This window comes from Pseudomonas sp. FJ2-5-13 (assembly GCF_029201605.1).
In the GTDB taxonomy this organism is placed as follows: Bacteria; Pseudomonadota; Gammaproteobacteria; order Pseudomonadales; family Pseudomonadaceae; genus Aquipseudomonas; species Aquipseudomonas lactis.
This window is the reverse complement of the sequence record NZ_CP104045.1, coordinates 2,644,021-2,759,363: the sequence shown is the minus strand read 5'-3', so window position 1 is coordinate 2,759,363 and position 115,343 is coordinate 2,644,021. Positions and strand designations below refer to the sequence as shown.

Below are 115,343 nucleotides of genomic sequence, written 5' to 3'. Positions count from 1 at the left end.
CAACTGCACCCTGGCACCTCTGCCGGCGCGTTGAGCTCCAACAGGTACACCGGCTCGCCATCAAGGTGACCGATACCGTGTTCGGCAAACATCGACAGGTCCTGGCGCTTGAGCCATTCGCGCGGGAACAGCGGACCATTGGTGTCGTGTAAAAAGCCTTCGCGGCTGCGGGCGACGGCCCAGCCGCCAGGGGCGTCGTTGTCGAGCAGCGTTGTAGTAATCCAGCCTGGGGTCATGTCAGTCAATCCACGAATTCGGGTTTCTGCTTACTCATGTGGGCCGCGATGGCCACGCGCAGGTCGTTGGATTGCAACATAGCCGAGTTCCAGGTGGCAACGTATTCCAGGCCATCATTGACTGTGTGGTCACGCATGTAGCTGATCATGGCCTTGGTGCCGGTCACGGCAATCGGCGACTTGGCGGCGATTTGCTGGGCCAGGTCCATGACACCCGCCAGCAGGCTTTGCTGATCAGCAAACACGCGGTTGACCAGGCCGATGCTGCGCGCTTCTTCAGCGCCGAACTGACGGCCGGTGTAGGCCAGTTCACGCAGCATGCCGTCGCCGATAATGCGCGGCAGGCGTTGCAAGGTGCCGACGTCGGCGGCCATGCCGATGTCGATCTCCTTGATTGAGAATTGCGCGTCCTCGGCGGCATAGCGCATGTCGCAGGCACTGATCAGGTCGATGGCGCCGCCGATGCAGTAGCCCTGGATCGCCGCCAGCACGGGCTTGCGGCAAGTGTCCACAGCGTTGAACGAGGCTTGCAGCTCGAGAATCTTGCGGCGTAGCAGACGCGCATTGCGCCCCACGTCCTTGCCAAAATCATTGGCGATCGAGGCCAGCATCATCAGGTCGATGCCCGAGGAAAAGTGCTTGCCCGCCCCGCTGAGCACCACGGCACGCACGGCGTCGGTTTCGTCGATCCATTGGAAGATGTCGATGATTTCGGTCCAGAACGCCGCGTTCATGGCGTTGATCTTTTCCGGGCGATTGATCTGCACATGGGCAACGTTGCCGCTGAGTTCGACAACGAAGGCTTGGTATTCGGACATGGCAGTGATCCCTGACTGGCGATTGAGAAAGGCCAGACTATATCAAGGGTGCGCCACGGCGCATCGGCCAAAAACGGGACTGGCACCGGCGCAGGAAAAGACGCTGGATAAAACCCCGTACACACGCCATCCTTCGCGCTTTAAGCCGCCCCAACCGCGGCGCTCGACGTTTAAAGGACATGCCATGCAACTTCATCCCCTCGCCCCTGCCGATTTCGACGCCATCGAGGCCATCTTGCTGCAATACGGCGACGACCACTCGGTGCTGAACATGGCCGAACTCGACGGTTACTTCACCGCGCTGGTCTCAAGCCCCGCCCAAGTGGACGTGGCCGAGTGGTTCCCGGCTATCTGGGGCGGGCAGAACCCCGAATGGGACAACATGGACGAAGCCCAGGCTTTCCTTGATCTGTGCGTGCGTCATATGAATACCTTGGCCGCGCAGTTGGCCACCGACGCCCAGGCATTCAAGGCCCGTTTCGATGACACCGAGCATCAGGGCCAGGTGGTGACCCTTGCCGAGGAATGGTGCTTTGGCTATGTGCGCGGCGTGGCGATCGCCAACTGGCCGCCATTGCCCGCTGTACAAGCCGGGCAACTGGAGCGGATTTCCTGGTGCGCCGAGCAGGACAATTTCGAGCTGCCGGCAGACCTGGATGTAAACGCCCATCAACAGCGGGTCAGCGAAATCGAACCGGCTGCGCGTGCGCTGCATGACCACTGGCTGAGCCAGCGTTAAGGCAGGCAAACCTTTTTTGTAGGAGCGAGCTTGCTCGCGAAAAACTTCCAGGCGCCGCGTTCATTCAGGAAGCCCGCTTTATCGTTGGCGTTTTTCGCGAGCAAGCTCGCTCCTACAGTTAGGGCAAGTCCCTCACACATTTGGGCACGCAGATCACCCGCTCACTCGACAAGCATGGCGTGTTTGCCTGATGATTCGGGTCCGCACGTCGGCCACTCCACGCCACCTCGCCTTGACCAGGAGCCTTGTACCTTGAGTTCGCAGAAAACCGTGACCGTTACACCGCCCAACTTCCCCCTCACTGGCAAGGTCGCGCCCCCCGGCTCCAAATCCATTACCAACCGCGCGCTGTTGCTGGCGGCACTGGCCAAGGGCACCAGCCGTTTGAGCGGCGCGCTCAAAAGCGATGACACGCGCCACATGTCGGTCGCCCTGCGGCAGATGGGCGTTACCATCGACGAGCCGGACGACACCACCTTTGTCGTCACCAGCCAAGGCTCGCTGCAGTTACCGGCACAACCGTTGTTCCTCGGCAACGCTGGCACCGCCATGCGTTTTCTAACGGCTGCCGTGGCCACCGTGCAAGGCACCGTGGTGCTGGATGGCGACGAGTACATGCAAAAACGCCCGATTGGCCCGCTGCTGGCTACCCTGGGCCAGAACGGCATCCAGGTTGACAGCCCGACCGGTTGCCCACCGGTAACCGTGCACGGCGTGGGCAAAGTCCAGGCCAAGCGTTTCGAGATTGATGGTGGCTTGTCCAGCCAGTACGTATCAGCCCTGCTGATGCTCGCGGCGTGCGGCGAAGCGCCGATTGAAGTGGCGCTGACCGGCAAGGACATCGGCGCCCGTGGTTATGTGGACCTGACCCTCGATTGCATGCGTGCGTTCGGGGCCCAGGTGGACGCCGTGGACGACACCACCTGGCGCGTGGCCCCCACCGGCTATACCGCCCATGATTACCTGATCGAACCCGACGCTTCCGCCGCCACTTATTTGTGGGCCGCAGAAGTACTGACCGGTGGGCGTATCGACATCGGTGTAGCCGCGCAGGACTTCACCCAACCCGACGCCAAGGCCCAGGCCGTGATCGCGCAGTTCCCGAACATGCAGGCCACGGTGGTGGGCTCACAAATGCAGGACGCGATCCCGACCCTCGCGGTGCTCGCCGCGTTCAACAACACGCCCGTGCGTTTCACTGAACTGGCGAACCTGCGCGTCAAGGAATGTGACCGCGTGCAGGCGTTGCACGATGGCCTCAACGAAATTCGCCCGGGCCTGGCGACCATCGAGGGCGATGACCTGCTGGTCGCCAGCGACCCGGCCCTGGCTGGCACCGCCTGCACCGCACTGATCGACACCCACGCCGACCATCGCATCGCCATGTGCTTTGCCTTGGCGGGGCTGAAGGTCTCGGGCATTCGCATTCAAGACCCGGACTGCGTGGCCAAGACCTACCCTAACTACTGGAAAGCCCTGGCCAGCCTGGGCGTTCACCTAAACTACTGACACAGCCACCTGTAGGAGCGAGCTTGCTCGCGAAAAACGCACAGGCTCCGCGTTTCTTCAAGACACACGCGTTATCGTTGACGTTTTTCGCGAGCAAGCTCGCTCCTACAGTTGCAGTGAAACCTTGCCGGGAGCGTCAATGACCCTTCGCCAACCCTGCCCACCCGGCGCCTGTGTCTGCAACCGTGAACAACTGCTGCAAGCGCCCGGCGCTGACCTGCGCATTCTCCAACTGACGCGACAGCAGGAAAAAATCCTGCTGGAGCGCCTGGAAAACCTCAAGAGCCTGCAAGACCTCGAACACCTGCAACAGCGGATGTACGACCAGTTGGGCATCCGCGTACACATCGCGCCAGGGCATACCGAGGTCAAGAGCATGCGCGGGATCCAGATCGTCATCGACGAACTGCCGGGCATGTGTCGCAAGACCCGCCAGTCCATCCCCGCGTCCATTCGCCGAGGCCTGGAGAAAAACCCAGAGATTGCCTACCGCTTGCTGGACGCCCACGACCTGTTTCGCGACGTCTGAATTATCCCGCCACGGCTTCTCGCTCGAACAACTCTTGTCCCACCGCCCGGGCCTTGTGCAAGTGCGCCTGGGCCGTGCCACTTTCCGAGTCCAGCAACAACGCGGAGGTGAGTACCCGCGCCCCGCAATAATCAAAGATGCCGTAGTCGATCTGGGTGTTCATGGCCTTGGCATAACCGTGTCGGTCAAAGGCACTTTCGTCAGCCGCCCCCAGGGCCAGCAGATGCACCTGCAAATGCCGCAGTTTCTTCTGCACCGGTGTATCGGGGCTGTAATCAATCGCCCAGCCATTGACGAATACGCGGTCTACCCAGCCCTTGAGCAATGCAGGCATCGACCACCAGTAGATGGGAAACGCCAGCACCAGCGCATCGGCGCGGTCGATGCGAGCTTGTTCGGCCAGCACGTCGGCTGGCGGCGTGGCGCGGGTACGGTGAACCTGATGATCGGCGGCGGTATAGCGCGGGTCGAAACCTTCGGCGGCAAGGTCGGCCATTTCAAAGGTGTGACCAGAGGCGGTCAAGCCCGCGCCCACCTCGGCGGCCACGCTATGGGTGAGGGATTGTGGGTCGTGATGGGCAACAACGATCAGTGCGTGCATGACTTTGACTCCGTTTCGGCTTAATCTACTTTTAGTAAGTTACGTCGAATAAGTTACTTTTGGTATATAAGCATGTCAAGCAGTGAATCCCCTGCCCCACGTCGCCGTTTATCTCGTGAAGATCGCCTGCGTCAGTTACTCGACGTGGCCTGGCAATTGGTGCGTGACGAAGGCACCGACGCCCTGACCCTGGGCCGCCTGGCCGAGCTGGCGGGCGTTACCAAGCCGGTGGTGTACGACCACTTTGCGACGCGTGCGGGGTTGCTGGCCGCGCTGTATGCAGACTTCGACGCGCGCCAGGACCAGGTATTTGCCAATGCCATCGCCACCAGCAACGCGACCCTTGAGGACCGCGCGTGGGTCATTGCCTCGTCGTATGTCGATTGTGTGCTGTTGCAAGGTCGGGAAATCCCCGGCGTGATTGCCGCCTTGAGCGGTTCGCCGGAGTTGGAAGCGTCCAAGCGTGAATACGAGGCGATCTTCCTCGATAAATGCCGGGACGCGCTGTCGCCCTTCACCGCTGGCGGCAGCATTTCCCAGGCCGGCCTGCGCGCCATGCTCGGCGCGGCGGAAGCGCTGTCCCACGCGGCGGCCAATGGTGAAATCAGCCGCGAGGAAGCTCAGCAAGAGCTGCTGGAGACTATCCTCGGGATGGTCAGGCGCGTCAGGCCGTAGGCAGACGGCTCTGGACGAACAGTTGCGCCTTGCGCGCCAACTGGTCCAGGTGCCGATCGCGCTGTTTCTCTGCGTCGACCATGGCGCGCTTGCCGTGTTTTTGCAGCAGGTAGGTGTGGATCTGCCGCACTTCCAGCGAGCTGTAGATCGAGGCCACATCCAACACGCCCATCAGCCCTTCGCTGCCATAGTTACGGGTGTTCATCACGACCTGGGTACCCCGCGCACCGCGCACCTGGAACCCCATGGCTTCGAACACCGCAACCTTCTCTACCGCACAGGCCAGTTCGGCGTGGGGATAACGCACCAACACCTCGTCCAGCATGCTGCGTGCCACACCCTGGCGACGAAAGCCGGTCTGCACCGCCATAAACGCGATGCCACAGGCGTGCGGATCATCCTTCACCGGCAGATACAGGCAAAAGCCCACCACCGCGTCGTCTTCCATCGCCACGACCAACTCCACCGCAACGCCTTTTTCGCCATTCAGCGCCTCAAGGTACAGGTGCACCTCAAACCCGATGGCGTACTGGTAGATGTTGTACAGCAGGTTGCTCGGTGCCAACGCCACGCTGCTGATGTCGGTGAGGTTGTCTACCACCATCTGCAGGATCTGGCTGTTGATCAGTTCGGGGCACGGTGTGGTGTAGCGGGTAAGGCTGAACATGCAAATTCCTGGGGTTTCGCGTCAAGGCAGCGGCGATTGTACCTGTTGCGGGCCGCTCATGGCCCGCACACCTCGCGCAAACAGGTGCGCAGCCAGCGATGGGCCAGGTCGGCGTCCTGTCGCGGGTGCCACAGCATCGCCACGGTAAACGGCGGCAATGTCACCGGCAGCTCAAAGCAGTGCAAGCCTCGAGGCGGCACGGTGATATAGCGCTCAGGCACGCTGGCGATCAGGTCGGTGCCCCGCGCCAGGGCGATGGCCGTGTTGAAACCGGCGACCACAATGCTGACCTGCCGAACCAGACCTTGCGCCTCAAGGGCATCGTCGATCTGGCCACGGTCCTGCCCGCGCCGCGACACATAAACGTGTTGTCCCTGGGCGAAACGTGCTGCGCTGAGGGCGCCGCGGCTCAGCGGATGGCCCTCGCGCACCACGCCCACCAGGCGGTCACGGAACAGCGCCTGGGTCAGCACCTCCGGGCTGGCGCCCACATCGACCACACCGGTTTCCAGGTCAACGCCACCGTCGCGCAGCAACGCACTGTGCTTGTCGCTCTTGTGCACGAAACGCAAGCGCACCCCTGGGGCGTCCTGGGCGATACGCGCGAGCAATGCAGGGCCGAAGCGTTCGACGAACTCCTCACTGGTGCGCAAGGTGAAGGTGCGTACCACTTCACCCAAATCCAGGGTGTGCGCGGGGCGCAATACGGCGTGGGCGTCCTGCACCAATTGGCTGACCTGCTCGCGCAGTTGCAACGCCCGGGGCGTCGGCACCAGGCCGCGGCCGGCACGCACCAGCAACGGATCGCCCGTGGCCGCACGCAAACGCGCCAAGGCCCGGCTCATGGCCGAAGGGCTCAGGCGCAAGCGCTGGGCGGCGCGAGCGACGCTGCCTTCGGCAAGCAGCACGTCCAGGGTGATGAGTAAATTGAGGTCGGGCATGCGGGCTCCTTATCAGGCGTTCGGTGCAGCTAAAACCTGCAACCCATGCGTCTTCCGCCATGTTAGGCGACGCCGTAGATTTGTGACAGGTGCATTTACTCAAGGAAACGCGCATGCAAACCTCCACACGCGGCAGCCTGGTCGCTTTGTCGTTGTCCATGTTGCTGGCCGCCCTGGGCACCAGCATCGCCAATGTCGGCCTGCCCAGCCTGGCGCACGCCTTCGGGGCCTCGTTTCATGCCGTGCAGTGGGTGGTGCTGGCCTACCTGCTGGCCATCACCGCCGTGATCGTCAGCGCTGGGCGCCTGGGCGACCGTCTGGGGCGCCGGCGCTTGCTGCTCGCCGGCTTGCTGGTGTTTGCCCTGGCCTGCGCCGGCTGTGGCATCGCGCCAACCCTGCCCTGGCTGATCGGCGCACGGGCATTCCAGGGCCTGGGCGCGGCGATCATGATGGCGATGACCCTGGGCATGGTGGGTGACACCGTCACTAAAGAAAATACCGGCCGAGTCATGGGCCTGCTCGGCACCATGTCGGCACTCGGCACGGCCATGGGGCCAAGTGTCGGCGGGGTATTGCTCAGCCTGTGGAGCTGGCGCGCGCTGTTTTTGATCGGCCTGCCCTTGGCGGGCGTGGCTGCCGCCCTCGCCTACCGTTATTTGCCGGTGGATGCTGACCGCCGCGACGCTTGGCCAGGCGATACATTTTGGGCGCCCCTGCGCGATGCGCCGTTGCGCGCCGGCTTGGCCATGAGTGCTCTGGTGTCGGCGGTGATCATGGCCACGTTTGTGGTGGGCCCGTTCTACCTGTCCCGTGGCCTGGGCCTCGATCCCGCCTGGATGGGCTTGGCCATGGCCGTTGGACCTGCGGTCGCGGCGCTTACCGGTGTACCGGCGGGTTACCTGACCGATCGCCTCGGCAGCCAACGCCTGACCCTTGTGGGATTGGGCGTGATGCTCTGCGGGGCCTTATTGCTGTCGCAGGTGTCCGGGCTTGGCGTTTATCTCGCGGCCCTGATCGTGTTGACGGCCGGCTACAGTCTGTTCCAGGCGGCCAACAACACGGCGGTGATGAGCGACATACAGGCGACCCGCCGAGGCACGGTGTCCGGCCTGCTGAATCTGTCGCGCAACCTGGGCCTGATTTTCGGCGCATCGGCCCTCGGCGCGGTGTTCGCCCGCGTCACTCCGGATGTCAGTCACGCCGCGCCACAAGCGGTGGCCGCCGGCCTGCACGCCACCTTCGCCGTGGCAACGGGTTTGCTGCTGGTGGCCGCACTGATCGCCTGGAAACGTGCGCAAAGGCCGAGCAGCGCGAAGCAGACAAATATTGACAAGCTAAAATCGTAACGACTATTGTCTGACAACCTGATCACCAAGGTTTTCCCATGCTTGAGCTCCAGCGCCCCGATTCGCTTGTCGTACGGGTTGTCAGCGCCATTCGCGCAGAAATCGAATCCGGCCAACTGGCCCCGGAGTCGCGCCTGCCGACCGAACAGCAACTGGCCGAACAACTCAACGTCAGCCGTTCCGTGGTGCGTGAAGCCATTGCCCAGCTCAAGGCCGACGGTGTGCTCACCGCCCGCCGTGGCCTGGGCTCGTTTATTTCGCAGACCCCTGCGGGCACGGTGTTTCGGTTTCCGCAACCCAACGGTCGACGACCTGACCTGGCGCAGATGTTCGAAGTGCGCCTGTGGATCGAAACCCAGGCCGCTTCGATTGCCGCCCAGCGCCGCGACAGCGCCGACCTGCAACGCATGAAAAGCGCGTTGCAGGCCATGCAGGACAACCGCGACAACTTTGAAGCCGCAGCCCTGGCCGATGTGGAATTCCACCGCGCCATTGCCGACGCCAGCAAAAACGACTACTTCGTGGCCTTCCATGACTTCCTCAGGAGCCAGTTGGCCAGTTCGCGTAAAACCGCGTGGGAAAACTCGGCCTCGCGCTTTGCCACCGGGTCGGCCGACGCGACCCTGGAACACCAACAGCTCTACCAGGCCATTGCCGATGGCGACGCCCAATGTGCGGCTGCCTGTGCCGAGGCGCACCTGCGTGCCGCGGCGCGGCGCCTGCAACTGGAATTACCGACCACGAATTGATCCGTACTGTTTGCAGCGTGTCCCCGGACACGCCATTTTTTTAACAAAAACATTAGTCTGACAACCTGATAAGCAGACTGAAATGTTCAGCCTTAGGTAATCCTGCAATGATTCATGACTTTTGCATTATCGGCGGCGGCATCGTCGGCCTGGCCACCGCCATGGAGCTGCTCAAGCGCCAACCTGGCGCGTCGCTGGTGATCTTGGAAAAAGAGTCGGTGCTGGCCAAGCACCAGACCGGCCACAACAGCGGCGTGATCCATGCCGGCATCTACTACGCGCCCGGCAGCCTCAAGGCCGATTTGTGCAAGCGCGGCGCCGAAGCCACCAAGCAGTTCTGCCGCGAACACGGGATCAAATTCGAGGTGTGCGGCAAGCTGCTGGTGGCCTCAAGCCCGCTGGAAATGCAACGCATGGAAGCGCTGTACGCCCGTGCCCAGCTCAATGGCATGCAGGTCGAGCGCTTGAATGCCGAACAACTGTGTCAGCGTGAACCGAACATCGTCGGCCTCGGCGGCTTGTTTCTCGATGCCACCGGGATTGTGGATTACCGCCAGGTGTGCGAGACCATGGCCCAGGTGATTCGTCGCAACGGTGGGCAGATCTGCCTGGAACGCACCGTCACTGCCATCCACGAAAACACCGATACGGTCACCGTCAACACCGAGGGCGAGACCTGGCACGCCCGCCACCTGGTGGTGTGCGCCGGCTTACAGTCGGACCGCCTGGCACGCCTGGCCGGCATCCGTATCGACCATCAGATCATCCCGTTTCGTGGCGAATACTTCCGCCTGCCCGCCGCCAAGAACAACATCGTCAACCATCTGATCTACCCGATCCCCGACCCGGAGCTGCCCTTCCTCGGCGTGCACCTGACCCGCATGATCGACGGCAGCGTCACCGTCGGCCCCAATGCCGTGCTGGGCCTTGGCCGCGAGAACTACCGCAAGTTTTCGGTGAACTGGCGCGACGTGGCGCAGTACGCCAGCTTCCCGGGTTTCTGGAAAACCCTCTGGCAAAACCTCGGTTCGGGCACCACCGAGATGAAGAACTCCTTGTTCAAGTCCGGCTACCTGGAGCAGTGCCGCAAGTACTGCCCATCCCTGACCCTCGATGACCTGCTGCCCTACGAGGCCGGTATCCGTGCCCAGGCAGTGATGCGCGACGGCAGCCTGGTGCACGATTTTCTGTTCGCCCAAACCTCACGAATGCTGCATGTGTGCAATGCGCCCTCGCCGGCCGCCACCTCAGCCATGCCCATCGGCGCGATGATCGCCGACCGCCTGTTCCACCCCCAGTAAGACCGCACCGCCCGTTCACCCAACAATAACTACAAAGACCCAGAAGGAAGTCCAGCATGTCGGCATCCGCCTCCATCCCCGGTACCGAAACGCCCGAACAAACCCGCAAGCGCCTGCGTAAAGTCGCCGCGGCCACCATCTTCGGCTCGATGCTGGAGTGGTACGACTTTTACCTGTACGCCACCATGGCGGCGATTGTGTTTTCGAAGATCTTCTTCGATAACAGCGACCCGAAGACTGCCACGCTGATGGCCTTTTCGACCTTTGCCATCGGCTTTATCGCCCGCCCTTTTGGCGGCATCCTGTTTGGCTACCTGGGCGACAAGTTCGGGCGCAAGCAAGTGCTGGTGCTGACCTTCTGCCTGATGGGCGTGTGCACCACCTTGATTGGCTTGATTCCCAGCTACGCCTCCATCGGCATCTGGGCCCCGATCTTGCTGGTGTTTATCCGCATCATCCAGGGCCTGGGTGCCGGTGCCGAGCTGTCGGGCGCGGCAGTCACCTCCTACGAACATGCCTCCCAAGGCAAGCGTGGCAGCCAGGGCGCATGGCCGGCATTGGGCCTGAACCTGGGCCTGTTGCTGTCCTCGCTGACCATTTACCTGCTGACCATCAACGGCAACGAGTTCCTGCTGGCCGGCGGCTGGCGCATTCCGTTTATCTGCAGCATCGTGCTGGTGGGCGTCGGCCTGTGGGTGCGCAACAGCATTCCCGAAACTCCGCAGTTCGAAGCGCTGAGCACGGAAAAAGCCAAGGCCAAGCCATCACCCCTCAAAGCCTTGTTCAAGAACGACCTCAAGGGCCTCGCCGTGGTGTTTTTTGTCGCGATTGGCTACAACGCCTTGAGCTACATCTTCAAGACCTTCTCCCTGGCGTACCTGACACAGTTCAAAGGCGTGGATGTGCATGTCACCTCGCTGTCGGTGACCATCGCCAGCCTAGTGGCCATCGTCGCCGTGCCCTGCTTTGGCTGGCTGTGTGACAAGTGGAGCAGCAAGACCGTACTGATGCTCGGCGGGCTGTGCTCGCTGTTGTTCGCCTACCCGTTCCTGGCCCTGCTCAACAGTGGTGAAAGCCTGATGATCTACCTCGCCATCGGTGTGGGCACCGGTATCCTCGCGCCGATGATGTTTGCGCCCCAGGGCTCGTTCCTGAGCCGGCAGTTCCCGACGCAAACGCGCTCTTCGGGTTTTGGCACCGGGCGGGAAATCGGCACCGCCATTGCTGGTGGCCTGGCACCGCTGGGCGCACTGTCGATGGTAGCGGCCTCGGCCACCCACTCCACCGATGGTGTGGTGGTGATCCTGGCGATTTCTGCCTTGTTGGTGGTGGTGTTTGCCCTCTGCGATCAGGGCGCGAAACACTCGGCATTCAAGAACTGAGCAAAAAAGTTCGGACCAACGGGTGCATGGATGCACCTGGATCGCGCATCATGGGCACTTTCAAGCTCAAGGGTAACGTCCATGCGCGTTCTGTCATTGATGATGGGTCTTACGACGCTGGCCGCCACTACGGTGTTCTGCGCCAGCGCGATGGCGAATGAAGAAAGTCAGTTAGTCCAACAGATCAACCAATACCGCAGCCAGGTACAACGCTGCGGTGACCAGGGTTCCCAGGAGCTGCCACCGCTGGCCAGCGACACACGACTGGTATTGCCGGCCTCCAATGTCGGCGATTTGCAGCAGTCGCTGGCGCGGGCTGCGTACCCGATGGTGAACGTGCAGGCCATCAGCCTGTCCGGGCCCAAGGATGCCGAGGCTGCGATGAAAGCGGTACGCGAAAGCTTCTGCCGCGTAGTGCTCGATCCGCAATTTGTCGACATCGGCGTCAGCAACAGCGGCCAGGACTGGCGCATCGTGCTGGCCCGCCCGCTGCTGACCAGTGGACTGGGCGACTGGCAAACCGAAGGGAGAAAACTGCTCGACCTGATCAACACCGCGCGTGCCGAGCCGCGCCAGTGCGGCACCCGGGCGTTCACCGCGACCACACCGCTGTCGTGGAACGACACGCTGGCCAGCGCGGCCAACAGCCACACGCGCAACATGGCCAACGGCAACTTCTTCGACCACCTGGACCACGACGGTCGTACGCCCGGTGACCGCGCCGAACTGGCCGGGTATATCGCGAAGAACATCGGCGAAACCATCGCCGCCGGCCTCGACACGCCGCGCAAGGTCGTCGACGGTTGGCTCGCCAGCCCCGGCCACTGCGCCACCCTGATGAACCCGCAATTTCGCGACTTGGGCGCCGCCTACGCGATGGACCCCAAGAGTGACGCGGGCATCTATTGGACGGGGTTATTCGGCACGCAATGAAGGTTGGGCGCCGGCCCAACCCGGCCAACAACGACGGTGTGCAAATAGACAATGAAATCAAAGTGCTATCAGGGAGATAATCGCGCTGAACTGAATGCGGTCATTCCGGTCTGTTGCTAGTCGGTCGGGCTCTTCAAAGCTAAACAATACGTGGCAAGCAAGGTGTGAACCCAATGATGAATTGGCTGCAAGGCAGCAGCGAAATGGCAGAGCGGGTTCGTCAGCATGATTGGGCCAGCACGCCCCTGGGGCCGCTTGAACACTGGCCCGACGTGTTGAAGACAACCGTTGCGCTGTCCTTCGCATCGAGTTTCCCCCAGGCCATCGTCTGGGGGCCTCAGTTGATTACCCTCTACAACGATGCGTTCACGCCGATCCTGGGCAGCAAACCCGACGCTTTGGGCCGCCCGTTCAACGAGATCTGGCACGAGGTGTGGGACGATATCAGCCCTATCGCCGACGCTGCGTTCGACGGGCACGCCACTTATATCGAAAACTTCCCGCTGTTGATCCAACGCAACGAAGCGCCGGAACAAGCCTATTTCACCTTTTGCTACAGCCCGATTCGCAACGCCCAGGGCGTGGTGGTCGGTCTGCTCGACACGGTGACCGAAACCACTGCCACGGTGTTCCTGGCCCGTCGTCTTGAAGTGCTGGACGCCATTAGCAACTGCGTGACCAACGCCACCGACGCCGAAACCATCATGACGTCGACCACCCGTTTGTTGGCCCAGCACCTGCAGGTATCCATCTGCGCCTACGCCGACATGGACGAAGATCAAGACGGCTTCTCCATTCGCGGCGACTGGTCGGCGCAAGGCTCGCCGAGCATCATCGGCCATTATAGCCTGGCGGCGTTTGGCGAATGCGCGGTCAACTGCCTGCGTGCCGGCGAGCCACTGGTGATACGCAATAATCTGATCGAGTTGCCGCCCCAGGATGCCGCAAGCTTCCAGGCGCTCGGTGTGACAGCCACTATTTGCATGCCCTTGATCAAAGACGGGCGGCTCACCGCCCTGATGGCCGTACACGACAAAGTGCCGCGTTTTTGGTCGTCCTACGACATCGCGCTGTTGGGCGAAGTCACCGAGCGTTCCTGGGCGCACATCGAGCGCGTGCGCGCCGACGCTGCCGTGCGTAAGGGCCTGGCCGCCTATGCGGAACTCAATGCCAACCTCGAGCAGCGCGTGAATGAGCGTACCCGTGCGCTGGCCGAAGCCGAAGCTGCACTGCGCCAGTCACAAAAACTTGAGGCCATCGGCCAACTGACCGGTGGCGTCGCCCATGACTTCAACAACCTGCTGACCATTATCCGCTCATCCGTGGATTTCCTGCGCCAACCGGGCCTGTCCGAAGAGCGTCGGCAACGTTATATGTGCGCGGTGTCCGACACCGTGGAGCGGGCCAGCAAGCTCACCAGCCAACTGCTCGCCTTTGCCCGTCGCCAACCGTTGAACCCGCAGGTCTTCGATGTCGGCCAGCGCGTGCAGAACATCGGCGAGATGCTCGAAAGCGTCACCGGCGCGCGCATTCATGTGCAGGTGCAATTGCCTGATCAGCCCTGCTATGCGCGCATCGACCCCAGCCAGTTCGAAACCGCGCTGATCAACATCGCCCTCAACGCCCGCGATGCGATGGACGGCCAGGGTACCCTGACCCTGAAGGTTGCCGGGCAGCAAACGCTGCCACGTATCCGCGGGGATGCCGAGTCGTGCATGCCCTACATCGCCATCTCCCTGGCCGACACCGGCCCCGGGATTCCCAGCGATACCTGCGAGCGCATCTTCGAGCCGTTCTTCACCACCAAGGCCGTGGGCAAAGGCACGGGCCTTGGCCTGTCGCAGGTATTCGGCTTTGCCAAGCAGTCAGGCGGCAATATCGATGTGGCCAGCACCCTGGGCCACGGCACGGTGTTTACCTTGTACCTGCCGCAAGTCGAAGGCGAAGCGGCGCCGGAACAAGACTCGCATACAGACTTGCCAGCGCCGCAAGAGGCGGCTCATCAGCACGTGCTGATCGTCGAGGACAACCTTGAGGTAGGACGCTTCGCCAGCCAGATCCTCAAGGACCTGGGTTACCAGACCACGTGGGCGACCAATGCCGAACAGGCGCTGAACCTCGCCGGCAATGACGTTCAGGGGTTCGATGCGATTTTCTCCGACGTGGTGATGCCCGGCATGACCGGCGTGGCCATGGCCAAGCTACTGCGCCAGCGCCGCCCGGACCTGCCCGTGGTACTCGTCTCCGGCTACAGCGAGGAACTGGCGGACAGCGGCTATGAAGGCTTTGAATTCCTCGCCAAGCCCTACTCCGCCGACCAGGTTGCGCGAGTGCTGGCAAAGGCGATGAGCAAGGATCAGTCGACGACCGCCACCTGATTGCGGCCCGATGCCTTGGCCTGGTACAGGGCCTTGTCGGCGCTGTTCATCAAGCCGTTCAAATCCAGATGCTGAGCGTGGGTGGATGCCACGCCCAGGCTGGCGCTCACCCCCTGGACCGGGTCGGCGGGCAGGTCACCAATTTTCTGGATCAACTGCTCGGCAATGCCGCGCGCGGTTTCCAATGAGGTATTGGGCAGCAACACGGCAAACTCCTCGCCTCCCAGGCGACCGTAGATATCGGTCTGGCGAAAGGATGCGCTGATCACCGCGCCAATCTGGCGCAACACCTGGTCACCGGCCTGGTGGCCGTAGGTGTCATTGATGGCTTTGAAGTGGTCCATGTCCATCATCAACGCACACAGCGGTTGCTGCTCGCGCAGGCACTGGGCGTAAAGCAACTGGGCTTGCTCGTAAAACGCCCGACGGTTCATCAGCCCGGTCAGTTCATCGGTCTGGGCGGCGCGGGTGGAAATATGATGAGCGCGCTCCATCTGCCGCGTCAGGCGAAAGGCTTTCTCCAGGGCATCGGAGAGTTTGTGCGTCGCCCCGACCACAAACGAGGCAAACACCAGCACCGCCAGCGCCACGCCGACTTGCATCGGCGACGGCTGGAGCAGCATCCATACCGTACAGGGAAGCAACACCAGCGCCATGGAACCCAGCGTCATGTAGCGATAGGCCGAATAACAGGACACCGCACTGACCGACATGCCCACGGTAAACAGCATCACCAACACCTGGGATAAACGGTCATCCACCGGCATCACCGCCAGCGCCCCGCCGCCCCAAATCCCCGCCGACAGCATCAGCGTGACCCAGTAGCGGCGTTCCCAACGGGCGGGTGTGCGCCCCGCGTCCGGGCAGCGAAACCATTGCACGAACAGGTGCAGGCGCACCAAGGACGAGCCCGCCAGCACCACCAGCCACACCAGGATGACCTGATGATCGAACCGATCCCAGCACAGCCAGCAGAGCATGACGGCGCCCAGGTAGCTGCCGAACACAGCCGAGAATGATTGACGAAACAGCTGGTGCAAACGGTCGGTTCGCACCTGCTCTTCGATTTGCTGACCCTGATCTTGCCCGAGGCTATTCATGGGATTGGCCTGTGTGAACGGCGACGACAAAGGCGCCATTGTGGCACCTTGCCAGCAAGCCGAACAGCAGCATCCGCCGCGCTAGAGCGTTTCATGCTCCTCGGGCCGCAAAATAAGCACACCCAAGGGCGGCAAGTTCAGCGACAGCGACACCGGTTGCCCATGGCGCGGCTCATCCTGGGTAGATACCGCGCCGCCATTGCCGTAATTGGAGCCGGCGTAGGTGTCGGCATCACTGTTGATCACCTCACTCCAACGCCCGCCAAACGGCACACCGACTGCGTAGCCTTCGCGAGGCACCGGGGTGAAGTTGGCAACCACCAACACCGGTTTGCCATCCTTGCTCCAGCGCAGCCAGGCGTAAACGCTGTTGATCGCGTCATCACCGATCAGCCATTGGAAACCCTGGGGCGCATCGTCCTGTTCGTGCAACGCAGGTTCTTCGCGGTACAGGCGGTTCAGGTCGCCCACCAGCTTCTGCACGCCACGGTGCTCGGGGTACTGCAGCAAATACCAATCCAGTTGCTGGTCGTGGTTCCACTCGCGCCATTGGCCAAATTCGCAGCCCATGAACAGCAGCTTCTTGCCGGGGTGCATCCACATGAAACTGAGGTAGGCGCGCAAGTTGGCAAATTTCTGCCAGCGGTCGCCGGGCATCTTGTCGATCAGCGAGTGCTTGCCGTGTACCACCTCATCATGGGAAATCGGCAGGATAAAGCGCTCGGACCAGGCATACACCAACCCGAAACTCAGCTCGTTGTGATGATGGGCGCGGTACACCGGGTCTTGCTGGATGTAATGCAGAGAGTCGTGCATCCAACCCATGTTCCATTTGTAGTTGAAGCCCAGGCCACCCTGTTGGGTCGGCTGGCTGACGCCAGGCCAGGCCGTGGACTCCTCGGCAATCACCAAGGCGCCCGGCGCTTCAAGGGCGACCACGTCGTTCAGGTGCCGCAAGAAGTCGATGGCTTCCAGGTTCTCGCGCCCACCGTGGCGGTTGGGCACCCATTCACCGGCCTTGCGCGAATAATCGCGATACAGCATGGAGGCCACCGCGTCCACGCGCAGGCCGTCCACATGGAAATGCTTGAGCCAGTGCAAGGCCGACGCGAGCATGAAACCGTGGACCTCGGTGCGGCCCAGGTTGTAGATCAGCGTGTCCCAGTCCTGGTGAAAACCTTCCAGGGGGTTGGCGTATTCGTACAGCGCGGTGCCGTCAAATTGCGCCAGCCCGTGGGTATCGGTGGGGAAATGCGCTGGCACCCAGTCGAGGATCACACCGATATCGGCCTGATGGCAGGCATTGACGAACCAGGCAAAGTCTTCCGGCGAGCCAAAGCGTGCGCTGGGGGCAAACTGAGATAACGCCTGATAGCCCCAGGAGCCACCGAAGGGGTGCTCCATGATCGGCATCAGTTCGATATGGGTGAAGCCCAATTGTTGAACGTAAGGAATCAGCCGCTCGGCCAGCTCACGCCAGCCATATTGCCGGGCCACTTCACCGGCCTCGTCCAGCTCGCACTGCCAGGACCCCACATGCAGCTCGTAGATCGACAACGGCGCGGTGGATTTCTGCTTGTCGCCCCGCGATTGCATCCACTCATGGTCCTGCCAATCCACTTGCAAAGGTGCGGCGACCTTGGAAGCGGTGTCCGGCGGCAGTTGGGTGGCCAGCGCCACGGGGTCGGCCTTGAGCGGCAGAATGCCGTGGGCGCCGAGAATTTCATACTTGTAGGCCGCGCCCGGCTGCAGGCGTGGGATGAAGATTTCCCACACGCCCGATGGATGGCGCAGGCGCATCGGGTGGCGGCGCCCGTCCCAGATATTGAAGTCGCCCACCACCGAAACCCGCCGTGCGTTCGGCGCCCAGACGGCAAAGCGCACGCCCTGCACGCCGTCGACGCTGACCACCTGCGCCCCCAGGCAGTTGCCCAGGTCACGGTGATTGCCTTCGGCAAACAGGTACAGGTCCATTTCCCCCAGCAGCAATTGGCTGAAGCTGTAAGGGTCTTCGGTGATCTGCTCACCGCCGGCCCACTGGATTTTCAGCAGGTAGGGCTGGCGAGTGTTGAAGTGCCCGACAAACAGGCCCGGCACCTGGGTGGCGTCGAGGCTGCCAAACGGCTCGCCCGTGTCACGCGCCAGCACCTGAACACTCAGGGCCTCCGGCAGGAACGCACGGATAAACTGGCCGCCCTGCTCGTCATCATGGGGCCCCAGGATCGAAAAGGGATCGGGGTGCTCGGCGCGCACCAGCGCATCGACGTCCTTGGACGCCGGCAATGCAGTCAACTTGGGCTGCAGCGGTTCTCTCTGTGTAAAACTCATGACGTCTCCCCACCGCGTACAGGTTTCGATATAGGTGTCAGCCCGCTCAGCAAGCCGTGCAGCCCTTGCAGGGGCACCGGCAGCCAGGTCGGGCGGTTTTCTGCTTCGTAGGCCACTTCGTACGCGGCCTTTTCCAGGCTGAACAAGGTCAGCGCTGCGTCGTGGCCGTTGGCATCCTGCCAGTCATGCGCCAGTGTAGACGCAGCGGCCTGATAAGCCTGGGTAAATGCTACGCGGGCTTCATTCAGGTAGCGGTCGGTCACGCGTTTGCGCGCTGCGTTCGCTTCTGGCGTGTGATCCACCCCTTGCACATTCAGCGCCATGGCCGCCGCATAATCGAAGGAACGCAGCACACCGCTCACATCCTTATAAGGGCTGTGCTTGCCGCGCCGCTCATGCAGCGGCCGCGCCGGCTCGCCCTCAAAGTCGATCAAGTAGGCATCGCCCTTGACCACCAATACCTGGCCCAGGTGCAAGTCACCGTGGACGCGAATGCGCAACCCGCCCGCCGTGGCTTTGGCCAACGCCTGAACATGCGAGGCGATGGCTTTTTTCTGCGCCAGTAATTCACTGACCAACGCCTGGTCGGCGGGGTTCAACTGGCTTTGATGAAGCTTGAGCAACTGCAGGGCACGGTCGATCTGGGCCCCGACATCCTTGGCCCAGGCTTGGGTGTCCTTGGCCGTGGTGACTTCGGGCTTGAAGGCTTTATCGCTCGTTGGCGCACCCAATACCACGTGCATTTCACCCAGGCGCTGACCGAGCAAACCGGCAAAATCCGCCAACTCGCCGAGGGCGTTGTAGTGCTGTTCCTGTTCAGAGATCGCGTCGGCCAGCTCATCGCGGATCGCCCGCTCCAGGTTGTTCTGGGTCCAGCTCCAGGCATCGCCCTGGTTGCTCAAGTAACCCTGGGCAATCATCAGCAGGTTGTCCTGCCCCTGCCCGTCGCGGCGGCTCATAAAGCCCAGCAGCGGCGAAATGTTCGGGTAGCCGGCGGCGGTCAGGTAGGCGCTCATTTCCAGCTCCGGGTGCACGCCGGCGCTGACTTTACGAATCAGCTTGAGCACCAGGCTGTCACCGACCACCACCGAGCTGTTGGATTGCTCGGCAGACAAATAACGCACCGGCGATTCTCGGGTCAGTTGCAGTGCGGCCAAGTGTTCAGTCGCCTCAAACCGTAGATCGCCGTCAGGGGTACTCAGCACGGTAGCGGCCTGCATGGCCTGGATCACCTCAAGGATAAAATGCTCAAGGCTGAAGGCATCGGTCACCAAACCCACCTGGCGGGTGCGTCGCACCCGGGCCAACGCCAATTGCTGGGGCAAGGCGCTGGTGAACTGGTCTTCGCCAAGGAAGCCCAAGGGCAGTTGGTAGCGGTTAACCTGGCCAGCACTGGTCACTTCGATCTCACTGAGCAACACCGGATGCTGCGGGTCGCCAAAACGCACGCCGTAGGCGATGTGCACCGTGTCGATTGCCGTGTCTTTGCCGGCAAACCAGCGACGCTTGGGCAGCCAGGCTGGCAATGAAGTGTGCTCCAGGCTGGTGCGGCAAGGTTCTTCCAATAACTCTTCCATGCGTTTTTTCAGTACCAAAGTGGTGAAGTCGGGCATGCTTTGCGCCGGTTCCACATGCCAGCTAGGCATCTGGTTTTCCGCGGCCAGCACGAACCAATAGAAACCATAGGGCGCCAGGGTCAGCAGGAAATTCAGCTGGCCGATCGGCGGGAAGGCATTACCGCCGAGCATCTCCACCGGCACCATGCCGGCAAAGGCCGACAGGTCCAGCTCCGCCGCCTGAGCGCTGCGCGACACGTTGGCCACGCACAGGATGATCTCGGTGTGGCCGTCTTCACCGGTGTATTCACGGGTGTAAGCCAGGATGCGCCGGTTAGCCGGTGACAACATTTTCAGGCTGCCACGGCCAAACGCCTTGGACTGTTTGCGCACTGCGAGCATGCGCCGGGTCCAGTTGAGCAATGAGTGCGGGTCCTGGGCCTGGGTCTCGACGTTGACCGACTGGTAGCCGTATTGCGGGTCCATGATCGGCGGCAGCACCAGGCTGGCCGGGTCGGCACGGGAAAAACCGCCATTGCGGTCGATGGACCATTGCATGGGCGTGCGCACGCCGTCACGGTCGCCCAGATAGATGTTGTCGCCCATGCCGATTTCATCGCCGTAGTACAAGGTCGGCGTGCCGGGCATCGACAGCAACAAGCTGTTAAGCAGTTCCACCCGCCGACGATCACGCTCCACCAGCGGCGCCAGGCGCCGTCGAATGCCCAGGTTGATGCGGGCGCGGCGGTCTGCGGCGTAGTAGTTCCACAGGTAGTCACGCTCTTTGTCGGTGACCATTTCCAGGGTCAGCTCATCATGGTTGCGCAGGAAAATTGCCCACTGGCAATTGGCGGGAATCTCCGGGGTCTGGCGCAGAATGTCAGTGATGGGGAAGCGATCTTCCTGGGCCAATGCCATGTACATACGCGGCATCAGTGGGAAGTGGAATGCCATATGGCATTCATCGCCGTCGTCGCCCTTTCTGTCTCCAAAGTACAGCTGCGTGTCTTCGGGCCACTGGTTGGCTTCGGCCAGGAGCATGCGGTCGGGGTAATGGGCGTCGATCTCGGCGCGGATCTGCTTGAGGACCTCGTGGGTTTCCGCCAGGTTCTCGTTGTTGGTGCCGTCCCGTTCGATCAAATAGGGAATGGCGTCCAGGCGCAGGCCATCGATGCCCAGGTCGAGCCAATAGCGCATTACCGACAGCACCGCTTTCATGACCTGCGGGTTATCGAAGTTGAGGTCCGGTTGGTGCGAGTAAAAGCGGTGCCAGAAGTACTGGCCGGCCACCGGGTCCCAGGTCCAGTTGGACTTTTCGGTGTCGAGGAAAATAATGCGCGTGCCGTCGTATTTCTGGTCATCGTCCGACCACACGTAGAAGTCCCGTGCGGCCGAGCCTGGCTTGGCCTTGCGCGCACGCTGGAACCAGGGGTGCTGGTCGGAGGTGTGGTTGATCACCAGTTCAGTGATCACCCGCAGCCCGCGTTGGTGGGCCTGGGCAATAAAGCGCTTGGCGTCGGCCATCGTCCCGTAGTCGCTGTGCACGCCGCGGTATTCGGCAATGTCGTAGCCGTCATCACGGCGCGGCGAGGGGTAGAACGGCAGCAGCCAGATGGTGTTCACGCCCAGGTCAGCGATGTAGTCAAGTTTGGCGATCAGCCCGGCAAAGTCGCCAATGCCGTCGTTGTTGGAGTCGAAATAGGATTTGACGTGAACCTGGTAGATCACCGCGTCTTTGTACCAGAGCGGGTCTTTGATAAAGGTGGCTGCCTTGGGTTTCTTGGCCATTGCAAACTCCTGGAAAACTCAACATTTTGCTAACTGAACTCGGTACATGTGGGAGCGGGCTTGCTCGCGAAAGCGTTGTGTCAGCCAATGAATCTATGCATTGATCCACCGCTTTCGCGAGCAAGCCCGCTCCCACCATTTCGATCCTCATCAGACTCAGGGTGTGCTGATGCGCCAGATGCCGAACGGCATCTGCGGTTCCAGCCGGGTCCATTGGGTCTTGCCGTACCAGGTCCAGCGGTGGCCGTTCATCAAGTCTTCGCCCTGGGTCTGGGCATCGTCGGGCAAGCCCATCTCCCACAGTGGCAATTCGAAGTGGGCTTCCTGGGCGTTGTGCGGATCGAGGTTGACGGCGACCAGAATGAAATTGCTGCCGTCTTCGCTGCGCTTGCCGAAATACAGGATGTTGTCGTTCCAGGCGTTGTAGAGCTTGAGCCCCAGGTGCGTGTGCAACGCCGGGTTCTGGCGGCGGATGCGGTTGAGCTGGGCGATCTCGGCGATGATGTTGCCGGGCGCAGTGAAGTCGCGGGGGCGTATCTCGTACTTCTCCGAGTCCAGGTATTCCTCTTTGCCCGGCACCGGCGCGGCTTCGCACAACTCAAAGCCTGAATACATCCCCCACAGCCCCGAGCCCATGGTGGCCAGCGCAGCGCGGATCAGGAAGCCTGCGCGGCCGGATTCATGCAGGAAACCGGGGTTGATGTCTGGCGTATTGACGAAGAAGTTCGGGCGGTAGCACTCACGCCAGGGCGACTGGTTCAGTTGGGTGAGGTACTCGCTCAGCTCAGCCTTGGTGTTGCGCCAGGTGAAGTAGGTGTAGCTCTGGGAATAGCCGACCTTGCCCAGGCGCGCCATCATCGCGGGGGTGGTGAAGGCTTCGGCGAGGAAGATCACCTCCGGGTACTTGGCGCGCACGTCGCTGATCAGCCATTGCCAGAACGGCAGCGGCTTGGTGTGCGGGTTGTCGACGCGAAAGGTCTTCACGCCCTCTTGCACCCAGCCCACCACGATATCGCGCAGTTCGGTCCACAGGCTCGGGATGGCATCGGCCGCGTAGAAATCGACGTTGACGATGTCCTGGTATTTTTTCGGTGGGTTTTCCGCGTACTTGATCGTGCCGTCCGGGCGCCAGTTGAACCAACCCGGATGCTGCTTGAGCCAGGGGTGATCCTGGGAGCACTGGATCGCGAAATCCAAGGCGATTTCCAGGCCGTGGTCGGCAGCGGCCTGGACCAACCGACGAAAATCATCGCGCGTGCCCAACTGCGGGTGGATCGCCTCGTGACCACCCTCCTCACTCCCGATGGCATAGGGGCTGCCAGGATCATCGGGGCCGGCGGTGAGTGAGTTGTTCTTGCCCTTGCGATGACTGCGGCCGATGGGGTGAATCGGCGGGAAGTACAGCACGTCAAAACCCATGTCATGGATCATCGGCAAGCGCGCGTGCACGTCGTTAAACGTGCCGTGCCGCGCCGGATCGTCGGTGATCGAGCGCGGAAACAGCTCGTACCAGCTGGCAAATTGTGCGGCTTCACGTTCCACGTCAATCGGGTACGCGGGGCTGACGCTCAAATAGGCCCGATGGTCGGCCTGGGTCATCAGGTGTGCACTGTCTTCGTGCAGGAACAACGCCACCTGCTCGGTTTCCAGCAGGCCGGAGAGCTCATGGTGCAACAACATCAAGCGGTCGCGCAGTTCGTTGTCACTGCGTTCGGCGGCCTGCAACACCAGGCTGCGGCCCTCCTGCAACTCCAGGCTGACTGGCACGCCAGCTTCATGCTTCTTGCGCAGTTCGTAACAGAAGCTGGCAAAGGTGTCGATCCAGGCTTCGATGCAGTACTCATGGCGGCCTTGGCGGGCGACGGTAAACGCGCCCTCCCAACCATTGTTGCCGATATCCAGCATGACCACGCTGTGCCAGCTTTCATCTCCCAGGGCGCGCCAGCGGATCAACACCGCCAGTTTATCGTGGCCATCGGCAAACACTTTGCTGGTCACATGGACCCGCTGGCCCACCACCGCCTTGACGGCAAACTCACCGTTGTCGATGACCGGCATGGTGCTTTCGATCGCGATCCTGGGTAACAGCAGCGCCTGGGACAGCGGCAGCACGGAGTCTTCTGGAACCAGTGTTTCAGCAGTCATCGAGCATCTTCCCCTTACGCCCTGTGGACGCTCTTGGCTTGATCCGAATTCAAAGGCGGCGGCGCTCTCCCCGAGCGTGGCCGTTTAAGGTCCGAGCCTGGGCGCGCAGCAAAAGTTCAGGTGGATATCCCGCCACTGGGCAGGGAATCAATTGCCCCAGGCCGCGGTCCACCGCTAGAGCAAAGCACAAAGGAGGCCACACCGATGAATATCCCGATCCCCCCTGAACCTGAAGATCCGAATATCGACAACCCGCCTCTGCCGCCCGGCGAACCGGCGCCCGTTCCGGAGAAAGAACCGCCGGAAAACGACCCACCGCCCGTGGAGGAGCCGCCGACCACTATGCCGCCGGTAATAGGGATCCAAGCCTGGCATTAGCCAAGCATCCAGTGATCCATGATGCGGCATCATTTTTCCAACATTTTGACGATTCTGGGCATGATGCTGAACACCGCCAGGGCCAGCAGGGTACTGAGTACCGCGGTCGATTCACGGCCCATGCCCGCCGCCACGCCAATGGCGGCGGTCATCCACAACCCGGCTGCCGTGGTCAGGCCCTTCACATGCTGGCCCTCCTCGTCTTCCTTGCCCTTGAGGATGGTGCCGGCACCGAGGAAGCCAATGCCCGCAATCACCCCCTGAACCACACGGCTCATGGCATCTGCCTGGTTGCCGGACATTTGCGGCACCAGCACGAACAGCGCGGCGCCCAGTGCCACCAGCATATGGGTGCGCACCCCGGCCGCCTTGCCCTTGTGCTCACGTTCAAACCCCAGGATGCCGCCGAGGATCGCCGCGATCAGCAGGCGCACGGTCACTTGGGTGAGTTGCCGGGCATCGCCGATGTCCGCGAATTCGGATTGCAGGGTTTGCCATACCACATGCCACCAGGCGTCCATGGATACACTCCTTTTTATTATGGGTAGTTAAAGGGTGGACAGCGCAGACCGCCAGTCAGTTGCCTGGAACCTGCCTCCATAGGTGCCGCCTAAGGCTATATAGCCCATAGAAAGGAGATCGCCATGACCCTGCGCATCGACAACCATTTGTGCTACTTCAAGCTCGGCGTGGACGGCCAGGAGCAAAGCCTGCCAGCCACCCGCGTGAAGATCCTTACCGACAATGACAAAGCCATGTCCTATGTGGACCTGGCGGGCGAGCGGATCTATATCACTGAAGCCGAAGCCGACGCGCTGACGGTTGAAGGGGCCACGGATGGTCGTAACCATGTGAAGGCGCAAGAGCCTGGTTCGGTGATTTGATTGATCTGCATCATCGAATCCAATGAATCCCTGCACCCCTCTGCCTTGGGGGTGCAGCACATTGACGCACAAGAACGCACCAGGCCTATCTGATCCGGTTTTTATCACTCCACCTGAGTCTGTTATGTAAACAGCTCGTCGCCCATAGTTCATCGGCCTGATGGAGGCTGATGAGCGAACGACCATGAGCGAACGAATCCCAACCGTGGAAACCTTTGAGCCCATTCACCCAAAGAAGGTGAAGGCCAAATCCAGCGACAACCTGATCCATACCCGCAGTTTTACCGGGCTGTTTCGCACCTTGCGCGTGGGCGGTGCCGGCCTGCTGTTCCTGGCTTTTTTCGGCACCGTGTGGCTGAACTGGGGTGGGCGCCAAGCCGTACTGTGGGACCTGGCCGAGAGCAAATTTCATATCTTTGGTGCGACGTTCTGGCCTCAGGACTTCATCCTGCTCTCGGCGCTGCTGATCATCTGCGCCTTCGGCCTCTTTGCGATCACGGTGTTTGCCGGCCGCGTCTGGTGCGGCTACACCTGCCCGCAAAGCTCGTTCACCTGGCTGTTCATGTGGTGTGAAAAGGTCACCGAGGGTGAACGCAACCAGCGCATCAAACTGCAGGCCGCGCCCTGGAGCCTGAACAAGCTGGCACGCCGCTCGGCCAAACACACGATGTGGCTGGGTATCAGTGTGTTGACCGGGCTGACGTTTGTGGGCTATTTCACCCCCATCCGCCCCTTGGCCGCTGAATTGCTGACGTGGCAGATGGGCGGTGTGAGCCTGTTCTGGGTGTTGTTTTTCACGGGCGCCACCTACCTCAATGCCGGTTGGCTACGCGAAGCGGTGTGCATGCACATGTGCCCCTATGCACGGTTCCAGAGCGTGATGTTTGATAAAGACACCCTGACCATTTCCTACGACGCCGCCCGTGGCGAGCAGCGTGGTCCGCGTAAACGTGACGTGCAGCCAGCCGAAGTTGGCCTGGGCGATTGCATCGACTGCCAACTGTGCGTGCAGGTATGCCCCACCGGCATCGACATCCGCGACGGCCTGCAAATGGAATGCATCGGCTGCGCGGCCTGCATCGACGCCTGTGATTCGATCATGGACAAAATGGGCTATGCCCGTGGTTTGGTCAGTTACACCAGTGAGCATCAATTGCAGGGGGGCAAGACTCACCTGCTGCGGCCACGCCTGATCGGCTACAGTGCCGTGCTGCTGGTGATGATCGCGGCATTGGTGGTGGCCCTGATTGAACGGCCGATGGTGTCGCTGGATGTCACCAAGGACCGCGGTATGTTCCGCGAAAACAGCCAGGGCTTGATCGAGAACATCTACAGCCTCAAGGTGATCAACAAGACCCAGCAGCGCCAGGACTACCGCCTGGAACTGGTGGACGCCGAGGGCTTCCAGTTGCAAGGCAAGACCCAGGTCAGCCTGGCGCCCGGGGAAATTGTCGATGTACCGGTGTCCGTGGCGTTGCTGGCGGACACACCGGCCAGCAGTTCTCAAACTATCCGTTTTAAAGTGACGGATGTGGATGAGCCGTGGATTTATACCGCTGCCGACAGCCGCTTCGTTGCGCCCTTGAATCGCTGATATTTCATCAACAATAACGATCAAATGTGGGAGCTGGCTTGCCTGCGAAAGCGGTAGTGCAGTAACAGATGCAGTGACTGACACACCGCCTTCGCAGGCAAGCCAGCTCCCACAGTTCGCCCTGCGTACACATTCAAAAAGCAAATTAGGCCGCCATGAAACGCTACGAAAAATTCGCCGACGACATCGCAGAACTGATCCGCTCCGGCGTCCTCGGCCCCGGCCAGCGCGTGCCATCGGTGCGCTATGCCAGCCAGGCCTACGGCGTCAGCCCGTCCACCGTGTTCCAGGCCTATTACTTGCTGGAGCGTCGTGGCCTGATTCGCGCACGCCCCCGCTCTGGCTACTTCGTCAACACCCATGCGCCCAGCCCGTTTTCCGAACCGGTGGTGAGTGAGCAGGTGCATGAGTCCACCGATGTGGGCGTGAGCGAGCTGGTGTTCTCGGTACTGGACTCGATCAAAGACCCCAACACCGTACCCTTCGGTTCGGCCTTCCCCAGCCCCATGCTGTTCCCGCTGCCACGCCTGGCCCGCTCACTGGCCAGTGCCAGCCGCGAAATGGACCCACACCTGGTGGTCACCGACATGTCGCCAGGCAACCCGCAACTGCGCCGCCAGATTGCCCTGCGCTATATGGTCGGCGGCCTGATGCTGCCGATGGAGGAGCTGCTGATCACCAACGGCGCCCTCGAAGCGCTCAACCTGTGCCTGCAGGCCGTGACCGAACCGGGCGACCTGGTCGCCATCGAAGCGCCGGCGTTCTACGCCTGCTTGCAAGTGCTTGAACGCTTGAAGCTCAAGGCCGTGGAGATTCCGGTGCATCCGCGTGACGGTATCGACCTGAGCGCCTTGGCCCAAAGCCTTGAGCGCTATCCAATCAAGGCCTGCTGGACCATGACCAGCTTCCAGAACCCCATGGGCGCCACGCTGCCTGAAGAGAAAAAACAGGCGCTGGTGGACCTGCTGCGCAGCCATCAAGTGCCGTTGATCGAAGATGACGTCTACGCCGAGCTGTATTACGGGCAACAAGCGCCGAAACCGGCCAAGGCCTTCGATACCGAAGGGTTGGTAATGCACTGCGGCTCCTTTGCCAAGAGCCTGGCGCCCGGTTACCGGGTGGGCTGGGTCGCCGCCGGGCGCTTCGCACAGAAGGTGGAGCGGCTGAAATTGATGACCTCACTGTGCCCGTCGATGCCGGCCCAGGCGGCGATTGCCGATTACCTGCAACACGGCGGCTATGACCGGCACCTGCGCAAACTGCGCTACGCCCTGGAAGAACAGCAAAGCGCCATGCTGGCGGCCATCGCCCGCTACTTCCCGGCACAGACGCGGGTCAGCCAACCTGCCGGAGGCTATTTTTTGTGGTTGGAATTGCCGGAGCAGACCGACTCGCTGAAATTGTTCCAGATGGCCCTGGCCCAGGGCATCAGCATTGCGCCGGGGCCAATCTTTTCCGCGACCCAGCGCTTCAGAAACTGCATACGCTTGAACTATGGCAGCCCGTGGAACGAAGCCTCGGAGAAGGCCATGGAGACGTTAGGGCGGATTGTGCGCTCGTTCTGAATGGAACCTACCGTCGCGTCTTAACGACTCAGAGGCCTCCACAGACCGAATAACGAGACCTGCGTGATCACCTGGAAAAACTGCCCACTGCCAGCAAGTGCACCCCTTAACCTGAAGCCTTTTCCCGTCCCTCACCACTACATGCGCTGGGCGGAACAACAGCAGATGCGTCAGATGAAAGGTCCGAGCGGGCGCCCTGCCGGTGATCATCGCTCGGCAGAGGCGATCATCGAGCACAGTAGCGTGACGAAAAACTTCCTCAAGGGCTGCGATTTCTATCAGGTCGTCGATGACCTCAAGCGACAGGTCGGCGACTGGACGCAAGCCAATCCAGACCCGCAGGCCAGAGCTGATGCGGCCTACGATCTGGATAAAGTGCTGCGTTTTCTCGATAACGTCGATGATCGAACCCTCAATGGCAGCGATAGCCGCAATGGCCATATCGAGGGTTTTTCCAACTGCGGCTATGGCGTGGTGAAGCACTCCGAAGCCGACCTGCTCCGGCAGTTCTCCTGGTACGGCTACGAGGTGCTGCGCACGCTGCGCACGCTGCGGACCTGATCGGCCAACGCCTTAACGGCCGCCGCCCAGGTCAATGAACGTTCCGGTGGAATACGACGCCTTGTCCGACAGTAACCAGATAATCGCCTCCGCCACTTCATCCGGGCGCCCGCCCCGCGCCATCGGGATTCCGGACTCCAGCTTGCTGACCCGGTCCGGGTCGCCGCTCAGGGCATGGAAGTCGGTAAAGATATAGCCAGGGCGTACCGCGTTGACACGGATACCCTCACCTGCGACCTCTTTCGATAAGCCGATGGTGAAGGTATCCAGCGCGCCCTTGGAGGCGGCGTAGTCGACATACTCGCCCGGCGAGCCCAGCCGCGCCGCCACCGACGACACGTTGACGATACTGCCGCCCTGCCCGCCATGCCGTGGCGACATGCGCAGCACCGCGTGCTTGGCACACAGAATCGGGCCCAACACATTGGTCTTGAGGATTTTGAGGATACGAAACTCGGACATCTCATCAACCCGTGACTTGTGCCCCACGGTGCCAGCGTTGTTGACCAGCGCAGTGACCCGACCCAACTCCGCATCAACACGATTGAACAGGCCGATCACTTCATCCTCGATGCTGACATCGGCCCGCACGGCAATCGCCTGGGCGCCCAACGCACGCACCTGTTCAAGTACACGGTGGGCCGCGTCTTCATCCGCCTGGTAGTTGATGCAGATGCGATAGCCCTGGCGAGCCGCGAGCAATGCTGTCTGGGCGCCAATGCCACGGCTGCCCCCCGTGATGATGACGACTTTGTCCATGGCTGCGGCCTCCTGATTCAACCGGATGTTTAGGGTTGGATCCAAGAATACCTTTCACTTAATGCTTTTGTCAGGCGCTACCGGCTCTTCGGTGCGACGGATATTGGCCATAAAGCTGTCGGCTGGCAACGGGTGCCCCAACAAGAAACCTTGCAAGGCGTCACATCCCAGGCGGGTGAGGAAGTCCTGCTGCATATCGGTCTCCACGCCTTCAGCGACAATTCGCAGGCCCAGGGCCTGGCCCAGGGCCACGATGGCCGAGACGATGGCCGCGTCGTCGCTGTCGTGTTCCAGGTCACGCACAAAACCGCGGTCGATCTTCAACTCGTTGGCCGGCAGGCGCTTGAGGTACATCAGGCTGGAGTAACCGGTGCCGAAGTCATCGATGGACAGGTCCACGCCCATGTCCGAGAGCTGCTGCAACACCGTCATGCTCGCATCGGCATCGCTCATGGCGGTGGTCTCGGTGATTTCCAGCGTGAGGCTGTTGGCCGGCAAGTGGTGACGCTCCAGCGCCGCCGCTACGCTGTTGACCAGCCCGGCATGGCAGAACTGCAGCGCCGACAGGTTGACGGCGATGCGCCAGCTCTCATAGCCCTGGGCGTACCACAGGCGCATCTGGCGGCAGGCTTCATCGAGTACCCACTCACCGATGGGAATGATCAGCCCGGTTTTCTCCGCCAGTGCAATAAACGTAGCGGGCATCAGCAAGCCCTGTTGCGGATGCTCCCAGCGCAACAGCGCCTCGGCCCCCACGGCAACACCGCTGACGGCGTCGAACTTGGGTTGGTAATGCAAACGAAACTGCCCCTGCTCCAGGGCATTGCGCAGGTCTTGCAGCAATTGCAGCTGTTTGCGCGCGTTGGTGTTCATCGACACATCGAAGAAGCTGTAGCCGTTCTTGCCCATGCCCTTGGCGTGATACATCGCCGCGTCGGCGTTCATCAGCAGTTCCTGGGGGTTATTACCGTTGCCCGGGAACATGGCGATACCGATGCTGGCCGAGATTTGCAGCTCATGGTCGGCCACCGTGAACGGGCGGTTGATCAGGCTCACCTGGCGCTCGGCCAAGCCCATGGCATCGTCGGGCTGGGTGAGCTGCACCAGCAACACGAACTCATCACCGCCGATGCGGGCCAGGGTGTCCTGGCTGCGCAAATCCTCGCGCAAGCGCAAGCCGACGTCGCGCAACAACTGGTCGCCCAGGTGATGACCAAAGGCATCGTTGACTGGCTTGAAACCATCCAGGTCGATAAACATCAAGGCAAAGCAACCGCCCCGCTCGTTTACCGCCTGGATGCCTTGTTGAATGCGATCAGCCAGCAACGTGCGGTTAGGCAGGCCGGTGAGCATGTCATGCAGGGCCAGGTGGGTGAGTTCCTGGTTGGCCAGGGTCAGGGAATCGGTGAGCACGGCGGTGCGCGCTTCCAGGCGCGCATCCAGCACCGAGGTCAACAGCGCAATGACCAGCACCGCCAGCGAAGTGACCAAGACCAGGTTATCCAGGCCCTTGCCGCTCAGGCCGGTCAATGCGGCGCCGCAGAAGCTGCCATCGGCAAAGCGTGCCGCAGCCATCCCGGTGTAGTGCATCCCCACGATAGCCACGCCCATCACCACGGCGGCGCCACCCCGTGCCAGCCGTACATAAGGTGTGTTGCGCCGCAGGTTGAAGGCAATCCACAGCGCGGCGCCGGAAGCCACCACCGCGATCATCAACGAAGCGCCGAACAAGGTCGGGTCGTAATCAATGCCCGGCGTCATACGCATCGCGGCCATGCCGGTGTAATGCATGCTGGCGATACCGGCCCCCATCACCAGCGCGCCCAATGCCAGTTGCCAGGCTGGTAAGCGTGGCTGGCTGACCAGCCATAACGCAAACCCGCTGGATAGCACGGCGATCAACAGCGAGAACAGGGTAATGCCTACGTCAAAGCCCAGGCCAAACGGCAGGCGCAGGGCCAACATCCCGATAAAGTGCATGGACCAGATGCCGACCCCCATCGCCACTGCGCCACCCGTGATCCACAGGTAAACAGCCCGCCCCTTGGCCGTCGCGATACGCCCGGCCAGGTCCAACGCGGTGTAGGACGCCAGGATGGCCACGCACAGGGAAATCACGACAAGGGAGGTTGAATAGCTACCGATCAGCATGGCACGTCTCGCGGGCGACCGGCGCAAAAGTCCGTGCCGGGTGGCAAATCGGGCGATTGTAGCGAGTATGAATCTCGGGTAGGTGATTAATTAACCCGTTGGCCATGACGCCGTTTCTGGCGTCAATCGCCTGGCTTCATCAGGGTGTTTTCAACATCAAAATGCAGAGCTTGCGCAAGTCCCCTGTGGGAGCGGGCTTGCCCGCGAAGGCGGTGTGTCAGTCACCCCATCTGCTACTGCACTAACGCTTTCGCAGGCAAGCCAGCTCCCACAGGGAACGGTGCTTAACTGGCTGACATTGGGGCAAGCCCACACGTTGGGTCTTGCGCCCACAGGATGCGCGGCGCACCGGTCACTCCTTTTCAGCCAGGGACGTCTGGCCGTCCCAGCCTCCGCCCAACGCGGCGATCAACTGCACACTGGCCACCAGGCGCGATTGCAGCAAGGTCAACACCGTACGCTCGTTACTCAGGGCCGTTGCCTGCACCGTGACCACGTCCAGGTAGGCAATCAACCCGGCCTTGTACTGGTTTTCGGTCAAGCGCAACGATTCACGCGCGGCTTCCAGCGCTTCATTGCTGACCACCGCCTCGTCGGCGAGCACCTTGAGCTGCACCATGTAGTTTTCCACCTCACGGAAACCGTCCAGCACGGTCTGGCGGTACTTGGCCACGGTCTCGTCGTAGCTGGCCACGCTGCGGTCGACTTCCGCCGAACGCTGGCCGCCATCGAACAAGGTCATCGCCAGTTTCGGCCCCACTGACCAGAAACGGTTCGGCAGGCTGATCCAGTCCTCGTACGTACTGCTGGAATAGCCGCCCTGCAGGCTCAGGCTGAGGTCCGGATAATAAGCCGCCTTGGCCACGCCGATATTGGCGTTGGCGGCGATGACCGAGCGCTCGGCCGAGGCGATATCGGGGCGGCGCTCCAGCAATTGGGACGGCAGGCTCACCGGTATCTGCGGCAGGGCCGGGATGTCGTTGCTCACAGCCAGATTGAAGTTAGCCGGCGCCTCGCCGATCAACACCGCAATGGCGTTTTCCAGCTGGGCGCGCTGCCAGATCAGGTCAATCAGGCTGGCCTGGGTGGTCTTGAGCTGGGTTTGCGCCTGGGCGATGGCGTCCTTGCCGGCCACACCGGCACGGTACTGGTTTTCGGTCATTTTCAACGAACGCTGGTAGGTGTCCAACGTGGCTTGCAGCAGGCGCGTCTGCTCGTCCATGACCCGCAGTTGCAGGTAGCTTTGCACCAACTCCGACTGTTGGCTCAGGCGCATTGCGGCCAGGTCGGCCGAGCTTGCCTCGGCGCTGGCTTCGTTGGCCTCCAGGCCACGGCGTAACTTGCCCCAGATATCCGCCTCCCAGCTCACACCCAACTGGGCATTGAGGGTGTCGCGAATCCCGCTGCTGGAACTGCTAAGGCTGGCACTGCTGCTGCCGGTGCCCTGGCTGGCGCGGGTCTTGCCAACGCTCAGGTCAACGCTGGGGTAAAACGCCCCGCGTGAGCTGCGCACCAACGCCTTTGCCTGACGAAAACGCGCTTCGGCCTGGGCGACGGTCTGGTTGGACGCATTGAGGCGCACCACTAGGTCGTTGAGTTGACGGTCACCGTACAGCTCCCACCAGGCGCCGCGGGCCAGGGAGTCGCTCGGGTTGGCCTGGCGCCAGCCCTGGGCCTCCTTGAACTGCACCGGCTCGATGACCTCCGGGCGCTTGTAGTCGGGGCCGATGGCGCAGGCGCTGAGCAACATAGCCAGGCCCACTGTAGGAGCGAGCTTGCTCGCGAAAGCCGTCAACGAGAACGCGTTCATTCTGGATGAGCGCGGCGCATCGGCGTTCTTCGCGAGCAAGCTCGCTCCTACAGGGGTTGCAGGGGCGTTGGTTGGGTTCATAGCGCAGTGTCCAGGGCAGCATCGGTACGCACGCCGCGCCAGGCGTTGAAGCGGTGGCGCGCGCGGTCGAGGTAAAGGTAAACCACCGGGGTGGTGTAGAGGGTCAGGATCTGGCTGAAGACCAGGCCACCGATGATGGTCAGGCCCAACGGATGGCGCATTTCCGCGCCGTCGCCGCTGCCGAGCAGCAACGGCAAGGCACCGAGGATCGCGGCCAGGGTCGTCATCAGGATCGGCCGCAGCCGCAAGAGGCAGGCGCTGCGGATCGACTCCAGCGGGCTCATGCCGTCGTTGCGCTCCAACTGCAGCGCGAGGTCGATCATCAGGATCGCGTTTTTCTTCACCACGCCGATCAACAGGAACAAACCCAGCAAGGAAATCAGGCTGAACTCGCCGCCTAGCAGGTAGATCGCCAACAACGCACCGACACCGGCCGACGGCAGCGTAGACAGGATGGTCAGCGGGTGAATGTAGCTTTCATACAAGATACCCAGCACCAGGTACACCGCCACCAGCGCGCCGAGAATCATGAACGGCTGGCCTTTCTGAGTCGCGGCGAACGCATCGGCGGTGCCGGCCATCTTGGCGATCACATCTTCGGGCAGCCCGACCTTGGCAATCGCACGCTCGATGGCCGCCGTGCCCTGCTCCACCGTGACGCCGGGCGCCATGTCGAAGGCAATATTCTCCGAAGCAAACTGGCCTTCATGGCTGACACGGTCGTCGGCCAGGCTGTTTTCATAATGGGCAATGGTCGACAACGGTACCCGCGCGCCGTCGGCCGTGATCACCTGCATCTGGTTGAGGGTGATCGGGTCCTGGGCGTATTTGGGGTTGACCTCCATCACCACCTGGTACTGGTTGAGGCTGTCGTAGATGGTGGAAATCTGCCGCTGACTGTAGGCGTTGTTGAGCACCGCCGTGACCATGTCCATGTCGATGCCCAGGCGCTTGGCCTGGTCGCGGTCGACAATCAACGTCACCTGGGCCGCGCCGCGGCCTTCGCGGGCGTCGATGGCAGTCAGCTCCGGCAACTCACGCATCGCCGCCACCACTTTCGGGTACCACAGGCGCAACGCGGCCAGGTCGCCGCTTTGCAGGATGTAGGAATATTGCGCGCTGGTCTGGTCGCGGCCGCCCCCGAACTGCAGGTCCTGGTCGGCCATGAGGAACAAGCGCCCGCCCGGCACCAGCGGCACCTCCTTGCGTAGGCGCTCGATCACTGCCTGGGCGGAGATGTTGCGTTCGCCAAGCGGCTTGAGGCGCACCAGCATCACTGCGTTGTTAGTGCCTTGGTTGCCACCGATAAAGCCGGCCACACTGAGCACCGCCGGGTCCTTGAGCACCGCCTGGCGAAAGATCTCCATCTTCGGCTGCATCACGCTGAACGACAGGCCATCGTCGCCGCGCACAAAACCGATCAACTGGCCGGTGTCCTGCTGGGGCATGAAGGTTTTGGGCACCACCACGTACAGCGCGATATTCACGCCCACGGTGACCAACAGGCTGAGCAAGGTCAGGCGCCGATGGTGCAGCACCCAATCCAGGCTGGTGGCGTAGCCGGCGACCATGCGGTCGTTGACCTTCTGGCTCCAGCGCTGCAAACCGGTCTGCCGCTCCTTCACATGTGGCTTCAACCAACGGGCACAGAGCATGGGCGTCAGGGTCAGCGAGACAATCAGTGAGACGATGATCGCCGCCGACAAGGTGATGGAAAACTCACGGAACAGGTTGGTGACGATCCCGCCCATAAACAGAATGGACAGGAACACCGCCACCAACGACACGTTCATCGACAGCAAGGTAAAGCCGACTTCCTGAGCGCCCAGGTAGGCGGCTTTCATCGGTGGCACGCCCTCGTCGATGTGCCGGGAAATGTTCTCCAGCACCACGATGGCATCGTCCACCACCAGCCCGGTGGCGAGGATCAGCGCCATCAGCGAGAAATTGTTCAACGAAAAGCCGTACAGGTACATCACCGCAAAGGTGCCCACCAGCGACACCGGCACCGCCAGGGTCGGGATCAGCGAAGCACGGAAGTTACCCAGGAACAGGTACACCACCAGGATCACCAGCCCCACGGCAATCAGCAGGGTCATTTCCGCCTCATGCAGGGTGGCGGTGATCACGGGTGAACGGTCCATGGCCAGGCTGAGCTTGACGCTGGACGGCAACACCGCCTGCAACGCCGGCAACTGCGCCTTGATCTGCCGCACGGTTTCGATGATGTTGGCGCCGGACTGGCGGTTGATCACCAGCAACACCGCCGAATCATTGTTGAAGAAGCCGCTGTTGTAGCGGTCTTCCACGCCATCAGTGATCTTCGCCACGTCTTTGAGGCGCAGGGCGGCGCCGTCCTGGTAGCGAATCAGCAGGGGCTCATAGTCCTTGGCTTTTTCCAACTGGTCGTTGGCCTGGATCTGCCAATTGCGCTCGCTGTCTTCCAGCGAGCCTTTGGGCCGGCGCTGGTTGGCGTTGGCGATGGTGTTGCGCACATCGTCCAGGGCGACGCCGTACTGATCGAGGGCCTTGGGTTCCAGCTCGATGCGCACCGCCGGTAGCGAACTGCCGCCGATCTGCACTTCGCCCACGCCCGGCACCTGGGACAGGCTCTGGGACAGGATGGTCGAGGCCAGGTCGTACAACTGGCCCTTCTGCAACACGTCGGAGGTCAGCGACAGCACCATGATCGGCGCCTGGGACGGGTTGATCTTCTTGTAGGTGGGCATGCTGCGCATGCCGCTGGGCAGCAGGTTGCGCGACGCGTTGATGGCCGCCTGCACTTCCCGCGCCGCGCCGTTGATGTCGCGGTCGGAGTCGAACGCCAGAATCACCCGGGTAGAGCCCTGGCTGGAGGAACTGCTCATGGTGGTGATACCGGCAATCGCGCCGAATGAGCGCTCCAGCGGCGTGGCCACCGTAGACGCCATCACCTCGGGGCTGGCACCGGGCAAGCTGGCCGACACCACGATCACCGGGAAGTCGATCTGCGGCAATGGCGACACCGGCAGCAAGTTGAAGCTCACGCCACCAAGCAACATGATCGCCAGGCTCAGCAGCATGGTGGCTACCGGCCGGCGGATGAAAGGTCCGGACAGGTTCATGGCTCAACCGGCTCCAGGCGTTGCGGCTCTTTGCGCCAGCGCCGGCCAAGACGATCGAAGTACAGGTAGATCACCGGCGTGGTGAACAGCGTCAACACCTGGCTCACCAGCAAGCCACCGACCATCACCAGGCCCAGGGGCTGGCGCAGTTCGGCGCCGGAGCCGCTCGCTAGCATCAACGGCACGGCACCGAACAAGGCGGCCAGGGTGGTCATCAGGATCGGCCGGAAGCGCAACAGCGCCGCCTGGTAGATCGCCGTCTGCGGGGCCAGGCCCTGGTTGCGTTCGGCGTCGAGGGCGAAGTCGATCATCATGATCGCGTTCTTTTTCACGATACCGATCAGCAGGATGATGCCGATGATCGCAATCATGCCCAGGTCATTGCCGCTGAGCAGCAACGCCAGCAAGGCCCCCACTGCCGCCGATGGCAAGGTCGAGAGGATGGTGATCGGGTGGATATAGCTCTCATAGAGCACACCGAGCACGATGTACATGGTGACCACCGCCGCCAGGATCAACAGCAAAGTGCTCGACAACGAGGCTTCAAACGCCTGGGCCGCGCCCTGGAACTGGGTTTGCACGCCCACCGGCATGCCGATGTCCTTCTGGGTCTGGTTGATCAGCTCCACGCCTTTGCCCAGCGCCACGCCGGGCGCCAGGTTGAACGACATCATCACCGCCGGGAACTGGCCGATATGGGCAATTGCCAACTGTGCCTGGCGCTGTTCCACATGGGCCAGGCTCGACAGGCGTACCTGGCCACCGTCGGTGGTCTTCACATGGATCTGGTTGAGGGCCGCCGGGCCGAGGGTTTCGCCGGACTGGGCCTGCAACACCACCCGGTACTGGCTGGCCTGGGTATAGATGGTGGAGATCTGGCGCTGGCCGAAGGCGTCATACAGCGCATCGGTGATGGTCGAGACGCTCACGCCCAGGCGCGAGGCCGCATCGCGATCAATCACCAGGTACACCTGCAAGCCTTTGTCCTGCAGGTCACTGGCCACGTCGGTGAGTTCCGGCAACTGGCTGAGGGCATGTACCAGCTTGCCGCTCCACAACGCCAGCAGTTCGGCGTCCGGCGAGGACATGCTGAACTGATACTGGGTACGGCTGACCCGGTCCTCGATAGTGAGGTCCTGCACCGGTTGCATGAACAGGCGGATACCCACCAGCTTGTCGATCTGCGGTTGCAGGCGGGTGATGACCTCGGCTGCGCTCAAGTCGCGCTGGCCATGAGCCTTGAGGTTGATCAGCAAGCGGCCGCTGTTGAGGGTGGCGTTATCGCCATCCACACCAATGTAGGACGACAGGCTCTCGACCGCAGGGTCGGCGAGGATGATCTTCGCCAGTTCCTGTTGGCGCTGGCTCATGGCCGCAAAGGAAATCGACTGCGGCGCCTCGGAAATGCCCTGGATCACCCCGGTGTCCTGCACCGGGAAAAAGCCCTTGGGCACCACCAGGTACAGCACCACCGTGAGCCCCAGGGTGGCGATCGCCACCAGCAATGTCAGCGGCTGGTGCTTGAGCACCCATTGCAGCTTGCGGCCGTAGGCTTCGATCAGCCAATCAATCCAGGCGCCGCTGGCTTTGTAGAAGCGGCCCTGCTCTTCTTCCTTGGGTTCGCGCTTGAGCAGACGCGCGCACATCATCGGCGTGAGGGTCAGGGACACCACCAGGGAAATCAGGATCGCCACGGCCAGGGTGATAGCAAATTCACGGAACAGCCGCCCGACCACATCAGCCATGAACAGCAGCGGGATCAACACCGCAATCAGCGACAAGGTCAGGGATATCAGGGTGAAACCAATCTGCTTGGCGCCCTTGAGCGCGGCCGCCATCGGCGTCTCGCCTTCCTCGATATAGCGCGAGATGTTCTCCAGCATCACGATGGCGTCGTCCACCACAAACCCGGTGGCGATGGTCAGGGCCATCAGTGTCAGGTTATTGATGGAGAAGCCGGCCAGGTACATCACGCCAAAGGTGCCCACCAGGGACAGCGGCACGGCGATGGACGGAATGACCGTGGCGCTGACCCGGCGCAGGAACAGGAACGTCACCATTACCACCAGGGCAATGGCGATCAGCAGCTCATGTTGTACGTCTTTGACCGAGGCGCGGATGGTCTGGGTGCGGTCGGTAAGCACCGTCACGTCCAGGCCGGCCGGTAGGTTGTCGGTGATGCTCGGCAGCAGGGCCTTGATGCGGTCCACCACCTCGATCACGTTGGCACCCGGCTGGCGCTGGATATTGAGCAGCACGGCCTGGTTCTCGTTGGCCCAGGCGGCGAGGCGTTCGTTTTCAGCGCCGTCGACGATCTGCGCCACATCCTTGAGCCGCAGCGGTGCGCCATTGTTGTAGGCCAGGATCAGTTCGGCATATTGCTCAGGCGAAACCAACTGGTCGTTGGCGTCGAGCATCGACACGCGGGTGGGGCCGTCAAAGTTACCCTTGGGCTGGTTGACGTTGGAGGCGGCGATCAGGGCGCGCACGTCCGAGAGGTTCAAGCCATTGGCCGCCAGGGCCTCGGGGTTGACCTTGATGCGCACGGCCTGGCGCTGGCCACCGGCGATGCTGACCATGCCGACGCCGCTGATCTGCGCGATTTTCTGCGCCATGCGCGTATCGACCAAATCATTGAGTTTGGGCAGCAACATGGTCTTGGAGGTGATTGCCAGGGTCAGCACCGGGGTATCTGCCGGGTTGACCTTGTTGTACACCGGCGGCGCCGGCAAATCCTTGGGCAGCAGGTTGGTGGCGGCGTTGATCGCGGCCTGCACCTGTTGCTCGGCGACATCCATATTGATGTCGAGGTTGAAACGCAGGGTCAGCACCGAGGCACCGCCGGAGCTGGTGGACGCCATCTGCGTCAGCCCGGGCATTTGCCCGAACTGGCGCTCCAGCGGTGCGGTGACCGCGCTGGTCATCACATCGGGGCTGGCGCCGGGGTACAGGGTCATCACCCGGATGGTCGGGTAATCCACCTGTGGCAACGCCGACACCGGCAGCAGGCGGTACGCGATGATGCCGGCTAGGACAATGGCCAGCATGCTCAGCGTGGTGGCGACCGGGCGAAGGATGAACAGGCGCGACAGGTTCATGAACCGACCTTTTGCGCCTTGCCGGCGTCAGCACCGGTCTCCCCTTTTGCTGCGGGCTTGCCTTGCAGGTGTTCGGTCGGGGTGGTCGGCACCTCGCTGCTGGCGTTGACCACTTCGATCTCGCTGCCGTCCTTGAGGCGGTCAGTACCTTCCAGCACCACGCGGTCGCCAGCGGCCAGGCCTTCCTTGATCACAGTGTTTTCGCCATCGGTGTCGCCCACCACCAGCGGCTGGACCTTGACCTTCTTGTCACCGTCGAGCTTGTAGACAAAGGTGCCATTGTTGCCGAACTGGATCGCCGCGGAGGGTGCCAGCACCACGTTCTTCAAGGTGTCGGCCAGCAGGTGCACATTGACGAACTGGTTGGGGAACAGCGCCTGGTCCTTGTTATCGAAACGCGCCTTGAATTTCAGCGTGCCGGTAGTCACATCAATCTGGTTGTCCAGGCTTTGCAGTACGCCGACCGCCTGTTTTTTCACGTCGCTACGGTCCCAGGCTTCCACGGGCAATTTGTTGCCGGCGTGGTAACGGGCCAACACGGTTTCCAGGGTATTTTCCGGCAGGGTGAAGGCCACGCTGATCGGCTGGGTCTGGGTGATCACCGCCAGGGCGGTGGTGTCGTTGGCGGCGACGAGGTTGCCGACGTCAAGCTGGCGCAAACCGACGCGGCCACTGATGGGCGCGCGGATCTTGGTGAATTCCAGGTTGAGCTTGGCGTCGTCCACCGCGCCCTGGTTGGTCTTGACCGTGCCCTGGTATTGCAAAACCAGCGCTTCGGCGGTGTCCAGGGTTTGCTTGGCGATACTGTCCTGGGCGTACAGATCGCGATAACGCTGTACATCAACCTGGGCGTTCTTCAACTGGGCCTGGTTCTGCAGCAAGGTGCCCTGGGCCTGGAGCAAAGCGTTCTGGTAGCTGCGTGGGTCGATTTCTGCCAGCAGGTCGCCGGCCTTGACCATCTGCCCTTCCTCGAAGGCGATCTTGACCAGCTCACCGCCCACCCGGCTGCGCACATTAATGGTGTTCAGCGCAGTGACCGTCCCCAGGGCCTTGTAGTACACCGGGAACTCCCCCAGCACCGCCGGTGCCACACGCACCGGTACCGGCCCGGTGGAACCACCGAACCCCGGCCGCGCCATGCCGGTCTTGCCCGTGTGCCCCGCCGGAGCATCTTTATGGGCCGCGCCACTGGGCCAGAATTTCCAGCACAGGCCGGCGATAACCAGCAGCACGAGCAGGCCAAACAGCCAGCGGCGGGAGTTGCGGGAGGAGGATTGCATGGAGTGATCAACCATTGGGGGTGAGAGCTTCTTCTTCGGGAGGCTGAAAGATAAGCACTGGGGTGCGTTTAGAAAAGCACCTTTACCGGCTATTTACCTTAGGCTTACAACGTTTAACTTTTGATCTTAGTCCACCGGCTATTTCGCTAAGCCGCTGACGCTCAAATAAAAACGGCCTGGACTAGGCCAGGCCGCAATCATGCATCATACGTGTTACTGCCAAACGACAGTCATACGTAGAAACAGTTACTTCAACACAGCCAGGGCGGCGTCGTAGTTTGGCTCTTCAGCGATTTCCTTGACCAACTCGCTGTGCAGCACGTTGTCGTTTTCGTCCAGTACCACGACAGCGCGAGCGGTCAGGCCTTTGAGCGGGCCGTCGGCAATGGCCACACCGTAATCAACAGCGAAGTCCGAATCACGGAAGTCCGACAGGTTCTTCACGTTTTCCAGGCCTTCGGAGCCGCAGAAACGTGCCTGGGCGAATGGCAGGTCGGTGGAGATGCACAGCACCACGGTGTTGGCCACGTCGTTGGCCTGGGCGTTGAACTTGCGCACCGAAGTGGCACAGGTTGGGGTGTCAACGCTTGGGAAGATGTTCAGCACTTTGCGCTTGCCGGCAAAGGTAGCCAAGGTGGCGTTGGACAGATCGCCGGCGGTCAGGGTGAAGTCTGCGGCTTTTGCGCCGACTTTCGGCAAATCGCCTTCAACCTGGACCGGGTTGCCTTTAAGAGTGACTTGAGCCATGAACAGAATCCTTATGCTGGGTTTGGTTAAACGAATTCGAGAGGCGGAAGTTAACCACAAAGTGCCGAAGCTACCTACCGCCAGACACAAATTGTCATGTCCCCACGCATGATCAATACCGACACCGCCTGGAATCGGGCGCGAACACGTGCTTACCCGCCGAAATTGCGCTGATATAGATTCAGTTCGATAGATAGGAAATGCCGGGCACCGGAGGTGCCCGGCAAGACGTTGGCGCTCGCGAGCTAGATGCTTACGGCATGCGTCGCTATTGCCCGATCATCGGGTCCGGACATATCAAAGATAAACTCTGCCCTGAACGTTATCGTCTGAGTCCCGCTCGGAATCGCTACTGACTTGTAGTTTGACCAAGTATGCCACTGCCCATCCTGCATACGGTCATCGGGCGAGTCCAGGTCCCATACAGTGTTGTTGCCGACCTTGACATCGTAATTAATATTGGCTTTGTTACGTGAACTATCGCCCTTGATCATGTAGTCCTCGGTTGTCAACGTCAGCGTGTTACCTGAGCGCTGAAACCTGATACGCAAATTGCCGCTATAGCCGGTAACACCCCTTGTCAATGTGACGTTATGCCAGTCAGCTTCAACCGCGTTCCCCTTGTTGGTTTGTTCATGGTCATCCATGGTAGGCACCTCCTGAAAACGATTTGATGAGTTTCCGACCGCCCTACATCCGGAAAGCTGTAGCGAACCTAACACCCTGCACAAGCCGCGATAACTGTGAACGTTGACAGGCCACAAGCTCATTTCGCAATTAAAATCCACGCATTAATCAGCATTTCCTCGCAAGGCTTGTTGCGCCGCAAAAGTGTGATTTAATCAGCCGCTTTTTTAGGCCCGCCCCGACGGCACGAAGGACTCATTTCATGCATCAACCCGCCACCAAAGTCCTGGTCATTGGCTACGTCTGGCCCGAACCCCGTTCTTCTGCAGCGGGCGGGCATATGATGCAAATCCTTGAGAGTTTTCTTACGCAAGGTTGGGACATTACCTTCAGCAGCCCCGCCACCATTGGCGAGCACAAGGCCGACCTGCCCGCACTCGGGATCGCCGAACGCGCTATCGAACTGAATAACAGCAGTTTCGATGATTTTGTCCGCGAATTGGCCCCGGACATTGTGCTGTTCGACCGTTTCATGATGGAGGAGCAATTCGGCTGGCGCGTGGAACAATGCTGCCCCGACGCGCTGCGGGTGCTGGAGACCTCCGACCTGCAGAGCCTGCGCGACGCCCGTCACCAGCGTTTCAAAGAACAAGTAAAAGCCAACCCAGACAGCGACGACTTCAGCGCCCTGTTCGCCCCGGCATTGGAGGACGAGTTCCAGCGCATGGCCGATACCGACCTGGCCAAACGCGAAATCGCCGCCATCTACCGCTGTGACATCAGCCTGATGATCTCTGACGTGGAAATCCGCCTGCTCACCGAACAGTTCAAGGTGCCGGCCGCCCTGCTCCACTGGTGCCCGTTGATGCTGCATCCGCCCAGCGCTGCATTTGCGCCCTTTGAAGACCGTGCGCATTTCCTCAGCATCGGCAACTTCCGCCACGCGCCCAACTGGGATGCGGTGCTGTGGATGAAGCACAGCCTGTGGCCGCTGATTCGCCAACAACTGCCGGGCGCGCAGTTGCATATCTACGGCGCCTACACCCCGCCCAAAGCCACCGCCCTGCACAACCCGGCGCAGGGTTTTCATGTGATGAACTGGGCCGAAGATGCGCTGCAAGTCATGAACGCCGCGCGTATCTGCCTGGCACCGCTGCGCTTTGGCGCCGGCATCAAGGGCAAGTTGGTGGACGCCATGCTGTGTGGCACGCCGAATGTCACCACCCCCATCGGCGCCGAGGCCATGGGCGATGACCAACCCTGGCCCGGCGTGATCGCAGAGGACGCCCCGGCCCTGGCCGCCGCTGCCGTGGCCCTTTACCAAAACCGCGAGCGCTGGACTCAAGCCCAGGAACAAGGGCGCCAACTCCTGGCCCGGCGCTATGACCAGGACGTGCACGGGCCCGCCTTGGTGGAATGCCTGGAACGTTGCCGCAGCAACCTTGCCGTCCATCGCCGGGACAACTTCATTGGCAGCATGCTGCGCCACCACGCGCATAAAAGTACCCAGTACATGTCCCAGTGGATCGAGGCCAAAAACCGCACCCTATAAACACTGGCGCTGGCGAGGTCGCGCGGGACGGGGCATTATCCTACGCAGCAACCACAATAAAGCGACGGCAGCATGACCCGAGCAACGCGCATCACCGACCCTTCCTACGAGTTGATGGACGACCACAACGGTCTGTCCATCATCTATCGCCAGCACGGCTTCCCCTGCCCCCTGGTGCGCTGGCATTTCCACAAGGAATACGAGCTGCACCTGATCGTCGCCAGCTCCGGCAAGGTGTTTATCGGCGACTACATCGGCAACTTCTACCCCGAAAGCCTGTTCCTCACCGGCCCCAACCTGCCCCATAACTGGATCAGCCAGGTGGAAGAAGACGAAGTCGTGCCCAAGCGCGACATGCTGGTGAACTTCACCGATGAATTGTTCGAACACGGCAGCCACATCTTCACCGAACTCAAAAGCCTGGCGCCGCTGCTTGAACGTGCGCAATACGGCATCGAGTTTCGCTGCAAAAAAACCATCGCCCACGCCATGACCCTGATGCAACGCATCGAAGACGCCCGGGGCATGGCACGCCTGGGGCACTTCTTTATCTTGCTGGAAGTGTTGAGCGCCTGTGAGGACTACCAGTTACTGTCCGGCGTGACCACGCCACAGCAAGCCGACGAACACAGCATCGACCGCACCAACCGCGCGGTGGACTACATCTTTGCCCACTACGCCCGAGAGTTGCCGCTGGAAGAAGTGGCGGAGTACCTGGGGATGAAGCCAACGTATTTTTCCAGGGTATTCAAACAGGCGACCGGGCGGACTTTTATTGAATTCGTCAATCGGCTGCGCATCAGCAAGTCCTGTGAATTGCTGGCCGATGGGGACAAGGCCGTGACGGATGTGTGCTTTGAGTCGGGGTTCAATAACATTTCCAACTTCAATCGGCGTTTTCAGCAGCTTAAGGGGATGACGCCGTCTCACTATCGGCGGTTGGCGGTGCAGCGGTTGACGGAGCAGAATTTGGCTTGAGGTTGATCGTTCGTCTAGGTAGTGGGAAACAGAAACGTCTTACAAGGCTTTAAGGTTGCCCCTAGGACACTCGATCTCTAGTCTCCTTACACCGCTGCAAACGCAGCGGTCGGGCGTCGCGGCCCGTATTTCTTCAGACGCAAAAGCGTCGTGTGTCCTTTCAGTTGGCGCTTTTTTATCGTCTACTGTGCGGCGCTATGGCGGCTGTGCGCGGGATACCTTCGGGTATGCCGATGTTCTGGAGAGTCGGTCCGCGAACCCGCGTACAGCTGCCACCCCCATCGCGTCGCGGCGATCAATGGCAGCTCCTTAATATCTCCGGAGTTTCACCATGATCAAACCCACACCAAATCCCCCTGCCAGCGTGCTATTCACCGTTAAAGACGGCATCTCCACCCAAGACCTACTCGTCAACCTCAGCGAATCCCTCGCCTCTGCCCACGCCCTCACCTGCGATTTCGCCTTTGAACTCGACGGCTCGCGACGAGAAGGTGCGCTGGGTATTGCACAGTTGATTGAGGTATCCAGGTTGTTGGCTGAACGCGTATTGGCTGATATCGAGCGCTAAATCCTGCATCGATCGCCCTCAAGCTTCGTTTGAGGGCGATCACCGAGTGCAAAAAAGTATCAGTGAGCGTGCTCCCAAGGATTTGTCACCGCCGCTTTTGAAGGCTGTAATCAACGCACACTCTTCCTGACTCCTGGTAGGAAGACACAACAACAATAACCGTCCTTCTGTAGCCCCCTGGGCGCGGAAATGGAGTGCGCGATGAAGTTCACAGCAAAAGCAATGCTTGCCTGTTCCTGCATGACTGCATGCATGACCCTCAGCGCCGTCAGCCTTGGCGCGCAAACCCTGACCATTGCCACCGTCAATAACAGCGACATGATCCGCATGCAGAAGCTCTCGAAAACCTTCGAGGCCGAGCATCCGGAGATCAAGTTGAACTGGGTGGTGCTCGAAGAAAACGTACTGCGCCAACGCCTCACCACCGACATCGCCACCCAGGGCGGGCAGTTCGATGTGTTGACCATCGGCATGTACGAAGCCGCACTCTGGGGCGCCAAGGGGTGGCTGGAGCCGATGAAGGATTTGCCGGCGTCCTACGACCTTGATGACGTGTTCCCTTCAGTGCGCGACGGTTTGTCGGTCAAGGGCTCGTTGTACGCCCTGCCGTTCTACGCCGAAAGCTCAATCACCTATTACCGCACCGACCTGTTCAAGGACGCCGGGCTGAGCATGCCTGAGCACCCGACCTGGAGCCAGATCGGCGAATTCGCCGCCAAGCTCACCGACAAGTCCAAAGAGCAATACGGCCTGTGCCTGCGCGGCAAAGCCGGTTGGGGTGAGAACATGGCGCTGATCACCACCCTGGCCAACGGCTTCGGCGCGCGCTGGTTCGATGAGAAGTGGCAGCCAGAATTCAACGGCCCCGAGTGGAAGAACGCGCTGAACTTCTACGTCGACAACATGAAAAAATCCGGCCCGCCGGGTGCTTCCAGCAATGGCTTCAATGAAAACCTGGCGCTGTTCAACAGCGGCAAGTGCGCGATCTGGGTGGATGCCAGCGTGGCCGGCTCGTTTGTGACCGACAAGAGCCAGAGTAAGGTCGCAGACCATGTCGGCTTTACCTTCGCGCCCCATGAGAAAACCGACAAGGGCACGTCGTGGCTGTACTCCTGGAGCCTGGCGATCCCCACCAGTTCCAAGGCCAAGGACGCCGCCAAGGTGTTCACCAGTTGGGCCACCTCCAAGGAATACGGCCAGCTCGTGGCCAAGACCGATGGCATCGCCAACGTGCCACCAGGTACCCGCCAATCCACCTACAGCGACGAGTACATGAAGGCCGCGCCGTTCGCCAAGGTGACGCTGGAATCGCTGAAAGTGGCAGACCCGACCAAGCCGACCGAGAAACCGGTGCCGTATATCGGTATCCAGTTGGTGACCATTCCTGAATTCCAGGCGATTGGTACCCAGGTGGGCAAGTTCTTCTCGGGGGCGCTGACCGGCCAGCAGACCGTCGATGCTGCATTGACCGCCGCGCAGAACACCACCGAGCGGGAAATGAAGCGGGCTGGTTATCCTAAATAGTACGGAACCCCGTAATTAATGTGGGAGCGGGCTTGCTCGCGAATGCGTTCTTCCAGTTGATGCATCCGTGACTGACACACCGCCTTCGCGAGCAAGCCCGCTCCCACAGTTCTGTATACATCTGACTGGTTCTGATCACCATGAATACACCCACCAAAAACCGTCTGGCCAACCCCGGCTGGTTTCTCGTCAGCCCCTCGGTGGCCTTGCTGCTGCTGTGGATGATCGTGCCGCTGGGCATGACCCTGTACTTTTCGCTGATCCGCTACAACCTGCTCTACCCCGGCGAAAACCAATTCGTGGGGCTGGAAAACTTCAGCTACTTCATCACCGATTCGGGCTTCCTGCCTGGCGCCACCAATACCCTGTTGCTGGTGGGCAGCGTGTTGCTGATCAGCGTGGTGTTCGGCGTGTTGATCAGTGCGCTGCTGGAGGCCAGTGAATTTCTGGGGCGCGGCATCGTGCGGGTGATGCTGATCTCGCCGTTCTTCATCATGCCCACCGTCGGCGCGCTGATCTGGAAGAACCTGATTTTTCACCCGGTGTCGGGGATTCTCGCTGCCGTGTGGAAGTTCTTCGGCGCCGAGCCAGTGGACTGGCTGGCGCATTACCCGCTGCTGTCGATCATCATCATTGTGTCGTGGCAATGGCTGCCCTTCGCGATCCTGCTGCTGATGACCGCCATGCAGTCCCTGGACCAGGAGCAAAAGGAAGCCGCACGCCTGGACGGTGCCGGCGCCATTGCGATCTTCTGGCACCTGACCTTGCCCCACCTGGCCCGCCCGATTGCCGTGGTGGTGATGATCGAAACGATCTTTTTGCTCTCGGTGTTCGCCGAAATCTTCACCACCACCAACGGTGGCCCCGGCTACGCCTCCACCAACCTCGCCTACCTGATCTACAACCAGGCGCTGGTGCAGTTCGACGTGGGCATGGCCTCGGCCGGCGGCTTGATTGCCGTGGTCATCGCCAATATCGCGGCGATCATCCTGGTGCGGATGATCGGCAAAAACCTGACTGACAAGCCTTGAGGGCCGCGCCATGACGCTTCAACAATCCCGCCGCCTGCAAAGCCTGTTGCTCGGCACGTTGGCCTGGGCCATCGCGATCCTGATTTTCTTCCCGATCTTCTGGATGGTGCTGACCAGCTTCAAAACTGAAATCGACGCGTTCGCCACCCCGCCGCAGTTCATCTTCACGCCGACGCTGGAGAACTACCTGCACATCAACGAGCGCAGCAACTACTTCGCCTACGCCTGGAACTCGGTGGTGATTTCGTTCAGCGCCACCGCCCTGTGCCTGCTGATCTCGGTGCCGGCCGCCTACTCCATGGCGTTCTACGAAACCCAGCGCACCAAGGGCACGCTGCTGTGGATGCTGTCCACCAAGATGCTGCCGCCGGTGGGCGTGCTGATGCCGATCTACCTGCTGGCCAAGAGCTTCGGCCTGCTGGATACGCGTATTGCGCTGATCATCATCTACACCCTGATCAACCTGCCGATCGTGGTATGGATGGTGTACACCTACTTCAAAGACATCCCCAAGGACATCCTCGAAGCCGCACGCCTGGACGGCGCGACCCTGTGGCAGGAAATGGTCCGCGTGCTGCTGCCGATCGCCAAGGGCGGCCTGGCCTCAACGGTGTTGCTGTCGCTGATCCTGTGCTGGAACGAGGCGTTCTGGTCGCTGAACCTGACCTCCTCCAGCGCCGCGCCGTTGACCGCCTTGATCGCCTCTTATTCCAGCCCCGAAGGCTTGTTCTGGGCCAAGTTATCCGCCGTCTCGACCCTGGCCTGCGCGCCGATCCTGATCTTTGGCTGGATCAGCCAGAAGCAGTTGGTACGCGGTTTGTCCTTTGGCGCCGTCAAATAATAATTCGAAAAGGAGGCCCATCATGGCCAACCTGAAAATCAAGAATCTGCAAAAAGGCTTCGAAGGTTTTTCCATCATCAAGGGCATCGACCTGGAAGTGAACGACAAGGAATTCGTGGTATTTGTCGGCCCGTCGGGTTGTGGCAAGTCCACGCTGCTGCGCCTGATCGCCGGCCTGGAAGAGGTCAGCGACGGCACCATCGAACTCGATGGCCGCGACATCACCGAAGTGACCCCGGCCAAGCGCGACCTGGCCATGGTGTTCCAGACCTACGCGCTGTACCCGCATATGAGCGTGCGCAAGAACATGTCGTTTGCCCTGGACCTGGCCGGCGTCGACAAGAAGCTGGTCGAGAGCAAAGTCAGCGAAGCGGCGCGCATCCTTGAGCTGGGGCCTTTGCTGGAGCGCAAGCCCAAGCAACTCTCGGGTGGCCAGCGCCAGCGCGTGGCGATTGGCCGGGCGATTGTGCGCAACCCGAAGATCTTTCTGTTCGATGAACCGCTGTCCAACCTCGACGCGGCCCTGCGCGTGCAAATGCGCCTGGAGCTGGCGCGCCTGCATAAAGAACTGCAAGCGACCATGATCTACGTGACCCACGACCAGGTCGAAGCCATGACCCTGGCCGACAAGGTGGTGGTGCTCAACAGCGGGCGCATTGAGCAGGTCGGCTCGCCCCTGGATCTGTACCACCAACCGGCCAATCTGTTTGTCGCGGGTTTTCTCGGCACGCCGAAGATGGGCTTCCTCAAGGGCCAGGTCACCCGCGTCGACAGCCAAGGCTGCGAGGTGCAACTGGACGCCGGCACCCTGATCAGCTTGCCGTTGAGCGGCGCCACCCTGAGCGTGGGCAGCGCGGTGACCCTGGGCATTCGCCCGGAGCATCTGGAAATCGCCACGCCGGGGCAAACCGCCCTGACCGTCACCGCCGACGTCGGCGAGCGCCTGGGCAGCGACACCTTCTGCCACGTCATCACCCGCAGCGGCGAGCCGCTGACCATGCGGATCCGTGGCGACATGGCTAGCCAATACGGCGAGACGCTGCAGTTGCACCTGGACCCGGCGCACTGCCATCTGTTCGACACCGATGGCGTCGCCGTGGCCCGCCCACTGCGCGCTGCCGCCTGATTTCGTGAGTATTTCCCGATGAAATTGAATAAAGCCAACCTCACCCGACTGGCGCCCGAAGTGCAGGTGCCGACCTACGCGCTTGCCGATACCCGCCAGGGCATCGCGCACATTGGCGTCGGCGGTTTCCACCGTGCGCACCAGGCGTTTTACACCGATGCCCTGATGAACACCGGCGAGGGCCTGGACTGGGGCATCTGCGGCGTCGGCCTGCGCAGTGAAGACCGCAAGGCCCGCGACGACCTGGCCGGCCAGGATTACCTGTTCACCCTGTATGAGCTGGGCGACACCGACGACACGCAAGTGCGTGTGATCGGCTCGATCAGCGACATGCTGCTGGCCGAAGACGGCGCCCAGGCGCTGATCGATAAGCTCGCCAGCCCACAGATCCACATCGTCTCGCTGACCATCACCGAAGGCGGCTACTGCATCGACGACAGCAACGGCGAGTTCATGGCCCACCTGCCGCAGATCCAGCATGACCTGGCGCACCCGAGAGCGCCGAACACCGTGTTCGGTTTTATCTGCGCCGCACTGACCCTACGGCGCGCCGCCGGCACGCCGGCCTTTACGGTGATGTCCTGCGATAACCTGCCCCACAACGGCGCCGTCACCCGCAAGGCCCTGCTGGCCTTCGCCGCCCTGCACGACGCCGGGCTGCATGATTGGATTGAGGCCAACGTGAGCTTCCCGAATGCCATGGTCGACCGCATCACGCCAATGACCAGCACCGCCCACCGCCTGCAACTGCACGACCAGCACGGCATTGACGACGCCTGGCCGGTGGTGTGCGAGCCGTTTGTGCAATGGGTGTTGGAAGACAAATTCGTCAACGGTCGCCCGGCCTGGGAAAAGGTCGGCGTGCAGTTCACCGATGACGTCACGCCTTACGAAGAAATGAAAATCGGCCTGCTCAACGGCAGCCACCTGGCCCTCACGTACCTGGGGTTCCTCAAGGGCTACCGGTTCGTTCACGAGACCATGAACGACCCCGTGTTCGTGGCGTATATGCGCGCTTACATGGACCTGGACGTCACGCCGAACCTGGCACCGGTGCCCGGTATCGACCTGACCGAATACAAGCAGATCCTGGTGGAGCGCTTTTCCAACCAGGCGATTGCCGACCAATTGGAGCGCGTGTGCTCCGACGGTTCATCGAAGTTTCCCAAGTTCACCGTGCCGACCATCAACCGCCTGATTGCCGACGGCCGCGAGACTGAACGCGCGGCCCTGGTGGTGGCGGCCTGGGCGTTGTACTTGAAAGGCGTGGATGAAAACGGCGTGCGCTACAGCATCCCGGACCCACGGGCAGCGTTCTGCCAGGAGCTGGTGAGCGATGACGCGCTGATCAGCCAGCGGTTGCTGGGGGTGGAAGAGATTTTTGGCACGGCTATTCCCAAGTCGGCGGCGTTTGTGGCAGCGTTCGAGCGTTGCTATGCAAGCCTGCGTGACAAAGGCGTCACAGCCACGCTGCAAAACCTCCTGAACAAAGCGGATTAAACATGTGGGAGCTGGCTTGCCTGCGATAGCGGTCCGGCAGTCACTGCAGGGTTGACTGGACCACCGCTATCGCAGGCAAGCCAGCTCCCACATCGACCGTATTTCCAACCCAATAATAATGCTGAGCACCCACCTCATGACCCAGCAAAACCTCTACCTCGGCATCGATTGCGGCACCCAGGGCACCAAAGCCATCGTCCTCGATGCGTCCAGCGGCAAGGTGCTGGGCCTGGGCGCCGCCGCGCACAGCTTGATCAGCGGCGCCAATGGCCGTCGTGAACAACACACCCAGGAGTGGCTGGACGCCTTCACCGCCGCCACCCACCGCGCCTTGCAACAGGCCGGCGTGGACGGCCAGGACATCCTCGGCATCGGCGTATCCGGCCAGCAACACGGCCTGGTGCTACTGGACGAACAAGGTGAAGTGTTGCGCCCGGCCAAGCTGTGGTGCGACACCGAAACCACGCCGGAGAACGACCGGCTGCTGCAGCATCTGGGGGGCGAACGTGGGTCCCTGGAGCGCCTGGGTGTGGCCATCGCACCGGGCTACACCGTGTCCAAGCTGCTCTGGACCCTTGAACAGCACCCGGACGTCTTCGCGCGCATTGCCCATATCCTGCTGCCCCACGATTACCTCAACTACTGGCTCACCGGCCGCGCCTGCGCCGAGTATGGCGATGCGTCGGGCACCGGTTACTTCAACGTGCGCCGCCGCGAATGGGATGTGGCATTGCTCCAGCACATCGACCCCAGCGGCCGCCTGCAAGCCGCGTTGCCGACACTGATCGAAGCCGACCAAGCGGTGGGCACGATCCTGCCGGCCATCGCCGAGCGCCTGGGCATCAACCCTGACGCGGTGGTGTCCAGTGGCGGCGGCGACAATATGATGGGCGCCATTGGCACCGGCAATATCGCCCCCGGGGTGATCACCATGAGCCTGGGTTCATCGGGCACCGTGTATGCCTTTGCCGACCAGCCGAACGTTAGCCCCCAAGCCTCGGTGGCGACCTTCTGCTCCTCCAGCGGCGGTTGGCTGCCGCTGATTTGCACCATGAACCTGACCAACGCCACCGGCGTGATCCGCGAGCTGTTCGAACTGGACCTCGACGCCTTCAACGCCTTGGTCGAACAGGCGCCCATCGGCGCCGATGGGGTGAGCATGCTGCCGTTTCTCAACGGCGAACGCGTGCCCGCCCTGCCCCACGCCACTGGCAGCCTGCAGGGCCTGACCATGACCAACCTGACCCGCGCCAACCTGTGCCGCGCGGTGGTCGAAGGCACCACCTTCGGCCTGCGTTATGGCCTCGACCTGCTGCGCCAGACCGGCCTGCAAAGCCAGAGCATCCGCCTGATCGGTGGCGGCTCGAAAAGCCCGCTGTGGCGGCAGATGGTCGCCGATATCATGCACACCGAAGTGGTGTGTACCGAACAGAGCGAGGCCGCCGCCCTGGGCGCGGCGATCCAGGCGGCGTGGTGCCAGAGCGGTGAACCGCTGGCCAGCCTGTGCGACAAATGCGTGAGCGTTGACCCTGCCAGCCGTACCTTACCCGTGGCGGCCAATGTCAGCGCTTATCAACAGGCGTATGAGCGTTATCAACAGCACGTGGCAACCCTTTAAGAGCGAGCAACTATGTATCTGGTGTGTGGTGAAGCGCTGTTTGATTTTTTCAGCGAGGAGGATGCCAGCGGGCAGGCCGCCAAGCTCCATTACAAGGCGATTGCCGGTGGCTCGCCGTTCAACGTGGCGGTGGGTTTGCGGCGCCTGGGGATCGAGTCGGCGTTCTTTGCCGGCTTGTCCACCGATTACCTCGGACGGCGCTTGCAGCAGGTACTGAAAGACGAAGGCATCAGCGAAGGCTTTCTGGTGGCGTTCGACGCGCCGACCACCTTGGCGATGGTCGCCGTGGGTGCCAACGGCTCGCCGCAGTACAGCTTTCGCGGCGAAGGCTGCGCCGATCGGCAATTGCAACTGACGCACCTGCCGCCCCTGGGCGATGAGATTCGCGGGCTGCATGTGGGCTCGTTTTCACTGGTGGTACAGCCCATTGGTGACACGCTGCTGAGCCTGGTCAAGCGTGAAAGCGGCAAGCGCCTGATCAGCCTCGACCCCAACGTGCGCCTTAACCCGCAGCCCGATATTCAGCTGTGGCGCGCGCGCGTCGCAGAGCTGGTGCAACACGCCGACCTGATCAAGGTCAGCGACGAAGACCTGCACCTGCTCTACCCCGACCAGGCACCGGAAAGCGTGCTGCAAGGCTGGCTGCAACACCGTTGCCAATTGGTGTTCCTCACCCGTGGCGGCGACGGCGCGTCGGTATTCAGCCGTCAGCATGGCACCTGGTCGCAACCTGCGGTCAAGGTGGTGATGGCCGATACAGTGGGCGCTGGTGATACCTTCCAGGCGGCGCTGATTGCGTGGCTGACGGAACAGCAGCTGGATTCAGTTGACGGGCTGCAAAACCTGAGCCGCGAGCAGATCGACGCCATGCTGGGTTTCGCGATTCGGGCTGCCGCCCTGACCTGCGGCAAGACCGGCCCAGACCTGCCCTATCGTCACCAACTGGGTTGAGCTGAGCGGGCAAAAACCCAAAGTGCCATCACGCAGGCCACGTATTCCGTGGCCTGCGCGTCATGTACCAAAAAATTGCACTACTGAAAAACTGTGCTAAACCCAAAAACAGGAGCAGTTAATACAACAAACCTAGGACACACCCATGCAAAAGCCCAGTGGTTTCTCGACCCGGGCCGTTTTAGCTGTCGGCCTCATCTCATTGCAATACATGATCCCTCAACCCTCCCACGCCGCCTGCGTTCTCACCCCGGGAACCGGTAACGATACCTATACGTGTAACAACGGCAGTAGTGCCGGCCTGACCGATCTTTCCGGGGATAACAGCCTGACGCTCTCCAAGGGCGGCATCATTGATGGCAACGTTACCCTTGGTGCTGGAATGGATAGGGTGGAAGTCAACGATGACGCCGTGGTCAACGGCGTGGTGCAGCAAGGTCCCGGTATCGATGATTTCCTGATGAAAGGCGGACAGATCCAGGCTTTGTTCCAAGGCGATGGCCTCGACACCTTCGAAATGAGCGGCGGCACCATCGTCGACGCGTTTGAAGACGGCGATGTGGCCTACCAGAGCGGTGGCAGCATTGGCCGCGTCAATATGAAACTGGACAAGAATTTCTATGAAATGACCGGGGGGAAAATCCTGGGCAACCTGGTCACAGGCTTTGATATCGACACGATCCGCATGTTCGACGGTTTCATCGGTGGCAATATCAGCACCAGCGGCGGTGATGACAGCATCACCGTCAGGGGCGGCGTGATCAATGGCGAGATTCGCGCCAGCGTCGGCAACGATACGTTCCAATGGCTGGGTGGCGGCCAGATCAGCTCAGCGGTATTGATGGGTGATGGCGACGACACCGCCCTGCTGCAAGGCTTGAGTGAAAGCACACTGACCCACACACCCTCTATCGATGGTGGCCTGGGCAACGATCAACTGACCTTCGATACTACGACGTCCAGCACCGCCAGCCGCTACCTTGGCTGGGAGACCGTCAACCTCACCAACAAATCGCGCCTGGGCCTGGTCGGGGACTTTTTCTTCGGTGACAGTGACAGCAAAACCGGCATATTCAACATCGACGGCAGCAGTACCCTGGCCGTGACCCAAGGCAGCATCCGCCCCTACACCGCCGGGCAACGGGTGACGTTCAATAACGCCGGTACGATCGACATGACCGCTGACAACAGCGCGACCAGCGTCTTGACGGTGCATGGCAACTACGTGGGCAACAACGGCCAGTTGCATCTGCAAACCGTACTCGGCGATGAAAACTCTGCCACCGACAAACTGGTGGTGACCGACGGCAGCATCAGCGGCCACACGCAATTGGCCGTCAGCAACCTCGGCGGTGTCGGTGGGCTTACCCGCAATGACGGAATCGAGGTGGTCCAGGCGCTTAACGGTGCGGTCAGCAGCAACGATGCGTTCGCTTTGAATGGCCCGGTATCCGCTGGGGCCTATCAGTATTTCCTATTCCATGGCGGCACCATCGCGGGCAAGGAAAACAACTGGTACCTGCGCTCCTCGGTGGTCGCGGTGCAACCGCCAGCCGTTGTGACGCCGACGCCGCCCGTGGTGCCCGCTGCGCCCGTAGCGCCCATTCCGGCAAATCCGCCAGCCGTCGACCCGGACGAGCCGCCTGTCGAACCCCCGACCGCGCAACCGGTAGCACCGGTCGAGCCCCCTGCGCCAGCACCCAACCAGGTTGCGGCGGCCCACTCACCGCAGTCCGCGGCGAGCAACCCGCCATTGCCGACCGCTATCCCCGGTGCCAAGCCGATTCCGTTGTATCGCCCGGAAGTGCCGATCTATTCAGTGGACATCCCGGCGGCGCAGGTCATGACGCTGCAAGCCCTCGGCACCTTTCATGAACGCCAGGGCGAGCAAAGCCTGCTGACCGAGACCGGTGCAGTGCCGGCAGGTTGGGGCCGTGCCTACGGCAGTGACTTCAACAAGAGCTGGTCGGGCATGGTGGCGCCCAGTTTCGACGGCACGTCCAGAGGCTTCCAGGTGGGTCATGATCTCTACGCCGCCCAAACCAGTGGCGGGCAGACGCAACGCTTTGGCCTGTTTATCGGCCAGAGTCGCCTGCGCGGCGACGTCAAAGGGTTTGCGCTGGGCTGGCAAAACCATCGTTCCGGGCGAGTCAAACTCGACGGCGACAATGTCGGCGCCTACTGGACCCTCACTGATCCCACCGGCTGGTACGTCGACCTGGTTGCCATGGGCACGCGCCTGGACGGCGACAACAAGTCCGACCGAGGCGTGAAGATGGACACCAAGGGCCACGCCCTGGCGTTATCCGCCGAGGCCGGCTACCCGATCACGCTGTCCGAGCATTGGGTCGTGGAGCCACAGGCGCAGGTGATCGGCCAGAAGATCGACCTGGATAGCCAGCACGATGGTATTTCCAAGGTCTCGTTTGACTCTCAGGAGTACTGGACCGGCCGCCTCGGCGCGCGCCTCAAGGGCCGCTATCTGGTCAGCAACACACCGGTGGAGCCGTACCTGCGGGCCAATGTCTGGCACACCTTCGGCGGGAGCGACACGGTGACGTACGACGAGGTCGACCGGATCAAAAGCGATCACAAGTCATCCACGGCTGATATTGGCGTCGGTGCTGTGGCCCAATTGTCATCCGCGGTCAGCGCCTATGTGGAGGGCAAATATGGAACCGGGCTGGACGACAATAACTTTGAGGGCCCCAGCGGTAGTATCGGCGTGAGAGTGAGCTGGTAAAGCTGAAGTCTTGTCAGCGTTGGGCCTGGCACATACCAGGCCCACGGTCTCAATTGCCCCTCAAGCGATCAACTAGTGATAACCGCGCCCGCCTGCTCGTTGCAGGACCGGTGCGTGGTGGTGCCTGAGGTCCTCACGCAACCCGGTGATCAGGTTGCAAATGGCTCGACTGCTGTCGAGTTTGTCAGCGTTTATACCTTTGACTTCCAAATCCACCCGGTCACGGTCGCGCTCGTCGTAGACCCTGATCGTCAACGACGCATCCTCGGCTTTGGTGCACTCGCACCGTTTAGGCAGGAAACTTCCTTCAATAATGCTGCGAAGCTCTAGTTCTGAAAGCATGGCTAACCTCTCCTTTTTTGAGACTGCCAACCTGTATATCTAACCGACAGGCACTTGCCTGCCACGTCTTGCCAACCTTGGAAGACGCTTTCAATCAGTAAGCCTACTCGGCAAAAACCGCTGTGGTTGTAACCTTTCCTCATAAGCAAGCCGCTTGCTCATATTAAACAAAACGCTCTTTTTGGCATCATCGTCGAACTACATCGATTAAACGTTTAACCCGCAGCGTGGGGGACAGGCGTTTATGTGGAAATCCGTTTTTCGGCAACATATCGCAACCAATCAGCCCACCACCGTTAAGCCGACGGCGGTTTGCGATAACCATACGAAACATATACGATTCGTATATCAATTAAACACAGTGAACCTCATGGGCATCGTCAAGATTACCGATCAACTGCACGAACAACTGCGCCTGGCCAGCGCCGCCATGGACCGCTCCATCAACGCCCAGGCCGAGTTCTGGATCAAGATCGGCCTGCTCGCCGAACTCAACCCGCACCTGCCCTACAACGAGCTGATCAACAAGCTGCTGCTGGACAAACCCGACCTGATCCGGGGGCGTAGCTGATGATCAAGACCCCCGCACAGTTGGCCGTGATGCGTGAAGCCGGGCGCCTGTTGGCACAGGTCTTCGACATGCTCGATGGCTTCGTCGCCGCCGGCCGCTCTACCCTGGAACTGGACAGCGCCGTCGAAGCCTTCATCCGCAATGACCTCAAGGCCCGCCCTGCCAGCCTGGGGCAATACGACTACCCCTTTTGCATCAACACCTCGATCAACGAGGTGGTGTGCCACGGCATGCCCAGCGCCAAGCAGTTTCTCAAGGACGGCGACATCATCAACATCGACATCACCCTGGAAAAAGGCGGCTTCATTGCCGATTCCAGCAAGATGTACATGATCGGCAACGTAACACCCAAGGCCAGGCGCCTGGTGGACATGACGTTCGAGGCGATGTGGGCCGGTATCCGCCAGGTCAAGCCCGGCGCGCGCCTGGGCGATATCGGCCATGCGATCCAGAGCCACGCGCAAGCCAACGGCTACAGCGTGGTGCGCGAATACTGCGGCCACGGCATCGGCCGGCAAATGCATGAAGAACCGCAAATCCTGCACTTCGGCCGACCTGGCACCGGCCTGGAACTGCGCCAAGGCATGGTGTTTACCATCGAACCGATGCTTAACCAAGGCAGCGCCAAAACTCGCAGCCTGAAAGACGGCTGGACGGTGGTCACCAAGGACAACAGCCTCTCGGCGCAATGGGAACATACCGTGGCGGTGACGGCGGATGGATTTGAAGTGCTGACCTTGCAAACCCCTCAAAACCTTCACACCCTGTAGGAGCGAGCTTGCTCGCGAAGTCCTCAAGGACTGCGCGTTAAACCAGGCTACCCACTTCTTCGTTGACGTTTTTCGCGAGCGAGCTCGCGCCTACAGTGGCCTTGGCTTCAAGCTCGCGCACCAGAGGCAATACACGTTTGCCGAAATACTCCACTTCTTCCTGGAAGTGCAGAAAGCCTGCAAGCACCAAGTCCACCCCCACGGCCTTGAGTGCGACGATGCGCTCGGCGATCTGCTGCGGTGTGCCGATCAGGTTGGTCTTGAAGCCATCGTTGTATTGCACCAGGTCCTCAAAGCTGGACTTGGCCCAGTTGCCCTCGCCCTCCGGCGACGCCTTGCCTGCTTGCCTGGCCGCGTCACCAAAGGCATTGACCGCCTCCGGGTCGGCTTGGTCGATGATCTGCGCCAGCACCGCCCGCGCCTCCTCCTCCGTGTCGCGGGCGATCACAAAGGCGTTCACCCCCACCTTCACCGAATGGTGGTTGGCAGCGGCCTTGGCGCGGATATCATCGACTTGGGCCTTGACGCCTTCGGGCGTGTTGCCGTTGGTGAAATACCAATCGGACACCCGCGCTGCCATGTCCCGCGCCGCCCGCGAACTGCCGCCCTGGAAAATCTCCGGCTGGCCCAGGGGCTTGGGCTTGAGGGTGTACTGGTTGAAGCGATAGAAATCGCCCTTGAAGGTGAAATCGTCCTGGGTCCAGATGCCTTTGAGGGCACGAATAAACTCTTCGGAACGCCGATAGCGCTCATCATGCTCCAGCCAATGCTCGCCAATGGCCTGGAACTCGCCCTTGAACCAGCCACTGACGATATTCACCGCAATACGGCCATTGGTGAGTTGGTCGATGGTCGCCAATTGCTTGGCCGCCAACGCCGGTTGCCACGGCCCGGGCAGAATCGCCGCGATGACCTTGAGGGTGGTGGTTGCCGCGAGCAACGCATGGCTGAACGCCACGGACTCATGCTGGTTCTCGGCGCCATAACCTGCGGTGAAGCGAATCTGCGTCAAGCCATACTCAAAGCCCGCCGCCTCCGCCAGCTGCGCCAGCTTGCGGTTGTACTCGATGCCCCAGTGGGTGCGCTGTTCAATCTTACTGACGACCAACCCACCGCTGACGTTGGGTACCCAATAGGCAAATTTCACGGCTTGCTGACTCATCGGACGGTACCTCGCACAAGGGATGTACAAGGGCTTACGCAGCAAGCGTGCCAGGGGCAGGCAAATGCCCGTAGCGTGGAGGTTACGAGGCAAAAAGGATGATTGAAGCGCTGGCTTGCCAGTGTCTGGTATCGCAGTGATTTGTGGATCTGCTGTTGCTGGAGCAACAGTGGCGACCGGCGCCGCCAAACGTACCCACGATGCGAAGCGAGCCGCTCTTGATCTGCTCTTGATCTGCTCTTGATCTTAGGCGCCCCGTTAAACCACGCTGGCCGGAATTCGACAGGGATTTGGGGGGTAAACCGGCAGGGATGCCGGTTTAGCCGCCCCGCGCCATGGATGGCGCGTGGCGGCGCCCCCCCAAATCACTGGCGGATTACGGGCACACCGAGCCTAGGCGAGGTGCCGAGTGGTGGGGCAAGAGCCCTTTGGTTACTTTGGGCTGGGCCGGCATTCCGGCTTTTCCAAAGTGACCCGCCGTCAGGGCGGAACCCTAAGCGGCCGTTACCGCAGAAATGGATACACACACAACCCAATTGTGTCGCCTGTCAGGCCGCCTTCGCGAGCAAGCCCGCTCCCACAGTTGGATTGTGGGGTGTCAGGGAGATAGGCGTCGACTGGCAGGACGTCATCGCAGGCAAGCCCACAGTTGGATCGGGGCGTGTCAAGCAGAACACTCAGAACGCCAACTTGTACCCCACCGCCATCAACATCACCGCCAGGCACGGCCGCAATACCCCATCGGGAATCTTACCCGTCATATGGCTACCCACGTAGATCCCCGGCAACGACCCCATCAGCAAAAACCCCAGCAAATGCCAGTCCATATTCCCCATGCTGGCATGGCCCAGGCCCGCCACCAAGGTCAGAGGCACCGCATGGGCGATCTCGGTGCCAACCAGGCGCCGCGTGGCCAGGAACGGGTACAGAATAAACAACGCCACCGTGCCCAGAGCGCCAGCGCCGATCGAGGTCAGCGCCACCATGGTGCCGAGGATCGCACCTGTCACGACAGTGAGCACATTCAGATTGCGCGGGCGCAGATGGTAGGAATCGCCAGCATGACGTTGGGCAAAAGCCAACAAGCTTTTCTTGAACAGGATCGCCAGGGCCGTCAGCAGCAATACCACGCCAAGGGCCTGCTTGATCACCGCGTTCATCGCGCTGGGGTCGGTGTGCAGGCTGGCCAGGAACCATAACGTCAGCAACACCGCCGGCACGCTGCCCAGGGTGAGCCAGCCAGTGATGGTCCAGTCGATATTCTTGTTCTTGCTGTGCACCAGCACACCACCGGACTTGGTGATCGCGGCGTACAGCAGGTCAGTGCCCACCGCAGTGGCTGGGTTGATGCCAAACCACAGCAGGATCGGGGTCATCAGCGAACCGCCGCCCACCCCCGTCATGCCTACGATGAAACCCACGATCAGGCCGGCAACCACGAAACCAATATTACCTACATCCATTCCAGCTACCCGCGGCCTTATAAATTTCTGGCCGCAGGATAGCGATTTTTCTTATAACCACTTATACCGATGCGATCTGAGTTTATGCTTTTTTGGAAATCTTCACTTTTTTTTCAAAGCACTGCATCCAATGGGCGGGCCTGGGCCGTAGTCATCAGCGTAACCCTGCTGTTCTACCCAATGGAGAAACACCATGAACGCTAAAACACTGCTGTGCCTGACCGGCCTGCTCATCGCCGCGCCATCGGCGTTTGCCCAGGCGGGCCTGCCGGACAGCATCAAGGTGCCGGATGGCCACAAGCTGGCGATGCAAACCACCGGGGTCGGTGAAATCACCTATGAATGCCGCGACAAGGCCAACGCCGCCGGCCAGACCGAATGGACCTTCGTCGGCCCCAAAGCCGTGTTGAACGACCGTAACGGCCAGCAGGTCGGCACCTATTTCGGCCCACCCGCCACCTGGCAGGCCAAGGACGGCTCGACCATCACCGGCACGCAATTGGCCGTGGCACCGTCGAGCCCGGGTAACCTGCCTTATCAACTGGTCAAGGCCAACCCGGCCGAGGGCAAGGGTGCGATGAGCGGCGTGACCTATATCCAGCGGGTTGCGCTCAAAGGCGGCGTCGCTCCCGCTACGCCCTGCACCACGGCGAACAAAGGCGCCAAGGAAGTGGTGAAATACCAGGCGGATTACCTCTTCTGGGCCGCCAACTGAGCAAACTCAGCTACGCTGGCCAGGTAGGCGCGAGCAACCTCGCGCCTACCACGCGTAGACGTCTCCTCAGTGGCAGGAATTCTGATTTGGCTGAAATCATCTTTGATTATGAAGTGTGCCTGTTAGCCTGCGCCCGCGGCGATCAACGCGCCCTGCACCAGCTCTATGAGCAGGACAGCAGCCGCTTGCTCGGTGTGGCATTGCGCATTACCCGCAACAAGGCCCTGGCCGAGGACATTGTGCATGACGCCTTTATCAAGATCTGGCATGGCGCGCGCAGTTTCGACCCCCTGCGAGGCTCCGCACGGGGTTGGGTGTTCAGCGTGACCCGCCACCTGGCCCTGGACGTGGTACGCAGCGCCGGACGTGACGTGCCGCTGGACGACCAGTACGAACCGCTGGCAGAGCCTGCCCAGGCTATCGAGTTTGCCGCACGCTCCGGGCAGATCCACCAATGCCTGGAACGGCTCGACCCGACACGCCGCACCTGCATCCTGCACGCCTATGTGGACGGTTACTCCCACAGCGAAATCGCGCAAAAGCTCAGTACCCCATTAGGCACAGTCAAAGCCTGGATCAAACGCAGCCTCACCGCCTTGCGCGAGTGCATGGCATGAACGACAGCCTGGATGAACTGGCCAGCGAATACGTGCTGGGGACCCTGCCCGCCGAACAGCGCGCGCAGGTGCAACAACGCCTGGCCCATGATGCGGCGCTGCGCGCACAGGTGGATGCCTGGGAGCAGCGCTTGTTGCCTCTGGTGGCGCTGGCGCAACCGGTACCGCCTTCGGCACAGCTGTGGCGGCGCATTGAACGCCGCATCAAAGCCCCCGAAACGAGCGTGCCGTGGTGGAACCTGCTGGCGTTCTGGCGCGGGCTTTCTGCCGCGGGGCTGATGGCAAGCGTGGTGCTGGCGGCTTTGTTACTGACGCGCCCGCCCATGCCCGCACCCAGCTTCGTGGTGGTGCTGATGGCGCCACAAAGCCAGGCCCCGGGCTGGGTGGTACAGGCCAGTGATAATCAGCAGATTCAGTTGATCCCACTGGGGGTGAGGGAGATTCCTGCTGACAAAGCCCTGGAGTTCTGGACCAAGGGCGATGGCTGGCAGGGTCCCGTCTCCTTGGGGCTGGTAAAACCGGGGCAGACCTTGTCGATACCCTTGGACAAGCTGCCGCCGCTGGCGCCCAACCAGTTGTTTGAACTGACGCTGGAAGGGCCCAATGGCTCGCCCACTGGCAAACCCACCGGGCCGATCCACGGGATTGGCCGTGCAGTCAAAGTGCTTTGATCACGAAAGGTTAGGCAGCCACACACGAAACCGCGCCCCGCCCAGGGGTGACGCCAGGGCCGTCAAGGTGCCGCCCTGGGCTTCCAGGGCACGCCGGCTGATCGCCAGGCCCAGGCCAAAGCCGCCGGTGGCGCGGTCGCGGCTACGGTCCAGGCGGTAGAACGGCTCGAAGATGCGCTCGCGCTGGTCCGCCGGTATGCCGATGCCATCGTCGTCCACCCAGATTTCACAGCCTTTGGGGCATACTCGCACGCCCACCTGGATGCGCTTGTCGCAGTAGCGCGTCGCGTTGCGCAGCAGGTTCTGCAAGGCTCGGGCGGTAAGGCGCGGGTCGAGGCTGAAGCGCTCCACGGCGCAATCGAGCACCACATCGATGACGATGTCGGGGTTTTCCAGCTCATCGTCGACGCTGCCCAACACGCTGTCGATAAACTCATCGAGCGCCACCTCTACCCGCTCCGGCAACTGCGCCGGGTTTTGCAGGCGGCTGTAAGACAGCAATTCCAGCACCAGCTCATCCAGCTCCCGAATATGCGCTACCAGGCTTTGCAAGCGGTCGCGGCTGGCCGCGGGCATGTCTTCGGAAAGCGCCAGGGCCAGGCCGAAATCCAGGCGGGTGAGCGGCGTGCGCAGTTCATGAGAGACCGCATTGAGCAAGTCGCGCTGCTGGTTCAAAAGACGCTCGATGTCGTCGGCCATGGTGTCGAACACCGCCGCCAGGCCGCCGATGCTGGAGCTGGGTGCGAGCCCCGTACGCGCCTCCAGATGGCCCTTGCCCAATAGCGCGGCGGTACTTTTCAGGCGCTCCAGGTCACGCCAGTGCGGACGCAGCCACACCAGCAGGCACGCCAGCAAGGCGGCGCCGACCAGCACGTTCATCGACCAGTACAGCAGGTTCATGTCCAGCGGGTCTGGCGGCACGGTCAACTTGACTGCGAACTGCTGGTTGATCGGCGAACTGATTTCTTCCATCCAGCCCCATTCGCCCAGGCGGATCACCGGTTTGCCTTGCTCCAGCAGCTGTTCTTCCTCAGGGGTATAGCGGGCGTCCTGGCGCAGCAACAGCTGCACCTTCAACGGCGCAAAATCATGGCTCAACTGGTCGGTCACCTGGGACCAGCGCTCCACCGGCGCCCGCTGGTACTGCTTGACCATGAGCTTTTGCAGGCCACGGGACTGTTCGATGTTGTAGTCCATGTAGCGGTGTTCGAACAGCTGGATCACCAGCTTGGGAATCAGGTAAATCGCCGCACTGTAAGTGACGATGGTGATCAGGTAGAGGCGCAGCAGTACGCGAAACATGCTTCAGCATTCCCACTCGGAACGGCTGAACAGATACCCCTTGCCCCACACCGTCTTGATCTTGCGCGCCTCGCCCGCATGGTCGTCGAACTTGCGCCGCAGCTTGGAGATGGCCACGTCCACCGAACGGTCGGTGCCGTTGAACTCGATACCGCGCAGGCGTTGCAGGATCTGATCGCGGCTGAGCACTTCGCCGGCATGCCGGGCCAGCACCACCAGCAGGTTGTACTCACCGCTGGACAGCTCCACCGCCTGCTCGCGCCAGGTCACGGTGCGCTCGGACAAATCGATGCAGAGGTTGCCCATGACGATCTGGTCGCTGGCCACCTGGGGCTCGGACAGGCTACTGCGACGCAGCAATGTGCGCACCCGGGCCAGCAATACGCGAGGCTCACAGGGTTTGGTCACATAATCGTCGGCGCCCATTTCCAGGCCCAGTACCTGGTCGTGGCTGTCATCGCGGGCGGTCAGCATCAGGATCGGCAGGCCCGCCGAATCGGCGCGCAGCAAGCGGCACACCTGCAGGCCGTCGAGGCCTGGCAGCATCAGGTCGAGGATCACCAGGTCCGGTGGGTTCAGGCGTGCGCGTTCACGGACATGGTCGCCACGGCTGAGCACGCTGACGTGGTAGCCATTGCGTTCCAGGTAGCTGGCAATCAGCTCGGAGAGTGCGGCGTCGTCTTCCACCAGGAGGATGTTGGGCATGGTGTTTCCAAATAATGCGGTTTGTTGGTGTGTCGCAGGATTGTGCAAGGATATACGCCCCCGGCGCCCTGCGCGCCGTACCTTACACTTCTTCACAGACCCGCTACACAGCTTCACAGCACCACGGCGCAGGTGCCCCTAGGATGCGCCAGTCAATATTGGGATAAGAGCATGTCGAAGAATCTATTTGCGCCGTTTTGCCTGTTGGCCCTCACACTGGCGCTGAGCGCGTGTGGTCAGTCGGCAGACGAGGCGCCACAAATGCCCCTGGCCAAAGTGCGGATCGAAACCCTGCAGGCCAAGCCCCTCTCTATTACCAGCGAACTGAGCGGGCGCATCGCCGCACCGCGTATCGCCGAAGTACGCGCACGGGTCGCCGGGGTGGTCATGCAGCGGGTGTTTAACGAAGGCCACGACGTCAAGCAAGGCGACGTGTTGTTCCGTATTGACCCGGCGCCGTTCAAGGCCGACCTGGACAGTGCCCAGGCCAACCTGAGCAAGGCCGAAGCCAATGCCTTCCAGGCGCGCCTGCAAGAACAGCGCTACAGCCAATTGGTCGAAGGCAATGCCATCAGCGGCCAGGAGTACGACAACGCCCGCGCCGCCTTGCGCCAAACCAACGCCGAAGTCGCCGCCAACAAAGCCGCCGTCGAGCGTGCCAAGCTGAACCTGGGCTATGCCACCGTGACCGCCCCCATTTCCGGGCGCATTGGCCGCGCCCTGGTGACCGAAGGCGCACTGGTGGGCCAGAACGAAGCCACGCCGCTGGCGATTATTCAGCAACTGGACCCGATCCACGCCGACCTCACCCAGTCCACTCGTGAGTTGAATGACCTGCGCCGTGCGTTTCGTGCCGGCAGCCTGAAACAGGTCGGCCAGGACCAGGCCAAGGCGACCTTGATCCAGGACGACGGCAGCCAGTATCCGTTGCCAGGCAAATTGCTCTTCGCTGACATCAGCGTCGACCCAGGCACCGGGCAGATCATCCTGCGCAGCGAGTTCCCCAACCCGGACCTCGACCTGCTGCCGGGCAGCTTTGTGCGGGTGCGCGTGGAACAGGCCGTCGACAAGCAAGGCCTCAGCGTGCCGCAACGCGCCATTACCCGTGACAGCGCCGGTATCCCGATGGTGTTGCTGCTGGATGCCGAGCAGACCGTCAGCCAACAACCGGTGGAACTGGGCGCGGTGATCGACAATCGCTGGATCGTTACCAGTGGCCTCAAGCCCGGCGACCGCATCATCGTCGAGGGCCTGCAACATGCGCGCCCCGGTGAAAAAGTTGAAGTGGACGACAGCCCGCTCGTAAAGGAATAACCCGTCATGCCGCAGTTCTTTATTGACCGCCCGATCTTCGCCTGGGTGGTGGCTTTGTTCATCTTGCTGGCCGGTGCGCTGGCCATCCCGCAGTTGCCGGTGGCCCAGTACCCCAACGTCGCGCCGCCCAAGGTGGAAATCTACGCGGTGTACCCCGGCGCCTCGGCCCAAACCCTGGATGAGAGCGTGGTCAGCCTGATCGAGCAAGAGCTCAACGGCGCCGATCACCTGCTGTATTTCGAATCCCAGAGCAGCCTGGGTTCGGCGACCATTACCGCCACGTTCCAACCGGGCACCAACCCGGAAATGGCCCAGGTGGATGTGCAAAACCGCCTCAAGGCCGTGGAATCGCGCCTGCCCCAGGCCGTGACTCAGCAAGGCTTGCAGGTGGAAAAAGTCTCCGCCGGCTTCCTGCTGCTGGTCACATTGACCTCCAACGACGGCAAGCTCGACGACGTCGCGCTCAGTGATTACCTGGCGCGCAACGTGATGAACGAGCTCAAGCGCCTGGACGGGGTCGGCAAGGCCCAGTTGTACGGGGCCGAACGCGCCATGCGTATCTGGATCGACCCGCAGAAGCTGATCGGTTTCAACCTCACGCCGGCCGACGTCAACGCCGCGATCAGCGCCCAGAACGCCCAGGTCTCAGCGGGCAGCATCGGTGACCTGCCGGGTACCCACACCCAGGAAATCACCGCAGCGGTGCTGGTCAAGGGGCAACTGTCCACCCCGGCGGAGTTTGCCGACATCGTGCTCAAGGCCAACCCCGACGGCTCCACCGTGCGCATCGGCGATGTGGCGCGGGTGGAAGTCGGCAGCCAGGAGTACCAGTTCTCCACCCGCCTGAACGGCAAGCCGTCTACCGCCGTCAGCGTGCAGCTATCGCCCGGCGCTAATGCATTGAGCACCGCAACGCTGGTGCGGGCGAAAATGGACGAGTTGTCGCGCTACTTCCCCGCCAATGTGGAATACAAGATTCCCTACGACACTTCGCCCTTCGTCAAAGTCTCGATCACCAAGGTGGTCTACACCTTGCTGGAGGCGATGGCGCTGGTGTTCGCGGTGATGTTCCTGTTCCTGCAGAACGTGCGCTACACCTTGATTCCTACGCTGGTGGTGCCGATCGCGCTGATGGGCACCTTCGCCACCATGTTGCTGCTGGGTTTCTCGATCAACGTATTGACCATGTTCGGCATGGTGCTGGCGATCGGTATCCTGGTGGACGATGCCATCGTGGTGGTGGAGAACGTCGAGCGGATCATGGCCACCGAGGGCCTGTCGCCCAAGGACGCGACGAAGAAAGCCATGGGCCAGATCACCGGGGCCATCATCGGTATCACCCTGGTGCTGGTGGCCGTGTTCCTGCCGATGGCCTTCATGCCCGGCTCGGTGGGGGTGATCTACCAACAGTTCTCGCTGTCGATGGCCACCTCGATCCTGTTCTCGGCGTTCCTGGCCCTGACCTTGACCCCGGCCCTGTGCGCCACCTTGCTCAAGCCGATTGCCAAGGGCGAGCACCATGCCAAGGGCGGGTTCTTCGGCTGGTTCAACCAGCGCTTTGACCAACTCACCAACCGCTACGAAGGTTGGGTGGCCTATGCCCTCAAGCGCAGCGGCCGCTACTTGCTGATCTACCTGGTATTAATAGTGGGCATGGGACTGTTGTTCAGCCGCCTGCCCTCCTCGTTCCTGCCGGTGGAAGACCAGGGTTACACCATCACGGATATCCAGTTGCCGCCGGGCGCCAGCAAGAACCGTACGGTGCAGGTGGCCGAACAGATCGAGGCGCATAACGCAGGCGAGCCTGGGGTGGGTGATACCACCATGATCATGGGTTTCAGCTTTTCCGGTTCCGGGCAAAACGCGGCGCTGGCGTTTACCACGCTCAAGGATTGGTCGGAACGTGGCAGTGATGACTCGGCTGCCTCGATTGCCGATCGCGCCAACATGGCCTTCAGCGAACTCAAGGACGCGATTGCCTACGCCGTTCTGCCGCCACCGGTAGACGGCCTGGGCACGTCCAGCGGTTTCGAGTTCCGCTTGCAGGACCGCGGTGGCGTCGGCCATGCCGGGTTGATGGCCGCCCGTACCGAATTGCTGGACGCTGCGGCGAAAAGCCCGATCCTGGCCAACGTGCGCGAAAGTGCCCTGGCCGAAGCGCCACAAGTGCAGCTGGAAGTGGACCGCAAGCAGGCTAATGCCCTGGGTGTGTCGTTTGCCGACGTAGGCAACGTGCTGTCCTCGGCGATCGGCTCGGCGTACATCAACGACTTCCCCAACCAGGGCCGTATGCAGCGCGTGGTGGTGCAGGCCGAAGGCGACCAGCGCAGCCAGGTGGCCGACCTGATGAAGATCCACGTGCGCAACAACGCCGGGAAGATGGTGCCGCTGTCAGCCTTCGTCCAAGCCAAGTGGACCCAGGGCCCGACGCAGTTGACCCGTTACAACGGCTACCCGGCCATCGCCATCAGCGGTGAAGCGGCGCCGGGGCACAGCACGGGCGAGGCCATGAACGAAATCCAGCGTTTGGTCAGCCAACTGCCTGCCGGGCTGGGCCAGGAATGGACGGGGTTGTCATTGCAGGAACGCCTGTCCGGCTCCCAGGCACCGCTGCTGTTGGGCCTGTCGTTGCTGATCGTGTTCCTGTGCCTGGCCGCGCTGTATGAAAGCTGGTCGATCCCTACCTCGGTGTTGCTGGTGGTACCGCTTGGGGTGCTGGGCGCGGTGTTGGCCGTGAGCTTGCGCGGGATGCCCAACGACGTGTTCTTCAAGGTTGGCCTGATCACCATCATCGGCCTGTCGGCGAAGAACGCGATCCTGATCATCGAGTTCGCCAAGGACCTGTATGACCAGGGCGAGGACTTGATCGACGCCACCTTGAAGGCGGCGCGGTTGCGATTGCGGCCGATCATCATGACGTCCCTGGCGTTCATCCTCGGCGTGGTGCCCTTGGCAATTGCCACCGGGGCCAGCTCGGCCAGCCAACAGGCGATTGGTACCGGCGTGATTGGCGGGATGATCACGGCGACATTGGCGGTGGTGTTTGTGCCGGTGTTTTTTGTGGTGGTGATGAAGCTGGTGCGCAAGCGCCATAAACCAAACTGATCAACGCCGTAGCCAATGTAGTGGCTTGCAAGTTATAGCCGTGGACGGTAACCACGATGCGAAGCGAGCCGCTCTTGATCTTGCTCTTGATCTGCTTGTGATCTTGATCTCAGGCGCCCCGTTAAACCACGCTGGCCGAACGCAGGCTTGAATTCGTGGGTAACCCGGCAGGACGCCGGGTTAGCCGTCCTGGGCCAAGGATGGCCCATGACGGCGGCCCACGGATTCAAGCCGGAGTGAGGGCACACCGAGCCTAAGCGAGGTGCCGAGTGGTGGGGCACGAGCGTTTTGCTTACTTTTGCGCTTTTCAAAAGTGAGCCGCTGTCAGAGCGGAACCCTAGGTGGCCGTTACCTAAATAACGGATATGTACCCGGTCCAACTGTGTTGACTGCCAGGCCGCCTTCGCGAGCAAGCCCGCTCCCACAGTTGGATTGTGGGGTGTCAGATAGATAGGCGTCAGCCGGAAGGCCGTCATGGCAGGCAAGCCCCCCTCCCACAGGGTTATTGATTGCATTCATGATCAGGTACACCCGAATAAGCTATGGTGCTCACACATAGTTCTTTGTGAGCCACCATGCCCTTCCTCGCGCGCACCCACCCTCGCCTCTCATATGCCGCCCTACTGGGCCTGGCCGTCGGCCTCCTGGTGCCGGCCGACACCCTCGCCAGCAAAATCCTCATCGGTTGGAACGCCGGGGTCTGGACCTACCTCGTTCTGATGCTGTGGCTGACCATTCGCGCCAAGGCCGAGGACGTCAAGCGCATTGCCGAAGTCGAAGATGAAAACGCCGGCCTGGTGCTGTTCATGGTGTGCATCGCCGCCATCGCCAGCCTGGCCACCATCACCTTCGAACTGGTGGGCAGCAAGGACCTGGCCGCTTCCGAGCGTCTGCTGCACTACGGTTTTACCGGGCTGACGGTGATCGGCTCCTGGCTGCTGATCGGGGTGATTTTCAGCGTGCACTACGCCAGGCTCTATTACACCTGGCCAGGCAAGGAACCCGCCTTGCGTTTTGCCGAGGGCTTGCTCACGCCCAACTACTGGGATTTCCTGTACTTCTCCTTCACCATCGGCGTCGCGGTACAAACCTCGGATGTGGGCGTCGCCACCCGTGGCCTGCGCAAGGTGGTGCTGGGGCAGTCGTTGATCGGTTTTTTATTCAACACCGCCATTCTCGGCTTTTCGATCAACATCGCCGCCGGGTTGTTTGGCTAGACTGCACAAACCTTCTAGACGCGCACCCCGGCGTCGGCCGCTAATTGCACTTCACTTTCCGACTCGGTGCTGTATGCCTGCGCACAATTGGATCGACCTGTCCCAGGACGCCGACACCGGTATCGAGACCCTGCGCGCGCATTTCGAAGGCCATGCCTATGACCCCCATTGGCACGACAGCTACCTGGTGGGCGTAACCGAACAAGGCGTGCAGCAATTCAACTGCCGGCGCATGCGCCATGACAGCGTGCCGGGGCAGGTGTTCCTGCTCGAGCCTGGGGAACTCCACGACGGCAATGCCCCGACGGTCGACGGCTTCACTTACCGCATGCTCTACCTCGACCCACAGTGGCTGGAGCGGGAAATTTCCAGTGTCTTTGAGGAGGCACCCGCCCATCATCAACTGAGTTTCGCCAGCACCTTGGCCAGCGATCCGCGCCTGGCCCTGGCCACCAGCCATGCGTTTCAGAGCTTGCATCACGGCGAGCTGCGGATCGTGCGGCAAAGCGCGCTGGATCACTTGTTGGAACGCCTCACCGGCCAGCTTTACTGGCGCATGCGCTACCGCGATGACCCACGTTTGCCACAGGTGGCGTACAAGGCCCGGGAATACCTGCATGCCCATCTGCATCAGGACGTCGGCATGGATGAGCTCGCGCTGGCCTGCGGCGTTGATCGCTTTCGCCTGAGCCGCGCCTTCAAGAGCGCCTTCGGCTTGCCGCCCCACGCGTATCTGGTGCAACTGCGCCTGGCCCGTGCCCGGTATTTATTGGCCAAGGGCGATCAACCGGCAGACGTGGCGATGGCCCTGGGTTTCGCTGACCAAAGCCATTTGGGCCGCTGGTTCATGCGGGCTTACGGCCTGACGCCGGCTGCGTACCGCAAGCGCTGCACATATCTTCCAGACCGATAACGCGCAGGCTTGTAAAGATGGACTTCCTTGAAGAGTTCACTGGAGTCCCCCGCTATGCTGTCCACCTTCGTGCCTTTCATGCTGTTCGCCTTTGTCGCCTCCATCACCCCCGGCCCGACCAATATCCTGGTGCTCAGCAACAGCGCTCGTTACGGCTTCAAGGCTGCGCTGCCAATCATCCTGGGGGCGTGTGTAGGGGCATCGGCAATTGTGCTGCTGGTGGGTTCCGGTGTGGGCCAGTCATTGGTGCAACTGCCCAAAGTGCAAACGGCGATGCAGTGGGCCGGTGTGACCTGGCTGAGTTACCTGGCCTGGCAGATCTTCAGGGCGCCAGCCCAGGCCATCAGTGCCGATGACAGGCAAAAACCTTTGGGCCTGTTGGGTGCCGCGGCCCTGCAATTGATCAACCCCAAGACCTGGATGATGGCACTGGCGGTGGTCAGCGTGTTTGCTGACCAGGGTGGGCAGCGCCAGGTGGCGTACCTGTCCCTGATGTTTTTCCTGATCGCCTTGCCCTGCCTCGGCGCTTGGGCCTTATTGGGTGCCGGGTCTAGCCGACTCTTGCGCTCCCCCAGCACCCTGCAAGCGTTCAACCGAATCATGGCCTTGCTGCTGTTGGGCTCAGCCTGGCTGAGTGTGCTGCTTTGAAGGCGAAAAAAAGGGGAAGCCTAAGCTTCCCCTGTTCGGTTGAATGAATGCATTAAAAGTCGTAACGCACGCCGAAGTTGACACCCCATGGCTGGTCGACGGTTTTGCCACGTGTATGCTCGAGGTCCGCATGCAGCTTGACGTTCTGAGACACCGACATCGCCACACCACCGGCCATTTCAATGCGCGAACCGAATACATCGTTATTGAAGCGCTCGCCGTTAACCGTGACCTTGTTGTTGTGGTTGAACTCATGGGCCAGCGCCGTACGCAAGTACGGTTGCAACACACCACCGCTGTCCAGTTGGATATTCTTGCCCACCGTGACGCCCGCCTTGCCCACAACCGACGCCGAACGATCACCTTTAGCGTGCAGGCCATTGTCCAGATCGTAACTCTGGGCCTGGGTGATCGCCGCGTTGAGTTGCCCGTAGGGTTCAACGAAGTAACCGTCATCGAGCTTGATATGCCGACCGACTTCCACCGAAGCCCCCACGGCGTTCTGGGTGTAGTTGCCCTTGGCTTTCTTGCCGTCGCTCATGCTCACGTTGACTTCGTTATGCAAGCGGTTGAGCTTGACCACACCGTCGAAATACAGGCCGCTCTCGTCATCGAGCCAAGTGGCATAACCGCCTACGTAGTAGCTGTCGACCGTACCGCCACCGGAACGGTTGAGGTCGATATCGGAGGTGCTGTGACCGGCCATCACACCGGCCACCCACTGCCCATCGCCGCCGTACAGCGGCGTGTCGATACCCAAGGTAAAGCCGCGCTGGTTCTGCGTGTAGCCACCACCATCCTGGTTGCCGCTGACCTCGTACTTGTTGCCGTAGCCACGCATCCAGAAACCTTCGTTGTTGCCTTGGCTGAAACGCAACTCACCCATGCGGGTACGCAACAAGGTCATCTCGCCGTACAACACCGTGGGCGAGGTGTTGAACAACGCCATCACCGCTTTGGTGCTGTTGCTGGTGCCGCGACGGTTAGGGTCCAGGTACCAGTCGGTGTCTTCCTGCTTGAGCCCGTAACTGTAGGCACCTGCGTCAACCGTTCCGCCGACCAGGGCGAACTGTGCATCACCGCCCTCGGTGCTCACCACGCGAATCGGCTCGGCCGTTGCCAACTCCGATCCCGTGGCCGCCAGCAACAGGCTGTGGTTACCTTCGGCAATGCCATTAACGGCGAGCAAGTCGGTCTGGCCGCTGCCAAAATCCGTGTGCATCACGAACGTGCCATCGCCCGACAGGCTGTCGACATCCAACCGGTAGAACTCATTAGGCCCACCAAAATGCACGCTGCCGCCCGCCATTTTCAGGTCGCCGACTTCGCTGTCGCCCACCAGTGCCCAGTGGGAGGCGTTGTTTACGCTTAACTCGGCCACGTTTTTCAGCTGGCCGGTCAACCACGAGCCGTTGTTGAGCTGCAACTTGGCGGTGCTGCCCTCCTCGACCACGACGTCACCGAACAAGGTGCTGCCGTCGACATTCATGTTGGCGAAGGAGCCGCCGGTAACTTCGAGGATGTTGCCGTTGCCGCCCTTGAGGGTGGAGCCGTTGACCACCTGAATGTCAGCGTTGGTCGTGCCGTATGCATCCCCCTCCACCAGCAGTGCCGCGCCGTTGCGGCCTTCAACATGCGAGCCGTCCAGTACCAAGGTGCTGCTATTGAAGTCAGCACTTTCATAACTCAGGCGCACACCATTCTCGCCGCCGGTGATGGTACTGCCGACTGCATTGGCAGAACCGCCGTATAACAGCACACCAACGCCGTCCTCATCAGTGGCAATCACGTCCGAACCATAAAAGTTCAGCTCGCTGAACGCCGTGGCCCGTGCACCGGTGGTAGAGCCCTGGATGACACTGTCGAATACAGCGGCGGTGGAGCCATCCTCGGTGAGAAAGTTACGCGCCGCCGAGAGGCCGACACCGTTGTTATTGATGACAGTGCTGCCCCTGATGAGCGCTTGGCTCCCCACCAGGTTAATGGCGACGCCGGCCGACCCTCTGGCTTCTACGGTGGCGTTGTTCAGGTAGATTTGCGCACCTTGGCTGGCGTAAATATCTTGCGCCTTGGTCCCGGCATTGAGCGTCAGCGTGCCTGCCGTGACGCGCGACTGCCGCAACTGGGCAGCATTGGCGGTCAAATGCGCGCCCTGGCCAATGACCCAGTCGTCGATCCGAGACCCCGACTCGATCGTGCGCTCCATGCCAGGATGGAGGGTTGAGGTGGCGTGGGTGACTGAGGCCCCCAGCAGCAGCAGGCCTACTGCCGGCACTTGGAGCGCCAGGGCCAGAGGATGTTTTTTGAACCGTGCGTTAATCGACATTGCATGTATACCCGTAAAGAACCTTCCCGAAAGGGAACGAATTGACCGGCACCAAGCGAGACAGGCCCAGGTCATGACGGGGCGCAGATTATTAAGAGATGGGTGAACGGGTATGTAGGATTTATCTGTGGTTGATCAGTGAACTTCCGACTTATTTCGTATGCTCATAAAAAAGAGGAGCAAGGCTCCTCTTTTCATTACAGCGACCCGCTCTTTTTCAATTGGGCCAAGGCGAACTATCGCAGTAAATAGGACCAGGTCGAATCCCCCTTACCCACAAAATAGCTTCGGCGGATGTGATGGGCGAAGGGACACCCGTGAGCGGAACGGTGTAGGTGATATTGACCGACCCCATATCCGTCGCTGCCTCATTGATAGGCTTCACATAGGTTGCATAGGGCCTGACGGGAACCGTGAAGCCCACTTGGGTGTGCTCGAAATTCAGCGGGCCGAAAGCAAAGGTCCCAGTCGCAGTTGCAATGGGGACAGCGCCATCATTGTCACTGCAACCCGTCCAATTGAGCGTAACAATCATCCCAATCGCCAGCAATTCGTGAGGCGGCACGAACACATGCACTTCACGGTTAGCCCCTTGCAGCGTAAAGCATCCGATTTCTGCAGGTGCTCCGCCCGGTCCCGGTATTTCCGGTAATGCACCTGTGACCCTGGGTGCAGGGAACGCAATCACATTGGCGTTGACGTTTACATCCTGGATAGGCGACGACGTACGGTTGTGGGTGCTGCTAAGCGCGATTTCATAACGTAGAGGGATGAGGCTGTTGGAGTGTTTATGGATATAAGGCCATGGAACAACCATATCGACAGCGTCACCGGGCAGGGCCACTGTGGGATCCACCGACTTTCGATCAACCGCCTCGTTCTGGTAATACAGCACGATATCGAACGCCTGGGCCGAGGGCAGCGGGGCAGCGCTCCAAAGCGTGACCACCACGTCGGCGTCCATGTTTGCATCTTCGTCATTCAATTCGTTTGTCAACCCTGAACCACGGCCTGTCAGTACCGGCAGTGGCAAATTCGGGTTGGTGGGTTCAGGGTCCCAAGGGTTGACCGGGCCACCCACCTCCAATTCGATATCGATATTGGTCGCAGTAGGTACCCAATACAGCGTGCCACCTCTGTTAACCGCATATTCCACTCGCAGGTTGATGGGCCCGCTGCTCGTGCCATACAAGGCAAGGCACGTTGCGAAGTCCACGGGGAAATTGAACGGCAGCGGGGAACCGCCCAACGGGTAAGGCCCCACATCCCGAAAGCCATGGAGGGTGGTGAGCCGCACAACAAATTGGTCTAGCGAGCGATCAGCATCATAATTTGGAATAATCACGAACATCCCGCTGGAAGCTGCGGCATCGGCGCGGTCAAACAAGCGATCACCCACACCCGTCAGCGAAATGGCGTCCCTGACACCCGGCGGGGTCAGCGTCGGAGCCGGTTTTAGTGCCACATTGATCGGCAACTCGAACGACTTGTCGCTGATATTGCCGGCCACATCCACTAAGCGGTACACCAGACGCCTTGGGCCATCCGCTGTATCAGCCATGGCCTGGGTGAAAAGTACCGCCCTATCGGGGAGCACGGCTCCCTCGGCGATCACCGTCAATGAATCACCGTAATACAAACGCCATCTGTCGCCAGGGTGGGCGCCCTCTGCGTCGTAGGCAGGGATGCCAAATGGCACGCCCCCAGGGTTTGCATCCAGTAGCGCCTGTGTGATGCTGCCCGTCCATCCAGGCGGCAGCGTCAAACGGCGAGGTCCGTCCGGGATGCTGTCATAGGGTGCGGTGCGGTCGATGACCAGTGGAGCCTCACTGGAGCCAGAATCATTGCCACCGAACGAGATGACCCTGTAACTGAGAGTGTGCGTGCCTTCAGTGAGAAATCGCCTCGCGATGTTTACCATATGCGTGGTAGGTATGGGAGAGGTAAAAAATATGGGCTCACTGCTGATACGCCCACTTTGGAAATCACCAATGTCATCCAGATGAATGTCCAGCGTATCGGGCCTTGCGGCGATGGTCGACGCTGGAGACCACACAGGAATCTCCACTTCTAGAAAGTTTTTATCCGCTATTTCTCTTGACACCAGGCCTGGGTACATCGTCGGATCAACAAGACCTTCTATAGAAGGCGCGGGTAACACAATAGGCACCGCAGCAACACCCGTTGTTTTTTTGATGGGTCTAGCCTCTGTCTTTTTCATGTAATGTCTCTCCACGCATAGTTTCTTTATTTATTTAATAGTCAACCCCTATTAAATCCACCCACCGTCTTTGCATGGGCGACAACCAGGCGTACTAAAAGCCGACTTCATTTATAACAACGGGGTATAACGCATGACCCCGATACTTACGCAATGACATGACTGTTATCAGTTCCTTACTCCGCACAGCCCTCTTGCACATCATCACAAAATTCGAAATCTCCAGGCTGACAGAGACGCCCCGAACCCGGACTTATCCGGTCAATCCGGACTTGCCCGATCCGTGAGTGTGCGATCAACGCGCCGCCGCGCCGGACGAAGTATTCAGCGGTGGCCGACGCGTAAATACGCATCGGTTCAATTTTGGTTTCCCACGGCCAGACCCTGACCGACTGGCCACCCGGCACATAATTCACGGTGGTGGAAAAGTCCGTACCATCGATGGGCTCTTCCCAGTTATTCTTTAAATAACCTTGCCAAAAAAACTCAATCTCATCGCCGGGACTAAATCGAAAGTCATCACGTATAAACCAATAAACACCGTGACAAATAGGAGGCTTTGATTCACAGGTGAGGTACCTGGCTGGGCCGTGCAAACTGTGCTCAATCAACGGCGCATCAAAACGAACTAATGGCGCGGCATGAACATTAACGTATGTATTATCTGACTGCTGTTCATTCACGCCATTACTCGTGGTGTAGTAGACCGGCAAATCTATATAGTTCCCGCCATCGACAATCACACTGCCGGGCACGTCCGTGAATTGCACCGGCAGATCAAACGTATCCCCAGGCTGAACGGTATAGTGGGCGACCGGCCCGACGCCGTTCCAATACAACTCCAGCAACTGGCCAGCCACTGGGTTCTGGTAAAGGCGCACCCACACTTCAGCCCCGGCAGTCGCATCGCGAAAGTCGAGTTCGTTGTGCAACCCAGAGCCCTTGCCAAATACGTCCACGAGCCCCAGCGTCGGGTTAAGCAAGGCAGGCGCATTGGCGTGGTCTTGCCCGGCGACGGTTAAATCAACCCAGAAAAAACTCGACGGTGAAGGCACAGGAGGGCGGCCGACACGATGGATTTCGTAATGCACCTCCACCTCGGAGAGCGCCAGAGGACCCGGGCCGCGCAAGATATCCCAAGGTATGGGGACCTCAGCCGGGAACCCCGTGATGGCTTGTCCAGGCAGCACAGGACGTCCGTCCCAAATCATCACAACGCTGTCGCCCGGCGCAAAATTATCGTACTCACTCGGAACCCGCGCCGTGACGACCGCTCGTGCGTCGTCACGTTTGATCAGGAAATCAATGTAGGCAGGAGGACGAATATCGGGCCATGGCAGGTTAATCGGGGTGGCGATGAGCAGGACCTGAAAATCCATCGGCGCGCTAAAGCCGGAAAAGTTGCCTGCGCGATCGTACAGACGGTATTGCAAGTAGGCCATGCCATTATTCAGACCGCGAAAATGCTCTGCGGGTATCCTCAGAATCAAGGGGTCGGTGACCCCTGCAAACTCCTGGCTACCTGTCTGAACGGGAGGGAATGGCGGGGTATTATTGCTCAGGTAATACCCGGCTCGGTCCCGACTGGCACGACCGATGTAAGCGGGCACTTGGACTTCAATAAACGGGTTGGCGGCCAGCACGGCTTCGGTGATACCGGACGCCTCGATTGCCGGGTCAACAAAGCGTGCTTTATCGTCCGGGTCCTGAAACCTCGGGGGGGTATTATCCACTGTCAACACGGTAGGAAACGATGGAACCGGATCACTGCCCCCATCGCCCACCGTATAAAACGCCTCCACCACAGCATCGGGTTCGCGCATGTAATCGGCGGGCACATAAAGCGAGTAAGGAAAAAGCGCCGGGTTGAGTGGGCCGGTGAATGTCTGCACGTCAGCCGGGACCTCCACACCGCGCACACGCCACCACAACGTAAGGGTATGGGTCCTGCCAATTCCCGGGCCAGGCGTCCATTGCGGAACGCGACACTCCAGAGGCATCAACGATACCGGCAGCGGAATCAACCCCTCCGGGTCCGTGGGGTCAACCCCAACGACCTCATCAAAAACGGGCAATACCCTGGCCTCACCGCCGGAGCCAGCCAGTACATGGAAATTGCGTGCAGAGGCCTTTTCTGAACGAGTCATGCGGAGTTCCTTCTGGTGATGCCTGGTCAGAATTAAGCACTCAATAGCCCGCCTCGCCTACTGTCAGAACTAACAGGTACACCTAGCCATTCATCGGTTAATTAACGGGCGCACGCTGGGCATGCTCGTAAACGGCTTGACTAGGACGGCTGTCCTGGTGTCTTCTGAAACCGGTTTCAGGTGCATGCCGTTACCAACCACACCAATAAGAAAGGCCCGCTACCGTGACTTCATTCTCCGCCGCCCAGCGCAGCCGCGTGACCATGCTCGACGTCGCCGAGCGCGCGGGCGTATCCAAGGCCAGCGTGTCGCGCTTTATCGGCGATGACCGCGCCCTGCTCTCCGATGCCATCGCCCTGCGCATCGAACAGGCTATCGACGAACTCGGTTATCGCCCCAACCAGATGGCCCGTGGCCTCAAGCGTGGGCGCACGCGCCTGATCGGCATGCTGGTGGCGGATATCCGCAACCCCTACTCCATTGCCGTGATGCACGGCGTCGAAACCGCGTGCCGCCAGCACGGCTACAGCCTGGTGGTGTGCAACACCGACCGCGATGACGAGCAGGAGCGCCAGCATCTAGCAGCGCTGCGTTCGTACAACATCGAAGGGCTGATCGTGAATACCCTCGGCCATCACCTCGACCAACTGCTGGAACTGCAACGGGAAATGCCCCTGGTGCTGGTGGACCGCAAGGTCGAGCCCTTGCACAGCGACCTGGTGGGGCTGGATAACTCGGCGGCAGTGCGCATGGCGATGGACCATCTGCAACAGCAGGGTTACCGCGAGGTGCTGCTGGTGAGCGAGACCACCGACGGCACCAGTTCGCGCCTGGAACGCCTGGCGAGTTTCAACATCGAGCTTTCCAAGCGCCCGGCGCTGACAGGCGCCGTGGTTGAACTGGATGGCGAACTGGAAAACCGCCTGCAAGCCTTTCTCGCCAAACCCGGCCCCAAGGCAGTGTTTTGCGCCAATGGCGTGGCGGCACTGGCCTGCACCCGTGCCCTCAAGGCCCTGGGCTGCGACCTGTTCGGCGAGGTGGGCCTGATTGCCCTGGATGACCTGGACTGGTACCCGCTGGTGGGTAGCGGCATCACCGCCCTCGCCCAACCGACGCAAGCGATTGGCGCCAGCGCCTTCGACTGCTTGCTCAAGCGCCTGCGCGGCGATACCGCCCCCACCCGCACCCTGGATTTTTTACCCGAGCTGATTATCCGCGGCTCGACTCAATCCCCTGTGGGAGCGGGCTTGCTCGCGAATGCGGTGTGTCAGCCGCTTCCAAGCTGACTGACACACCGCATTCGCGAGCAAGCCCGCTCCCACATTTTGTTCTGCGCATGAAAATGAAACCGGTTTCAGAGGTAAACAACAATGCATAAATACCCCGTCTCCATCAGCCTTTCCAGCTACGGCGCCGACCTGGTTCGCCAGCAGGGCCAATTGAGTTTTGTCGCGCTGCTGAGCGCCGCCGGTGCCCAGCGCATTGAATGGCGTGAAGAACTGCTCACCACCGAGCAACCGGCCGAGCTGGCCCTGGCCGCTGCAGAACAAGGCCTGGAATCAGTCTTTTCCTCGCCCTTGGAACTCTGGGTCGCCGGCCGTGCCCAGCCCAATGCCGAGCTGGCCGCTACCCTGGACCGCGCCCAGGCCTTTGGTTCGGGCTGGTTGAAAGTGTCCCTCGGTTACTTCACCGACACCAACGATCTGGAAAGTCTGCACGCCCTGCTCAACCGCCACCCAGTCAAGCTGCTGGTGGAAAACGACCAGACCCTGCACGGCGGGCGCATAGAGCCGATGCAACGGTTTTTCACCGAAGTCGATCGCCTGGGCCTGCCGGTGAAAATGACCTTCGACATCGGCAACTGGCAGTGGCAAGACCAATCCGCGCTCACCGCTGCGCGGTTGCTGGGCCGGCATGTGGATTACCTGCACTGCAAGGCTGTGGCCCGCCGCGCCGACGGCAAGCTGGTGGCCTTGCCGCCGGGCGCCACCGACCTGCATCTGTGGGAACAACTGCTTAAACACATGACTCAAGGTATTACCCGGGCGGTGGAATTTCCATTGCAAGGCGATGACCTGATCGAAGTCACCGCACAACAGGTCGCGACCCTGGCCCGCCTTGGCCAACCCCATGTGGAGAACGCCCATGTCTGAGATCGATATCCTCTCGTTTGGCGAAACCATGGCGATGTTTGTCGCCGAACAGACCGGCGACCTGGCCCAGGTCGGGCAGTTTCACAAACGCATTGCCGGCGCCGACAGCAACGTCGCCATCGGGCTGTCGCGCCTGGGGTTCAACGTGGCTTGGCTGAGCCGCGTGGGTAACGACTCCCTCGGGCGTTTTGTGGTCGACACCCTGAGCAAAGAGGGGCTCGATTGCCGCCATGTGGCCGTCGACCCGCTGCACCCTACCGGCTTTCAACTCAAGTCCCGTGAAGAGGCCGGCGCAGACCCTCAAGTGGAGTACTTTCGCAAAGGCTCGGCCGCCAGCCACTTGTGCATCGATGCCATCCACCCAACGCTCTTGCAAGCCCGCCATCTGCACGCCACCGGCATTCCGCCAGCGCTATCCGATGCCACCCGCGCACTGTCGTTCGAGCTGATGACGCAAATGCGCAAGGCCGGGCGCAGCGTGTCGTTCGACCCGAACCTGCGCCCGTCCCTGTGGGCCAGCCAGGCGCAGATGATCCGCGAAATCAATGCCCTCGCCGCTCTGGCCGACTGGGTGTTGCCGGGCCTGGGCGAAGGTCGCCTGCTCACCGGGTTCGACGACCCGCAAGACATCGCCGCGTTCTATCTCGACCAGGGCGCCGAAGCCGTGGCAATCAAGCTCGGCCCCGAGGGCGCCTATTACCGCACCCATATGGACCAGGGTTTTGTCGCCGCCGTACCGGTGGCCAAGGTGGTGGATACGGTCGGTGCCGGCGATGGCTTTGCCGTGGGCATGATCAGCGCCCTGCTGGAAAACTCAAGCTTCCCCGAGGCCGTGCAGCGCGGCAACTGGATCGGCAGCCGCGCCGTGCAGAGCCGTGGCGATATGGAGGGTTTGCCGACCCGCGCTGAATTACCCACCCGATCCGTTGCGTGACCCATTACCTGTTGCCACAACTACAACAAGCTCAGGAGCAACCCCATGGAAACCGTGAAACTCGCCACCCGCCGTTGGTGGTACATCATGCCTATCGTGTTTATCACCTACAGCCTGGCCTACCTGGACCGCGCCAACTACGGCTTCGCCGCCGCGTCCGGCATGGCCGAAGACCTGATGATCACGCCGGGCATGTCTTCGCTGCTCGGTGCGCTGTTCTTCCTTGGCTACTTTTTCTTCCAGGTGCCAGGGGCGATCTACGCGCAAAAGCGCAGCGTCAAGAAACTGATCTTCGTCAGCCTGATCCTCTGGGGCGGCTTGGCCACGCTGACTGGCGTGGTGTCCAACGCCTACATGCTGATCGTCATCCGCTTCATGCTCGGGGTGGTCGAGGCCGCCGTGATGCCGGCCATGCTGGTGTACCTGTGTCACTGGTTCACCCGTGCCGAACGCTCGCGGGCCAACACCTTCCTGATCCTCGGCAACCCGGTGACCATGCTGTGGATGTCGGTGGTCTCGGGCTATCTGGTGCAGCATTTCAGCTGGCGCTGGATGTTTATCATCGAGGGCCTGCCGGCAGTGTTGTGGGCGTTTATCTGGTGGAAGCTGGCCGATGAGCGTCCTAAGGATGCCACGTGGCTGAGCGACGCCGAAAAGCACAGCCTGGAAACCGCCCTCGCCGCCGAGCAGGTGGGAATCAAGGCCGTGAAGAACTACGCCGAAGCGTTCCGTTCGCCCAAGGTGATCATTCTGGCGCTGCAGTTCTTTTGCTGGAGCATTGGCGTGTACGGTTTCGTGCTGTGGCTGCCATCGATCCTCAAGGCCGGTTTGCAGATGGACATGGTCGAAGCCGGCTGGCTCTCGGCGCTGCCTTACCTGGCGGCGGTGATCGGCATGCTCGTGGTGTCCTGGGGTTCGGACAAGCTGCAAAAACGTAAGCGTTTTGTCTGGCCGCCGCTGTTGATTGCGTCGATTGCCTTCTACGCGTCCTACGTGTTGGGCGCCGAACACTTCTGGTGGTCCTACACCTTGCTGGTGATCGCCGGGGCGTGCATGTATGCACCCTACGGCCCGTTTTTCGCCATCGTCCCGGAAATCCTGCCGGCCAACGTCGCCGGTGGCGCCATGGCGCTGATCAACAGCATGGGCGCCCTGGGCTCGTTCGGCGGCTCGTACCTGGTGGGTTACCTCAACAGCAGCACCGGCTCGCCCGGCGCTTCTTATCTGCTGATGAGCGGCGCGCTGCTGCTTTCCGTGGTGCTGACGATTTTCCTCAAGCCCGGCGCCAGTGACCGCTCGCCGGCGCCAACCCTGGAATTGAAGGTAAAAACCTCATGAAAAAGTCTGTCGTGCTGTACAAAAAACTCTCCGCCCCGCTCATGGCTCGTCTGCATGAGCAGGTCGACGTCACGCTGATTGACGCACTGGATGAAACCGGCCTGGCCAAGCTGCGCGATGCCCTGCCCACCGCCCATGGCCTGCTGGGTGCAAGCCTGCGCCTGGACGCACGGCTACTCGATCTGGCGCCCCAGCTGGAAGCCGTGGCCAGCGTCTCGGTGGGCGTCGACAATTACGATATCGACTACCTGACCGAGCGCTGCATCCTGCTGAGCAACACTCCGGATGTGCTTACCGAAACCACCGCCGACACCGGTTTTGCGCTGATCCTGGCCACCGCCCGGCGTGTGGTCGAGCTGGCTGACATGGTGCGTGCCGGCCAGTGGAACAAAAATATCGGCCCGGCGCATTTTGGCAGCGATGTCCATGGCAAGACCCTGGGCATCATCGGCATGGGCCGCATCGGCGAAGCCCTGGCCCAGCGTGGGCATTTTGGCTTTGGCATGCCGGTGATCTACCACAGTCACTCGCCCAAGCCGGCGGTTGAGGCACGCTTTGGGGCGCAGTACCGCAGCTTGCAGGCCTTGCTTAAAGAGGCGGATTTTGTCTGCCTGACATTACCGTTGACCGCTGAAACCGAGAAGTTGATTGGCGCCGAGGAATTCGCGCTGATGGGGCCAGAGACGATCTTTATCAATATCTCGCGAGGCAAGGTGGTGGATGAGGCGGCGCTGGTGCAAGCGTTGCAGCAACGCACTATCCGCGCGGCGGGGTTGGATGTGTTTGAGAAAGAGCCGCTGGATCATGCGTCGCCGTTGTTGCGGTTGAATAATGTGGTAGCCACGCCGCATATTGGCTCGGCGACCCATGAGACGCGGGAGGCGATGGCTAAGTGTGCGGTGGATAATCTGCTGGCCGCACTGGCTGGCGAAAAGCCGGTAAACCTGGTGAATCCAGGGGCATGGAGGCACTGATACAACACAAGAGCAAATGTGGGAGCGGGCTCGCCTGCGAAGACGGCCTGACAGCCGACACCAATCTACCTGACACCCCGCAATCAAACTGTGGGAGCGGGCTTGCTCGCGAAGGCGGCCTCACAGTCAACACAGTTGGATTGTGTGCATATCCATTGCTGCGGTAACGGCCACTTAGGGTTCCGCTCTGACAGCGGGTCACTTTTGGAAAAGAGCCCCAAAAGTAACCAAAAGGGCTCTTGCCCCACCACTCGGCACCTCGCTTAGGCTCGGTGTGCCCGTAATCCGCCAGTGATTTGGGGGGCCGCCGCCACGCGCCATCCATGGCGCGGAGCGGCTAAACCGGCATCCCTGCCGGTTTACCCCCCAAATCCCTGTCGAATTCCGGCCAGCGTGGTTTGACGGGGCGCTTGAGATCAAAAGCAGATCAAGATCAAGAGCGGCTCGCTTCGCATCGTGGTTACCGTTGAGCGCTACAGATACCTATGCTGCGATAACGGTAAGTGCTGACTGTTCGTTTGCTATCGCAGGCAAGCCAGCTCCCACAGGTTTTTGTGGCAGCTGTTAGACGACGAACCTGGCCACCATCCCATTCAAATCCACCGCCAGCCTCGACAGTTCATGGCTGGCCGCGCTGGTCTGGTTGGCGCCTGCCGCCGACTGAGTGGCCAGGTCGCGGATGTTGACCAGGTTGCGGTCCACCTCGCGGGAGACCTGGGCCTGTTCTTCCGATGCGCTGGCAATCACCAGATTGCGTTCGTTGATCAGGCTGATGGACGCCGTGATCTGCTCCAGTGAGGCGCCGGCTGCGCGCGCCATTTCCAGGGTGGTCTGGCTGCGCTGGTTGCTTTGTTGCATGGACTGCACCGCCTCCCCGGTGCCGTTCTGGATGCCGGCGACCATTTTTTCGATTTCCTGGGTCGACTGCGCGGTGCGATGGGCCAGGGCGCGCACTTCATCGGCGACCACCGCAAAGCCACGTCCGGCCTCGCCGGCACGGGCGGCTTCAATCGCTGCGTTAAGCGCCAGCAGGTTGGTTTGCTCGGCAATCGCGCGGATCACATCCAGTACCTTGCCGATATCCCGGCCCTGGGCGGCCAGGCCCTCGATCATCGCGGAGGTGTTCTGCACGTCCTGGGTCATGGTCTGGATCGCGCCGACGGTTTCCATCACCCGATCACGGCCTTCCCGCGCCGCCTGGTTGGACTGCCCCGACGCCTCGGAGGTGGAAACCGCGTTACGCGCCACTTCCTCCACTGCCGCCGTCATCTCATTGACAGCCGTGGCGGCCTGGTCGATTTCATTGTTCTGCTGTTGCAGGCCACGGGAGGCCTCTTCGGTGACCGCGCTCAATTCTTCCGCCGCCGAAGCCAGTTGCGTGGCCGAACCGGCGATGTGCTGGATGGTCTGGCGCAGGCTGGCTTGCATGGTCGACAGCGCACTGAGCAACCGCGCCGGTTCGTCCTTGCCATCATCCTCGATGGTTTTGCTCAGGTTGCCGGCGGCGATGGTTTCGGCCACTTCCACGGCCTTGCGCAGCGGGGTCACGATGCTGCGGGTCAGCAACCAGGCCAGTAGCACGGTGAGCAACGCCGCCACTACAGAGACCGCTACCACACCGGTGATCGCGCCCTCATAGCTTTGCCCGGCATCTACGTCGGCTTGCTTGGCGTCGGCCGCATTGATGGCGATCAGCTTGTTCAATTGCTCGCCCATCTGATCAGTGCCGTCCTTGATGCGGCTGTTAATCAGTGCGCGCATCTCGTCGACCTTGCCTTGTTTGGACAATGCCACCATCTCGGCCTGAGCTTTGAGGTAGTTGTCCAGGGTGACGCCAAAGGCCTTGTACAGCGCTGCCTCCTCCGCGCCCGCAGGCAGCGTGGCGTAGGCGGCCTGGGCGGTCTTGACCTTGTCAGCCAGCACGCCAATGCGTGTCTCGGCTTCCTGCAAGGCGGCAGGCTCGCGGTTGACCAGCACGCGAAACGACAGAATGCGCATGCGCAGCACGTTTTCGGTGATGGTGCCCAGGTGAGTCATGCTGGGCAGTTGGTTGGCGCTCATGTCCTGGGAGGATTGGCGCATTTGCGTCATACGGTTGACCGCAAACACGCCCAGCAGCACCACCAGAACCGCAATGAAGGCAAAACCGATAAACGCGCGAGGGGCAATATTCAGGTGACGGAGGGACATAGGGCTGCTCTCAGAAGTAGTGTTTGCGTGCATCCTTGCCGCGAAACGATCCGTCAGCGTCAACGCGCTGCCCAGACCTTGGTCACCACTGTTGTCGTTGTAGTGTGGGCCTATGCTTGATATCGGCTGGGCCACGGCTTTGGCACAGGGTATTTATAAATATTTTTTTACACTTCAGGCGCCTTGCACTTTCTGGCATCCTGCGCCTCCATTTTCTGACCCGAGCCATCATTTTGTCTGACGCTCAAGCCCCCCGCCCGCGCTATAAATCCGACCTCATGTACGGCCTCGAAGACCGCCCGCACTTCACCGCCGCGATTTTTGCCGCGTTGCAGCATGTGTTGGCGAGTTTTGTCGGCATCATCACGCCCACCCTGATCGTCGGCGGCGTATTGGGGCTGGAAAGCGAAGTGCCGTACCTGGTGAGCATGGCGCTGTTTGTCTCGGGGCTTGGCACCTTTGTGCAGGCGCGCACTTTCGGGCCGGTGGGTTCAGGGCTGTTGTGCCTGCAAGGCACCAGTTTTTCCTTCATCAGCGTGATTTTGAGCGCTGGGTTCATGGTCAAGGCCCGGGGCGGCGGCACCGATGAAATCCTCTCGACGATCTTTGGCATCTGCTTTTTCGCGGCGTTTATCGAAGTGGTGCTCAGCCAGTTCATCGGTAAACTGCGCAAACTGATCACCCCGGTGGTGACCGGCACCATCATCACTTTGATGGGCTTGTCACTGATCAAGGTGGCCGTCACCGACATGGCTGGCGGCTATGGCGCCAGCGACCTGGGCGCGGCGGGCAACATGGGCCTGGCGGCGTTGGTGCTGCTGACCATCGTGGTGCTCAACCGCTTCAACAACCCGTTCCTGCGCCTGGGTTCGATCGTGATCGGCCTGACCCTGGGCTTTGTAGTCGCGTGGCTGCTGGGCCGCGTCGACATGGCCGCCCTGCCCCAGGTGCCGCTGATCAGCGTGCCCGTGCCGTTCAAGTACGGTTTCTCGTTCGACTGGGTGGCGTTTATCCCGGTGGCGGTAATCTTCCTGATTTCGCCCCTGGAAGCAGCCGGCGACCTGACCGCCAACTCGATGATTTCCCAGCAACCGGTCAAGGGCCCGCTGTATATCAAGCGTATCAAGTCCGGCCTGCTAGCCGACGGCCTCAACTCCGCGATGGCCGCCACCTTCAACAGCCTGCCGATGGTGACCTTTGCCCAGAACAACGGCGTGATCCAATTGACCGGCGTGGCCAGCCGCTACGTGGCGTACTTCATTGCTGGCCTGCTGGTGCTGCTGGGGTTGTTTCCGATGATCGGCGCGGTGTTGCAACTGATGCCCAAGCCCGTATTGGGCGGCGCGACCCTGATCATGTTCGGCACCGTGGCCGTGGCCGGGATCAAGATCCTCGCTGAAGCGGGCCTGCATCGGCGTAATGTGCTGATCGTGGCGATTTCCCTAGGCATGGGCCTGGGCGTCGCCGCGGTGCCGGAAGTGCTGCGCGAGCTGCCCAAGGCGCTGCACAACATCTTCGAATCACCGATCACCGTGGGTGCATTCTGTGCAATCTTGCTGAACATTTTCCTGCCCGAAGAGTTCATAGAGCTGGAAGAAGATGAATTCGAGCCGGAGTCCTCTACCCTCAAGGTCATGCAGGACCCGGACGTCACCCAAAAGTAGGAGCATTTCTTTATGCGCAAGCTCATGGTTCTATCGCTGTTGCTGCTGACCTTGAGCGCCTGCGCACTGTTCCCCAACCGCGACCCGGTGAACATCAATGTGGTGGGCATCGAGCCGCTGCAAAGCCAGGACCTGGAAGTACGCTTTGCCGTGAAGCTGCGGGTGCAGAACCCCAATGAAGCGGCAATCGACTACAACGGCGTGGCCCTGGACCTGGAGGTCAATGGCCGGCCACTCGCTTCTGGCGTCAGCGATCAGGCTGGCAGCATCCCCCGCTTCTCCGAGACCGTGTTGATGGTGCCAGTCAGCGTTTCAGCGTTTTCGGTGTTGCGCCAGACCCTGGGCCTGAGCCAGACCCAAAGCCTGAACAACCTGCCCTACGTGCTGCGCGGCAAACTGGCGGGTGGCCTGTTTGGCACCATGCGTTTTGTGGAACGTGGCACCTTGGACTTGCCTAACACCGCCACTTGGTAAGTGGCTGAAAACCAAATCCCCCGAACACTCAAGATCAAATGTGGGAGCTGGCTTGCCTGCGATGGCCATAGGTATCTATACAACTGTGCAGTTCGCCGCACCCACCGGTAACCACGATGCGAAGCGAGTCGCTCTTGCTCTTGATCTGCTTTTGATCTTGATCTCAGGCGCCCCGTTAAACCACGCTGGCCGGAATTCGACAGGGATTTGGGGGGTAAACCGGCAGGGATGCCGGTTTAGCCGCCCCGCGCCATGGATGGCGCGTGGCGGCGGCCCCCCAAATCACTGGCGGATTACGGGCACACCGAGCCTAAGCGAGGTGCCGAGTGGTGGGGCAAGAGCGTTTTGCTTACTTTTGCGCTTCTCAAAAGTGAGCCGCCGTCAGGGCGGAACCCTAAGTGGCCGTTACCTAAATAACGGATATGTACCCGGTCCAACTGTGTTGACTGTGAGGCCGTCTTCGCAGGCAAGCCAGCTCCCACAGTTGGATCGTGGGGTGTCAGGTAGATAGGCGTCGGCTGTCAGGCCGCCATAGCAGGCAAGCCACAGGTTGATTGCGTTCAGTCAGTGATATAGCGAACGCCTGGCTTGGCGCGCTCGTCCACCACCAATTCAAAAATATCCGGCCGGGCGTAATGCCCCACTACGTCATAGTCGTACCGTGCCCGCACCAGATCATCGGTATTGATCTGCGCCGTCAACAACCCCGCCTCGCCCACCAACGGCCCCGCCAAAATATCGCCCATGGGCCCGACAATCACGCTGCCACCGGCAATCAACGGACGGTCCGCCGGCCAGTTGGCAACCTCCACACCCAGAGCTTCGGGCGATGCCTGCACCTGGCAGGCGCTGACCACAAAGCAACGCCCTTCATGGGCGATATGGCGCATGCTCACCTGCCACATCTCGCGCTCGTCCACGGTGGGCGCACACCACACCTGAACGCCCTTGGCGTACATCGCGGTGCGCAGCAACGGCATCATGTTTTCCCAGCACACCGCGCCGCCGATACGCCCCACCGCGGTATCGATCACCGGCAGTGTGGAGCCGTCGCCCTTGCCCCAGATCAGCCGCTCGGTGCCGGTCGGCATCAGTTTGCGGTGCTTGGCCACCAGGCCGCCCGAGGGTTCGAAATACAACACAGTGCAATACAGCGTGCTGCCACTGCGTTCGATCACGCCCAGCACCAGGCTGGCACCGGTACGCGCCGACAACCCGGCCAGCGCCTCGGTCTCGGCACCCGGCACGTCGATGGCATTGGCAAAATACCGCGCAAAGGCTTCCCGGCCTTCGGGCAGGCGATAACCCAATTGGGTGCCAAAGCTTTCGCCCTTGGGATAGCCACCCAGCAACGCCTCGGGCATGACCACCAAGTACGCGCCACTGCGCTGGATTTGCTCCTCATAGGCCAGAATCTGCGCCAGGGTGTCAGCCTTGCCGCCAGGCAAGGCGCCGATTTGCAGGGCTGCGACAGTCGATACAGGCATCAGGCTCACTCCGATAGATAAGGGTTGCCCATTCTCCGGCCAGACTCGATCATGAATAAAGCCCACCTCAGTGCTAAATGATATGAGCCAGATGAATATCGCCCAGGTTGACCTGAACCTGCTCAAAACCTTCGAAGCCCTGCACGACGAATCCAGTGCCAGCCGTGCGGCGCTGCGCCTGGGCGTGACGCAGTCGGCGATCAGCGCCGGCTTGCGGCGCTTGCGTGAGCTGTACGGCGACCCTTTGTTCGTGCGCACCGGCCGCGGCCTGGCGCCGACGTTGCGGGCCAACCAGTTGAAACCGGTGATCAGTGAGGCATTGGATCGCTGCCGCCAGAGCCTGGCGATGATCAGCCCGCAAAACCTGCACTACGAGGGGCGCTCGGTGGTGCTGGGGCTGTCGGATGACTTTGAGATTGCCTATGGCCGAAGCCTGATGGAGGCCATCGCAGTGCGCCTGCCCAAGCTACGGGTGATCTTTCGCCAGACCTACAGCCAGATTGTCGCCGCCGCTCTGCTCGACCGCACGCTGGACCTGGCCATTACCGCCGGCGGTTTTACCGAGCGCAGGTTGAGCCGACAGGTGCTGGGGGAAGGTGACTACCGTTGCCTGGTAGACCCCCATAGCCTGGCGCCGGGCCAGGAGGCCATCGACCTGCACGGGTTTGTCACACGCGAGCATGTACTGGTGTCGTCAGGCGGGTTTATCGGCATTACCGATGAAGGCTTGGCGGCGCACGGGCTGCGCCGCCACGTGTGCGCGTCCACCAGCCACTTTGCCGCGCTGCCGTATCTGCTCAAAGGCAGCACCGCAGTGGCAACCATTCCCGGGCATGCGGCCCACGCCATTGCGCAAATGACCGGCTTACGCGTGCTGCCCTGCCCGCTGGCACTACCGCATTACCCGGTGGAGTTGGGCTGGCGTACCCAGGCTCAGTTGGACCCGCTGTTGCTCAAGGTGCGCGAAGCGATTGTGGCGTGCTTTACTTCGCCGCCGCCATCAGCTTGTTGACTTCACTGCGCACCATGTTGGAAAACTCCGGCGGCGACATGCCGTCGAGTTCGGCACGCACCCATTCGGCCCATTTGCCCTTGCGCTTGGCGCGCTCACCGAACAAGCGCGCGGCTTCGCCCTTGGCCTTGCCCAGGTTGGTTTGCCACAGGTCGTAGAGGCGCGACTTTTCATCTTCCAGCTCGGCGCGTTCGGCGAGGGTCTTGTTGGCGAGATTGAAGCTCATGTTGAATTACCTGCTGCACAAATAGGTGACATCTTACACTGTAGGCCCAACGTTCCCGATCGGGATTTTGCCTCGGATGAGCGCGTGGGGAAAAAAACTGCAACTTTTGCCACCCCCCGATACTCCATTGTTCACTGCCACATCCACCTGCAAGGAGTCACTCAATGGCCCGCAAAACCGCCGCCCAAGCTGTCGAAGATCAAATCAAGGACCAAGCGTTCAGCGAACTGAGCGCGTTGATCGAAGAATCGGACAAACTGCTCAAAAGCAGCGCATCCCTGGTGGGCGAGGAAGGTGAAACCCTGCGCGAGCAGGTCGCCATCAAACTCAAGCAAGCCCTGGAATCGGTGTCCAACGTGCGCGAACGCAGCAAGCCGGTAGTGGATGCCACCGAGACTTATATCGGTGGGCACCCATGGCAGACCGTGGCCATTTCCGCAGGCTTTGGCCTGGTGGTCGGCCTGTTGCTGGGTCGCCGTAACTGATGCATCCAGGCTGCGCACCCGCGCAGCCTGTTTCACCCCGCTGCCAACGCCCTCAACTCGCGCAACGCCTGCGCATCCAGCTCTACTCCGCTTTCCTGCGACTTCGCCCGCGTACGATGGCGTCGATCCCCCGGCAAGCGCCGCAGCCCCGCCGCATGCATCTGCCGCACCAGCTCCTGGCTGCGCTGGGCGAAGCTTTGCCCTGCGGTTTTACTGGGGTCGATCACGATCAATAGTTGGCCCGTCCAGGGCGTGCGCGCGCCAGGGTGGTCCGTCCAATCGAACTCGAACGAGAAGTTGCCGCCCGTCAGCGCGGCCGCCAGCAACTCCACCATCATCGACAGTGCCGAGCCCTTGTGCCCGCCAAACGGCAACAGTGCGCCGCCTTCCAGAATAGCTTTAGGGTCCTGGGTCGGCTGCCCCAGGCTATCGACGCCCATGCCTGCCGGCAGGCGCTCGCCTTTGCGCGCGGCGATCTGCACATCGCCATGGGCGATGGCGCTGGTGGCCAGGTCGAACACAATCGGCGCGCCGTCGGCCCGTGGCGCCGCGAACGCGATGGGGTTGGTGCCGAACAATGGGCGATCCGCGCCGTGGGGCACCACACAGGTCATGCTGTTGACCACACTGAGTGCCACCAGCCCCTCCTCGGCAAACGGCTCGACGTCCGGCCACAGGGCCGCAAAGTGATGGGAGTTATGGATGGCCAGCAACGCGATGCCGGCGCTGCGAGCCTTCTCCACCAGCAGCGGGCGCGCCGCCGCCAGGGCCGGTTGAGCAAAACCGTTGCCGGCGTCGACGCTCACACAGCCTGAGGCCACATCGGTCACGCTGGGGACGGCCGTGCCGTTGACCCAGCCACTGGCCAGCGTCGACAGGTAACCGGGGATGCGAAAAATACCGTGGCTATGGGCACCGTCACGCTCGGCGCTGGCGCAGTTGTGCGCAAGAATCGCAGCAACCTGCGGCGACGTGCCGTGCCTGACGAAGACCTGTTGAAGCAACTCCACCAGTTCGGCGAAGCGGATCGAGGCGCAAGCGGGGGCAACTGTCGGGGACCGCGCAGACATTTGAAGCTCCGTTTTTATGATTGGAAGGGGCAACGAATGGAACATCCAGACCCTCGATTAAACACCACGCACGCTCTGCGCTGTCAACGTGCGCAACGCTGATTATTTACCGCCTTGCGTCACGGGCGCTTGCCTACCCTGTGCTTTTCCTGGCACGCCGGAGACAGGCTGTGATCCGTTTAACGCCCCCGTATTTTTTCGCCGAGTTTCTCAAACCCCAAGGCAAAGCCTCGCCCACCGCCCGTGAACGCACGCTGGGGCTCACCGCCAAAGACCGTGAATGGCTGTACAACCTCTACCTGGCCACCGACGAATCTCGGCAGGACACACGCCGGCATGATCACCCCATGCGCGTTGAAAAGGTGCTGATCAATATTTCCGGCAAGCCCCCCATCCCCCTTGCCGGCGCGTTCGCGATCAGCCCGACACCCGACGACGCCAAGGCGTTGCTCTACACCCCGGATAACGGCATCCAGGTCTATGACAGCCATGCTGAACTGCTGAGCGAATTGACCGAGCAATTGGAAGACCCACTGCAGAGCGCCCCTTTGCTCAACTACCTGTCGACGGATCAACGCAACTCGCTGGGCGCTGACACGCCCATGGTGCTGACCACTCAGATCATCGAAGGTGACGTGATGCCAGAGCAAGGGCGCATGCTGCAGGCCTGCCAGTTGGATAATGTCAAAGCCATGCTCGGCCACCTGCAAAAAACCCCGACCTTGCCTGACATGCTCGATACGCTGCTGAGCATCATGGGCCACCAGCAGTTCAAACATCTGGACCTACGGGACACACGGGTCAATGTCTTTACCCGCGAGGCTGAGCAGGCAACGCCACGCTGGGTCAAGGTGCTGACCTTGAGCGAAGCGCTGCTGCAATTTTATGTGCGCCATGGGTGGCCCGAAGGGCAAACCCGCGAATACGCGAACCCAAAACATGACACCACTGACCTGACCACCGCCGAACGGGAAGAAGATCGCCAACGCTGGGAAGCCTTGATCGAACAGAGCTCAAGCATTTTTTCGAAGCTCTTGGAAAGCCTGCTGCAGACCTACTGGAATGAAGATATCGACAGCGGCACCTCCCGCGTGGATTTTTTTGCCCAGGTCATGGCGCAGAAGTTTCGCCTCGATGTGCTGCTCAAACGCCAGAGCGACATTATCACCGCCGATGAAAGTGACGCACTTCAGGCTCTGTTCCTCAGCGATCAAAGTGCCCGCAGTGCCCATGCCGAAAACCTCAATGTGGAAAAGGTGCGCCTTTATGCGCCCCATCAACACTACGTTGAGCCGGCGAGCACCTTGATGATCACCCAGCGCCACGCGTACCTCTACACCCAATCACGGGGGTTACAGGTGCTGGAAAACCTCGATGACCTCAAAGACCGGTTGTTGAGCATGCTTAAGGCCCAAGGTTACGAGGACGAATGGCTCAACGCGCTCTCACTGGATGAGCGCGACACGCTGCTCGGCCTGCACCCGATCGCTATCGCGGCAAGGCCGATTCCCGGCAATGTGTTTGTAACCCTGGTGCAAGACATTGTGCGCAAGCAAACGGACAACCTTAACCATGCCCTGGCAATCTACCGACGCAGCGATGGCCAAGTGGACCTGGCGGCCCTGCTCGACAGCGCCCTGGATGTGCGTGCCCTGCTGGACAGTCAACTGGCCACGCTGGAGACCGCCGGGCGCTGGACCTTGCATCCGGTCACCCGCGGCGATGGCCGCCCTTCGACGGTCAAGGCCGAGCGTGCCCGGCTCCAGCTCCAGAGCCTGCAGGCGGTGGAGCACGCACTGGCGCTGGAGCGCGCGAGCCATCCGACGTTACGCAGCACCATCGCTGATACGCTCAACGCCGAACTGAAACTGCAGCAACAGGCCGTCAAGGCCAGCGAGGTGTATATCAACACCTACGCCACCCGTGCCCAGGAGCGTGAGGAACGCACGCCAGTGCAGTCATTGAGCATGCTTGAACACTTCATTGAACGCCTGGCCCAAGAGGCGCCCGCAGTGCCCTTTTCATCCCGGACGAAGTTTTATACCAAGGGCGAAGGCAATGTCTTCATGCAGTTGTCGAGCATGACGCTCAAAACGTTCAACACCATCATCGAGCGCGTCCTGCTGCTGTTCTCCAAGCACGCCATACGCCAGCAACCCCATGATTTTCTCGTCAAGACTCTCGCCAAACACGCCCACTCGATGCTGGTGGGGTTACGCAGCGAAGCCGAGCTGAGGTGGCTGGATAAAACCCTGGCGCCCGCCAGCAAGGCCATTGTTGACACGCTACTTCAGCCCGAGAGTCTGTCGCGCTTGACCCGCCATGGCCTTAACGGGTTTTTGCCGGATGCCTATGGCTTGACGCTGGACTTGAACGCCGTCGATACGCCACAACCGCTGGCCAATATTTTTGTCATCACTGAGCGCGGCGGTCTCGACCCGCAGCGCTCGGGCCAGGCGCTGCTCTGGACCCCGCGCCTGGGCTACGAAGTCTTTGCCTCGGTCAGCGCCTTGCGCGATGAAATCACCCAACGCCTGGCGCACCCGCTCAACAGCTTGAGCCTGCTGGAGAACCTGCCGTTCTGCTTGCGCGAGCCCCATCAGGCCTTTCGCCAGGGGCCGCTGCAACGTATCGATCAGGACCTTTTGAATGACCGAGTAAACAGCTACAACGACGCGGTCATGGCGGGCGTTGATCACTTGCTATCCATGGGCCTTGGGGCCCGCGCCTTGCAAGACCGGTTGGACGCCGTCATCGAGCAGCCGCCGCCCACCAACCTTGGCAGGGCGATCACGCTGGCCGATGCCATGGTCAACCAGCAGGCACTGCCGGTGTGGCTCGGCATGGCGCCGCCTCAGGAGCAAATCCACCAGGCCGAGCTTCTGGAGCAGTACTGCAACAACGCCGGCGAGGAACACGACTACCTGCATGACATCCAACCCATCCGCGCGTACGCCTTAACCACGCTGACGGCGCTGCTTGAGGCGCGCTTTCCCGGCAAAGGGCTCAACCCCGATGACATCCTGATCCCCACCCATGCGGTGCTCGATGTGAATGTCGACAACCTGACCGACTTTGCCTTGCGGCACTGGCCAAACCTGACGGCGCAACACATCCGCCCGCGCTCACGCACCTCCAAGCCATTACCAAAAGCCCTGGACGCCAGTGCGGTGATACAAATGGTGCGACAGCTGGACCTCAAAAGTGCTTATCAACAGCGGGTGCGAAGCCAGCTTGAAACAAAAACCGACGATGCGCGCCAACGCAGACGCCTGTTTTGCCGCCAATTGCCTTGGCAAGCGTTGCAATGCGCCCACGAACACAGCTTGCAGGAACGCCTTTCCAACCAGGCGTTGAGCCTGGTGCAACAGATTTTCGATATGCCGGACGCCGTGGCCCGCGCCTCACTCAGTGGCGCCACGGCGATGATTCGACCGCTGGAACTGATCGCCACCGAAGGCGCCAGTACCGCCAAAGTGCTGGGCGTGTACCTGATCGGCCCGCAGAGCCCCGGCGATGGACCATGGGTGCTTTACGCGCCGTACAGCGAACAACATGTGTTCAAGGAATATACGGATGAAACGGCCCTGCTCGATGAGATACAAAGGCCGGGCGTACTGCAGGACTGGGTGCTTATGCACTTGGAAGATCCGCACCAGGCCACTTACCGCCACTTGCTCAAAGACAGTCGCCATCGCCCCTCCGATATCCGCCTGGCCGCATCGCCAGTGGCGGGCAATGTGCTGCATTACCTGTTCAGTGAAAATACATTGATGTTGCTCAAGGTGCTGGGCAGCCAATTCGAAGAAGGCGCCAAAACCTTGTGGGACCATGCGACCCGCTTGTTCGGCAAGGAAATCCCCACGGCGGTACAGTTCATGGCCGGCAAACTCGCCTACCCGCTGGTGGTATGGCGCAGCTACACCTTGTTCAAGCGCTCGGCCGAAGCCTTGCAACTGCACCAGTGGAAGGCTGCGCTCAAGGATTTCGTCAGGGGCGTGGCGCAGATGGCCGCCCTGCGCAGTGCGCTGGACGGCACCGCCCTTGCACCGCCCACCGAAAAGGAGCGCTCGCTGGCCGAGCTGACAGACACGTCACTGCCCGCCGCCGCCACCCTCGACACCTGGCATATCACCAGCCCTTCGCGCACCCGGCTGCAGCCGTTCGAGGCACAGGATGTGGCATTGCAAGACCTGAAAAAAAGCACGCTCAGCCAGGTGTATGAAGACCGCAAAGCCTCGAAATACTACGTGCCGCTGGCCGGCAAGGTGTATAGCGTCAAGAAAGCTGCACAACGCTGGCGCCTCGCCAACGACGAGCAGGTGGGGCCGTACATCGGTCGCAATACGCAGGGCATATGGGTACTGGAGCTGGGCGACCAAGAGCCGCGCTTCGGCAGGGCTCAGTCATACCTCAAGACATGGCGAAACGAAGCACGGGATATCAATATTGAAGCGGTGGGCATCCGCGATATCGGTGCGTTGACCTACTGGAAAGCCCAAGCCATCACCGAAGCGCTGAACTTTGCGACTTATTACGCGCTGAACTGCCGCCGCAACGTCGCGCAATTCGCCACACAACGCGACCCGAACAGCCGGGTTGGGCGCTTTTTGGGAGAAATGTTCGGTGTCGTCACCCTGACGCCGGACCAGGTTTCGAAAGTCACCAAAATAATCGACGAGATACTCAATGAGCTCACCGACCCCAGCTTGACCGGTCCAAATTCCATGCGTTTTGTGGTGGGCACCAGCCGACAGGATCCCGCATCGGATTATGCGTTCATGATTCCCGCCGACAGAGAGCGAAAACTGTATCTGCTGAGCCGCTTCTTCGACCCCAATCTGGACGTTTATCAGAACCGCTTGCTGGAGAATGTGGCCTTCAACATATCGACGCACGCCAGGGCCAGTACGCTGATTCACGAATTGTCGCACTTGAAGCTGGACACCGTAGACATCGCCTACCTGGACAGCATGCGGCCCTTCCCGGACTTGATCAATATCCAAAGGCCCGGCGCCGAAGTGCTTAAAACCACCCTGGAAGATCTGCGCAGCACGGCGTTATCGACGATGACGCCTGCAACCATGCTGTTCAAGACTCAAGACAGTCTCACCGAGCTGTGGGAGGATTTCCAGCCAGGCTCGGCAATTGAAAAGAAAATTTTCAAGGCGACGGGCGCCAAGACCTTGCAGGACGCAAGGGTCATCTTCATGTCGGTACCTGACAAACGCATTGACACCATCCTGGCCAATGCAGACTCAGTGACGTACCTGATCACCCACCTTGGGCGCTACCTGGAGCCGGGAGCCTGAGCGGCCCCCGGCAGGAACATCAGTCTTTCTGGTCACGCAGCACGTTGCCAGAAGCGCCATCGATGCGGGCTTCATATACGGTGCCATCGGATTTGCGGCCTTTGACTTCCCAATAGCCATTGTCATCGGCTTCAGCGGCGTAGACCTCGATGTAACCGGCCTTGGTTTTCGCCACTTCGATGGCTTTCTCAATGGTGATCCAGCCTGCACCCGGCTTGTCGGCCATGGCAGCGCCTGCGCTCAACAGCGCGGAAGTAGCACACAGGGCGATCAAGGTTTTCTTCAACATTTTCGTACTCCATAGTGGACGACAGGTTAATTCCTGATTTTTTAGGCGCACGCAAACAAGAATAAGTTCCAATTGATGTGCAATCGCCATGATGCGGTTCTCGCCGTCTGCCTTGGGAGGTTAGAATGTGGGAAATCAGGATGAGTTAATGAGCGAAAAGCCCCTTTCAGAAACCGAATATGACGCCATCACCGACGCCGCCGCGCATTGGTGCATGCGTCTGCATGCTGCAGATTGCACGCCGGGCGAACGTCAGGCTTTTACTCAATGGCACGATGCCCATCCGCTGCACGCTTTCGAATATGCGGCCATGCTTGAGATCTGGGACGTGGCCGATCATCTGCCTCGCGAAAAGCCTGACGCGGTGGTGGTGCCCCTCAAGAAGCCGCGCAACCGCCTGCGTACCTACGCGGTAGCCGCAGCGGTGTGCCTGGCGGCATTGCCGCTTGCCGCCTTCACCGGCTGGGAAGCAGGCTGGTTGCCCAGCTCTTATGAACGCTTCGAAGCCGCCAATGGCTTGAAAAAAGTCACCCTTGGCGACGGCAGCCAGGTGGAGTTGAACCTGGGCACCGAGTTGGTCTACAGCCATTACAAGAACCAGCGCCGGGTCACCTTGAAAAAGGGCGAAGCGTTCTTCAAGGTCGCCCACGACCGCGATCACCCATTTATCGTGCGGACCGGCGAAGGCCAGGTGCGAGTGACCGGCACGCAGTTCAATGTCTGGGAATATGAAGACCAGGTGCGGGTGATGTTACTGGAGGGCTCGGTGCAGGTCTCCAGCGACAGCGAACACGCCAGCGTGCCGCTGAGCCCAGGCATGCAAGCCAGTTTCCGTCAGGGTGACGCCACCCCGCTAGTCGCCGCCATTAATCCCGATGACACCGCGCTGGCGTGGCGCCAGGGCAAACTGGTGCTTGACAACCTGACCCTGACGGACGCCCTGCCCCTGATCAACCGCTACCTGAAAAAGCCGGTGATGCTCGCCGACGCCAGTACTGGCGCGATTCGCATCGGCGGTATCTACAACATCAACGAGGTCAACAACCTCGTGCCCTCCCTGCCCAAGGTGTTGCCGGTCTACCTGACCCAAAACCAGGACGGCAACCCTGTACTCAATTCCATTCCGCGTAAAACCCCCAAGGGCTGAGCCCGCTCGCACGAACGGGTACGTTTGGGCCGCGGGTGTCCATTTTTGAAACACCTCCCTCGCCTGCATCGCCCGCCGTGTGCGGATTCATGATTCTGTCACAGGCAGTGTTACATCGCTGAGACAGCGTGAGGCGAGCATGGGCCTATCTTACGCTTTGCGGACTGTTTCAAACCTGTAACAGGGTTGCCATCACTTTGCCTTGTCTTAATCCCAAGTCCTTGAATAACCACATCTAATAGAAAGCGGCACGCCTTCTGCTCCTTCCCTGATAACGCTGTTTAGGGTCAGCGTGAAGAATAAGGACTGCCGCCGTGAACACATTCACACACGCCTCGTCGATAAACGTACTGCTGATCAGCTGCGTGCTCAGTGCCGGTGTCAGCCTGACAAGCCAGGCGGGTGACGGCGTGATCGTGACCGGGCGCACCGTGCAGGGCCATATGTATGGGCGCACCTCGCTGCCCGACCCCTACCCCAACACCGCCAATGCCAACCCCAGCAAAGAGATCAACAACGCTTTGACCGGCGAACTCAGCGACAGGGATATCGGCGGCATCAGCAGTGGCTCCAGCCTCGCCCGCTCCCTTCAGCCCAACGGAAGCCTGTCGGGCCTGGGCGCCACACAAAACAGCATGTCGACACTCGGCGCTGGCGCAGCGGCCGGCCATGGTGCGGGCAGCGGCAGCAGCATGGGCGGGCAGATCAGCGACTCGATCCAGCGTGGCATGGCGCCGCTCAACAACCTCGGCAGCATGATGGGGGGCAAGTGATGAAGCGCGCCCTGTTGATAGTCGCCCTGCTGGGCAGCGCCACGGCCATGGCCGACAACACTGCCGTGATCAACAACAGCGGCCAGCAGTACGACGGTGTGCTGTCGATCAACCAGGCCGCCGGCAACCAGCAACAAATGTCCAACAGCCGCGCCATCGCGCTGGGTGGCCAGGCCACCAACGTCGACATTCAGCGCGTCGACGGCAAGGTCGACCCGTCCCTGAACGCCAAGGCAGCGATCCAGGGCAACTCATTCAGCAGTGGCAACGGTGTGCTGGGCATCAACCAGGCGGCCGGGGCCAATAACCAATCCATCAACGCTGTGCGGATCAGCCTCAACTCTGGCCCGCAGAGCATCGATGACAGCGTCCTGTTGCAACAGAACACGACGACGCTGGCAACCGACTCAGGGCTCACCCCCACCACTGGCAGCCGCCAGGTCGTGACCAGCGACCAGGCCTTCACCGGCAGCCGAGGAGTGACGCAGGTGACCCAGAGTGCAGGGGTGGGGAACCGAGTGGCTAACACCCTGGGCATCACTATCAAGTAACCGCTTGGTAGACGTTCGTTAGACCGTACCAACACTTAACCAACTAATTAGAAGCAAGGAGAAACACCATGAAACCTCAAATGGCTCTCAAACCAATGGTTTTCGCTCTCGCCGCACTCATGGCTGCTGCTGCTCAAGCGGGTGGTTGGCATCCAGCCCCACAACCCACCGGCACTGTGGCCGCTGTCGTCACTGACGTACAAAAAAGCGAACACAACAAATTCGACGATACCAATACCGAGAACAACGCATCAGCCGACAATTCAGTAAATAGCAACAGCGGTAATGTCGGGGTCAACGCACAATCAGGTTCCGGCAACCAGGCTGACAATGCCGGCGCCATCTCCAGTGCCAAAGGCGACTTCGCCACCGTGTTTGCCGTGATCGATGTGGACCAAGGCAGCTCGCATAACAACTTCGTCAACAAAGGCACGCAAAACAACGCCTCCCTGGACGGTTCCATCACCGGCAACTCCGGCAACGTGGGTTACAACGGCCAGGCCGGCCAGGGTAACCAGGGTAAAAACAACCTGGCCATCACCACCGCTGACGGCAAGAACATCGCAGCGGCTTCCAACACCGAGCAGAACTCGCTCAACAACAGCTACCTGAACACGGCCGCCAGCAGCCATGGTTATGGCAAGCCTCAGTACGTGTCCAACAACGCAAGCCTCGACAACTCGGTTAACCGCAACTCCGGCAACGTAGGCGTGAACCTGCAATCGGGTGCGGGCAACCAAGGCAGCAACAGTCTGTCGATCGGCCAAGGTTGCAGCGTCTGCGCCAGCGGCGTGCGCTTCTGATCCAACGGGGCCTTGGCAACAAGGCCCTTTTTTATTCCAGTGTCCAACAGGTCATTCGATCATGCGTATCGCGACCCTCACCCTCCTGATGTTACTCACCGGCACGAGCTGGGCAGGCACCATGGCAGTCTCCGCCATGCCCGGTGGTGCGGTGATTTTCAAGAAGGTCGAGAGCATTCGCGAGCGCCGGTTCGCCAACCTGGTGGAACAGAAAACCGATTTCAGCTGCGGTGCCGCGGCACTCGCCACCATCCTGCGCCAAGCCTATTGGCTGGACGTCGACGAAGCACACATCATCAAAGGCATGCTGGTCACCGCCGACCAGGACCTGGTACGAACCCAGGGCTTTTCCATGCTGGACATGAAGCGCTACCTCGAAAGCATCGGCATGCGTGCCCGGGGCTACAAGATCGCGCCCGAGACCCTGCTGACCGTGAAAATCCCCGTGGTGGTGCTGCTGGAAATCCGCGGCTACAAGCACTTCGTGGTGTTGCAACGGGCCGACAAGGACTGGGTGTACATCGGCGACCCCGTATTGGGCCACAAGCGCTATTCCCATGACGATTTCGTCAAAGGCTGGAATGGCATTGTCTTCGCCGTACTGGGCGAGGGTTACGATAAGGCCAACGTCTTGCTCGACCCGCCCCTGCCGCTGACCGCCAAGAGCCAGATGAATGAGTTCCGGCCCGTGGGCGATGCCGAGATGATGGATTTCGGTTTTATCCAGAGCGACTTCTTCTAGAAGCGCAATAAGGGGCAGGACGCCCCAGGAGCAGCAGATGAACACTTCCCGTTGGCTGACGGTCTTGTGTCTGGCCGCCTCAATGCCTGCTTATGCGTCCTCGGGGTTCAAGCCCATCGAACTCAAGGACGCCGAAATGGCCGAGCTGCGTGGCCGTTACGTGATGCCAGGGCGCATCATCAGCTTTGGCATTGTCATGAGCAGCACCTGGACCAATGCCGAAGGTAGCAACATCACCGGCACGGCCAACATGCAGATCGACAAGAGCACCATTACTCCTCAGTTCTATGTGCAAACCACCGGCTCGACCGGTACCGGTACCCCTCCCAACACGGGCACCGGCAATGTGGTCGGGGGTGCCGGCCTCGGCAGCGGCCAGGGCGTGACCCAAAGTGTACGCACCGCCGGCGATGGCAACGCCGCCTACAACAATGTGGGCATCAACGTCGAGAATGGGGTTACCCCCGCCAATAACCTGCAGTCCGGCCAAGTGCTGGTGGCGGGCGGCACAGTGACCGGCGACAGCGCCGCGGGCCGTGTCAGCGTTTCGGCCAACAATGCCGGCGTGCAGATGGCCATCCAGGCCAATCACAACCAGGGCAACAGCCTGCAACAGATCGGCGCGGGGAACGTGCTGCAAGGCACGGTTTTGACCGGTGACAGCAACCTTGTCAGAAACATCACCCAGATCAACGTAGTCATGAACAATAACGGGCTGAACAACGCCGCGTTGAATTGCAACCTGGATCAACTCAAGGGCCTACGCACGCTCGGTTATTGAACTACGCTGACCCTCGACACTTACGCATTAGAAAAGGACGGCTTATTTCATGCATCGATCGTTATCGCTTCGTGCGGTGGTTTGTTTGAGTACGCTCTTGCCCGCATCCGTGCTGTATGCCGCGCCAGACGCTGACATCGAAACCCTGAAGAAGGAACTGCTGGAACTCAAACAACGGTACGACGTGCAGCAAAAAGCCTTGGCCGTGCTGGAGCAACGCGTGCGCCAGGTCGAGGATCAACCGGCAACGCCTGCCCCCAGGCGCCTGGCTAAATCACCTGCCGACTTCAAGAACGGCGCTAACGCTGTCGCGGCCAGCGGTACGGGCGCAGCCGCAGCGTCCGGTGGCGCTGGCGGAGGTGGCAGCTCCTACGGCCAGGCCCTCAAGGACGACTCGGCCCCTGCGCAAAGTGTGAGCAACCTGTACAACGAAGCCAGCGGCTTTTTCGGCAATGGCAAGTTCAGCGTGGAAACCGGCATCACCTATGCCCGTTATGACGCGCGCCAATTGACCCTCAATGGTTTCCTGGCGCTGGACTCGATCTTTCTGGGCAACATCAACCTGGACCGGATCAAGTCCGACAGCTGGACCCTGGACCTTACCGGGCGCTACAACGTCGACAACCGCTGGCAGTTCGACCTGAACGTGCCGGTGGTATACCGCGAGTCCACCTACCAGTCGGGCGGCGCCGGCAACGACGCCACCGCCACCTCCGAAGGCTCCGTGACCCGCGACCCGACCATCGGCGATGTCAACTTTGGCGTGGCTTACAAGTTCCTCGACGAAACCCCGACCTTGCCGGATGCGGTGGTATCCGTGCGCGTCAAGGCACCGACGGGCAAAGAGCCCTTCGGCATCAAACTGGTCAAGCAACCGAACAACGACAACCTCTACGTACCTGAAAGCCTGCCGACGGGCAACGGGGTCTGGTCGGTCACACCGGGCATCTCCTTGGTCAAGACCTTTGATCCGGCCGTGTTGTTCGGTTCGTTGTCGTACACCCACAACTTTGAAGACTCTTTCGATGACATCAGCAGTGAAGTCAATCAGAAGGTGGGAGGCAAGGTGCGCCTGGGCGACAGCTTCCAGTTCGGGGTGGGCGTAGCGTTTGCCTTGAACGAGAAGATGAGTATGTCGTTCTCGGTGTCCGACCTGGTGCAACGCAAGAGCAAGCTCAAGCCGGATGGCGGCGATTGGCAATCGGTGGTGTCCAGCGATGCCAATGCCGGTTACTTCAACGTGGGCATGACGATTGCCGCCTCGGATAACCTGACCATCGTGCCGAACCTGGCGATTGGCATGACCGATGATGCGCCGGACTTTACGTTCAGCCTGAAATTCCCGTATTACTTCTGATTGGTTTGCCTGCAGGCGGTGTGTCAGTTGCTGCATCTGTGACTGCACTACCGCTATCGCAGGCAAGCCAGCTCCCACACTGGCCATGTATTGCCCACAAAATCAGAGCCTGGCACCAATCCCCTGTGGGAGCGGGCTTGCCCGCGAAAGCGGTGTGTCAGCCACCGAAGCTTTAGCTGAACCACCGCTTTCGCAGGCAAGCCAGCTCCCACACTGGCCATGTATTGCCCACAGAATCAGCGCCTGGCACAGATCCCCTGTGGGAGCGGGCTTGCTCGCGAAAGCGGTGTGTCAGTCACTCAAGCTTTAGCTGAACCACCGCTTTCGCAGGCAAGCCAGCTCCCACATTAATCATGTATTGCCCACAAAATCAGAGCCTGGCACCAATCCCCTGTGGGAGCGGGCTTGCCCGCGAAAGCGGTGTGTCAGCCACTGAAGCTTTAGCTGAACCACCGCTTTCGCAGGCAAGCCAGCTCCCACATTAATCATGTATTGCCCACAGAATCAGCGCCTGGCACAGATCCCCTGTGGGAGCGGGCTTGCTCGCGAAAGCGGTGTGTCAGCAACTGAAGCTTTAAACTGAACCACCGCTTTCGCAGGCAAGCTCCCACATGGTCATGTATTGCCCACAGAATCAGCGCCTGGCACAGATCCCCTGTGGGAGCGGGCTTGCTCGCGAAAGCGGTGTGTCAGCAACTGAAGCTTTAAACTGAACCACCGCTTTCGCAGGCAAGCTCCCACATGGTCATGCATTGCCAACAGAATCAGCGCCTGGCACAGATCCCCTGTGGGAGCGGGCTTGCCCGCGAAAGCGGTGTGTCAGTCACTGAAGCTTTAGCTGAACCACCGCTTTCGCAGGCAAGCCAGCTCCCACACTGGCCATGCATTGCCAACAGAATCAGCGCCTGGCACAGATCCCCTGTGGGAGCGGGCTTGCCCGCGAAAGCGGTGTGTCAGTCACTGAAGCTTTAGCTGAACCACCGCTTTCGCAGGCAAGCCAGCTCCCACACTGGCCATGCATTGCCAACAGAATCAGCGCCTGGCACAGATCCCCTGTGGGAGCGGGCTTGCCCGCGAAAGCGGTGTGTCAGCCACTGAAGCTTTAACTGAACCACCGCTTTCGCAGGCAAGCCAGCTCCCACATTAATCATGTATTGCCCACAGAATCAGCGCCTGGCACCAATCCCCTGTGGGAGCGGGCTTGCCCGCGAAAGCGGTGTGTCAGCCACCGAAGCTTTAGCTGAACCACCGCTTTCGCAGGCAAGCCAGCTCCCACATTAATCATGTATTGCCCACAAAATCAGAGCCTGGCACCAATCCCCTGTGGGAGCGGGCTTGCCCGCGAAAGCGGTGTGTCAGCCACCGAAGCTTTAGCTGAACCACCGCTTTCGCAGGCAAGCCAGCCCCACATTAATCATGTATTGCCCACAGAATCAGCGCCTGGCACAGATCCCCTGTGGGAGCGGGCTTGCCCGCGAAAGCGGTGTGTCAGTCACTAAAGCTTTAGCTGAACCCCCGCTTTCGCAGGCAAGCCAGCTCCCACATTGGTTATGTATTGCCCACAAAATCTGCGCCTGGCACAGATCCCCTGTGGGAGCGGGCTTGCTCGCGAAAGCGGTGTGTCAGCCACTGAATATTTAACTGAACCATCGCTTTCGCAGGCAAGCCCGCACACACTGGGTCACCCGCCCTAGCGGATCTGGTGTTTGTGCAGCAACCGGTAGAATGTCGGCCGGGAAATCCCCAGCACGCGGGCGGCGACACTGAGGTTGTCGCTGTGCCGGTTGAGCACATCGCACAACGCCTGGCGTTCGGCGCGGTGTTTGTAGTCTTCCAATGTAGCCATCGGTGCCGAAATGACTTGCTGGCCTTGCAGCCCCAGGTCAATCGCCTCGATCTGCCGCCCTTCGGCCAGCACCAGTCCTCGGCGCACGCGGTTGGCCAGTTCACGCACATTGCCCGGCCACGGGTGCTGCCCCATCGCCACCAGGGCCTCTTCGCTGAAACTGCGCGGGCGACGCCCGGTTTCCTGGCTGTAGAACCGTGAAAAGTGGTTGGCCAGCATCGCCACGTCGCCATGGCGTTCACGCAACGGCGCGGTAACCACTTGCAGCACATTCAGGCGGTAATACAGGTCTTCGCGAAAGGCGCCCTTCTCAACCGCCGCCTCAAGGTTGACGTGGGTGGCGGCCAACACGCGTACATCCACCGGGATCGGCTGGCTACCGCCGACGCGTTCGATGTGCTTTTCCTGAAGAAAGCGCAACAAGTTGGCTTGCAGCTCCATCGGCAGATCGCCGATTTCATCGAGGAACAGGGTGCCGCCGTTGGCCGCTTCAATACGCCCGATCTTGCGCTGATGAGCACCGGTAAACGCGCCTTTTTCGTGGCCGAACAGCTCGGACTGGATGAGGTGTTCAGGGATGGCGCCGCAATTGATCGCGACAAACGGCTTGGCGTGCCGCTGGGATTGGCGGTGCAAGGTCTTGGCCACCAACTCTTTGCCCGTGCCACTGTCACCGCGGATCAACACCGGGGATTCCGTCGGCGCCAGCTTGGACAACAACTTGCGCAGCTCACGAATGGGGCGGCTTTCGCCCAGCAACTCATGGGGCTCATCCACCGGCGCGTAGCCTTTGCCACGCAGGCGCGCCATGCCGAACGCACGGCCCAGGGTCACCTGCACCCGGGACACATCGAAGGGCAAGGTGTGGAAGTCGAAGAACCATTCGCAGACAAAATCGCCGACGTTCTGCAAGCGCAGTACATCCTGGCTGAGCACAGCGATCCACTCGGTGCCGCTGCGGCCAATCAACTCCTTTACCGCCTCGGGACGCTCCAAGTGATCACGCTGCAAGCGCAGCAGGCCAACATCGCAGGAGCGCTCACCCACCGCCTCCAAGGCACAGCTGTCGACTTCCCAGCCGGCGGTGCGTAAACCGGGCAATAGCCCGTGGCAGTCGTCACAGGGGTCGACCACCAGTAAGCGGCGTTGGGGGGGCGTCGCAATCATGACTATTCCTTGGCGCCAAGATTATTAAAGTTATTTAGAAACAACAGTTTGTGGCGACTGCTGGTAACCCTAGCAAGATCTTGACGCTGACCTTGTACCTTTTCGCTATAAGTGCGGGCAAAAAGCCATGCCTGTTTCGTAGCGCGCCAGAAGTTGCTCACCAGTGAAAGGCTTATTGCGCTTTCAAAACAGCCGCTTACATGACGTCAATCAGGGAAAGTTAAAATTTCTTGCCCTAGCATGTGACCCGCACCCCACCATCGTGCATCAGTACAAGTAACCCACCGCACGGTCAGCCCAACCGCCGGTACTCACTTGAATGGGCATACAGAGAGAAGACCCGAATGAACGCTCCGCTGCGCATCAACGAAGCTCTTTTGATTGCAGACCGTGCTTTCCAGCCCTTTCAGTGCGTGGCCTGGCACGATGGCGTTGGCGCCCTCAGCCTGAGCGTCATCGACCGTACCAACACCCGCATCGGCAGCAAACAGTTGTCCTCTACTGCGTATACCGACCCGGCGCAACTTGAAAACCTGTTATTGCAGGCCCGCGCCGAGCTCGATAAAGAGGGTCACCAGTTGCAACACTGGGCAATGCCGAAGTAATTGCATGCAGCAACTTCCAGCCCAAGTAAAACTTGAGCTGGAAGTTGTGCAGCCACACTTCGTCGCTTAACGTGCAGCGAGAATAAAACGCTCGAACGCCTCGGCAGCGCCGTCCTCGACATTACTGCCGGTGACCACATTGGCCTGGCGCTTGACGGTTTCTTCGGCCTGGCCCATGGCAATCGACAACCCCGCCACATGAAACATCGCTGGGTCATTGCCACCGTCGCCAATCGCGGCCGTTTGCGCAAGCGGCACGCCCAGGTGCTCGGCCAGGGTTTTCAAGGCTTCGCCTTTGTTGGCCAGCATCGCAGTCACGTCCAGGTACACCGGTTGCGAACGCGACACCTGGGCCAACCCCTGCACTTTCGGCTGCAATTGCGCCTCCAGTTCCACCAACAACTGGGTGTTGTTGCTGGCGGCGACGATCTTGTCGACACGGTCCAGGTACGGCTCGAAACTTTCCACCACCACCGGCCCGTAGCCCAAGCCATCGGCTTCGCGCTGCACCATGGGCCCGGGCGGATCACGGCGCAGCCAGTCGCCATCGGCAAATACCCAGACTTCCACGTCCGGCTCGGCCGAAAACAGCGCCAGGGTGATCAGTGCCGCTTCCGCCGGCAGATGGTGGGCAACCAGGATGCTGCCATCCGGGTTGACCAACGTGCCGCCATTGAAGCCCGCCACCGGCACGTCAATACCGAAGGTTTCGATCAAATGCCGCATGGCCTTGGGCGGGCGCCCGCTGGCCAGGCTGAAAAGCACCCCGGCCTCGCGCATGGCGCGGATGGCATCGGCGGTGCGTTGGCTGAGGCTGTGGTCGGGATGCAATAGCGTCCCGTCCACATCACTGAGGACAAACCGGATGGGTTGAATCGTCGCGTCACTCATCCGAGGCTATGCCAGGCGCGGCCATCGCGGGCCAGCAAGGCATCGGCCGCTGCCGGGCCATCTTCACCGGCCTTGTAGGCCTGGATACCGTCATCTTGCTTCCACGCATCCAGGAACGGCTGCACCGCACGCCAACCGTTCTCGATGTTGTCGGCACGCTGGAACAAGGTCTGGTCGCCGGTCATGCAGTCGTAGATCAGGGTTTCGTAACCCGTCGACGGCTGCATCTCGAAGAAGTCCTTGTAGTCAAAGCCCAATTCGATATTGGCCATCTCCAGGGTTGGCCCAGGCTGCTTGGCCAACAGGTCGAACCACATGCCTTCGTTCGGCTGGATCTGGATCTTCAGGTAAGTGGGCTTGAGCTCGTCGACTTCGGTATCGCGAAATTGCGCATAAGGCGCCTGCTTGAAGCAGATCACAATCTCGGTGTCGCGGATGCTCATGCGCTTGCCGGTACGCAAGTAAAACGGCACACCGACCCAACGCCAGTTATCAATCATCACTTTGAGCGCCACGAACGTCTCGGTGCTGCTATCAGGTGCGACGTTGGCTTCTTCGCGATAACCGGGCAATGGCTTGCCGGCGATTTCGCCAGCGGTGTATTGGCCGCGCACGGAGTTGGCCCGCGCATCTTCCAGCGACCAGGGGCGGATCGCACCGACCACTTTGGCCTTCTCACCCCGCACTGCATCGGCGCCAAAGGCGGCCGGCGGTTCCATGGCGACCATCGCCAGCAACTGGAACAGGTGGTTGGGCACCATGTCGCGCAGTGTGCCGGTCTTCTCGAAGAAGTTGCCCCGGGTTTCCACGCCGACGGTTTCAGCGGCGGTAATTTGTACGTGATCGATGTAGTGGTTGTTCCAGAACGCTTCGAACAGCACGTTGGAGAAACGGCTGACCAGGATGTTCTGCACCGTCTCCTTGCCCAGGTAATGGTCGATGCGGTAGATCTGCTTCTCGCTCATCACCTTGAGCAGGCAGGCGTTGAGCGCCTCGGCGGTGGCCAGGTCGGAGCCGAACGGCTTCTCGATGACCACGCGGCGAAAGCCATCGTCGGTTTCATTCAACAAGCCGGCACTGCCCAGGCGCTGCACCACCTCACTGAAGAAGCGCGGTGCAGTGGCGAGGTAGAACACTGCATTGCCGGTGCCGCTGTCAGCGATCTTGCTGGCGATGTCGGCATAGGTGCTGTCGTCGAGGAAATCGCCCTCGACGTAGCTGATGCCCTTGGCCAATTGCGCCCACAACGCAGGGTCGAGGGCGTTTTCGGCATTGCCCCTGACCTTGCTGGAGGCTTCGGTACGAATGAAGTCTTCGAGTTTCTTGGCAAAGTCCGCATCGCTGATGGCGTTGTGATCAACGCCGACAATACGCAGGCCATCGCCCAGCAACCCGTCGCGGCTCAGGTTGTACAGCGCCGGCATGAGCAGGCGCTTGACCAGGTCGCCATGGGCGCCAAACAGAAACAACGTGGTGGGTGGAGCAGGTTCGGCCTTGGGTTTTTTGCCGTTGGCGGTCATTTTTTGGAAGTCTCCACATGGCCACCAAAGCCGAAGCGCATGGCAGACAGCATTTTGTCACCGTAGGTGCTCTGCTGGCGGGAACGGAAACGCGCGAACAGCGAGGTCGACAACACTGGAACCGGCACCGCCTGCTCCATGGCCGCTTCGATGGTCCAACGGCCTTCACCGCTGTCGGCCACGGAGCCTGAGTAGCCGTCCAGTTTCGGGTCGGTGGCCAGGGCGTCGGCGGTCAGGTCCAGCAGCCAGGACGACACCACGCTGCCACGACGCCAGACTTCGGCGATGTCGCCAACGTTTAGGTCAAAGCGCTGGTCTTCTGGCAGGTTCTCCGAGTTCTTGGTCTTGAGGATGTCAAAACCTTCGGCAAACGCCTGCATCATCCCGTACTCGATGCCGTTGTGGATCATCTTGACGAAGTGGCCCGAACCCGCTGGGCCGGCGTGGATGTAACCCTGCTCGGCACGTGGGTCGGCAGAGGCCGAACGGTCCTTGGTGCGCGGGATGTTACCCAGGCCCGGCGCCAGGCTTTTGAAGATCGGGTCGAGGCGATTCACGGTCTCGGTGTCGCCACCGATCATCATGCAATAGCCACGCTCCAGGCCCCAGACGCCGCCCGAGGTGCCCACGTCCACATAGTGCAGGCCCTTTTCAGCCAGGGCCTTGCCGCGACGCACGTCGTCCTTGTAGTTGGTGTTGCCGCCGTCGATGATCACATCGCCGTCTTCCAGCAGTTCGCTCAGCACGTTGATGGTGTCTTCGGTGGGCGCGCCCGCCGGCAACATGACCCAGACAGCGCGAGGCTTTTGCAGGCCGGCCACCAGCGCTTTCAAGTCGGCGACGCCGGTGGCGCCCTCCTCGCTCAGGGCTTTGACGAAGGCTTCGTTACGGTCGTATACAACGGTGGTATGCCCATTGAGCATCAGGCGCCGCGCAATGTTACCGCCCATGCGGCCTAGTCCGATAATCCCCAGTTGCATGTGCTGATGCTCCTAACTTCTAAAAAATGTGTGACATAGTTTATAGCGCAATGAGGCTAATGAGGGTTAGTCCAGAGCGGATCCGTGTAGTTTCATGACAAAAAAGTTGCCATCGTTTCACCATCACCCCGGCAAAAGTCACACGACCACCAAAAATAAAAAAGTTCCCTTGCAGCGAAAAAGAATTCAAACTTGCTTCCGACTGTTGCCAAAAACCTGTTTTGGCACCGCGATCTACCGGCTATTTGCGAGGTAAGCAATGAGCACAGCACAGATGACCCGTCCGCCACAGACCCTCTACGTCACTATCCGTCGCGATGAACTGCGCCAGTTGAAAGACGAGCGTGATCAGTTGCAACAGGAAGTCCTGCGCCTGCGTTCACACCTTCAAGCCCATCTCGATCAGCCGTCGGATGCCAAGCCTGCGCTGTGCTGAAGCCCGCGCCAGTAGCCTTGTAAGGCAATACCTACAGAAAACTCACAAAGTTTTCACACTCCCCTCTTGATACTCCCGTTCCGCGATGCCGCTCACTTCCTGGGCGGCCCGATGTTGCGCGCCTGTGCGCGACAATCTTTTTCTGATGGGGCGCTGGATGGCGATGTTCAAACGCAGCACGACGACTGCGAAAGGCTTTGATTGGGCCGGCCTTGGCTGGTTATTCCTGTTTTTCTGGTATTTCTCGGGTATTACCCAACTTCTTATCCAACTGACCGGCACCTCCGGCTTCAGTGGCTTCCGCCAGGCCTTCTTCATGAGTGCGCTGTGGCTGGCGCCGATGTTGCTGTTCCCGCGTCGTACGCGCCTGCTCGCCGCCTTGATCGGCGTGGTGCTGTGGGCGTGCTCCATGGCGAGCCTGGGTTATTTCTTCATTTACCAGCAGGAATTCTCCCAGAGCGTCATCTTCATCATGTTCGAGTCGAACATCTCTGAAGCCGGCGAATACGCGACCCAATATTTTGCCTGGTGGATCGTGCTGGCGTTCATTGCCCACACCGCCTTCGCCATCTTCCTGTGGACGCGCTTGCGCCCGGTGTACCTGCCGCGCGGCCAGTCGATCGTGGCAGCCATTGCCATCGTCCTGGCAGTGGTGGGTTACCCACTGGTCAAGCAGATCGCCACCAGCGAAACCATGGAATTGGCCATCGACCGTTTCGAAACCCGCATTGAGCCTGCCGTGCCTTGGCAGATGATCGTCGCCTACCGTCGCTACACCGAGCAGTTGGACAACATGCAAGGCATGCTCACCAGTGCGAGCAAGATCCCACCCTTGAACAACCTCAAGGACAGCATGGCCGGCCAGCCGTCTACACTGGTCCTGGTGATCGGCGAGTCGACCAACCGCCAGCGCATGAGCCTCTACGGCTACCCGCGCAACACCACGCCGGAACTGGACAAGCTGCGCGACCAACTGGCCGTGTTCGATAACGTCATCACCCCGCGCCCCTACACCATTGAAGCGCTGCAACAGGTGCTGACCTTCGCCGACGAAGAAAACCCGGACCTGTACCTCAAGACGCCGTCGATTGTCAGCGTGATGAAACAGGCCGGCTACAAGACCTTCTGGATCACCAACCAGCAGACCATGACCAAACGCAACACCATGCTCACGACCTTTTCCGAACAGGCCGACGAGCAGGTGTACTTGAACAACAACCGCAACCAGAACGCCCGTCAGTACGACGGCGATGTCCTGGCGCCGTTTTCCAAGGCCCTGGCCGATACCGCCGAACGCAAGTTCATCGTGGTGCACCTGCTGGGCACTCACATGAGCTATCAGTACCGCTACCCGCAAACTTTCGACAAGTTCACCGACCGCCAGGGCGTGCCGGCGGGTGTCAGCGATGCGCAACTGCCGACCTACAACAGCTATGACAACGCGGTGCTGTACAACGACTTCGTGGTCTCCAGCCTGATCAAGGACTACGCCAAGACCGACCCCAACGGCTTTTTGCTGTACCTCTCGGACCATGGCGAAGACGTGTTCGACTCGGCCGGCCACGACACCTTGGGCCGTAACGAAGGCAAGCCGACTGCGCCGATGTACACCATCCCGTTCATGGCCTACGCCTCGCCAAAATGGCGCGAAAGCCACGACTGGAGCTTTGCCGGCGACCTGCAACGGCCGTACAGCAGTTCCCAGTTGATTCACACCTGGGCCGACATGGCAGGCTTGAGTTTCGACGAGTTGGACCACAGCAAGAGCCTGGTCAGCGACAGCTTCAAGCCACGCCCCTTGCTGATCGGCAACCCTTACGAAACCAAGCAGAAGGCACTGATCGACTTCAGCCTGATCAAGCCCAAGAAGGCCGACGGCGCCGAAGTGGTGGCCAAATAAGCCAGGGTCTTGTAACAGAAAGATAACAATCATTCTCGTTTGAGCCTAAAGTTCCGCAACTCCTTTCGTCTTTGAACCAAGCCCTCCCTGCCTGGGGAGGTTTCGAAGACGACAAGGAGTCAGCAGCGATGTTCGCGCCCTTCACCCGTTCCATGACCTTCACCCTCGGCCTGTTCAGCCTGGCGCTGAGCCCGGATCTACTGGCCGCCACCGACCCCGACACAGCCCTGGAACTGAGCGCGACCACCATCAGCGCCGACGGCCTGGGCGCGACCACTGAGCATACCGGGGCCTACACCACCGGTTCGATGAGCACCGCCACGCGGCTGAACCTCTCCGTCAAGGAAACCCCGCAATCGATTTCGGTGGTCACACGCCAGCAGATGGACGACTTCAATCTCAATACCCTGACGGATGTGTTGCGCCAGACCACGGGTGTCAACGTCCAGCATTACGACTCCGACCGTGTCTACTATTCCGCCCGAGGCTATGGCATCAACAACTTCCAGGTTGACGGGATGCTCAACACGTTCGGCTTCATGAAGACCGACGCCGATACCATCATCTACGACCGCATCGAAGTGGTGCGCGGCGCGACGGGCCTGACCACGGGCGCAGGCGACCCATCGGCCACCGTCAACATGGTGCGCAAGCGCCCTACCGCCCAGTGGCAGGCTAAGACCGGCATCAGTGGCGCCAGCCATGACAACTACTACAGCTACGTCGACGTGGGCGGCCCGCTGGCGTTCGACGGCAAGTTGCGCGGGCGCAGCGTACTGGCCTACCGCGACAGTCGGTCCTTTCGTGACAACTATGGGCTGCAGCGGGCAGTGGGCTACGGCATTCTGGAGGCTGACCTTTCCGACGATACCGTGCTGGCCGCAGGCTTTGATTACCAAAACAAACAGGTACAAGGCACCTCCTGGGGCACAGTGCCCTACTGGAACAGCCAGGGCGGCAAGGCCAGGCTGCCCCGCTCCACCAATATGGCGGCGCACTGGAGCTCCTGGCCGCTGACCGACAAGACCACCTTTGCCACCCTCGACCATCGGCTCGGCGGCGACTGGCACTTGAAGGCCGCCTACACCCATCGCCAGAGCGACACCGACGGCAAGGTGTATTACGGCGGCGACGGTTTCCCCAACCCCGACCGCAGCGGCATGACGGCCTGGGCCAGCCATATGCGCGGCACCTCGCGCATGGAGGCCATCGACCTCAACCTGGCCGGCAGCTAC

The 115,343-nt window shown here is 60.9% G+C and carries 91 protein-coding genes and 1 pseudogene (2 of these 92 only partly in view); 57 read left to right on the top strand and 35 right to left on the bottom strand.

Annotated elements, in window-relative coordinates; genetic code table 11:
* Together nudC and N2A98_RS12005 are read right to left on the bottom strand one after the other, a co-directional pair.
* Positions 1-236, bottom strand: the 5' portion of a protein-coding gene (nudC, locus tag N2A98_RS12010) for an NAD(+) diphosphatase (RefSeq protein WP_275623492.1). Its footprint begins 598 nt before the window's first position; 236 of the gene's 834 nt are visible here — the first part of the coding sequence; it begins with the start codon at positions 234-236; its stop codon lies beyond the left edge, outside the window.
* A gap of 5 nt (positions 237-241) precedes the next feature.
* The gene (locus N2A98_RS12005; RefSeq protein ID WP_003191008.1) at positions 242-1,054 is read right to left on the bottom strand and encodes a crotonase/enoyl-CoA hydratase family protein; all 813 of its coding nucleotides are present in this window, start codon (positions 1,052-1,054) and stop codon (positions 242-244) included.
* 184 nt (positions 1,055-1,238) lie between these two features.
* Here N2A98_RS12005 and N2A98_RS12000 point away from each other — a divergent pair, with 184 nt between their 5' ends.
* The 3 genes from N2A98_RS12000 (at position 1,239) to N2A98_RS11990 (ending at position 3,831) form a co-directional block, all read left to right on the top strand.
* Entirely contained in the window at positions 1,239-1,793 is a 555-nt protein-coding gene (locus N2A98_RS12000; RefSeq protein WP_275623491.1) for a UPF0149 family protein, read from the top strand.
* Between the two features lie 252 nt (positions 1,794-2,045).
* Entirely contained in the window at positions 2,046-3,302 is a 1,257-nt protein-coding gene (locus N2A98_RS11995) for a 3-phosphoshikimate 1-carboxyvinyltransferase (RefSeq protein ID WP_275623490.1), read from the top strand.
* 139 nt (positions 3,303-3,441) lie between these two features.
* Positions 3,442-3,831 (top strand): hypothetical protein, encoded by a 390-nt coding sequence (locus N2A98_RS11990; RefSeq protein WP_047710762.1) that lies wholly within the window; start codon positions 3,442-3,444, stop codon positions 3,829-3,831.
* A 1-nt stretch (position 3,832) separates the two neighbouring features.
* Here the strand turns inward: N2A98_RS11990 and N2A98_RS11985 are convergent, their stop codons facing one another.
* Positions 3,833-4,432, bottom strand: coding sequence for an NAD(P)H-dependent oxidoreductase (locus tag N2A98_RS11985; protein ID WP_078803169.1), 600 nt, complete (start codon positions 4,430-4,432; stop codon positions 3,833-3,835).
* 72 nt (positions 4,433-4,504) lie between these two features.
* Here N2A98_RS11985 and N2A98_RS11980 point away from each other — a divergent pair, with 72 nt between their 5' ends.
* The gene (locus N2A98_RS11980; RefSeq protein ID WP_078467949.1) at positions 4,505-5,107 is read left to right on the top strand and encodes a TetR/AcrR family transcriptional regulator; all 603 of its coding nucleotides are present in this window, start codon (positions 4,505-4,507) and stop codon (positions 5,105-5,107) included.
* Here N2A98_RS11980 and N2A98_RS11975 read toward each other — a convergent pair.
* Together N2A98_RS11975 and N2A98_RS11970 are read right to left on the bottom strand one after the other, a co-directional pair.
* Positions 5,097-5,774 carry a GNAT family N-acetyltransferase gene (locus N2A98_RS11975; RefSeq protein WP_275623489.1) on the bottom strand — a complete coding sequence of 226 codons (678 nt, stop codon included), beginning with the start codon at positions 5,772-5,774 and terminating at the stop codon, positions 5,097-5,099. The genes N2A98_RS11980 and N2A98_RS11975 overlap by 11 nt on opposite strands.
* A 56-nt stretch (positions 5,775-5,830) precedes the next feature.
* Complete coding sequence (locus tag N2A98_RS11970; RefSeq protein WP_275623488.1) at positions 5,831-6,715, bottom strand: LysR family transcriptional regulator; 885 nt, start codon at positions 6,713-6,715, stop codon at positions 5,831-5,833.
* A 113-nt stretch (positions 6,716-6,828) separates the two neighbouring features.
* Between N2A98_RS11970 and N2A98_RS11965 the strand changes: the two genes are divergently transcribed.
* From N2A98_RS11965 to N2A98_RS11940, 6 genes are all read left to right on the top strand, one after another.
* The gene (locus N2A98_RS11965; RefSeq protein WP_275623487.1) at positions 6,829-8,061 is read left to right on the top strand and encodes an MFS transporter; all 1,233 of its coding nucleotides are present in this window, start codon (positions 6,829-6,831) and stop codon (positions 8,059-8,061) included.
* A 38-nt stretch (positions 8,062-8,099) separates the two neighbouring features.
* Positions 8,100-8,810, top strand: coding sequence for a FadR/GntR family transcriptional regulator (locus tag N2A98_RS11960; RefSeq protein ID WP_275623486.1), 711 nt, complete (start codon positions 8,100-8,102; stop codon positions 8,808-8,810).
* A 107-nt stretch (positions 8,811-8,917) separates the two neighbouring features.
* On the top strand, positions 8,918-10,111 hold the full coding sequence (lhgO, locus tag N2A98_RS11955) for an L-2-hydroxyglutarate oxidase (RefSeq protein WP_275623485.1): 1,194 nt from the start codon (positions 8,918-8,920) through the stop codon (positions 10,109-10,111).
* A gap of 56 nt (positions 10,112-10,167) precedes the next feature.
* Positions 10,168-11,493 carry an MFS transporter gene (locus N2A98_RS11950; protein WP_047710754.1) on the top strand — a complete coding sequence of 442 codons (1,326 nt, stop codon included), beginning with the start codon at positions 10,168-10,170 and terminating at the stop codon, positions 11,491-11,493.
* 81 nt (positions 11,494-11,574) lie between these two features.
* The gene (locus N2A98_RS11945) at positions 11,575-12,426 is read left to right on the top strand and encodes a CAP domain-containing protein (RefSeq protein ID WP_275623484.1); all 852 of its coding nucleotides are present in this window, start codon (positions 11,575-11,577) and stop codon (positions 12,424-12,426) included.
* 173 nt (positions 12,427-12,599) lie between these two features.
* Positions 12,600-14,804: an ATP-binding protein gene (locus N2A98_RS11940; RefSeq protein ID WP_275623483.1), complete on the top strand. Its 2,205-nt coding sequence runs from the start codon at positions 12,600-12,602 to the stop codon at positions 14,802-14,804.
* Here the strand turns inward: N2A98_RS11940 and N2A98_RS11935 are convergent.
* The 4 genes from N2A98_RS11935 to N2A98_RS11920 form a co-directional block, all read right to left on the bottom strand.
* Positions 14,783-15,943, bottom strand: a complete 1,161-nt coding sequence (locus N2A98_RS11935) for a sensor domain-containing diguanylate cyclase (RefSeq protein ID WP_044273531.1) — start codon at positions 15,941-15,943, stop codon at positions 14,783-14,785. The genes N2A98_RS11940 and N2A98_RS11935 overlap by 22 nt on opposite strands.
* 42 nt (positions 15,944-15,985) lie before the next feature.
* Entirely contained in the window at positions 15,986-18,232 is a 2,247-nt protein-coding gene (gene glgB, locus N2A98_RS11930; protein WP_275623482.1) for a 1,4-alpha-glucan branching protein GlgB, read from the bottom strand.
* The gene (gene treS / locus N2A98_RS11925; protein ID WP_275623481.1) at positions 18,229-21,576 is read right to left on the bottom strand and encodes a maltose alpha-D-glucosyltransferase; all 3,348 of its coding nucleotides are present in this window, start codon (positions 21,574-21,576) and stop codon (positions 18,229-18,231) included. The genes glgB and treS overlap by 4 nt, the downstream gene beginning before the upstream one ends.
* 156 nt (positions 21,577-21,732) lie before the next feature.
* Positions 21,733-23,721, bottom strand: coding sequence for an alpha-1,4-glucan--maltose-1-phosphate maltosyltransferase (locus tag N2A98_RS11920; protein WP_044273528.1), 1,989 nt, complete (start codon positions 23,719-23,721; stop codon positions 21,733-21,735).
* A 204-nt stretch (positions 23,722-23,925) separates the two neighbouring features.
* On the opposite strand from N2A98_RS11920, the gene N2A98_RS11915 reads away from it, so the two are divergent.
* A complete protein-coding gene (locus N2A98_RS11915; protein WP_275623480.1) occupies positions 23,926-24,099 on the top strand; it encodes a hypothetical protein in 174 nt (57 codons plus the stop codon).
* Positions 24,100-24,128: 29 nt separating this feature from the next.
* On the opposite strand, the gene N2A98_RS11910 is transcribed toward N2A98_RS11915, so the two are convergent.
* Complete coding sequence (locus tag N2A98_RS11910; RefSeq protein WP_275623479.1) at positions 24,129-24,620, bottom strand: MgtC/SapB family protein; 492 nt, start codon at positions 24,618-24,620, stop codon at positions 24,129-24,131.
* 123 nt (positions 24,621-24,743) lie between these two features.
* On the opposite strand from N2A98_RS11910, the gene N2A98_RS11905 reads away from it, so the two are divergent.
* From N2A98_RS11905 to N2A98_RS11890, 4 genes are all read left to right on the top strand, one after another.
* On the top strand, positions 24,744-24,983 hold the full coding sequence (locus N2A98_RS11905; RefSeq protein WP_044273526.1) for a DUF3203 family protein: 240 nt from the start codon (positions 24,744-24,746) through the stop codon (positions 24,981-24,983).
* A gap of 184 nt (positions 24,984-25,167) precedes the next feature.
* Entirely contained in the window at positions 25,168-26,577 is a 1,410-nt protein-coding gene (gene ccoG / locus N2A98_RS11900; RefSeq protein WP_044273525.1) for a cytochrome c oxidase accessory protein CcoG, read from the top strand.
* 155 nt (positions 26,578-26,732) lie between these two features.
* Positions 26,733-28,142 (top strand): GntR family transcriptional regulator MpaR, encoded by a 1,410-nt coding sequence (gene mapR, locus N2A98_RS11895; protein ID WP_275623478.1) that lies wholly within the window; start codon positions 26,733-26,735, stop codon positions 28,140-28,142.
* A gap of 63 nt (positions 28,143-28,205) precedes the next feature.
* Entirely contained in the window at positions 28,206-28,703 is a 498-nt protein-coding gene (locus tag N2A98_RS11890; RefSeq protein ID WP_275623477.1) for a hypothetical protein, read from the top strand.
* 12 nt (positions 28,704-28,715) lie between these two features.
* Here the strand turns inward: N2A98_RS11890 and N2A98_RS11885 are convergent, their stop codons facing one another.
* From N2A98_RS11885 to N2A98_RS11850, 8 genes are all read right to left on the bottom strand, one after another.
* Positions 28,716-29,462: an SDR family oxidoreductase gene (locus N2A98_RS11885; protein ID WP_044273522.1), complete on the bottom strand. Its 747-nt coding sequence runs from the start codon at positions 29,460-29,462 to the stop codon at positions 28,716-28,718.
* A gap of 54 nt (positions 29,463-29,516) precedes the next feature.
* A complete protein-coding gene (locus N2A98_RS11880) occupies positions 29,517-31,613 on the bottom strand; it encodes an EAL domain-containing protein (protein WP_275623476.1) in 2,097 nt (698 codons plus the stop codon).
* 352 nt (positions 31,614-31,965) lie between these two features.
* Positions 31,966-33,423, bottom strand: a complete 1,458-nt coding sequence (locus N2A98_RS11875) for an efflux transporter outer membrane subunit (RefSeq protein ID WP_275623606.1) — start codon at positions 33,421-33,423, stop codon at positions 31,966-31,968.
* Positions 33,424-33,500: 77 nt separating this feature from the next.
* Positions 33,501-36,608 (bottom strand): efflux RND transporter permease subunit, encoded by a 3,108-nt coding sequence (locus N2A98_RS11870; protein ID WP_275623475.1) that lies wholly within the window; start codon positions 36,606-36,608, stop codon positions 33,501-33,503.
* Positions 36,605-39,706 (bottom strand): MdtB/MuxB family multidrug efflux RND transporter permease subunit, encoded by a 3,102-nt coding sequence (locus N2A98_RS11865; protein WP_275623474.1) that lies wholly within the window; start codon positions 39,704-39,706, stop codon positions 36,605-36,607. Before N2A98_RS11865 ends, N2A98_RS11870 begins: the two co-directional genes overlap by 4 nt.
* Positions 39,703-41,001 (bottom strand): MdtA/MuxA family multidrug efflux RND transporter periplasmic adaptor subunit, encoded by a 1,299-nt coding sequence (locus tag N2A98_RS11860; RefSeq protein ID WP_032892045.1) that lies wholly within the window; start codon positions 40,999-41,001, stop codon positions 39,703-39,705. Before N2A98_RS11860 ends, N2A98_RS11865 begins: the two co-directional genes overlap by 4 nt.
* 231 nt (positions 41,002-41,232) lie before the next feature.
* Positions 41,233-41,733: a thiol peroxidase gene (gene tpx / locus N2A98_RS11855; RefSeq protein WP_032892046.1), complete on the bottom strand. Its 501-nt coding sequence runs from the start codon at positions 41,731-41,733 to the stop codon at positions 41,233-41,235.
* Between the two features lie 245 nt (positions 41,734-41,978).
* Positions 41,979-42,380, bottom strand: a complete 402-nt coding sequence (locus N2A98_RS11850; protein WP_044273517.1) for a hypothetical protein — start codon at positions 42,378-42,380, stop codon at positions 41,979-41,981.
* Positions 42,381-42,622: 242 nt separating this feature from the next.
* Between N2A98_RS11850 and N2A98_RS11845 the strand changes: the two genes are divergently transcribed.
* The 11 genes from N2A98_RS11845 to N2A98_RS11795 all read left to right on the top strand — a co-directional run bounded on the left by N2A98_RS11845 (position 42,623) and on the right by N2A98_RS11795 (position 56,792).
* On the top strand, positions 42,623-43,912 hold the full coding sequence (locus N2A98_RS11845) for a glycosyltransferase (protein ID WP_275623473.1): 1,290 nt from the start codon (positions 42,623-42,625) through the stop codon (positions 43,910-43,912).
* A gap of 72 nt (positions 43,913-43,984) precedes the next feature.
* Positions 43,985-44,890, top strand: a complete 906-nt coding sequence (locus N2A98_RS11840) for an AraC family transcriptional regulator (RefSeq protein WP_047710743.1) — start codon at positions 43,985-43,987, stop codon at positions 44,888-44,890.
* A gap of 331 nt (positions 44,891-45,221) precedes the next feature.
* Positions 45,222-45,458: a DUF6124 family protein gene (locus N2A98_RS11835; RefSeq protein ID WP_275623472.1), complete on the top strand. Its 237-nt coding sequence runs from the start codon at positions 45,222-45,224 to the stop codon at positions 45,456-45,458.
* A gap of 201 nt (positions 45,459-45,659) precedes the next feature.
* Positions 45,660-46,982 carry a sugar ABC transporter substrate-binding protein gene (locus tag N2A98_RS11830; protein WP_044273511.1) on the top strand — a complete coding sequence of 441 codons (1,323 nt, stop codon included), beginning with the start codon at positions 45,660-45,662 and terminating at the stop codon, positions 46,980-46,982.
* Positions 46,983-47,122: 140 nt separating this feature from the next.
* A complete protein-coding gene (locus N2A98_RS11825) occupies positions 47,123-48,013 on the top strand; it encodes a sugar ABC transporter permease (RefSeq protein ID WP_014718700.1) in 891 nt (296 codons plus the stop codon).
* Between the two features lie 10 nt (positions 48,014-48,023).
* The gene (locus tag N2A98_RS11820; protein ID WP_005788583.1) at positions 48,024-48,854 is read left to right on the top strand and encodes a carbohydrate ABC transporter permease; all 831 of its coding nucleotides are present in this window, start codon (positions 48,024-48,026) and stop codon (positions 48,852-48,854) included.
* Positions 48,855-48,876: 22 nt separating this feature from the next.
* On the top strand, positions 48,877-49,980 hold the full coding sequence (gene ugpC / locus N2A98_RS11815; RefSeq protein ID WP_275623471.1) for a sn-glycerol-3-phosphate ABC transporter ATP-binding protein UgpC: 1,104 nt from the start codon (positions 48,877-48,879) through the stop codon (positions 49,978-49,980).
* An 18-nt stretch (positions 49,981-49,998) separates the two neighbouring features.
* A complete protein-coding gene (locus tag N2A98_RS11810; RefSeq protein WP_275623470.1) occupies positions 49,999-51,480 on the top strand; it encodes a mannitol dehydrogenase family protein in 1,482 nt (493 codons plus the stop codon).
* 136 nt (positions 51,481-51,616) lie between these two features.
* Complete coding sequence (gene xylB / locus N2A98_RS11805; protein WP_078803188.1) at positions 51,617-53,098, top strand: xylulokinase; 1,482 nt, start codon at positions 51,617-51,619, stop codon at positions 53,096-53,098.
* Positions 53,099-53,110: 12 nt separating this feature from the next.
* Positions 53,111-54,049, top strand: coding sequence for a carbohydrate kinase (locus N2A98_RS11800; protein WP_044273507.1), 939 nt, complete (start codon positions 53,111-53,113; stop codon positions 54,047-54,049).
* Positions 54,050-54,194: 145 nt separating this feature from the next.
* A complete protein-coding gene (locus tag N2A98_RS11795; RefSeq protein WP_275623469.1) occupies positions 54,195-56,792 on the top strand; it encodes an autotransporter outer membrane beta-barrel domain-containing protein in 2,598 nt (865 codons plus the stop codon).
* Positions 56,793-56,864: 72 nt separating this feature from the next.
* Here N2A98_RS11795 and N2A98_RS11790 read toward each other — a convergent pair whose 3' ends face one another.
* The gene (locus tag N2A98_RS11790) at positions 56,865-57,134 is read right to left on the bottom strand and encodes a DUF1652 domain-containing protein (RefSeq protein ID WP_044273505.1); all 270 of its coding nucleotides are present in this window, start codon (positions 57,132-57,134) and stop codon (positions 56,865-56,867) included.
* 370 nt (positions 57,135-57,504) lie between these two features.
* Here N2A98_RS11790 and N2A98_RS11785 point away from each other — a divergent pair, with 370 nt between their 5' ends.
* Together N2A98_RS11785 and map are read left to right on the top strand one after the other, a co-directional pair.
* On the top strand, positions 57,505-57,705 hold the full coding sequence (locus N2A98_RS11785; RefSeq protein ID WP_003190946.1) for a ParD-like family protein: 201 nt from the start codon (positions 57,505-57,507) through the stop codon (positions 57,703-57,705).
* The gene (map, locus tag N2A98_RS11780) at positions 57,705-58,475 is read left to right on the top strand and encodes a type I methionyl aminopeptidase (protein WP_044273504.1); all 771 of its coding nucleotides are present in this window, start codon (positions 57,705-57,707) and stop codon (positions 58,473-58,475) included. Before N2A98_RS11785 ends, map begins: the two co-directional genes overlap by 1 nt.
* A 37-nt stretch (positions 58,476-58,512) precedes the next feature.
* On the opposite strand, the gene sfnG is transcribed toward map, so the two are convergent.
* Together sfnG and N2A98_RS11770 are read right to left on the bottom strand one after the other, a co-directional pair.
* Entirely contained in the window at positions 58,513-59,637 is a 1,125-nt protein-coding gene (gene sfnG, locus N2A98_RS11775) for a dimethylsulfone monooxygenase SfnG (protein WP_072434079.1), read from the bottom strand.
* Positions 59,638-60,314: 677 nt separating this feature from the next.
* Entirely contained in the window at positions 60,315-61,100 is a 786-nt protein-coding gene (locus N2A98_RS11770; RefSeq protein ID WP_003190943.1) for a sulfite exporter TauE/SafE family protein, read from the bottom strand.
* A gap of 193 nt (positions 61,101-61,293) precedes the next feature.
* On the opposite strand from N2A98_RS11770, the gene N2A98_RS11765 reads away from it, so the two are divergent.
* The 3 genes from N2A98_RS11765 to N2A98_RS11755 all read left to right on the top strand — a co-directional run bounded on the left by N2A98_RS11765 (position 61,294) and on the right by N2A98_RS11755 (position 63,103).
* Entirely contained in the window at positions 61,294-61,815 is a 522-nt protein-coding gene (locus N2A98_RS11765; protein ID WP_003190941.1) for a DUF3455 domain-containing protein, read from the top strand.
* 86 nt (positions 61,816-61,901) lie between these two features.
* The gene (locus N2A98_RS11760; protein WP_032892062.1) at positions 61,902-62,432 is read left to right on the top strand and encodes a sigma-70 family RNA polymerase sigma factor; all 531 of its coding nucleotides are present in this window, start codon (positions 61,902-61,904) and stop codon (positions 62,430-62,432) included.
* A complete protein-coding gene (locus tag N2A98_RS11755) occupies positions 62,429-63,103 on the top strand; it encodes an anti-sigma factor (protein ID WP_275623468.1) in 675 nt (224 codons plus the stop codon). The genes N2A98_RS11760 and N2A98_RS11755 overlap by 4 nt, the downstream gene beginning before the upstream one ends.
* Here the strand turns inward: N2A98_RS11755 and N2A98_RS11750 are convergent, their stop codons facing one another.
* Positions 63,104-64,405 (bottom strand): ATP-binding protein, encoded by a 1,302-nt coding sequence (locus N2A98_RS11750; RefSeq protein ID WP_044273499.1) that lies wholly within the window; start codon positions 64,403-64,405, stop codon positions 63,104-63,106.
* Between the two features lie 3 nt (positions 64,406-64,408).
* Positions 64,409-65,110, bottom strand: a complete 702-nt coding sequence (locus N2A98_RS11745; protein ID WP_003190934.1) for a response regulator transcription factor — start codon at positions 65,108-65,110, stop codon at positions 64,409-64,411.
* 171 nt (positions 65,111-65,281) lie between these two features.
* On the opposite strand from N2A98_RS11745, the gene N2A98_RS11740 reads away from it, so the two are divergent.
* From N2A98_RS11740 to N2A98_RS11720, 5 genes are all read left to right on the top strand, one after another.
* A complete protein-coding gene (locus tag N2A98_RS11740; protein ID WP_047710733.1) occupies positions 65,282-66,424 on the top strand; it encodes an efflux RND transporter periplasmic adaptor subunit in 1,143 nt (380 codons plus the stop codon).
* A 6-nt stretch (positions 66,425-66,430) separates the two neighbouring features.
* Positions 66,431-69,529 carry an efflux RND transporter permease subunit gene (locus tag N2A98_RS11735; RefSeq protein ID WP_275623467.1) on the top strand — a complete coding sequence of 1,033 codons (3,099 nt, stop codon included), beginning with the start codon at positions 66,431-66,433 and terminating at the stop codon, positions 69,527-69,529.
* A 575-nt stretch (positions 69,530-70,104) separates the two neighbouring features.
* Positions 70,105-70,746, top strand: a complete 642-nt coding sequence (locus N2A98_RS11730) for a DUF1345 domain-containing protein (RefSeq protein ID WP_275623466.1) — start codon at positions 70,105-70,107, stop codon at positions 70,744-70,746.
* A 73-nt stretch (positions 70,747-70,819) separates the two neighbouring features.
* Positions 70,820-71,659: an AraC family transcriptional regulator gene (locus N2A98_RS11725; RefSeq protein WP_275623465.1), complete on the top strand. Its 840-nt coding sequence runs from the start codon at positions 70,820-70,822 to the stop codon at positions 71,657-71,659.
* 54 nt (positions 71,660-71,713) lie between these two features.
* Positions 71,714-72,307 (top strand): LysE family translocator, encoded by a 594-nt coding sequence (locus N2A98_RS11720; RefSeq protein WP_275623464.1) that lies wholly within the window; start codon positions 71,714-71,716, stop codon positions 72,305-72,307.
* A gap of 52 nt (positions 72,308-72,359) precedes the next feature.
* Here N2A98_RS11720 and N2A98_RS11715 read toward each other — a convergent pair whose 3' ends face one another.
* The 3 genes from N2A98_RS11715 to N2A98_RS11705 form a co-directional block, all read right to left on the bottom strand.
* The gene (locus N2A98_RS11715) at positions 72,360-74,633 is read right to left on the bottom strand and encodes an autotransporter outer membrane beta-barrel domain-containing protein (RefSeq protein WP_078803196.1); all 2,274 of its coding nucleotides are present in this window, start codon (positions 74,631-74,633) and stop codon (positions 72,360-72,362) included.
* Between the two features lie 217 nt (positions 74,634-74,850).
* Positions 74,851-76,854 (bottom strand): hypothetical protein, encoded by a 2,004-nt coding sequence (locus N2A98_RS11710; RefSeq protein WP_275623463.1) that lies wholly within the window; start codon positions 76,852-76,854, stop codon positions 74,851-74,853.
* 176 nt (positions 76,855-77,030) lie between these two features.
* Entirely contained in the window at positions 77,031-79,001 is a 1,971-nt protein-coding gene (locus tag N2A98_RS11705; protein WP_078803198.1) for a hypothetical protein, read from the bottom strand.
* A gap of 224 nt (positions 79,002-79,225) precedes the next feature.
* On the opposite strand from N2A98_RS11705, the gene N2A98_RS11700 reads away from it, so the two are divergent.
* The 5 genes from N2A98_RS11700 to N2A98_RS11680 all read left to right on the top strand — a co-directional run bounded on the left by N2A98_RS11700 (position 79,226) and on the right by N2A98_RS11680 (position 84,400).
* Positions 79,226-80,287 carry a LacI family DNA-binding transcriptional regulator gene (locus N2A98_RS11700; RefSeq protein WP_275623462.1) on the top strand — a complete coding sequence of 354 codons (1,062 nt, stop codon included), beginning with the start codon at positions 79,226-79,228 and terminating at the stop codon, positions 80,285-80,287.
* 84 nt (positions 80,288-80,371) lie between these two features.
* Positions 80,372-81,154 carry a TIM barrel protein gene (locus N2A98_RS11695; RefSeq protein WP_078803200.1) on the top strand — a complete coding sequence of 261 codons (783 nt, stop codon included), beginning with the start codon at positions 80,372-80,374 and terminating at the stop codon, positions 81,152-81,154.
* Complete coding sequence (locus N2A98_RS11690; protein WP_044273483.1) at positions 81,147-82,088, top strand: sugar kinase; 942 nt, start codon at positions 81,147-81,149, stop codon at positions 82,086-82,088. The genes N2A98_RS11695 and N2A98_RS11690 overlap by 8 nt, the downstream gene beginning before the upstream one ends.
* A gap of 45 nt (positions 82,089-82,133) precedes the next feature.
* Positions 82,134-83,426 (top strand): MFS transporter, encoded by a 1,293-nt coding sequence (locus N2A98_RS11685; protein WP_003190917.1) that lies wholly within the window; start codon positions 82,134-82,136, stop codon positions 83,424-83,426.
* Positions 83,423-84,400 carry an NAD(P)-dependent oxidoreductase gene (locus tag N2A98_RS11680; protein ID WP_078803203.1) on the top strand — a complete coding sequence of 326 codons (978 nt, stop codon included), beginning with the start codon at positions 83,423-83,425 and terminating at the stop codon, positions 84,398-84,400. The genes N2A98_RS11685 and N2A98_RS11680 overlap by 4 nt, the downstream gene beginning before the upstream one ends.
* Before the next feature lie 564 nt (positions 84,401-84,964).
* Here the strand turns inward: N2A98_RS11680 and N2A98_RS11675 are convergent.
* Positions 84,965-86,590, bottom strand: a complete 1,626-nt coding sequence (locus N2A98_RS11675; RefSeq protein ID WP_044273476.1) for a methyl-accepting chemotaxis protein — start codon at positions 86,588-86,590, stop codon at positions 84,965-84,967.
* A gap of 233 nt (positions 86,591-86,823) precedes the next feature.
* On the opposite strand from N2A98_RS11675, the gene N2A98_RS11670 reads away from it, so the two are divergent.
* Together N2A98_RS11670 and N2A98_RS11665 are read left to right on the top strand one after the other, a co-directional pair.
* Positions 86,824-88,254: a nucleobase:cation symporter-2 family protein gene (locus N2A98_RS11670; protein WP_032901653.1), complete on the top strand. Its 1,431-nt coding sequence runs from the start codon at positions 86,824-86,826 to the stop codon at positions 88,252-88,254.
* 12 nt (positions 88,255-88,266) lie between these two features.
* The gene (locus N2A98_RS11665) at positions 88,267-88,728 is read left to right on the top strand and encodes an LEA type 2 family protein (RefSeq protein WP_003190908.1); all 462 of its coding nucleotides are present in this window, start codon (positions 88,267-88,269) and stop codon (positions 88,726-88,728) included.
* Between the two features lie 560 nt (positions 88,729-89,288).
* On the opposite strand, the gene N2A98_RS11660 is transcribed toward N2A98_RS11665, so the two are convergent.
* Positions 89,289-90,215, bottom strand: a complete 927-nt coding sequence (locus tag N2A98_RS11660; protein ID WP_275623461.1) for a carbon-nitrogen hydrolase family protein — start codon at positions 90,213-90,215, stop codon at positions 89,289-89,291.
* 91 nt (positions 90,216-90,306) lie between these two features.
* Here N2A98_RS11660 and N2A98_RS11655 point away from each other — a divergent pair, with 91 nt between their 5' ends.
* Positions 90,307-91,227, top strand: a complete 921-nt coding sequence (locus N2A98_RS11655; RefSeq protein ID WP_125969969.1) for a LysR family transcriptional regulator — start codon at positions 90,307-90,309, stop codon at positions 91,225-91,227.
* On the opposite strand, the gene N2A98_RS11650 is transcribed toward N2A98_RS11655, so the two are convergent.
* The gene (locus N2A98_RS11650) at positions 91,199-91,453 is read right to left on the bottom strand and encodes a hypothetical protein (RefSeq protein ID WP_003190904.1); all 255 of its coding nucleotides are present in this window, start codon (positions 91,451-91,453) and stop codon (positions 91,199-91,201) included. The two genes, N2A98_RS11655 and N2A98_RS11650, sit on opposite strands and share 29 nt — an antisense overlap.
* 164 nt (positions 91,454-91,617) lie before the next feature.
* Here N2A98_RS11650 and N2A98_RS11645 point away from each other — a divergent pair, with 164 nt between their 5' ends.
* Positions 91,618-91,938 (top strand): DUF883 family protein, encoded by a 321-nt coding sequence (locus N2A98_RS11645; protein ID WP_019817806.1) that lies wholly within the window; start codon positions 91,618-91,620, stop codon positions 91,936-91,938.
* A 32-nt stretch (positions 91,939-91,970) separates the two neighbouring features.
* Here the strand turns inward: N2A98_RS11645 and N2A98_RS11640 are convergent, their stop codons facing one another.
* The gene (locus N2A98_RS11640; protein WP_275623460.1) at positions 91,971-93,008 is read right to left on the bottom strand and encodes an Ldh family oxidoreductase; all 1,038 of its coding nucleotides are present in this window, start codon (positions 93,006-93,008) and stop codon (positions 91,971-91,973) included.
* A gap of 170 nt (positions 93,009-93,178) precedes the next feature.
* Between N2A98_RS11640 and N2A98_RS11635 the strand changes: the two genes are divergently transcribed.
* Positions 93,179-98,320, top strand: a complete 5,142-nt coding sequence (locus tag N2A98_RS11635; protein ID WP_275623459.1) for a DUF6543 domain-containing protein — start codon at positions 93,179-93,181, stop codon at positions 98,318-98,320.
* 19 nt (positions 98,321-98,339) lie between these two features.
* Here the strand turns inward: N2A98_RS11635 and N2A98_RS11630 are convergent, their stop codons facing one another.
* The gene (locus N2A98_RS11630; protein ID WP_044273472.1) at positions 98,340-98,609 is read right to left on the bottom strand and encodes a PepSY domain-containing protein; all 270 of its coding nucleotides are present in this window, start codon (positions 98,607-98,609) and stop codon (positions 98,340-98,342) included.
* A gap of 148 nt (positions 98,610-98,757) precedes the next feature.
* On the opposite strand from N2A98_RS11630, the gene N2A98_RS11625 reads away from it, so the two are divergent.
* From N2A98_RS11625 to N2A98_RS11595, 7 genes are all read left to right on the top strand, one after another.
* Positions 98,758-99,756 carry a FecR family protein gene (locus N2A98_RS11625; RefSeq protein WP_125969967.1) on the top strand — a complete coding sequence of 333 codons (999 nt, stop codon included), beginning with the start codon at positions 98,758-98,760 and terminating at the stop codon, positions 99,754-99,756.
* Between the two features lie 314 nt (positions 99,757-100,070).
* Positions 100,071-100,529: a hypothetical protein gene (locus N2A98_RS11620; protein WP_032892084.1), complete on the top strand. Its 459-nt coding sequence runs from the start codon at positions 100,071-100,073 to the stop codon at positions 100,527-100,529.
* Complete coding sequence (locus tag N2A98_RS11615; protein WP_044273469.1) at positions 100,529-101,080, top strand: hypothetical protein; 552 nt, start codon at positions 100,529-100,531, stop codon at positions 101,078-101,080. Before N2A98_RS11620 ends, N2A98_RS11615 begins: the two co-directional genes overlap by 1 nt.
* Positions 101,081-101,148: 68 nt before the next feature.
* Positions 101,149-101,883, top strand: a complete 735-nt coding sequence (locus N2A98_RS11610) for a hypothetical protein (protein ID WP_044273468.1) — start codon at positions 101,149-101,151, stop codon at positions 101,881-101,883.
* Positions 101,884-101,944: 61 nt separating this feature from the next.
* Entirely contained in the window at positions 101,945-102,625 is a 681-nt protein-coding gene (locus N2A98_RS11605) for a C39 family peptidase (RefSeq protein ID WP_275623458.1), read from the top strand.
* Positions 102,626-102,662: 37 nt separating this feature from the next.
* Entirely contained in the window at positions 102,663-103,406 is a 744-nt protein-coding gene (locus N2A98_RS11600; RefSeq protein ID WP_047710721.1) for a hypothetical protein, read from the top strand.
* Between the two features lie 49 nt (positions 103,407-103,455).
* A complete protein-coding gene (locus tag N2A98_RS11595; RefSeq protein WP_003190888.1) occupies positions 103,456-104,763 on the top strand; it encodes a hypothetical protein in 1,308 nt (435 codons plus the stop codon).
* Between the two features lie 1,690 nt (positions 104,764-106,453).
* Here N2A98_RS11595 and N2A98_RS11590 read toward each other — a convergent pair.
* Positions 106,454-107,776: a sigma-54 dependent transcriptional regulator gene (locus tag N2A98_RS11590; RefSeq protein WP_032892090.1), complete on the bottom strand. Its 1,323-nt coding sequence runs from the start codon at positions 107,774-107,776 to the stop codon at positions 106,454-106,456.
* Between the two features lie 344 nt (positions 107,777-108,120).
* Between N2A98_RS11590 and N2A98_RS11585 the strand changes: the two genes are divergently transcribed.
* Complete coding sequence (locus tag N2A98_RS11585) at positions 108,121-108,381, top strand: hypothetical protein (RefSeq protein ID WP_032892091.1); 261 nt, start codon at positions 108,121-108,123, stop codon at positions 108,379-108,381.
* Between the two features lie 66 nt (positions 108,382-108,447).
* Here N2A98_RS11585 and N2A98_RS11580 read toward each other — a convergent pair whose 3' ends face one another.
* The 3 genes from N2A98_RS11580 to gnd are packed head-to-tail and all read right to left on the bottom strand — an operon-like array spanning position 108,448 to position 111,772.
* Positions 108,448-109,272, bottom strand: a complete 825-nt coding sequence (locus N2A98_RS11580; RefSeq protein ID WP_014718745.1) for a Cof-type HAD-IIB family hydrolase — start codon at positions 109,270-109,272, stop codon at positions 108,448-108,450.
* Positions 109,269-110,792, bottom strand: a complete 1,524-nt coding sequence (gene zwf, locus N2A98_RS11575) for a glucose-6-phosphate dehydrogenase (RefSeq protein ID WP_003190883.1) — start codon at positions 110,790-110,792, stop codon at positions 109,269-109,271. Before zwf ends, N2A98_RS11580 begins: the two co-directional genes overlap by 4 nt.
* Positions 110,789-111,772 (bottom strand): phosphogluconate dehydrogenase (NAD(+)-dependent, decarboxylating), encoded by a 984-nt coding sequence (gene gnd / locus N2A98_RS11570; protein WP_003190882.1) that lies wholly within the window; start codon positions 111,770-111,772, stop codon positions 110,789-110,791. The genes zwf and gnd overlap by 4 nt, the downstream gene beginning before the upstream one ends.
* 274 nt (positions 111,773-112,046) lie before the next feature.
* Here gnd and N2A98_RS11565 point away from each other — a divergent pair, with 274 nt between their 5' ends.
* The 3 genes and pseudogenes from N2A98_RS11565 to N2A98_RS11555 all read left to right on the top strand — a co-directional run.
* On the top strand, positions 112,047-112,208 hold the full coding sequence (locus N2A98_RS11565) for a DUF6026 family protein (protein WP_003190881.1): 162 nt from the start codon (positions 112,047-112,049) through the stop codon (positions 112,206-112,208).
* A 157-nt stretch (positions 112,209-112,365) separates the two neighbouring features.
* Positions 112,366-114,108 carry a phosphoethanolamine transferase CptA gene (locus tag N2A98_RS11560; RefSeq protein WP_032892095.1) on the top strand — a complete coding sequence of 581 codons (1,743 nt, stop codon included), beginning with the start codon at positions 112,366-112,368 and terminating at the stop codon, positions 114,106-114,108.
* A 128-nt stretch (positions 114,109-114,236) separates the two neighbouring features.
* Positions 114,237-115,343: pseudogene (locus N2A98_RS11555) on the top strand (TonB-dependent siderophore receptor); it runs 1,121 nt beyond the window's last position.

Excerpts from the sequence above, each read along its gene's own strand:
- N2A98_RS12005 (WP_003191008.1), bottom strand. The coding sequence starts at position 1,054 with ATGTCCGAATACCAAGCCTTCGTTGTCGAACTCAGCGGCAACGTTGCC.
- N2A98_RS12000 (WP_275623491.1), top strand. The coding sequence starts at position 1,239 with ATGCAACTTCATCCCCTCGCCCCTGCCGATTTCGACGCCATCGAGGCC.
- N2A98_RS11990 (WP_047710762.1), top strand. The coding sequence starts at position 3,442 with ATGACCCTTCGCCAACCCTGCCCACCCGGCGCCTGTGTCTGCAACCGT.
- N2A98_RS11985 (WP_078803169.1), bottom strand. The coding sequence starts at position 4,432 with ATGCACGCACTGATCGTTGTTGCCCATCACGACCCACAATCCCTCACC.
- N2A98_RS11980 (WP_078467949.1), top strand. The coding sequence starts at position 4,505 with ATGTCAAGCAGTGAATCCCCTGCCCCACGTCGCCGTTTATCTCGTGAA.
- N2A98_RS11975 (WP_275623489.1), bottom strand. The coding sequence starts at position 5,774 with ATGTTCAGCCTTACCCGCTACACCACACCGTGCCCCGAACTGATCAAC.
- N2A98_RS11970 (WP_275623488.1), bottom strand. The coding sequence starts at position 6,715 with ATGCCCGACCTCAATTTACTCATCACCCTGGACGTGCTGCTTGCCGAA.
- N2A98_RS11965 (WP_275623487.1), top strand. The coding sequence starts at position 6,829 with ATGCAAACCTCCACACGCGGCAGCCTGGTCGCTTTGTCGTTGTCCATG.
- N2A98_RS11960 (WP_275623486.1), top strand. The coding sequence starts at position 8,100 with ATGCTTGAGCTCCAGCGCCCCGATTCGCTTGTCGTACGGGTTGTCAGC.
- lhgO (WP_275623485.1), top strand. The coding sequence starts at position 8,918 with ATGATTCATGACTTTTGCATTATCGGCGGCGGCATCGTCGGCCTGGCC.
- N2A98_RS11950 (WP_047710754.1), top strand. The coding sequence starts at position 10,168 with ATGTCGGCATCCGCCTCCATCCCCGGTACCGAAACGCCCGAACAAACC.
- N2A98_RS11945 (WP_275623484.1), top strand. The coding sequence starts at position 11,575 with ATGCGCGTTCTGTCATTGATGATGGGTCTTACGACGCTGGCCGCCACT.
- N2A98_RS11940 (WP_275623483.1), top strand. The coding sequence starts at position 12,600 with ATGATGAATTGGCTGCAAGGCAGCAGCGAAATGGCAGAGCGGGTTCGT.
- N2A98_RS11935 (WP_044273531.1), bottom strand. The coding sequence starts at position 15,943 with ATGGCGCCTTTGTCGTCGCCGTTCACACAGGCCAATCCCATGAATAGC.
- glgB (WP_275623482.1), bottom strand. The coding sequence starts at position 18,232 with ATGAGTTTTACACAGAGAGAACCGCTGCAGCCCAAGTTGACTGCATTG.
- treS (WP_275623481.1), bottom strand. The coding sequence starts at position 21,576 with ATGGCCAAGAAACCCAAGGCAGCCACCTTTATCAAAGACCCGCTCTGG.
- N2A98_RS11920 (WP_044273528.1), bottom strand. The coding sequence starts at position 23,721 with ATGACTGCTGAAACACTGGTTCCAGAAGACTCCGTGCTGCCGCTGTCC.
- N2A98_RS11915 (WP_275623480.1), top strand. The coding sequence starts at position 23,926 with ATGAATATCCCGATCCCCCCTGAACCTGAAGATCCGAATATCGACAAC.
- N2A98_RS11910 (WP_275623479.1), bottom strand. The coding sequence starts at position 24,620 with ATGGACGCCTGGTGGCATGTGGTATGGCAAACCCTGCAATCCGAATTC.
- N2A98_RS11905 (WP_044273526.1), top strand. The coding sequence starts at position 24,744 with ATGACCCTGCGCATCGACAACCATTTGTGCTACTTCAAGCTCGGCGTG.
- ccoG (WP_044273525.1), top strand. The coding sequence starts at position 25,168 with ATGAGCGAACGAATCCCAACCGTGGAAACCTTTGAGCCCATTCACCCA.
- mapR (WP_275623478.1), top strand. The coding sequence starts at position 26,733 with ATGAAACGCTACGAAAAATTCGCCGACGACATCGCAGAACTGATCCGC.
- N2A98_RS11885 (WP_044273522.1), bottom strand. The coding sequence starts at position 29,462 with ATGGACAAAGTCGTCATCATCACGGGGGGCAGCCGTGGCATTGGCGCC.
- N2A98_RS11880 (WP_275623476.1), bottom strand. The coding sequence starts at position 31,613 with ATGCTGATCGGTAGCTATTCAACCTCCCTTGTCGTGATTTCCCTGTGC.
- N2A98_RS11875 (WP_275623606.1), bottom strand. The coding sequence starts at position 33,423 with ATGAACGCGTTCTCGTTGACGGCTTTCGCGAGCAAGCTCGCTCCTACA.
- N2A98_RS11870 (WP_275623475.1), bottom strand. The coding sequence starts at position 36,608 with ATGAACCTGTCCGGACCTTTCATCCGCCGGCCGGTAGCCACCATGCTG.
- N2A98_RS11865 (WP_275623474.1), bottom strand. The coding sequence starts at position 39,706 with ATGAACCTGTCGCGCCTGTTCATCCTTCGCCCGGTCGCCACCACGCTG.
- N2A98_RS11860 (WP_032892045.1), bottom strand. The coding sequence starts at position 41,001 with ATGGTTGATCACTCCATGCAATCCTCCTCCCGCAACTCCCGCCGCTGG.
- tpx (WP_032892046.1), bottom strand. The coding sequence starts at position 41,733 with ATGGCTCAAGTCACTCTTAAAGGCAACCCGGTCCAGGTTGAAGGCGAT.
- N2A98_RS11850 (WP_044273517.1), bottom strand. The coding sequence starts at position 42,380 with ATGGATGACCATGAACAAACCAACAAGGGGAACGCGGTTGAAGCTGAC.
- N2A98_RS11845 (WP_275623473.1), top strand. The coding sequence starts at position 42,623 with ATGCATCAACCCGCCACCAAAGTCCTGGTCATTGGCTACGTCTGGCCC.
- N2A98_RS11840 (WP_047710743.1), top strand. The coding sequence starts at position 43,985 with ATGACCCGAGCAACGCGCATCACCGACCCTTCCTACGAGTTGATGGAC.
- N2A98_RS11835 (WP_275623472.1), top strand. The coding sequence starts at position 45,222 with ATGATCAAACCCACACCAAATCCCCCTGCCAGCGTGCTATTCACCGTT.
- N2A98_RS11830 (WP_044273511.1), top strand. The coding sequence starts at position 45,660 with ATGAAGTTCACAGCAAAAGCAATGCTTGCCTGTTCCTGCATGACTGCA.
- N2A98_RS11825 (WP_014718700.1), top strand. The coding sequence starts at position 47,123 with ATGAATACACCCACCAAAAACCGTCTGGCCAACCCCGGCTGGTTTCTC.
- N2A98_RS11820 (WP_005788583.1), top strand. The coding sequence starts at position 48,024 with ATGACGCTTCAACAATCCCGCCGCCTGCAAAGCCTGTTGCTCGGCACG.
- ugpC (WP_275623471.1), top strand. The coding sequence starts at position 48,877 with ATGGCCAACCTGAAAATCAAGAATCTGCAAAAAGGCTTCGAAGGTTTT.
- N2A98_RS11810 (WP_275623470.1), top strand. The coding sequence starts at position 49,999 with ATGAAATTGAATAAAGCCAACCTCACCCGACTGGCGCCCGAAGTGCAG.
- xylB (WP_078803188.1), top strand. The coding sequence starts at position 51,617 with ATGACCCAGCAAAACCTCTACCTCGGCATCGATTGCGGCACCCAGGGC.
- N2A98_RS11800 (WP_044273507.1), top strand. The coding sequence starts at position 53,111 with ATGTATCTGGTGTGTGGTGAAGCGCTGTTTGATTTTTTCAGCGAGGAG.
- N2A98_RS11795 (WP_275623469.1), top strand. The coding sequence starts at position 54,195 with ATGCAAAAGCCCAGTGGTTTCTCGACCCGGGCCGTTTTAGCTGTCGGC.
- N2A98_RS11790 (WP_044273505.1), bottom strand. The coding sequence starts at position 57,134 with ATGCTTTCAGAACTAGAGCTTCGCAGCATTATTGAAGGAAGTTTCCTG.
- N2A98_RS11785 (WP_003190946.1), top strand. The coding sequence starts at position 57,505 with ATGGGCATCGTCAAGATTACCGATCAACTGCACGAACAACTGCGCCTG.
- map (WP_044273504.1), top strand. The coding sequence starts at position 57,705 with ATGATCAAGACCCCCGCACAGTTGGCCGTGATGCGTGAAGCCGGGCGC.
- sfnG (WP_072434079.1), bottom strand. The coding sequence starts at position 59,637 with ATGAGTCAGCAAGCCGTGAAATTTGCCTATTGGGTACCCAACGTCAGC.
- N2A98_RS11770 (WP_003190943.1), bottom strand. The coding sequence starts at position 61,100 with ATGGATGTAGGTAATATTGGTTTCGTGGTTGCCGGCCTGATCGTGGGT.
- N2A98_RS11765 (WP_003190941.1), top strand. The coding sequence starts at position 61,294 with ATGAACGCTAAAACACTGCTGTGCCTGACCGGCCTGCTCATCGCCGCG.
- N2A98_RS11755 (WP_275623468.1), top strand. The coding sequence starts at position 62,429 with ATGAACGACAGCCTGGATGAACTGGCCAGCGAATACGTGCTGGGGACC.
- N2A98_RS11750 (WP_044273499.1), bottom strand. The coding sequence starts at position 64,405 with ATGTTTCGCGTACTGCTGCGCCTCTACCTGATCACCATCGTCACTTAC.
- N2A98_RS11745 (WP_003190934.1), bottom strand. The coding sequence starts at position 65,110 with ATGCCCAACATCCTCCTGGTGGAAGACGACGCCGCACTCTCCGAGCTG.
- N2A98_RS11740 (WP_047710733.1), top strand. The coding sequence starts at position 65,282 with ATGTCGAAGAATCTATTTGCGCCGTTTTGCCTGTTGGCCCTCACACTG.
- N2A98_RS11735 (WP_275623467.1), top strand. The coding sequence starts at position 66,431 with ATGCCGCAGTTCTTTATTGACCGCCCGATCTTCGCCTGGGTGGTGGCT.
- N2A98_RS11730 (WP_275623466.1), top strand. The coding sequence starts at position 70,105 with ATGCCCTTCCTCGCGCGCACCCACCCTCGCCTCTCATATGCCGCCCTA.
- N2A98_RS11725 (WP_275623465.1), top strand. The coding sequence starts at position 70,820 with ATGCCTGCGCACAATTGGATCGACCTGTCCCAGGACGCCGACACCGGT.
- N2A98_RS11720 (WP_275623464.1), top strand. The coding sequence starts at position 71,714 with ATGCTGTCCACCTTCGTGCCTTTCATGCTGTTCGCCTTTGTCGCCTCC.
- N2A98_RS11715 (WP_078803196.1), bottom strand. The coding sequence starts at position 74,633 with ATGTCGATTAACGCACGGTTCAAAAAACATCCTCTGGCCCTGGCGCTC.
- N2A98_RS11710 (WP_275623463.1), bottom strand. The coding sequence starts at position 76,854 with ATGAAAAAGACAGAGGCTAGACCCATCAAAAAAACAACGGGTGTTGCT.
- N2A98_RS11705 (WP_078803198.1), bottom strand. The coding sequence starts at position 79,001 with ATGACTCGTTCAGAAAAGGCCTCTGCACGCAATTTCCATGTACTGGCT.
- N2A98_RS11695 (WP_078803200.1), top strand. The coding sequence starts at position 80,372 with ATGCATAAATACCCCGTCTCCATCAGCCTTTCCAGCTACGGCGCCGAC.
- N2A98_RS11690 (WP_044273483.1), top strand. The coding sequence starts at position 81,147 with ATGTCTGAGATCGATATCCTCTCGTTTGGCGAAACCATGGCGATGTTT.
- N2A98_RS11685 (WP_003190917.1), top strand. The coding sequence starts at position 82,134 with ATGGAAACCGTGAAACTCGCCACCCGCCGTTGGTGGTACATCATGCCT.
- N2A98_RS11680 (WP_078803203.1), top strand. The coding sequence starts at position 83,423 with ATGAAAAAGTCTGTCGTGCTGTACAAAAAACTCTCCGCCCCGCTCATG.
- N2A98_RS11675 (WP_044273476.1), bottom strand. The coding sequence starts at position 86,590 with ATGTCCCTCCGTCACCTGAATATTGCCCCTCGCGCGTTTATCGGTTTT.
- N2A98_RS11665 (WP_003190908.1), top strand. The coding sequence starts at position 88,267 with ATGCGCAAGCTCATGGTTCTATCGCTGTTGCTGCTGACCTTGAGCGCC.
- N2A98_RS11660 (WP_275623461.1), bottom strand. The coding sequence starts at position 90,215 with ATGCCTGTATCGACTGTCGCAGCCCTGCAAATCGGCGCCTTGCCTGGC.
- N2A98_RS11655 (WP_125969969.1), top strand. The coding sequence starts at position 90,307 with ATGAATATCGCCCAGGTTGACCTGAACCTGCTCAAAACCTTCGAAGCC.
- N2A98_RS11650 (WP_003190904.1), bottom strand. The coding sequence starts at position 91,453 with ATGAGCTTCAATCTCGCCAACAAGACCCTCGCCGAACGCGCCGAGCTG.
- N2A98_RS11645 (WP_019817806.1), top strand. The coding sequence starts at position 91,618 with ATGGCCCGCAAAACCGCCGCCCAAGCTGTCGAAGATCAAATCAAGGAC.
- N2A98_RS11640 (WP_275623460.1), bottom strand. The coding sequence starts at position 93,008 with ATGTCTGCGCGGTCCCCGACAGTTGCCCCCGCTTGCGCCTCGATCCGC.
- N2A98_RS11630 (WP_044273472.1), bottom strand. The coding sequence starts at position 98,609 with ATGTTGAAGAAAACCTTGATCGCCCTGTGTGCTACTTCCGCGCTGTTG.
- N2A98_RS11625 (WP_125969967.1), top strand. The coding sequence starts at position 98,758 with ATGAGCGAAAAGCCCCTTTCAGAAACCGAATATGACGCCATCACCGAC.
- N2A98_RS11615 (WP_044273469.1), top strand. The coding sequence starts at position 100,529 with ATGAAGCGCGCCCTGTTGATAGTCGCCCTGCTGGGCAGCGCCACGGCC.
- N2A98_RS11610 (WP_044273468.1), top strand. The coding sequence starts at position 101,149 with ATGAAACCTCAAATGGCTCTCAAACCAATGGTTTTCGCTCTCGCCGCA.
- N2A98_RS11605 (WP_275623458.1), top strand. The coding sequence starts at position 101,945 with ATGCGTATCGCGACCCTCACCCTCCTGATGTTACTCACCGGCACGAGC.
- N2A98_RS11600 (WP_047710721.1), top strand. The coding sequence starts at position 102,663 with ATGAACACTTCCCGTTGGCTGACGGTCTTGTGTCTGGCCGCCTCAATG.
- N2A98_RS11595 (WP_003190888.1), top strand. The coding sequence starts at position 103,456 with ATGCATCGATCGTTATCGCTTCGTGCGGTGGTTTGTTTGAGTACGCTC.
- N2A98_RS11590 (WP_032892090.1), bottom strand. The coding sequence starts at position 107,776 with ATGATTGCGACGCCCCCCCAACGCCGCTTACTGGTGGTCGACCCCTGT.
- N2A98_RS11585 (WP_032892091.1), top strand. The coding sequence starts at position 108,121 with ATGAACGCTCCGCTGCGCATCAACGAAGCTCTTTTGATTGCAGACCGT.
- N2A98_RS11580 (WP_014718745.1), bottom strand. The coding sequence starts at position 109,272 with ATGAGTGACGCGACGATTCAACCCATCCGGTTTGTCCTCAGTGATGTG.
- zwf (WP_003190883.1), bottom strand. The coding sequence starts at position 110,792 with ATGACCGCCAACGGCAAAAAACCCAAGGCCGAACCTGCTCCACCCACC.
- gnd (WP_003190882.1), bottom strand. The coding sequence starts at position 111,772 with ATGCAACTGGGGATTATCGGACTAGGCCGCATGGGCGGTAACATTGCG.
- N2A98_RS11565 (WP_003190881.1), top strand. The coding sequence starts at position 112,047 with ATGACCCGTCCGCCACAGACCCTCTACGTCACTATCCGTCGCGATGAA.
- N2A98_RS11560 (WP_032892095.1), top strand. The coding sequence starts at position 112,366 with ATGGCGATGTTCAAACGCAGCACGACGACTGCGAAAGGCTTTGATTGG.